We start from the raw sequence: 114525 nt of genomic DNA on the forward strand, positions 1-114525 counted from the left end.
CTACTCGGCGCTCGCCATCGGGGCCAGCGGCTTCCTGCTCAAGGACGTGACCGCCGACCACCTCGCCGCGGCGGTCCGGCTGGTCGGCACGGGCGACGCGCTGCTCGCGCCGTCGATCACCCGGCGGCTGGTGCAGCGGTTCGCCGGCGGCCAGCCGGCCGTGCACCGGGACCTGTCGCCGCTCACCCCGCGTGAGATGGAGGTGCTCACCCTGCTCGGGCGTGGTCTGTCGAACACCGAGCTGGCCGGCGAGCTGACGCTCAGCGAGGCGACGGTCAAGACGCACGTGGCCCGGATCTTCGCCAAGCTGGATCTGCGCGACCGCGCGCAGGCGGTGGTCCTCGCCTACGAGACCGGGCTGGTCACGCCCGGCTCCTGAAATCCCTGCCGGACCCCGGCGGCAGGTTTCCGGCCATGGTCCCCGGATGGGACGTCGTCGACGAGGCCGGACGGGGATCCCGGTCGGGGCGTCCGTGCCGTGGTCCCGGCGGCCGGTCGCCGGCGTGCCATCTCGGGCTGAAGCCGCCGGAGCGCCATCCGCGGTGAGGTCGCCGGCGTGCCATCTCGGGTGAAGAGGTGGGTGGGCTGTGCCGCCGGGTTGAACGAGCGTTAAGCTTGCCTGGTGACAGTGGATCGACTGCTTCCCACCCCTGAGGCACACGACCTGCTCGACCTGACGCGTGAGCTCGCCACCCGAGAGCTGGCCGGCAAGGTCGACGACTACGAGGCGCGCGGCGAGTTCCCCCGGGAGGTGCTGCGCACGCTCGGGCGCTCCGGGCTGCTCGGCCTGCCCTATCCGGAGGCGGACGGCGGTGCCGGGCAGCCGTATGAAATCTATCTCCAGGTCCTGGAGATCCTCGCCGGAACGTGGCTCGGCATCGCCGAGGCGGTCAGCGTGCACACGCTGTCCTGCTTCCCGGTGGCCGGTTTCGGCAGCGAGCGACAGCGCAAGGCGCTGCCCGACATGCTCGGCGGCGAGCTGCTCGGCGCCTACTGCCTGTCCGAGCCGCACGGGGGCTCGGATGCGGCGAACCTGGCCACCCGCGCCGTGCCGGACGGCGACGACTGGCTGGTCAACGGGACCAAGGCGTGGATCACCCACGGTGGGTACGCGGACTTCTACAACCTCTTCGTGCGCACCGGCGGCCCGGGTCCGAAGGGGATCTCCTGCCTGCTCGCCGACGCGACCACGCCGGGTCTGTTGCCGCAGGCCCGGGAGCGTCTGATGGGTCTGCACTCGTCGGCGCCGGCGCAGATCGTGCTGGAGGACGCCCGGGTCCCGCACGATCGCCTGGTCGGCCGGGAGGGCGAGGGGTTCGCCATCGCCATGCAGGCGCTGGACGCCGGTCGGCTCGGCATCGCGGCGTGCGCGGTCGGGCTGGCCCAGGCCGCCATCGACTACGCGACGGCGTACGCGCGGGAGCGCGAGCAGTTCGGTCAGCCGATCGGCCGGTTCCAGGGCGTCGGGTTCATGCTCGCCGACATGGCCACCCAGGTCTCGGCGGCGCGGGCGTTGCTGCTGTCGGCGGCCCGGTTGAAGGACGCCGGCCGGCCGTTCTCGATCGAGGCGGCGAAAGCGAAGCTGTTCGCCACCGACGCCGCCATGCGGGTCACCACCGACGCCGTGCAGGTCCTGGGCGGGTACGGATACAGCGCCGATCACCCGGTCGAACGCTGGTTCCGGGAGGCCAAGGTGCTGCAGATCGTGGAGGGCACCAACCAGATCCAGCGCATGGTGATCGCCCGGTCGCTGACCGGCTGAGGCTCGCCGCTCGCCCGGTCGTTACTCTTACCCGCGTGGAAGAGATCGACCGGGCGATCGTGTCCGCCCTGACCGCGGACGGCCGTCTGTCGTACACCGACCTGGCCGAGCGGGTGGGGCTCAGCGTCTCCGCCGTGCACCAGCGGGTGCGGCGGCTGGAGCAGCGTGGGGTGATCTCGGGGTACACGGCGAAGGTCTCCTACGAGGCGCTCGGCCTGCCGTTGACGGCGTTCGTGGCGATCCGCCCCTTCGATCCGTCGCAGCCGGATGACGCGCCGGAGCGCCTGGCGCACCTCACGGAGATCGACTCCTGCTACTCGGTGGCGGGGGAGGACTTCTACATGCTGCTGGTGCGGGTGAAGAGTCCGGCGGATCTGGAGCGGTTGCTGCAGGACATCCGTACGGCGGCGAACGTGACCACCCGCACGACGGTGGTGCTCTCCACGCCGTACGAAAATCGGCCTCCTCGCATCGCACCGCCCGCACCCGCCGAATGACTCGGGCCTAGCCTCCTAGGACGCGCTGGACGATGTGCGCCGCGACGCGGATGAGCTGGCAAGCTGAGAGGCATGAAAGCGAGCGACGTCGCATCGGCGCTGGACGAGCTCCGGCGCGCACTCGGCCCGCACACCGCCGGCGACTGGACGGTCCGGGCCGGTGACCTGGACTGGAGCTGCCGCGACACCGCCGTGCACATCGCCCACGATCTGCTGGCTTACGCGGCCCAGCTGGCCGGCGCGACTGACGACGGCTATCTCCCGCTCGACCTGACCGTCCGCGAGTCGGCCGGCCCGGCGGAGATCCTGCGGGTCGTCGCGGCCGCCGGAACCCTGCTCGCCACCCAGCTGCGGGCGGCCGAGCCGACCGACCGGGCGTGGCACTGGGGGCCGACCGACCCGTCCGGGTTCGCCGCGCTCGGCGTCAACGAGATCCTGCTGCACACCTATGACATCGCCCGGGGCCTGCGGATCGGGTGGCGGCCACCGGCGGCCGCCTGCGCCGCGGTCCTGGCCCGCCTCTTCCCGGACCATCCGGCCGGCGACCCGGTCCAGGCGCTGCTCTGGTGCACCGGCCGGATCGCCCTTCCCGATCTGCCGCGCCGCACCTCGTGGACCTTGCGGGCCGCCGTGGAGTGATGCCCGTGTCGGGTCCGCCTGGTGCGCGTTGTTGTTGTGGCGACGCGACCGAAGGGCGGAACGACTCATGCGACGACGAACCCTGCTGGCCGCCGGAGCGGTGGTGGCCTCGGCGTCCGCCGCCGGCGCATGGGCCTACCGGTCCGGTGAGGCGGCCGTCACGCCGCTCGGCGTCCCGTCCGTGCCGCCCGGACCGGAACGCTGCGAGCTGCGATATTCGAAGGCCCGCGGGGTGACGGTCGACTTCTACACGGCGGTTCCGGCCGGGCACGGGGACGGCGCCGGGCTACCGGTCTGCCTGGTGCTGCACGGCGGGTCGAAACGGCCGGCCGACTTCGCCGGGATCGGGCTGGGCCGGTTCCTGACCGACGCCGTCAACCGGGGAGCGGCGCCGTTCGTGCTGGCCGGGGCGACCGGGGACCGGCTGGCCTGGCAGCCGAGCGGGCGCGACGACCCGCAGCGGATGCTGCACGAGGAGCTGCCGGCGTGGTGCGCGGCGCGTGGCTTCGACACCGGCCGGCTGGCGGCGTGGGGCTGGTCGATGGGCGGTTACGGGTCGTTGCTGCTGGCCGAGACGTTTCCGCGGTTCGTGCGCGCGGTCGCCGCGTTCTCCCCGGCGGTGTCGCCCGGCGATCCGGTGTTCCGGGACGTGGCGCGGCTGACCGGGACGCCGGTCGGCCTGTGGTGCGGGAAGGCGGATCCGCTGCTGCCGAACGTCCGGGCGCTGCGCCGGTCGTTGCCGGCCGCCCCGGAGGCCGGCAGCTTCGGGCCGGGCAAACACAATTTCGAGTACTGGAGCACCGCCATTCCGGCGGCGTTCCGTTTCGTGGCGGCGCGGTTGTCCGCGGGATAGCCTGCCCGCCATGGTCACGGTGCCGGAGGCGTTCGCGCGGTGGCGGGCGCACGTCGACGGCGACGAGGGCCGGGCCTGGGTCGCGTCGCTGCCGGCCCGCGTCGAGCGCTTGGCCGGGCAGTGGGATCTCCGGCTCGACGACGCGGCGCCGCTGCACGGTGCTCAGGCGCTGGTGCTGCTGGTCACGCGCGATGACCGGCCGCTGGTGCTCAAGCTGAGCGCGCCGCGGGACCCGACCACCGCGACGGAGGCAGCCGGGTTGCGCGCCTGGGCCGGGCGCGGCGTGGTCGAGCTGGTGGCCGCCGAGCCGGGCGCGCTGCTGCTGGAACGGCTGGACCACACGCGCAGCCTGCATGACCTGCCGATCCTGCAGGCAGCCGAGGTGGCCGGCGGGTTGATCCGGACCCTGGCCGTCGCCGCGCCGGCCGGTCTGCCGCAGGCCGGTTCGGGCATCGCGGCGACGCTGGGGGATCGGCAGCGAAGGCTGGGCGATCCGGTTCCGGACCGCTTTCTCGCCAGAGCTTTCCGGTACGCGGCGGAGCTGCCCGGAGTCGGCGAGAACGTCCTGATCCACGCGGACCTGCATTACGGCAACGTGCTCGCCGGTACCCGGCGGCCGTGGCTGGCCATCGACCCGCGTCCGTTGCGCGGGACGCCGGAGTACGCGGTTCCGGAGCTGATGTGGAACCGGGCCGACGAGGTCGCCGATCTCCCCGGCCTGCTGTCGGCGCTGGTCGAGGCGGGTGGGCTGGACGCCGAGCTGGCGCGCGGGTGGGTGATCGTGCGGTGTGTCGACTACTGGCTCTGGGGAGTCGAGCGGGGGCTGACCATCGACCCGGTGCGGTGTGAGCGGGTGCTGGCCGCGCTGCTGCCGGGGTGATCCCGGGCGGATCGCCGACCACCTTGCGCAGGTGGCGGCGCGGTCGGCCGGGGTGCCGGCGATTCCGGACCACCGGCACGCGCCGGCGATCACCACGCCGGGCGGCCTCGCGCCGTTCCCGCGGGCGGTTCCGGCCGAGGCGACCAGCGGCCAGCTGATCGGGCTGGCGCAGATCTTTCTCGGCGGGCGGGACTGTCGTAGGCGTCTCGTAGGGTGCCGGCATGGGTTTCGTCCCGGCTGAGGGAGGCGCTGTGCGAGATCGCCTGGTTGACGCGTGGCTGCTCGAGGTGGCACAGCCGGCCGGTTTCCGGTCCGCCGGCCCGGCGGCACCGGCCCAGTTCATCGATCTGGTGGAGCGCGGCGTGCTGACGGTCCGGCCCGGCGGACCCGGGGTGGTGGGCACGCTCGCCGATCCGGGCGCGGCCACCGGCGCGGCAGCGGGCGGGCTGCTGGCCGTGCTGTTCGCGGGCGGGCGCACGGAGGTGTTGCTGACCCGGGGGCGGTTCGCGGCGGCGGCGGGTCCGCTGCGCCGGGCGGGGCGGCGCCGGGCCCGGGAGGCCGGCCTGTGGCGGACGGCGGTGTCGGTGCCGCGGGCCCTGGTCGCGGTGCTCGGGCTGGCCGCCGTCACGGGTGGGCTGCTGTCCCTGGCGGCGGCCGCCTTCATGCCGAGCTGGGTGTCACCGGCGGTGCTGGCCGGGCTGACGTTCGCGGTGCCGCTCGCGGTGTTGCAGCTGCGGGACTGGGCGGCGCCCCGGGTGCTGACGACGGCGGGGCAGGCGGCGCTCGACGAGCTGCTGGCACACATCGCGGCGTGCCGGGCCGATCCGGACGCCCGGTTCGGTGACCGGGTGGCCTATGGGTTGATGGTCGACTGGCGGGACGGCGCGCAGGAGCCCCCGGTGTGGGCGACCGGGATCGCGGTGGCGGGCCCCGAGGCCGCAGGCGAGGTTGTCGCCGCCGACCGGCAGGCGACGGTGGAGCTGGTCCGGCTGGTGGTGGCGGCCTTCGCCCCCGGGCTCCGCAGCCCGGCGTTCGACGGTGGCGGGGGAGGCGGCGGATCCTGACGACCCGGCGGCCGCCCCGACTTTCGTTCCGGGACGGCCGTGCTCGGCGTTACCGGGGTGGGCGCAGGCGCAGGACCGGGGTGGACCAGCCGGTGTCGGGGACCCCGGCGTCCAGGGCGGTGGCCAGGGCCCGTTCCTCGTAGCGGAAGTGCGACTCCATGATGGCGGTGAGGCCGTCGAGTTCCCGCTGGATCGTGGCGGGGTCGCCGGCTTCGGCCGGGTTCGCGCCGGCCAGCGACGCGATGCGGGTCAGGATGCCGGTGATCAGGCCGTGGTCCTCGATCAGGTTGTCGATCGTGGGGGCCAGGTCGGGGCGTTCCCGGAGCAGCGCGGCGAAAAGGCCGGTGTCCTCGCCCCGGTGGTGGGTGGTCAGGGCGGTGCAGAAGGCCAGGCAGTGGGTGCGCAGGTCGTCCGGGCCGAGCCGGCCGGCCCGGAGGGCGGCCAGGCGCCGCCGCAGTTCCTGGTGTGCTTCGGCGAGTTGGTTGCTGAGCGCCGTGATCCGGTCGCTGGTGGGGGAGGCCACGAGGGCAGTCCCTTCGGTTCCGCACCTCCATGCCCGGCGCGGTCCGCCGCCGACACGCGATGCTGCCGCCATCCGATCACGGCCGCCCGCGACGCGGCAAGTACGGTCACGCGCCTCGTTCAGGCCGGCGATGGCCGGTGCCCGGGGTGGCGGTCCGGGCCGCCCCGCGCCCCGCGCTCGCACCCTGGGCGCCACGCCCCCGCCACGCCCGCGCGCCACACCGGCCCGTACACCGGCCCCACGCTCCACGCCTCGCGCCTCGCGCCTCGCTTCGCGTGAGCCGGGCACCGGGCGCCGGGCACCCATGGTGAGTGGAGTCAGACCGTGGCCGGCGGAGTGGCGGCCGGCTGCGGATCACCGCTGGCCGCCCGGCGGGTCAGCCACTGCTCGTGTGCGGTGCTGAGGCGGGACCACAGGGCGTCGCGACCCGCCCGGCTCACGTCGGCGAAGGTGATGCCGAAGATGTCGGCCATCGCGGCGAAGTAGTCGGCGCGGGTGGTCAGCTCGGTGCGGCTCGGCTGGGCGCCGACTCGGGTCAGGATCAGGGTGCGCATGATGTCGACGCCTGTCGCGTCGCGGCGGGCGGCGGTGGCGACGCGCACGAACCCGGACTCCGGTGACGTCGACAGGTGCTCGTGCCGTTCGGCGAAGGCGGCCATCGTGGCCGGCTCGGCGCGGAAGTCCATGCCGAGGAACGAGCCGCGCGGATCGTGGTCGAAGCGCCACCCGCCGGGCTCGGCCTCGGACGGCCGCAGCCGGTAGTGGAAGCCGCCCTGCTCGTAGTCGCCGGCCACCAGTGGCAGCGGGCCGTGCAACCCGTCGCCCATGCCCAGGTCGACGAGCCAGGCGCCGTCCGGGGAGGCCGGCGCGGGCAGGCCGGTGACGGTCAGCACCAGGTGGTTGGCGTTCGCCCCGGCCGGGTCGCCGGCGGTGCCCTGTACGCCGCCGACGTGCCGGGTGACCTGGTAGCCGAGCGCCCGCAGCAGCGCCGAGAACGCCCCGTTGAGGTGGAAGCAGTAGCCGCCTCGCCCGGCCACGATCCGGCGCGCGGAGTCGAGCGGGTCGATGGTGGTGGGCCGGTCCAGCCAGATCTCCAGGACTTCGTAGGGCACCCGCTCGGCGTGTGCGGTGTGCAACGCGTGCAGAGCGGGCACGCTTGGCGGGTGCCCGGCGTGGTCACCGAGCCCGAGCCGGTTCAGGTAGGCGTGAACATCCACGATCGGACCCTATCCACCGGAGGCCAAGTGATCATCATCGCTGGGGAGCTGCGGGTCGCCGCCGAGGAGCGCGACCGCTATCTGCTCGGGGTCGCCGAGGTCGCGCGGCTCGCCCGTGGTGCCCCGGGCTGCCACGATTTCGCCCAGACACCCGACCCGATCGAACCGGACCGCATCCTGGTCTACGAGCGCTGGTCCTCCGACGAGGACCTGCTCACCTTCCGCAACGCCGGCGGCCCGGCCCTCGACCTGCCCCCACTCCTGTCGGCTGATGTCAGCAAATATCGGATTTCCGCAGTCGAAGCCCCTTGAGGCCGACCGGAGGACCCTACGACGGGCTCCGGTGGGGCGCGGCCCGAGAGGCCGAGGGGACGCGGGGCCTGAGGGGCGGGTGGAAGGCGGGGCGTGAGAGGCCGGTGGGCCGCGGAGCCTGAGGGGCCGGGTGGGGGTGCGGGGCCTGAAGGACAGGTGGGCGCGGTGCCGGATGGCCGGATCAGGCGCGGACCGCGGCAGGCGCGGTTGTTCCGGGGGACGCGCTCAGCCGGCCAGCTCCGCGTAGGCGCATTGGGTCAGGTACGGCAGGGCGTAGGAGTCGCTGCCGAGCAGGGCGGGATGGGTGGCGGTGAGCTGACGGACCTGAGCGAGGACGGCGGCGCGTTCGTCGGCCGGGAGCAGGATGACGCCGCTGCGGGAGGCGACCAGGTCGAGCAGTTCGCCGGGGCGCAGGGAGTGTGTCCAGCCGATCCGGGTGCTGGTGACCGGGCCGAACGGCGGACCCATCGCGGTGTCCCGGGCGCGGTCCTCGCGGCCGATGATGGTGCCGAGCCGGTGTACCCAGTCGGTGCGTTCGTCGCGCAGGTTCCAGATCAGGCCGAGCCGGCCACCGGGGGTCAGCACCCGGGCGATCTCCGGCAGGGCGCGGGCCGGGTCGACCCAGTGCCATGCCTGTGCGACCAGCACCACGTCCACGCTGGCGTCGGGCAGCGGCAGCCGCTCGGCGGTGCCCAGGTGGGCCGGCACTCCGGGGACGGCCCGGCGCAGCTCCGCGAGCATCCCCTCGGACGGGTCGACAGCCGTCACGTCCAGGCCGCGTGCCCTGATCTGCCTGGTCAGCTTGCCGGTCCCGGCGCCCAGGTCGAGGACCCGCGGCCGCCCGGCGGGCAGCAGGAAGTCGAGGGCGGCTTCGGGGTAGGGAGGCCGGCCCCGCTCGTAGGCACCGGCGGCCACCCCGAAGGAGGCGGCGGCAGCGGCCCGATCGCCCGAACCGGAGGCCGCGGAGGGCGAGGGCGAGGCGGAGGCCGCGGCGGCGGAGGGCGAGGTGGGAGCCGCGGCGGGCAGGGCGGAATGCGCGGCAGAGGCCGGGAAAGGGGCGGCCTGGGAAGCATGGGGCGGAATCGCGTCACGATACACGAAAGCGATCGTATTTCGCGTTCCCCCGCGGCCGGCGGACTGCTCGTGCGATCACCGGGAGTTTCGGGATCGGGCCGGATGGGCACCTCAAGGGTCGAGGCACCCCGTAAACGACCACGGAGGGTTGACTGATGAGCTTCACCGACAAGGCCAAGAACAAGGCCGAGGAGCTGGCCGGCAAGGCCAAGCAGGGCATCGGCGAGGCGACCGACAACGAGCGCCTCTACGCCGAGGGCGAGGCCCAGGAGGCCGCCGCGCACACCAAGCAGGCGGGCGAGCACGTCAAGGACGCCGGTCGCGACGTCCGCGACGCCTTCAGCTAGGCCGCATCCCGACGGTCCCGGAAGGCGACGCCTTCCGGGCGACCGTGAGACCACGCGAGAAGGGGCCCCGGATCCGGGGCCCCTTCTCTCACGCGGTCTCTTGCTTGCGCCACCAGTCCTGGCCGGACTCCGGAAGCGTGTCGATCGGGTCGTAGTAGGCGTAGAGCTTCGACAACGCCTCGCTGTCGTCCTTCTCGATCGACGTCCGGTAGTTCTTCGTCCAGTACGAGATGCCGTGCTCCCGGTCGTAGTCGGCGACCATGTGCACCCAGCGCTTGCCGACGAACGGCACGTCGCAGACGATCCGCGGCGTCGCGTAACCCGGCAGGTAGCCCATCAGGTCGTGCTGCAGCTGCTGGGCGTGCCAGACCGGCACCCGCCAGTGCTCCGCGTTCGGGATCATGTCGCACATGTAGAAGTAGTACGGCAGGATCCCCGCCTCGCCCTGCAGCCCGAAGCACAGGTCCAGCAGGTCGGCGGTGCTCGCGTTCACCCCGCGCATCAGCACGCCCTGGTTGCGCACGTCGCGCACGCCGATCTCGAGCAGCGTCTGCGCGGCCCGGGCCACCGTCGGGGTCAGCGAGTTCACGTGGTTGACGTGGGTGTGCACGGCCAGGTTGACCCCGCGCCGCTGGGCGGTCACCGCGACCCGGTGCATCCCCTCCACCACGTCGTCCTGCAGCCAGTGCTGCGGCAGGCCCATCAGCGCCTTGGTGGCCAGCCGGATGTCGCGCACGGTCGGCACCGAGAGCAGACCCATGAGGTACGCCTCGAGCTGCTTCCACGGCACGTTGGCCACGTCGCCGCCGGAGACCACCACGTCCCGTACGCCGGGGTGGGTCTTCAGGTAGTCGAGGTGGGCGGCGTAGCGGTCCACCGGTTTCTGGATCAGCTTGAGTTTCGGCACCGTGGGGGTGCTGTTGCCGACCAGGTCCATCCGGGTGCAGTGCCCGCAGTACTGCGGGCACGTGGACAGCAGCTCGGCCAGCACCTTCGTCGGATAGCGGTGGGTGAGGCCCTCGGCCACCCACATGTCGTGCTCGTGCAGCGAGTCGCGGCTGGCGTTCGGGTGCGACGGCCAGTCCAGGCGCCGGTCGCTGGCCACCGGCAGCATGTAGTTGCGCACCGGGTCGGCGTAGAACGACGCGGTGTCCGGCACCCGGTCCGGCACCATGGTGTTGAGCATCTGCGGCGGGATCAGCATCGACATGGTGGCCAGGCGCTGCTGGTCCTCCTCCAGGTCGGCGTAGAACGACTCGTCGACCAGGTCGCCGAGCACCGCCCGCAGCTGCTTCGCGTTCTTCACACAGTTGACCCGCTGCCACTGGGCGGACTGCCACTGCGCGGCGGTGACGTCACGCCACCCGGGGAAGCGGGTCCAATCCGGCTCCACCAGCTCGCGCCGCTGGTACTCGTAAGGCTGTCCGGCGGAAAGCTCGGCCACCGCGTCCTCCCTGGATGACGTAGCCGTCTCGCCGGCCCTGGATCACAGGGGCGGCGGCACGACCTGATTTACGTGCTCGGCTTGACGAGAACCCAACCTACTGGAGAATCTTCGGTCTAGAAACCCAAGGTCCAAAAGATTTACGGTAGAGCGGCACTTGCAGACGAGGGTTTAACGTGAGGGAGCTGTTGATGGCGGGATCAGTGGGTCTGAACCGGGTGCTCGAGCCGGCCGGGGTGCTGCCCCAGGCCGCCTGGCGTCTGGACGCCTCCCCGCGGATCGGCCCGGACGAGGTGCGCATCCGCGTGCAGCGGCTCAACCTCGACGCCGCCAGCTATCGGCAGCTGGCCGAGAAACATGCGGGAGACGGCGAGAACATCCGGGCCGAGGTTCTGGAGATCGTCGAGACGCGCGGCAAGATGCACAACCCGGTGACCGGCTCGGGCGGCATGCTGATCGGCGTGGTCGAGGAGGTCGGCCCCGAGTCGCCGCTGCCGGTCAAGGTGGGCGACCGGGTCGCCACGCTGGTGAGCCTGACCCTGACGCCGCTGCGGATCACCGACGACCTGCAGGGCTGGGACGGGCTGTCCGAGCAGGTGCCGGCGGACGGCACGGCGATCCTGTTCGGCCGCTCGATCGTCGGGGTGCTGCCCGACGACCTGTCCCCGGAGCTGGCCCTGGCCGTCTACGACGTGTGCGGCGCCCCGGCCCTGGTCGACCGGATCGTCCGGAAGTATCCGGATCCGACCGTCGTCGTCCTGGGCGGTGCCGGCAAGAGCGGCTCCCTGTCGCTGGCCGCGGCGAAACGCGCGGGAGCGCGTACCAAAGCAATCGTGGTCTCCGCGGCGGAGCGTGACGCGCTCAGCGGCACCGGGCTCGCCGACGACATCGCGATCGCCGACGCGCGGGACGCCGTCGCGCTGGCGGCGGCGGCCGGGTCGAACGACATCACCGTGGTCTGCGTGGACGTGCCGGGCTGCGAGCACGGGGCGATCCTGTCCACCGCACCCGGCGGCACCGTGATCTTCTTCTCGATGGCGACCAGCTTCGCCGCGGCGGCGCTCGGCGCCGAGGGCCTGGCCGCCGACGTGACGATGCTGATCGGCAACGGCTACGTGCCCGGGCACGCGGAGTTCGCCGTCGACCTGCTGCGCACCACCCCCGCGGTGCGGGAGTTGTTCGCCAAGCGGATCGCGGGAGACTGACCGCATGACTATTCCCCTGGTCCGCTACACCAACGGTCGCTTCTACTCCGCCGCCGAGCCGCGCGCCACAGCGATGCTCGTCCGCGGCGGCACCATCGCGTGGCTGGGTGACACGGCCGACGTCCCCGCCGCCGACCGCACCGTCGACCTGGACGGTGCGCTGGTCACCCCGGCGTTCGTCGACGCGCACCTGCACGCCACCGACACCGGTCTGGCCGTCGACGGCCTCGACCTGTCCGGGGTGCGCTCGGCCGGCGAGCTGCTGGACGCGGTCGCGGCGTTCGCGGCCACCCGGCCGGCCGGCGCCGTGGTGCACGGGCACGGCTGGGACGAGTCGACCTGGGCCGAGCAGACCCCGCCGACCGCCGCCGAGCTGGACCGGGCCGCCGGCGGCCGCCAGGTGTACCTGTCGCAGGCGTCGGTGCACTCGGCCCTGGCGTCCTCGGCGCTGCTGCCGGCGGCCGAGGGGGTCGACGGCTACCACCCGTCCGGCTGGGTGCGCGAGCACGCGCACCACGCGGTCCGGGCGGTCGCGCTCGGCGCGCTCACCCCGGAGCAGCGGACCCTGGCGCAGCGCACCGCGCTGCGCCGGGCCGCGTCGATGGGCATCGCCGCGGTGCACGAGTGCGGCGGCCCGGGCACCTCCAGCGAGGCCGATTTCCTGTCGGTCCTGGCGCTGTCCGGGCAGGGCCTGCCGCAGGTCTTCGGGTACTGGGGTGAGCTGGGCGGCGCCGAGCGGGCCCGGGAGCTGGGCGCGCACGGCGCGGCCGGCGACCTGTACGCGGACGGCGCGCTCGGCTCCCGCACCGCGTCGCTGCGCGCGGCGTACCACGACGGCGACCACGGCTGCGGCGAGGCGTTCCTGACCGCCGAGCAGGCCGCGCAGCACCTGCTCGACTGCGTCCGGATCGGGTTCCAGGGCGGCTTCCACGCGATCGGCGACGCCGCCATCGACACCGTCCTGGACGGGTTCGCGCTCGCCGCCAAGCAGGTCGGCGTGGACGCCCTGCGGGAGGGGCAGCACCGGATCGAGCACGTCGAGCTGATCGACAAGGCGATGATCGCCCGGATGGTCGAGTTCGGCGTGATCGCCTCGGTGCAGCCGGTCTTCGACGCGCTGTGGGGCGGCCCCGACCGGATGTACGCCCAGCGCCTCGGCGTGGAGCGGGCCATGCTCACCAACCCGATCGGTGCCCTGCACGCGACCGGGGTGGCCCTGGCCTTCGGCTCCGACTCGCCGGTGACCGCGCTCGACCCGTGGGCGACGGTGGTGGCCGCGGCCGCCCCGCGCAACCCGGCCTACCGGATGAAGGTGCGGGCGGCGTTCGCCGCCGCGAGCCGCGGTGGCTGGCGCGGCGCCGGGGTGAGCGGGGTGGGCGTGCTGGCGCCCGGCGCCTCGGCCACCTTCGCCGTCTGGGACACCCCGGGCGGCGTCAGCGAGGGTCTGCCGGCGCTGCTGCCGGACATCGACGGTGTGGTTCCGCGGCGGCCGATCTGCCGCCGCACGGTGCTGCACGGCGAAACCATCTACGAGAACTAGGAGCTCTTTCGTTGGCCGGGAAGCTGGATCTGGACCCGCGGATCGTCGCGCGGGCGCGGGCGCTCGCCGTCAAGGCCGGGCAGCCCGTCGTCGACCTCGCGCGGTCGCACACCACCGTGTCGGTGGAGCGGGCGGTGCTGCGCCTGGCCGGGGTGCACGGCGCCGACTCGGACGGCATCCCCTGGGTGAACCGTCTGGTGGACGCCGTGCGCGCGGACGTCGGGCTCGGGCACGGGGTGGCCGTCCCGGTCTTCCACGCGGCCGCGACGACGGGCGTCGAGGACCTGACCGTGCTCGCGCAGAAGGCGGCGGCCGGGGCGGTGCGGTTCGCCGTACCGGAGAAGAAGGCCGAGCTGACCGCGGCCCGGCGGCGGGCCAGGAAGGCCGCCGCCGGCGGCATCAAGATCGTGGATCGGCGGCGGGCCGAGCGGGACCGGCTGATCAAACGGTACGGCGACCCGAAGCAGCGCCCGTGGATCTACCTGATCGTGGCCACCGGGGACATCTACGAGGACATCCCGCAGGCGCAGGCGGCGGCCCGGGCCGGTGCGGACATCATCGCGGTGATCCGGTCGACGGGGCAGTCGCTGCTGGACTACGTGCCGGAGGGGGCCACCCGGGAGGGGTTCGCCGGCACCTACGCCACGCAGGAGAACTTCCGGCTGATGCGGGCCGCCCTCGACGAGACGTCGAAGGAGCTCGGCCGATACATCCGGCTGACCAACTACGCGTCCGGCCTGTGCATGCCGGAGATCGCCGCGCTGGCCGGGATGGAACGCCTGGACATGATGCTGAACGACTCGATGTACGGCATCCTGTTCCGCGACATCAACCCGATCCGGACCTTCGTCGACCAGCGGTTCAGCAGGCAGGTGCACGCCCGCGCCGGGATCATCATCAACACCGGCGAGGACAACTACCTGACCACCGCCGACGCCGTCGACGCCGCGCACACGGTGACGGTGTCGCAGCTGCTCAACGAGTACTTCGCGCACGAGGCGGGGCTGGCCGACTGGCAGCTCGGCCTGGGGCACGCGTTCGAGATCAATCCGGATCTGCCGGACTCGTTCCGGCTGGAGCTGGCGCACGCGCTGCTCGCCCGGGAGCTGTTCCCCGAGGCGCCGCTGAAGTGGATGCCGCCGACCAAGCACATGACCGGCGACGTGTTCCGCGGCAACCTGCTGGACGGCTTCTTCAACCTGGCCGGCGCGCTCACCGGCCAGGGCATCCTGCTGGTCGGCATGATGACCGAGGCGGTCGTCACGCCGTGGCTGTCCGACCGCGACATCGCCCTGCAGAACGTGAAGTACGTGCTCAACGGCGCGGGCAACCTGCACGAGGACTTCGTTCCCGGCCCGTTCATCAAGGGCCGGGCCAACCAGGTGCTCGGCGAGGCCATCGACCTGCTGGAGCGCATCGTCGACGACACGCTGATGGACGCCATCGCCGACGGCACGTTCGGCCTGATGAAACGCCCCGCCGACCGGGGCAAGGGCCTCGACGGCGTGGCCCGGCAGGAAGCCGACTACTACAACCCGGTCACCGAGGAGCTGGAATGAGCATCGTCCGTCCCTACGGGGACACCACCGGCGACGGGATGGTGCAGCTCTCGTTCACCCTGCCGGTCCCGCACGACAAGCGGGCCGAGGGTGCCGCGCTGCAGCTGGCCGGCAAGATGGGCATGGACCCGGCGATGCTGGTGCACGCCAAGCAGATGGGCGATGGGTTCACCTTCTTCGTCGTCTACGGCAAGGTCACCCACCTGGTCGACACCGACAAGGTGCAGGTCGTCGAGCGGGACTACCCGCTGCTGAGCGCCAAGGAGGTGAACGCGGCGATCAAGCGGGGGCTGCGGCGGCGGCTCAACGTGGTCGGGGCGTGCATCGGGACCGACGCGCACACCGTCGGCATCGACGCGATCCTCAACCTCAAGGGCATCGCCGGGGAGAAGGGCCTGGAGTACTACTCCGAGCTGTCGGTGACCAACATGGGCGCGCAGGTGTCGGTCCCCGACCTGGTGGAGACGGCCCGGGCGAAGAAGGCCGACGCGGTGCTGGTCTCCCAGGTGGTCACCCAGCGCGACGCGCACCTGCACAACACCCGGGCCATGTCGGCGGCGTTCCGCGAGGCGCTGCCAGCCGGGAAACGGCCGCTGCTGATCGTCGGCGGCCCGCGCTTCGACGAGCTGATGACCGGCGAACTCGGCGTCGACCGGATCTTCAGCCGCGGCACCACGCCCCGTGAGGTCGCCTCCTACCTGGTCCACGCACTGATTGCGAGCAAGAATTGATCACCGTCACGCACCGCCGCTACGTGCCGTACTCGCACGCCCACTACGCCGGGAACCTGGTCGACGGGGCCTACTCGCTCGGCCTGTTCGGCGACGTCGCCACCGAGGTCTGCATCCAGCTGGACGGCGACGAGGGACTGTTCGCCTCGTACGACGACGTGCAGTTCAAGGCACCGGTGCAGGCCGGCGACGTCCTGGAGATCACCGCTCGGGTGGTGCACATGGGCACCCGCAGCCGCCGGATCGAGTTCGCGTCGACGGTGGTGTGCCGGGGGACCGGGGGTTCGGCGGCGCGGGTGCTCGCCGAGCCGATCGTGGCGGTGACGGCGGTGGGCACTGTCGTCGTGCCACCCAAGGCGTGAGGGAGGCCGTCTGCGTCGACGTCGGGTCGACGTACACCAAAGCCGCCAGGATCGACCTCAGCGGCGCCGAACTGATCCGGCGGACCGAGGTGCCGACCACGTCCGGCACCGACGTCCTGGCGGGGCTGGACGCGGCAGTGGCCGCGGTCGGCGGCCGGGACGCGCCGCTGTACGTCTGCTCGTCCGCCGGCGGCGGGCTGCGGCTCGCGGTGGTCGGTTACGAGAGCCTGGTCACCGCGGAGGCCGGGCACCGGGTCGGCCTGTCGGCCGGCGCGCAGGTGGTGCACGTGGCGGCCGGGCCGCTGACCGGTGCGGCGGTGACCGCGCTGCGCGCCGCCCGCCCGGACGTGATCCTGCTGGTCGGCGGCACCGACGGCGGCGACGGCGAGGTGCTGCTGCACAACGCGCGGCGGCTGGCCGCGCAACGCCTGCGGTTGCCGGTGGTCCTGGCGGGCAACGCCGACGTACGCGCGGAGGGCGCCGCCGTGCTGACCGCCCGCGGCGTGCCGGTCACCGTGACCGGCAACGTGCTGCCCCGCATCGGCGTGCTCGATCCGCTGCCGGCCCGGGCGGCCATCCGTGACGTCTTCCTCCGGCACGTGATCGGCGGCAAGCGCCTGTCCCGGGGACCCCGGTTCGCGTCGCTGGTCCGGTCGGCCACCCCGGACGCGGTCCTGGCCGGCGTGGAACTGCTCGCCGACCGGGCCGCCGCCGGGGTCCTGGTGGTCGACGTGGGCGGGGCGACCACCGACGTGTACTCGGCGCTGGTGCCGGACGCGGAGGCGGAAACCGGTCCGCGCCGCGACGTGGCGGGCACCCTGTGGCGGTCCCGGACCGTGGAGGGCGACCTCGGGGTGGCGGTCGGTGCCGACGGCACCCGGGCGGCGGCGGTCACCGAGAAACTGCCCCCGCCCGGCGGCGACCGGGAGCTCGCCGCCACCGCCGCGACGATCGCGCTGCGCCGGCACGCCAGGGGTCACTCGGCCGGGCCCGGACTACCCCGCACGGGTGGCCGCGACCTGCGCGACGTACGGATCGTCATCGGTTCCGGCGGGGTGCTGCGGCACGGTGGCGGCGACCACGTGCTGGGCGCGGTACTGGCCGACACGGCCGGCGGATGGGCGCTGCCGGACCGGGCCAGGACCATCGTCGACAGTGAATACGTCCTCGCCGCGGCCGGGTTGCTCGCCGTCGATCATCCGGAGGCGGCGGCCGGGCTGTTGGACGCGCTGGTGCGCTGACGTCGTCATCGACGAAGTGCATTTTCGGACACGCCGAGAAACGCGACACGCCGGAACGAGCACCACCCGGTTGACAGACCGCCCCCGTCCGGACGTACCGTCTTCAGGTCCTGTTTCACGGCATGCGACTGTGATCCGCTTCGTTCCTTCACTCACTGGCCCGCAGTCCTCGCAGGGGTCGCGCGTTCAGCCAGGTCCAGGGGGTGCAGGTGCGCGGGCGGCGCGGACCGGGTCGCGACACCGGGAGTCGAGACGAGCCGAGCCTGGCCAGTAGACAACGGCGCGGCGTGGGCAGCCAGCCCGCGGCGAGTCGGTCCGAAGGTCAGCGGGAGGTTCGCCGGGCACACCGGCCGGAACGGACAGAAGCACCCCGAGGGGCGTGGCCACTGGACGCCGCGCCCCTCCGCAAGTCTCCGGCGCCCTCCCAGCCGATTCCCATCCGCTCGGTACCGTTTCGCGGCCGACTACCCGGCCGACCGGGCGCGGACCGGCAGGTAGCCTGCCTGGCGTGGAAATGACGATGCCGCCACCCGACCTCGCGCAGCCGGGTCCCGGCACCCCGGCGCCGGCCGGGCCGCGACCGCTGCGGCTGCCGGTCGCCGCCGCCCTCGCGGTGGCCGCCGGCCTCGCGCTGCTGCTGGCCCTGCCGCCGTACGACCTGTGGTGGCTCGCCCCGGCCGGCGTCGCGCTGCTGGCGGCGGCCGTGCACCGACGGCGCCTGCGGGCCGGCTTCGGGCTCGGCTCGCTGGCCGGCGCGGTGTTGTTCTACCCGCTGCTGGAGTGGACCCGGATCGCGGCCGGCTGGCTGCCCTGGGCGCTGCTGTCCACCGCCGAGGCGGTGGTGCTCGGCCTGCTCGGCCTGGCCGCCGCCTGGCTGTCCCCGCTGGTCGACCGCCGGCGGGCGCTGTGGCCGCTGCTGACCGGCCTGCTCTGGGTGGCCGACGAGGCGCTGCGCGACCGGGCGCCGTTCGGCGGTTTCCCGTGGGGGCGGCTCGCCTTCAGCCAGGGCGACGCCCCGGCGCTGCGGCTGGCCGCCTGGGGTGGCGCGCCGCTGGTCACCTTCGCGGTGGCGGCCGCCGGCGGAGCCCTGGTCGCGCTGGCCTGGCGCCGGTGGAACCGGTCCGCGGCGCTGGGCGCCGCCGGCTTCGCCGTGGCCGCCGGGGTGCTGATCGGCGCGCCGGCCGCGGTGCCGCTGTCCGCGCCGGACGGCCCGGCCCGCACCGTGGCCATCGTGCAGGGCAACGTGCCCCGGCTCGGCCTCGACTTCAACGCGCAGCGCCGGGCGGTGCTGGACAACCACGTGACCGCCACCCGGCGGCTGGCCGCCGACGTGGCCGCCGGCAGGCAGCCGAAACCCGACCTGGTGGTGTGGCCGGAGAACGCCAGCGACATCGACCCGCTGCGCAACGCCGACGCCGCCCAGGAGATCTCCGACGCGGCCCGCGCCATCGGGGTGCCGATCCTGGTCGGCACGGTGCTGCACACCGACACGCCGGGCGACATCAAGAACGCCGGCCTGCTCTGGATGCCGCTCACCGGTCCCGACCTGGACCAGACGTACGTCAAGCAGCACCCGGTCCCGTTCGCCGAGTACATGCCGCTGCGCTCGGTGGCCCGGCTGGTCAGCGACAAGGTCGACCTGGTCAGAAACATGCTGCCCGGTGACCACGCCGGCGTCGTCGACACCGGCGCGCTCACCCTCGGCGACGTGATCTGTTTCGAGGTGGCCTACGACGGGATCGTCCGCGACACCGTGGCGAAAGGCGCCCAGATCCTCGCGGTGCAGACCAACAACGCCACCTTCGACGAGGGCGAGGCCCGCCAGCAGCTGGCGATGGTACGACTGCGCGCCGTCGAGCACGGTCGCGACTCGCTGATGGTCTCCACCGTCGGCATATCGGCGTTCGTGGATACTCGGGGTGGTGTGCACGGAGAGACGGCGTTCAACACCGCGAAAGTGGTGGTGCATGCGATGTCCACCGGGGGTTCGCGTACGCTTGCCACTCGTTCGGGCATCTGGCCCGAGACGATCGCGGTCGGACTGACCGTCATCGCACTGGCCGTCGCCCTGCCCCTGCGCCGGCGGCGGACCATCATCAGCACCGACGAGAGCGTGGAGGAACGGTGAGCGAGGCCGAAGGGTACCCGGGAGTGGGACGGGTCCTCGTGATCATCCCGACGTACAACGAGGCCGACAACGTCCGCCTGATCACCGGGCGCGTCCGCGAGGCGGTCCCGGACGTCGACATCCTCGTCGCCGACGACAACTCACCGGACGGCACCGGAGACATCGCCGACGAGCTGGCGCTCGCCGACGACCACATCTTCGTGCTGCACCGGGCCGGCAAGGAGGGCCTCGGCGCCGCCTACAAGGCCGGCTTCGCCTGGGCCAAGGACAAGGGGTACGACGCGGTCGTCGAGATGGACGCGGACGGCTCGCACGCGCCCGAGGAACTGCACAAGCTGCTCGACGCGCTGGCCGGCGCGGACGCGGTGCTCGGCACCCGGTACATCCCCGGTGGCAGCGTGCACAACTGGCCGATGCACCGGCTGCTGCTCTCGCGCGGCGGCAACATCTACATCCGGATGGCGCTGGGCATGCCGTTCAAGGACGCCACCGGCGGTTACCGGGCGTACCGGATGACCGTGCTGGACGCCATCGACGTGCCGAGCGTCGCCTCCACCGGTTACTCGTTCCAGGTCGAGCTGGCCTGGCGCGCCTACCGCGGCGGGTTCCGGGTCGTCGAGGTGCCGATCACCTTCACCGAGCGCGAACACGGCGTCAGCAAGATGAGCGGCAACATCTTCAAGGAGCAGCTGCTCCGGGTCACCCTGTGGGGCGCTCAGGCCCGCAAGGACAGCCTGCTGAGCCTGCTCGGCCGCAAGCCGAAGCAGGAGCAGCAGACCTGGCCGTGACGGCCCGCACTCAGCCGAGTCGCAGGTTCCGGTGTCATGCTGGAGGGGCACCACTTGACACCGGAGGACTCTGATGCGTCGTAGCCGGATGGCCTACCTTCCCTTCGTCTTCCCGCTGCTCGCGGTCGCCGAGGTCGCGGCGTTCCTGGCGGTGGCCCACCTGATCGGGGCGGGCTGGGCGTTCCTGCTGCTCGCCGCGCTCACCCTGACCGGGTTCGCGCTGCTGCGCCGGGAGGGCATCCGCGGCTGGCGGGCCTTCCAGCAGGCCGCGGCGGCCGGCCGGCCACCCGGCGCCGGGGTGGCTCACTCGCTGGTCGGCCTCGGCGGCGCGCTGCTGCTGGCGCTGCCCGGCTTCGTGACCGCCGCGCTGGGCCTGATCCTGCTGGTGCCGCCGGGGCGGATCCTGGGGCGCCGGGCGGTGGAGCGGTTCGCCGAGCGCCGGCTCGGTGGCGCGGCCACCGGCGACCTGTTCGGCCCGCGCCGGGTCCGGGTCCGCGTCGAGGACCCGACGGTCGTCGACGCGTCGGTGGTCGGCGACGTGCCGCCGCCCCCGCGCCAACCGGCCGCCGCCATCGAGGGCGAGATCGTCCGCTAGCCGGCCGACGAGACATGCGGAAAAGGGCCGTCCCGGATCGGGACGGCCCTTTCGCGTTGGTGCTCGCTGCGGTCAGCGGCCCCGGCGGGTCCGCACTTCCTGCAGGCGCTCGTTGAGGATGTCTTCCAGCTCGGCGATCGATCGCCGCTCCAGCAGCATGTCCCAGTGGGTGCGCGGCGGCTTCGCCTTCTTCTGCTCCGGCTCGCTGCCGTCGACCAGCCGGGCCACGCTGCCGTCGAACTTGCACTCCCAGGTGGTCGGCACCTCGGCGTCGACGGCGAACGGAACCTCGAACTGGTGACCCTTGACGCACAGGTACTCACGGGTCTGTCGGGGCGCCAGCTCGGTGTTACGGTCGGACTCGTAGCTGACTGCGCCTAGACGGCTGCCGCGCAGCATGCGTTCGCCCATGATCGGCTTCCCCTCGCTCGTGGTGCTGCTCTCGTTGGTGTAACGAAAGGGGCGGCCGCCGGATTCCTGCGCCCGCCGAGTATCTATCGGTCTCTTACCCGCCCGGTAAAGGGCATGTAACGCTATGAGCGTAACCGGCCAGCGACCATACACCGTAATTTGAACGGTCGTGAAGTGGACCTTGGTCCATTTTACCCGGATTTGGCTCGTCTGCAGGTGGTGCGATGTCGGTCACTCGCGCGTTCACCACCCATTAACCCGGACGTCGGTAGCCTCCCCGGGTCTCGCTCGGTGATCGTGGGGTGGCGGACCGGCCCGGGTCAGCCCTCCGGCGAGCCCGCCTGTGCCGGTGCCGGCGCCGCTGCCGGGCGGCCGGTACCGAGTGTGGCCAGCGCCGACGCCAGATCGCTCACCTGCCCGGTCAGCTGCGCGACCCGCTGGTGCGCCGCGTCCGCGTCGGCCCGCGCCGCCGCCAGCCGCTGCTCCAACTCGGCCCGCTCGTCACCGGCCCGGGCCAGTTCCGTCCGCACCCGGTCGAACTCCTGCGCGGCCCGGCGCAACCCGTCCCGGTCGGCCGCCACCGAGGCCAGCTCCGCGCGCACCTCGAGCACCTCGGCAGCGGACCGTTCCGCGGTCGCGGCGGCCTCGGCGGCGGACGTCTCGGCGGCCTGCGCCCGGCGATCCGCCCGCCCGGCCGCCTCCCGCAGGTCCCCGGCCTCCCGGCGCGCCGCCGCGAGGGCCTCCTCCGCCCGCCCGGCCGCCTCCTCCGCCGTCCGCCGGAACTCGTTGTGCTCCCGCAGCGCCGCCGCGAGATCGCGTTCCGCGGCGTCCCGCTGCCCCTTGGTCTCCTGCAGCTCCCGCCGCGTCACCGACAGTTCCTCGGCCGCGGCGTCGCGCTCCGCCTCGGCCCGTTCGCGCAGCGCCGCCGCCGCCGTGGCGGCCCGCACCGCCTCGTCGCGCGCCTCGACAGCCGCCTGCTCCCGCTTGCCGGCCTCCTCGGCGGCCCGCTCCGACGCGACGGCCCGCTGCCGTGCCTCGTCCCGCTCGGCGGTGGCCGCCACCGCGATCTGCTGGGCCGCCGCCGTGGCGGTGGCCGCCTGCTCGGCGTCCCGGCGCGCGTCGTCACGTTCCCCGTGCGCGGCCGCCACCGCCCGCGACGTCTCCGCCCGCACCTCGGCGACCTGCCGCTCCACCCCGGCCGGCGACATCTCCGAATGCAGCGCCTCGGTCAGCGTGCCCACCATCTGGTCGAGGCGGTCCACCACCTCCCAGGTCCGCGCCACCGAACCGGCCAGCCCGGGCGACGACCGATGCCGCATCCGCACGTTGCGGGAGGCGCGCTGGCACTCCCCGTCGTTGTCCCGGCAATACCGGAACGGCCGCCCGGCAGAGGCCCGCTGCGGCACCGGCCGCCCGCAGTGTGCACAGGGTCGCGTCTCGAGCGCCTCAGCGGCGTCCTGGTCTTGCGTCGTCATAGCATCCACCACCCTAGGCCGAACAATGATCTTCCCGATGTCACCACACCGGCGCCGCCTGTTCCGGCACACCACCCTCGCTGCCGCGGCGCCGCCCGCACGCTTCCGGATCTTCCTCCGGTACGACTCGTAGCCCCGTGCCGACCGGCTCGCGAGGCCCGGCCCCCGCACGGCCGTGGCGCGGCTCGTGCGGATCCGCCGACCCGCACGGCGATCCCGAGCCGTCGCATGCGGCTCCCGCGGGGACGCCGAGTCGACGCGTCCCGATGGCGCGCCCGAAGCCGGCCGTGAACCCGGACGAGACGCGTGGCGCCCCCGGTGGCCGCCGATCCTGGCGCCGGCCGGTCCGCGAGGCGGTCAGGCCCGTGACGTGCCCGCGGTGACCCGGAGCGGATCCGCACGACACGCGTGGCCGTCCGGCGGGGGAGCGGTCTCGCGAGCCGATCGGCACGGGGCTCCGAGTCGTACCGGAAATCGCTTTCGAAGGGAAGTCGTGGCCGCGGTCAAGGAGTGCTCCGCCGCAGGTGAGCGACGTTCCAGCGGAGGTCGAGGGTGGCCGGGTCGGCGCCGGCCACGCCGAGGAACAGCCACGCGCGGTAGACCGGGGTGATCAGTCGGCGCTCCAGGTCGGACAGCGGGCGTACCTCGTGGTAACCGCTGATCACCGCGTCCTGGTAACCGCGCCAGGCGAGCGCGAAGTCGGCCACCAGGAAATTGCGGTGGCTGGCCTCGAAGTCCAGCACGCCGGTCAGCCGGCCGTCCTCGAAGAGCAGGTTCCACGGGGTGAAGTCGCCGTGCAGCACGCCGCGCGGGGCGGCGCCGGCCGGGTTGGCGGCGAACCACGCCAGGGTCGCCTCACGAGCCGCCAGTAACAGGCGGCCGTCGTCCGGGTGCAGTCTTTCGTACGCCGTCAGCGTGCGCTCCAGCTCCGGGTCCCCGAGCAGGCCGGCGGGTTCGCGGAACCCGTCCCGCTGCCGGGTGATCCCGGTCGCGGCCAGCGCCGCGTGCAGTTCGGCGAGCAGCCGTCCGCGGTGCCGCTGCTGGGCGAGGGTGTCCGGGCCGCCGGTCACCACGGGCCGGCCGGGCAGCCGGTGGGTGAGCAGCCAGACGCCGCCCGGCGTGGCCCAGGGTTCCTCGGCCGGCTCCGGAGTGGGCCAGCCCTGCTCGCGCAGGGCCGCCGCGACCCGCAGCGGGTAACGCCAGTCGGGCTGGTCCAGCCGCTGCAGGATGTGGGGACGGCCGTCGCGGGTCACCGCCCAGGTGTGCGTGGACCGGGCACCGAGCAACGCGCCGGGGACCAGGCGCCACCGTGCGCAGATCGCCGGATCGGGCGCGGTCACCGCGGCCCAGCCGGAATTCTTCCGCGCGCCGCCCCGGCGAGCTGGACATCCACCACCCGCTGATCCGCCATCCCCGCCCCGATCCGTCGGCGATCATCGATGGTTCAAGGTAGCGTCCCGGGCGCGGCGCGGGGACGCGCGGAGGGGGCCACCGATGATGCGGGTGCCGAGCCGCTGGGACGAGCACGTCTCTCCCGGCTGATCCGGCGCCGGCGGGGGACCGGCCGGGCCCGGCGGTGATCGGGGCCGCGCTGCCGGCGGCCTCGGTGTTCGAGCGGCCCGCGAGGGCAGCGGCGGCCACGGCGGCGACGATGAGCGAGGTGCGACCGTCCCGGGTCAGGAGAGGGGCGCCGCCCGCCAGGGTGGCGCCCCTCAGCTGGCCCCGGGCAGGGGCATGGTCAGTCTCTTGGTCAGATGAGCCGGTCAGCGGGCACGTAGCCGTGCTGGACGGCGAGGTCGCCGAGTCGCTGCCCGCGACCGTCGCCGGCCTGTAGTTCGAGCAGTTCCTCCAGTTCCTGGCGGCTGAGCAGGCCCTGGCGGATCAACTGCTCGCCGATGCGGCGGCGGCCGGTGATCGTGGCGGCGGCGCTGCGGACCCGGCGGCCGATGCCGTCAGCGGCGAGCAGGGCCAGCGGGGCGAGGCAGGTGAGCAGGCTGATCCCGGTCCACAGGTAGAGCGACCACCAGTCGTGGTGCAGAACCACGCCGGCCGTCATGCAGGCGGCGGCGACAGCAGCCCAGCCCAGGTGGGGTCGGAAGGTGCGCCAGGTGTCGCCGGTGGCGGCCTTGCCCTTGGCGGTCACCACGTAGGCGAGGGGCCGGCCGGCGAGCTGGGCGGCGGCCGCGGCCACGTAGATCGGCGCGGTCATCAGTTCCAGGGCCATGCCGGTCAGGCCCCAGGACCGGCGCTCGTGCTCGACGAGGTTGTAGCGCTGGGTGATGCGGAAGAACCCCAGGCCGACCGTCAGGTTCGCGGCGAACAGCACGCCCCAGACCAGGGCCGGGAGCCGGGTCACGGAGACGCCGCCGACCAGGTAGATCGCGCTGAGCGCCACACCGATCACCCACGACGCCGCGGTGGTCGGGTAGTGCGACTGCAACGCGAAGAACGCCAGGCGCTGGCCCCGGCGCGGCAGCCGGGGCAGCAGCCGCGGGGAGTGCCGGCGGGCGATTTCCCAGATTCCGTACGCCCAACGTTTCTGCTGGCTGAAGAAGTCCGTATAGGTCGCCGGGCCCTCGCCGACCGCGAGGATGTCCGGGGTGTAGACGCCGCGCCAGTGGTTGCCGGTGCCGGGGTTGACCGCCGCGTACACGACCATCGAGGTGAGGTGGTCCTCGATGATGCAGTCCTGGTAGCCGCCGATCTGCGCGAACGCGGCAGGCCGGTAGAGGTGGTTGGTGCCGATCAGCAGCGGCGCGGCGTGCCCGTTGCCGCCGCGCTGCATGATGCCGTGGAACACGTAGGCGAGTTCGGCGGCGCCGCGGGCCACGAACGAGTCGCCCAGGTTCGCATAGACCTGCGGGGCGACCACGAATGCGGTGTCCGGGTCACGGAAGTAGCCCAGGGTGCGTTCCAGGAAATTCGGGTATGGCACGTGGTCGGGGTCCATCTGGGCGACGACGTCGTAGTCGGCCTCGTGCATCGACCGCCACGCGTTGTGGTTGCCGTGTTTGGTCTTGCGCCGGAACGGGCCGCTGTCCTGGTTCCACTCCGGGTGGCCCTTGCGGCTGAAGTGGTGTACGCCGATCTCCGCGCACAGCCGCGCGACGTGCGGGTCGTCGCCCTCGTCGAGCAGCCAGACGTCGAGCGGTCCGTCATGCCGGATCCGCAGCATCGCCCGCAGGGTGGCCATGACCAGCTCGACCGGTTCCTTACCGGGCACGATCGTGGTCAGCACCGCCACCCGCAGGCCGGTGGCCGGCTTGATCGGGACCGGGTCGACCGCCCGCGCCGCGAAGTAGGCGAGCACCCAGGTGCGCAGCGCCACGATCAGCTGCAGCACGATCATCAGGCCCAGCCCGGCGGCCATCACGATGCCGCCGGCGGCGGGCACCGCGCCGAACCGGGGCAGGTTGGCCGGTACCACCAGGTAGATGGTCAGGGCGACGGCCAGCACGATGTGTACGGCCGCGACGCCCATCAAGGTCCGGTGTGCGGCTGGGCTGAGCACCCGCCGATAGGCCACGGTGTCACCGGCGGGTTCCATTCGCCCGGCGACCTCGGTGGCGTTGCGGCCGTAGAGAACTCCTGAGGCACGTCGTTCCGCATCGCCGGGGCCAGTGCCCGGGATGAGTTCCTTGGTCATAGCCGGAGCATCGGCTGCCAGCACACCGATTCAAGGGTTGCCGGAATCTGTTCCGGAGACCACGCGTGTCGATCAAGGGGACCCGGTGTGAGCGCCTGTTCCGGACTCCGGAACAGGCGCTCGGCGCTACCCGGCCAGGGCGCGGCGGGCCCAGGCGCGGACGTCGGCGTCGCCGTCGGTGCTCGCCTCGGTCAGGGCGGATCGGACGTCGTCGCGGTCCGGCCAGCCGGCCAGTGAGCGGATCGCGGCCTTGCGGACGTCGAGGTTGGCGTCCTTGGCCGCGGTCAGCAGCACTGGCACGGCCAGTTCGGGCGGCGCCGCGCCGAGCGCCTTGGCCGCGCCCTCGCGGACCTGCCACGCCGGGTCGTCGAGTCGCGCGATGGCCAGCCCGGCCAGCGGCGCCGGGCAGCCGATCGGTGCCGCGGCGGCCAGGGCGGCGGCCCGGACCAGGAGGTCACCGTCGCCGGCCAGCCGTTCCAGCGCGGCGCCGCCGCGCGGGTCGCCGACGGTGCCGAGGCCGTGCGCGGCGGCCACCCGGACCTCGCGGGCCGGGTCGAGAGCGGCCGCGGCCAGGCCGGCCACCTCGTCGCGGCGGACCAGGCCGCGGACGGCCTGCAGCCGGACCGCCACCTCCACGTCCTCGGCGGCCGCCCGGAAGTCGGCGGCGGTGCCGAGCCCGATCACCCGGAGCAGCTCGACGACCACCTCGCGGACCGCCGGGTCGGTGCCGGCGTAGGCGGTCCGCAGCCGCTGGGCCAGCCCCTCGGTGGCCGGCAGCACGTCGGCCAGCTCGCGCAGTCCGGTCACGGCGGCGGACCGGACCCCGGCGTCGGTGTCGGCGAGCGCGGTGACCAGCGCGTCCGCGACCCCGGTGGGGGCCACCTCGGTGAGCGTGGCGACAGCGGTCTGCCGCACGCCCGGGTCGGGGTCGGCCAGGTAGGGCGCGAAACCGTCCAGCGCGGCCTGGGCGTCCGCGAGAGCCAGGACGGCCACGATCCGGTCGGCCGCGGGTGCGGCGGTGACGTCGTGCTCCGGGCGTACCGAAAGCGGGGTCGAGGAAGTGACCGCGAAGTGACGGACCTCCTCGACCCGGGTCTGCTCGGGCCCCGGCGGGGGCTCGAAGCCGTCGACCGGGAACAGGTAGGAGGCCACCGGACGCTTGACGAACTCCATCTCGCCGGCCGGGCCGCGCCGCAGGTTCAGGTGGTAGAGCCACTCCGCGTCGTCGCGCCGCGGGTGATCCGCGCGCTCGTGGTAGAGACCCCAGCGGCTCTCGGTGCGCACCAGCGAGGCGCGGGCGGCCATCTCGGCGCAGTCCCGGATGAAGCTGACCTCGACGCAGCGCATCAGCTCGTGCGGGGTACGCGCGCCCATGCCGTCGATCTCCGCGGCCATCCGCTGGAACGTCTCGACGGCGATCTCCAGCTTGGCCGCCGACTTGGGCGGGGCGACGTAGTCGTTGACGAAGCGACGCAGCTTGTACTCGATCTGCTGCTGCGGCGGGCCGTCCGGGTGGTCCAGCGGCCGGTAGATCAACGCCTTCGCGGCCTCGATCTGATCGTGCGGCAGCGCGGCGTGCCCGGCGGTGCTGCCGGCCGCGTGCGTCCCGGCCAGGTCGCCGAAGACGAACGCGCCGATCATGTAGTTGTGCGGGACGCACGCCAGGTCGCCGGCCGCGTAGAGACCCGGCACCGTGGTCTGCCCGTTCTCGTCCACCCAGACGCCGGACGCCGAGTGCCCGCCGCACAGGCCGATCTCGGAGATGTGCATCTCGATGTCGTGGGTACGGTAGTCGTGGCCGCGCCCGGCGTGGAACGTGCCGCGGGACGGGCGCTCGGTGGTGTGCAGGATGCCCTCGATGGCGCTGATCGTCTCGTCCGGCAGGTGGCTCAGTTTCAGATAGATCGGACCGCGGTCGGAGTCCAGCTCGCGGGCCACCTCGGCCATCATCTGCCCGGACCAGTAATCGCAGTCGACGAACCGCTCACCCCGGTTGTTGACCTGGTAGCCGCCGAACGGGTTGGCGACGTACGCGCAGGCCGGACCGTTGTAGTCCTTGATCAGCGGGTTGATCTGGAAGCACTCGATGCCGGACAGCTCGGCGCCGGCGTGGTACGCCATCGCGTACCCGTCCCCGGCGTTCGTCGGGTTCTCGTAGGTGCCGTACAGGTAGCCGCTGGCCGGCAGGCCCAGCCGGCCGCAGGCGCCGGTGGCCAGGATGACCGCTTTCGCGCGGACCGTGACGAACTCGCCGCTGCGGGTGTCGAACCCGGCCACGCCGACCGCCCGCCCGTCGCCGGTCAGCACCCGGACCGGCATCACCCGGTTCTCGATCTGGATCTTCTCGCGCATCTCGCGGCGGCGCAGTTGCCGGTAGAGCACCTTCTTGACGTCGCGGCCCTCCGGCATGGGCAGCACGTACCGGCCGGAGCGGTGCACCTGGCGGACGGCGTACTCGCCGTACTCGTCCTTCTCGAACTTGACGCCGTAGCGCTCCAGGCGCTGCACCATGGCGTGCCCGCGGGTGGCGGTCTGATGGACGGTGCGCTGGTTGACGATGCCGTCGTTGGCCCGGGTGATCTCCCGGACGTAGTCCTCCGGGGTGGCCTTGCCCGGGATGACGGCGTTGTTCACGCCGTCCATGCCCATGGCCAGGGCGCCGGAGTGCCGCACGTGCGCCTTCTCCAGCAGCAGCACCCGGGCGCCGTGCTCGGCGGCGGAGAGCGCGGCCATGGTGCCGGCCGTCCCGCCGCCGACCACCAGGACGTCGGTTTCCCATTCCCGGGTCACGCCGGGCTCCTCTCGAAGAGTGCGGCCAGCAGTTCCTCGCGGGCCTCCCGGACCAGCGGAGTGCCGCGGGTGGCCGGGTCCCGGGGCTCCGGGACGTCGACCAGCGTCGGGATGCCGGCCGGGGTCAGCACCGCGACCCGGTCGGCGACGAACAGCGCCTCGTCGACGTCGTGGGTGACGAAGACGACGGTGGCGGCGGTGCTGCGCAGCACGTCGGCGAGCAGCCGCTGCATGGCGCCGCGGGTCTGCGCGTCCAGGGCACCGAACGGCTCGTCCATCAGCACCGCGCGCGGCTCGCCGGCCAGCGTGCGGGCCAGCTGGACACGCTGGCGCATGCCGCCGGAGAGCTGGGCGGGCAGCCGGTCGGCCTGATCGCCCAGGCCGACCCGGTCGAGCCACTGCTCGGCGCGCCGGCGGCGGGCGGTGCGGGACAGGCCGCGGATCGCCAGCGGGAGTTCGACGTTGCGGCGCACCGAGCGCCACGGGAGCAGGGCGTCGTCCTGGAACATCAGCGCCCGCTCCGGGGCCGGCGCGACGATCGGCCGGTCGTCGGCGTACAGGGCGCCGTCGCGTACCGGGAGCAGGCCGGCGAGGCCGCGCAGCAGGGTGGACTTGCCGCAGCCGGACGCGCCGAGGACGGCGAAGACCTCGCCCGGGCGTACCTCGAAGGAGAGGTCGCGCACCACCGACCGGGAGCCGTGGCCGAGACTCACCCGGTCGGCGCGCAGTGCCAGGCCGCTCATCGTTGCTCCCTCAGGTGTCGCGGCAGCCAGCGGGTGACCCGGCGGCCGAGCAGCTCGACCGCCCCGGCGGTGGCCCAGCCCAGCACGCCGATCGTGATCATGCCGACCAGGACGGCGGGGTAGTCGACGATCGTGTAGGCGTGCCAGGTGCGGTAGCCGACTCCGAAGTCGCCGGAGATCATCTCGGCGGAGATGACGCAGATCCACGAGACGCCCATGCCCACCGACAGGCCGCCGAGGACGCCGGGCAGGGCGCCCGGGAGCACCACGCTGAACAGCACCCGCCGGCGGCTGCCGCCCATCGTGCGGACCGCGTCCTCCCAGACCTCCGGCAGCGCGCGGACCGCGTGCCGGGTGCTGACCAGGATCGGGAAGAACGCGGCGGTGCAGGTGATGAAGACGATGCCCTGCTCGTTGCGCGGGAAGACCAGGATGGCGACCGGGACCAGGGCGATCGCCGGGATCGGGCGGAGCACCTCGAAGAGCGGCTGCAGCACGTCGGCGAGCAGCCAGGAGCGGGCCACCGCGATGCCGGCACCGACGCCGAGCACGGCGGCCAGGGCGAAACCGGTCAGGATGCGGACCAGGCTCTGGGCGATGTCCTGGTAGTAGACCGGGTCGTGGAGCAGCCGGGTCAGCTGGTCGGTGACCTCGATCGGGGTGGGCAGGCGGTCGAAGCGGAGCCACAGGACGACGTCGGCGCTGGTCAGCCACTGCCAGAGGAGCAGGGCGCCGATCAGGGAGGCGGCTCGGATCAGCCAGCGGAGACGGGGCTTCGCCCGGCTCCTCAGGATGAGTGGCTTGATGGCGGTCAGGGTGGTCATGCCGCGGCCACCGCCTGCTCGTAGTTGATGACGGTGCCTTTTCCGTACTTCTCCGCGGCCGCCCGGGTGGTGAAGGGCAGGAATCGGGTGCCGTCGTGGACCCAGATGCTCTTGTCGGCGAACCAGCGGGTGCCGGTGTTGGTGTCCGGGACGTAGGCGGCGCGGACCTGCCTGCCGGACTTCTCGGCGTTCTTGACGGCTTTCAGGAGACAGGCCGGGTCGGCGGCCGGCTGCGTCGTCTCCTCGCCGGTGAGCCAGAGCTCGCCCGCGCCGGCGCCGATCGGCGTCTTACAGATCGGATCGGTTCCGGACAGGACCGCGCCGTTCGTGCCCATGGTCCCGGGCAGGTACGAGTCGTCGACGAACGCGTCCAGGTCGATGCCCTGGAGCACGCCGATCGACTTCAGGAACGGGACGTCGTTCCGCAGGGCCTGCTTCAGCGACGACGTCAGCGGCAGCTCGAAGGTGGCGATGCCGTTCGCGCCGTTGTAGAGGTAGACCACCTCGGCCGGCAGCCCGGTCTGCCCGGCGACGATCTCCGCGGCCTTCAGCGGCTGCTTCCAGAGGAACTCGGTGGCGTCCTGCTGAGCCGCCAGGAACGCCTTCACCACGTCCGGGTGCTCGGTGGCGTACTGCTGGCGGACCACCGTGCCGTGCAGGGTCGGCACGTTCAGCTCGCCGCCGTCGTAGAGCACCTCCGCCTCGCCGCGCTCGACCAGCAGGCCGGGCCAGGCGACGAACTGCGACAGAGCCGCCACGTTGCCGGACTGCAGGGCCGACGCGCCGACCGGCGGCTGCTGGTTCTCCACCTTGACGTCCTTCTCCGGATCCAGGCCGGCCCGGCGCAGCGCCTGCACCAGCAGGCCGTGCGCGGCCGAGCCGACGCTGGTGGAGACGGTCTTGCCGCGCAGGCCGGCCAGGCTCCGCACCGGCGAGCCGGGTGCGACGACGACGGTGTTCAGGGCGCCGTGCAGGTTGTAGCCGGTGACGGCGATCATCCTGGTGCGGGTCTGCTCGGACTGCTGCCCCCGCGAGCCGTTGATCAGCAGCGGGTAGTCGCCCATCGAGCCGATGTCGATCTTCCCGGCCATCATCTGCGCGGTGATCGGCGCGCCGGTGTCGTAGTCCTGCCAGACCACCTGGTACTTGTCGCCCAGCCGCTTCTCGAGGTAGCCCTGGGCGCGCAGCAGGGTGCCGGCCGTGACGGTGTTGATGGTCTTCGACTGGTAGCCGATGACGATCTGCTCCTTGCCGTCCTCGGCCGCGTTCCCGGCGACCGTGCAGCCGGCGGCCAGCGAGAGTGTGAGCGCGGCGGCCAGGATCTTGATCCCGCTCCGGCCGCTTTCCACGACCGCGCTCCGGCCGCTTCCCGCGACCGTGCTCCGGCCGCTTCCCGCGGCGGCGCCCGCCTTCTTCCGCGCGCTCATCGGATCAGCACCGGCATGTTGACGGTGACCGCGCCGGTGGGGCAGCGCGCGGCGCACGGACCGCAGTACCAGCACTCGTCGACGTGCATGTAGGCCTTGCTGGTCTCCGGGTCGATGGCCAGGGAGTCCAGCGGGCACATGTCCACGCAGAGCGTGCACTCGTCGATGCAGAGACTTCTGTCGATCGTCACCGGGACGTCGACCCGCTGGTTGACCAGCATTGTTCCTCCATGTTTCGGTCTCGATTATCAAGATCAAGAGATTGCTGACTCGGGCCGCGCTGATCACTGATCGCCGCTCCCGCCAGGGACCCTTGCGGGCCGGGCAGGACGCTGGCGCGTCCCGAACGCCCGGCCCGCAAGGGCGACGTCCGCGGGTGGTTGCGACGTGCCAACCCCGCACCCGTCCGGCCGGCATCGGCTTCCCGCCCCGGGCGGTCCCGGGCCGCTCGTTGTCCTGGTCAGCCGCCCTGGTGCGGGGCGTCGGGCAGCTCGTTGTCCTGGCCTGGTGCGGGGCGTCGGGCGCTCGTTGTCCGGGTCAGCCGGCCCGGTGCCGGGCGTCGGGTGGCATCGCGGTGAGGTGGCCCGGCGAACCCCGGCGAAGCCGCGTCTGCAGGGTCAGCCGGTCCCCCCGGAAGCGGATCCACTCCAGGTCCACCGGGCGGCCGTCGGCCAGATGGGTGACCCGCTCGACCATCAGCAGCGCCGCCCGGTCGGTCACGTCGAGCAGGGCGGCGCAGTGCGGGTCCGCGTTGACCGCCTCCACGCTCACGTCCGCGTGCCCCAGGCTCTGCCCGGTCGACTCCTCGATCAGCGCGAACACGTCGCGATGGGCGAGATCCTCGCCGAGCAGCGGGACGCCGATGTCCTGCGGCAGGTAGGTCAGGTCGAGCGAGACCGGCACCCCGTTGAGCCGGCGAACCCGTTCCAGGTAGACCACCCGCTCGCCGTCCGGCACCCGCAGCCGCCGGGCCACCACGGCCGGCGGGCGGATCACGGTCAGCGTGCGTACCTCGTTGGTGATCTCGCCGTGCTCGCGCAGGGTTTCGGCGAGCCCGGCCAGGCGGTTCAGCCCGTGCCCGTACTTCGCCGAGACGACCAGCGTGCCCACCCCGGGCAGCCGCTCCACCAGGCCCTCGGCGGCGAGCAGCCCGAGCGCCTCGCGCACGGTGTTGCGGGAGGCGGCGTAGTCGCGGCACAGCGCCGCCTCGCCGGGCAGCGCGCCGTCGCCGAACGCCCCGCCCAGCACCTGGTGGCGCAGCACGTCGGCGACCTGCCGGGCCCGGTCGGCCCGGCGGCGGCGCGCCTCGGTCAGCGCCGTCGTCCGCGGTTGCGGTGTCATCCCCTGCACGGCGAGAAACCTATTAACCTCATAGGAAAAGTGGAAGTCCTGCGCGGCTGCGCCACCTCCGTGGCCCTTCCGCGCGTCCCTGAGCTGCGCGAACGTCCGCAGTGCGATAGTTGCGCCGGGAAAGACGTCCGCATGCTGGACGCGCCCGCCATACATGCAACTAAAGGTTGCGCATCGCGCGCGGGTCGCCTAGCGTGGGCCGCAACCCCCGGGCTGGTGCTCATGGTGGTGTCCGCGCCGCGGACACCACCATGAGCACCAGCCGCGGGGTTCAGCGACGTCGCGGGAGGTTGTCGTGGAGCTGGGCACGATCGAGCGGGAGATCTACGTCGACGCCACGCCGGAGGTGGTCTTCGAGGTGGTCAGCAGCCCCGAGCATGTCAAGGGCTGGTGGCCGGACGACGCCGACTACGAGCCGTCGCCCGGCGGGACCGGCACGATCACCTTCGGCGACAGCCACGTGGAGCAGTTCACCGTCGTCGACGCGATCCCGCCGAAGCTGTTCGCCTTCCGCTGGACCCACGCGCGGGGTGAGGTGGCTGCCGAGGGCAACTCGTTCCTGGTCACCTTCGAGCTGACGCCGTCCGGGGGCGGGACGCTGCTGCGGATGACCGAGACCGGATTCCGCGAGCGCGGCTGGTCGCTGGCCGTGCTGGAGCAGAGCTACCGGGAGCACGTCACCGGCTGGGATCACTTCCTGCCGCGGCTCCAGCCCTACCTCGCCACCCTGCGGGCGCGGTCGTGACCGCGGCCGTCGACGACGATCTGTGGTCGGCGATCGGCGATCCGACCCGGCGCCAGATGCTCGACCTGCTGCTCGCCGAGGGCGGCGGCACCGCCACCACGCTGAGCAGCCGGCTGACCGTCACCCGCCAGGCGGTCGCCAAGCACCTCGGCGTCCTCGACCGGGTCGGCCTGGTCCGTTCCACGCCCGCCGGCCGGGAGAGGCGGTACCACGTGGACGACCGGCAACTCGCCCGGGCGGTGGCCCAGCTCACCGCGGTGGGTTCCGCCTGGGACGCCCGCCTGCGCCGCATCAGGCGCCTGGCCGAGACCATCCAGAAGACCCGAAACCCGTGAACCGCTTTCCGGTACGCCCACCGCGCGCCGATCCGGGGCCGGCGGCGCTCCCGGCCCCGGATCGGCGGCCGGTGCTCAGTCCAGGCAGAACTCGTTGCCCTCCGGATCGGTCATCACGATGTGCCCGCCCTCCAGCGGCGGCGCCGGCTCCCGCCGGCTCACCCGGGTCGCCCCGAGCCCGGCGAGCCGCACCGCCTCCGCCTCCAGGGCCGCCATCCGCTCCTCCCCGGCCAGCCCGGGTGCCGCCCGCAGGTCGAGGTGCACCCGGTTCTTGGCGGTCTTGCCCTCCGGCACCCGCTGGAAGAACACCCGCGGCCCGGCGCCTTTCGGGTCGACCACCGCGCTGGCGTCGTTGCGCCGTTCCGGCGGGATGTTCATCGCCTCCAGCGCCTGCTCCCAGGACGCGAAACCGGGCGGCGGCGCCTGGAGCCGATAGCCGAGTGCCTCCGCCCAGAACGCGGCCAGCCCCGCCGGGTCGGCACAGTCGAAGGTGATCTGAACCTCGCGAGCAATCTCAAGACTCATACGGTAAGCGTGCCCCGAATTGCGGCCACCGTCCGTCCTAAATCGCGGTCTGCGGCCCGACGTTCTCGTCCAGCCAGTGCCGCAGCGGCAGGCTCCCGCGGAGGAAGCCGACGATCCGCTTCTGGGCCGCGGCGGTACCCAGCCACGCCGCCGGTGGCCACTCCTGCCAGGTGGTCAGGCCCTTGTGGCGCAGCAGCTCCACCCGCGGATGATCTTTTGGAAAGCCCCGGGGCGCGGTCTTCAGGCTGCCGTGCCCCCGCACGCCGATCCCGGCCCTCTCGATCCCCGCGATGACAGCGGTCAGCTCCGTGCCGGTCCGCTCGTCCGCGACCGCGCGCCGATAGCGCTCCAGCTGCCCGGCATCCATCTGGTAACACCCGGAGCCGGCCGCCAGCCCGTCCGCGGAGAGCTGGAGGTACCCGCCCGCGCTCAGCCACGCACCCAGGTGCGTCTTGTACGGCGACTTGTCCTTGCTGAACCGCACGTCCCGATAGGGCCGGAAGATCTTTCCCGGCCCGAACTCCGGCTTCAGCGCGGCCAGCAGCTCCACCATCGGCCCGCGCACCCGCTGCTCGTAGAACTCCAGGTGCTTGGTCCAGTACGTCTTCGAGTTGTCGGCGGCGAGCCCCTCGTAGAACTCGAGCGCCTCCACCGGCCAGCCGCGGAACGTCATGGAGTCACGTTATGGCACCGGTGACCCGCCGCGAAGCCGGGCCGAGGCGCTCCGGGCGCGAGTTGCGCCGGCGAGGTTCCATATATTATCTATAGAGACAATAGGAAATATGCCGGGAGGCCGCCGATGAGTTCCACCTTCCTCTGGTACATCCCCAACCAGGACCGTCCCGGACACCGCGGCGACGACGTGGTCGAGGGGCACAACAGTCTGGACACGCTGACCAGCCACGCGCTGGCCTGTGAGCGGCACGGCTGGGGCGGTGCCCTGCTCGGCACCGGCTGGGGGCGCCCGGACACCTTCACGGTGGCCACCGCGGTCGCCGCGCGCACCACCACGTTCCGGCCGCTGATCGCCATCCGCCCCGGGTACTGGCGGCCGGCGCACTTCGCCTCGGCCGCCGCGACCCTGCAGCACCTCAGCGGCGGCCGGGTGCTGATCAACGTGGTGTCCGGGAAGGACAACCTCGCCGCCTACGGCGACTCCGAGGGGGACCAGGCCCACCGGTACGCCCGGACCCACGAGTTCCTGCGCCTCGTGCGCCGGCTGTGGACCGAGGAGAACGTCACCTTCCAGGGCGAGCACTTCCAGGTCGCCGGCGCCACCGTGGTGCACCGGCCGGCCGAGCCGCCCCGGTTGTACTTCGGTGGCGCCTCCGAGGCGGCCGAGCGGGTGGCCGCGGCGGAGGCGGACGTGCAACTGTTCTGGGGTGAGCCGCTGGATGGCGTACGGGAAAGAATCGACCGCCTCCGGCAGCTCAGCCGTGAGCTGGGCCGCGAACATCGGCCACTGGAGTTCGGGTTGCGAGTGACCACGCTGGTCCGCGACACGACCGAGCAGGCCTGGGCGGACGCCGAGGCGAAGGTCGCCGAGATGGCCCGGGAGCCTCGGGTGGACCCGATCCGCGGCGGCGCGGTCGGGCAGCAGCGGCTGCTCGATCTCGCCGGGCGCGGCGAGGTCCTGGACGACAACCTGTACACCGCGCCGGGCCGGTTCGGTGGCGGCGGCGCCGGGACCACCTGGCTGGTCGGCTCGGCGCAGGACGTGGCCAAGTCCCTGCGCAAGTACCAGGACCTGGGGATCAGTCACTTCGTGCTGTCCGACACGCCCTACCTCCCGGAGATCGGGAGGCAGGGCGATCAGCTGTTGCCGCTGCTCAGAGCGTGAAGCCGGCGACCAGTTCGTGCAGCTCGCTGCTGGTCCGGGCGAGGTTCGCCGCGTTCTGCTGAGCCTGGTTGACGACCGCCGTGGTGGTGCCGACAGCGGTCGCCACCCCGGCGATGCTGGTGGCGATCGAGCTGCTGCTGTCCGCCACCTCGGCGACGTTGCGGCCCATCTCGCTGGTCGTGGCGGTCTGCTCCTCGACGGCCGCCGCGATCAGCGTCTGGAAGTCGCTGATCCGGGCCACCACCTCGCCGATCTGGCCGATCGCGCCGACCGCGTCGGCCGAGTCGGTCTGGATCGCCTGGACCAGCCGGCTGATCTCGTCGGTCGCCTTCGCGGTCTCCTGCGACAACTCCTTCACCTCGCCGGCCACCACCGCGAAGCCCTTGCCCAGCTCACCGGCCCGGGCCGCCTCGATCGTCGCGTTCAGCGCGAGCAGGTTGGTCTGCTCGGCGATCGCGGTGATCATCGCGACCACCTTGCTGATCTCCGCGGACGACTCGCCGAGCTTGCCGACGGTCTGGTTGGTGCGGTCGACGACGCCGACCGCCTCGCCGGCCACCTTGGCGGCCTCGCCGGCGTTGCGGGCGATCTCGTCGATCGCCTGGGTCATCTCCGAGCTGCCGGCCTGCAGGGTCTGCACGTTGCCGGAGACGTGGTCGGCCGAGTCCGCCACCGCGGTGGCCTGGCTGTCCATCTCGCTGCTGGCCGCGGCGATCCGCGCGGAGACCTCGGACAGCTCACCCGAGGCGGTGGAGACGGTGCCGGCGTGCCCGGCGATCGCCGTCATCGTCTCGCTGAGCGACTCGGCGGTCCGGTTCACCGCCTCACCGAGCCGGCCGAGCTCGTCGCGGCGGTCGAGCACGACGCGTACGGTCAGGTCCCGCTCGGCGAGCCGCTTCAGCGCGGCGACGACCCGGGCGAGCGGGCCGGTCACCGAGCGGGTCACCCAGATGCCCATCAGCACGGCCAGGACCACCGCCAGGCCCAGCGCGATGGCGAGCATCCGCAGCGCCGCGTCGCGGACCCGCTGCACCTCGGCACGCAACGCGGCGGCCCGGTCGTTGACCGACTTGTCCAGGTCCGCGGTGATCTTCAGGACCTTTCCGTACGCCGCCCCGGCGTCCCCGCCGTTGATGCTGTCCATCGCCTTGACCCGGCCGGCTCGGCTGTCCGACGACAGCCACTCCATCACCTTGCTGTCCCAGGTGAAGAAGCCGTCCCAGGCCGGCCCGAGCTCGGCGAACCGGGCCCGCTCGGCCGCTGTCATGTCACCGGTGTGCGCCGACTCGAGCCCGGCGTAGATGGCGTCCTTGGACTTCATCTCGCCCTGCCGGTTGTACCCGTCCGGCCCGGTGGCGTAGGCGTACCCGTAGGCGCCCGCGTCCGCGACGACCAGGGCCTGCCAGCCGGTCACGTCCGCGGCGTTGAACTTGACCTCCTGGATGTCGTCACGCAGCTGCTCCAGCGCCGCCAGCTTCTTCTCGGTGCTGGTCTGCTGCCGCATGCCCCACCAGCCGACGCTGGCCGAGGTGACGATGAGGGTGGTGAGGACGAGGTAGGACGCGCCGAGCCGCTTGCCGACGCTCATATCACCGATACGCATGGATTCTCCCGAGCCGAGTTACCTGTCAGTCGGCCGGAAACCGCTTGGTCTGAGGTATCCCACTGTGATACGAGCGACTCATCCCGGAAACCACCGGGATGACCGATCCGCCGGTGACTCACGGCGCGCTCCCGCTTCCGTTGCGCTGTTTTCCGGTACGCCCGTCGCCGGGTCCCGCCGGCTCCGGAGGGCAGGGTGCGGAATGGACGGGGCTTCCTACCGGCAGCGGGGGACGGGGCCGGGCCGGGGCGTCGCGGAAGGGTGACGCCCCGGCGTGCATCGTGGCTACTTGGTGAGCGGACCCAGTTTCGGGTCGTCGGCGTAGGCCTGGGCGGCGTTGGCCTTGGTGACGATGACCGGCGGCAGCAGGAACGCCGGCACCACCTTCACCCCGTTGTCGTACGACTTCGTGTCGTTGACCTGCGGCGTGTTCCCGGCCTGCAGGGTCTTCACCATGTTCACCGTCTCGGCGACCAGCTTGCGGGTGTCCTTGTTGATCGTCGAGTACTGCTCACCGGCCATGATGGACTTGACCGACTCGACCTCGGAGTCCTGCCCGGTGACGACCGGGATCGGCTTGCCGGCGCCCTTGACCGAGGTGATGATCGCCCGGGCCAGGGTGTCGTTCGGCGAGAGCACGCCGTCCAGCGTCTTGCCGCTGGTGTAGGTGGAGTTGAGCAGGGCGTCCATCCGGCTCTGCGCGTTCTCCGCCTTCCAGCCCTGGGTGGCGGTCTGCTTGATCTCCTTCTGGCCGGAGCCGACGATCACCTCGCCCTTGTCGATGGCCGGCTTGAGCACGTCCATCGCGCCGTTGAAGAACACGCCGGAGTTGTTGTCGTCGGGCGAGCCGGAGAACAGCTCGATGGTGTACGGGCCCTTCGGCTTCTTGGCCTTCATCCCGTCCAGCAGTGCCTGGCCCTGCAGCTGGCCGACCTTGAAGTTGTCGAACGCGATGTAGTAGTCCACGTCCGGCGTCTGGGTGATCAACCGGTCGTACGCGATGACCACCGCGCCGGCCTGCTTGGCGGCGGCCACCTGGGTGGAGAGCTGCGCCGCGTCGGTCGCGCCGATCACGATCACCTTGGCGCCGTTGGTGACCATCGCGGTGATCTGGTTCTGCTGGTCGGCGACGGTGGTGGAGGCGCCGGCGTACTGGACGTCGGACTTGAAGCCGGCGCCGTTGAGGCCGTTGGTGAACAGGTCACCGGCGAGCACCCAGTTCTCCGACGTCTTCGACGGCAGGGCGACCCCGATCAGCGAGTCGGCGGGGAAGCCCTTGGCCGCGGTGCCGCTGCCGCCGGTGTCACTCCCGGACTTGTCGCGTTCGTTGGAACAGGCGGTCAGCGCGAGCACCGCGGTGGCGCCGACAGCCAGACTTTTGATCAGGAATGTGCGCACGTGCATGCAACCCTTCTAGATGCGGGCCTTCTCGCGATCGGGTGCGGCGGCCTCCTCGGACGACGCCGAGGGGCCGGTGCGGAACTGGCGCATCAGGGCGCCGACGATCGAGAAGCGGCCCTGTTTCTTGTTGTAGACATCCAGGGCGACGGCGGCGAGCAGGAACAGTCCCTTGATGATCTGGATCATGTCGGTGCCGGTGCCGGTCAGCTGCAGGCCGTTGGTGAGCACTGCCATGACGAGACCGCCGACGATGGCGCCGCCGATCGTGCCCAGCCCTCCGGCGACCGCCGCGCCCCCGATGAACACGGCGGCGATCGCGTCCAGCTCCCAGTTCAGCCCGTCCTGCGGTCCGGAGGCCGTGGACCGGGCCACGAAGATCATGCCGGCCAGTGCGGCCAGCACACCCATGTTCATCATGACCAGGAAGTTGACGCGGCGGAGTTTCACACCGGACAGTTCGGCGGCCCGGGAGTTGCCGCCGACCGCGTAGATGTGCCGGCCGCCGGAGGTGTTGCGGGTGTAGAAGGAGTAGCCGAGCACCAGGACGGCCAGGATGATGCCGGAGATCGGGAAGCTGGTGCCGACCCGTCCACCGGCGAATCGCAGCGTGGCGAAGACGATCACACCGATCATCACCGCCATCCGGATCACCGAGATCCACAGTGGCGTCGGCCGGGCGCCCTCCATCTGCTTGCGGACCTGGCGGGCGCGCAGCTCCCGCCAGACCACCGCGACGCAGGCGACCAGCCCGAGCAGCAGGGTCAGGTTGTTGTACCCGGTGTCCGGCCCGACCTCGGGCAGGTAGCCGGCGCCGATGGTCCGGAAGCCGGCCGGCACCGGTACCGTGTCGGCGTTGCCGATGTACTGGTTGCCGCCGCGGAACAGCAGCATGCCGGCGAGCGTGACGATGAACGCCGGGATGCCGACGTACGCCACGAAGAAGCCCTGCCAGGCGCCGATCGCCGCGCCGACGAGCAGGCCGAGCAGGATCCCGGCCGGCCAGGGCACGTCGTGCTCGGCCATCGCCTTGGCCACCACGATGCCGGTGAACGCGGCCACCGAGCCGACCGACAGGTCGATGTGCCCGGCGACGATCACCATGAGCATGCCGATGGACAGCACCGAGATGTACGCGTACTGCTGGGTCAGCGCGATCAGATTGCCGGAGGTGAGGATGATCCCGTCGGTCCGGATCTGGAAGTACACGATGACGGCGATCAGCGTGAAGATCATGCCGAACTGGCGGGCGTTCGAGGTGGTGCCCCCGAACAGGTTCTTCTGCAGCTCTGTCATCCGACTCATGAGGTGGCCAGCTTCTTCGTGGAGGTCATCTGCTTCATCAGGAGTTCCGGGTCGGCGTCCCGGCCCGGCAGCTCCCCGGTGATGGCGCCTTCGAACACCGTGTAGATCCGGTCGCAGAGCCCGATCAGCTCGGGCAGCTCGGAGGAGATCAGCACGACGCCGCGGCCCTCGGCGGCCAGGCGCTGGATGATGCCGTAGATCTCGTACTTGGCGCCGACGTCGATGCCCCGGGTCGGCTCGTCGAGGATCAGCAGGTCCGGGTCGGTGAACATCCACTTGGCCAGGACGACCTTCTGCTGGTTGCCGCCGGAGAGCTTGGTGACCCCCTCGTCGACGGTCGGCGTCTTGATCCGCAGGCTGCGCCGGTACGCCTCGGCCTCGTGGTACTCGGCCGCCTCGTCGATCACCCCGTTGCGGGTGATCTTCGAGAGCTTGGCGGCGACGATCGAGGTCTTCACGTCGTCGAGCAGGTTGAGGCCGACGGCTTTGCGATCCTCGCTGACGTACGCCAGGCCGTGCGCGATCGCCTCGGGCACCGACCGCAGCTGGATCTCCTCGCCGTCCTTGATCACCCGCCCGCCCAGCCAGACCCCGTACGAGCGGCCGAACAGGCTCATCGCCAGCTCGGTGCGCCCGGCCCCCATCAGCCCGGCGAACCCGACGATCTCCCCGCGCCGCACCGTGAAACTGGAGTTCTTGCAGACCAGGCGCTCGGTCGAGATCGGGTGCCGGACGGTCCAGTCGCGTACCTCGAAGAACACCTCGCCGATCCGCGGCTCGTGCGCCGGGAACCGGCTGCCCAGGTCCCGCCCCACCATGCCGCGCACGATCCGGTCCTCGTCCGCGCCGTCGCGCGCCACCTCGATGGTCTCGATGGTCCTGCCGTCGCGCAGAATGGTGATCGCGTCGGCGATCGCCTCGATCTCGTTCAGCTTGTGCGAAATCATGATCGACGTGATGCCGCGTTTCTTGAAACCGCGCAGCAGTTCGAGGAGATGCCGGGAGTCGGTCTCGTTCAGCGCCGCGGTGGGCTCATCCAAGATCAGTAATTGCACATCCTTGGCGAACGCCTTGGCGATCTCGACGAGTTGCTGTTTGCCGACCCCGATGTCCTTCACCAGGGTGTCCGGATCCTCTTTCAACCCGACCTCGGCCATCAGCCGCAGCGCCTTGCTGTTCGCCGCCTTCCAGTCGATGCGGCCGAACCGGCGCGGCTCGTTGCCCAGGAAGATGTTCTCGGTGATCGACATGCCGGGAACCAGCGCCAGCTCCTGGTGGATGATCACGATCCCGGCGTGTTCGCTGGCCCGGATGTCGGGGAACCTCGCCTCCGCGCCGCGATAGACGATCGAGCCCGTGTACGACCCGTGCGGATGGACGCCGCTGAGCACCTTCATCAGTGTCGACTTGCCGGCGCCGTTCTCCCCGCAGATCGCGTGGATCTCGCCATCCCGGACGGTCAGGTTCACATCGGACAGTGCCGTGACGCCGGGGAAGGTCTTGGTTATCGACCGCATCTCCAGCAATGGCGGAGCAGCACCCATGCCGCCTCCCAACAGGGGTTACGCAAAGATCGAAGTCGATGACGTCGGCGTTTCCAGACTGTAAATCTTATTTATTTACTAAGTCAACGGGCCGGTGGCATCATGGTCGGCATCAATCTCGTAACGCGTCACGGAAGCAGACCGGGAGGCGTTTCTCCGGTGCGGCGAACAGGAACCAACCTGCCGAAAGTCGGCCAGTACAACAGGGCCGTCGTCCTCGATCAGATCCAGCTGGCCGACGGCATCAGCCGGGTGGAGATCGCCGAGCTGACCGGCCTGACCCCCCAGACGGTGTCCGGCATCGTCCGGCGCCTGATCGGCGAGGGCATCGTCCGCGAGGACGGCGCCACCGTCTCCAACGGCGGCAAGCCGCGCACCAAGCTGCGGGTCAACGCGGCCGCCGGGCTCGCCGTCGGCGTCCACTTCGACCCGTCCCAGCTGTCCTGTGTGGTCGCCGACCTGCTCGGCCGCCCGCTGGTCACCCGGCAGCAGCCGGTCCGGCCGGGCGCCACCCCCGGCGAGGTGGTCACGGCGGTCACCGGGCTGGTCGGCGAGGTGCTCGGCACGCCCGGCGTGGACCGCCGCCGGGTGCTCGGCCTGGGGCTGGCCACTCCCGGCCCGATCGACCAGGCCCTCGGCTCGCTGGTCGGGCCGCCACAGCTGCTCGGCTGGACCCGGGTGCCGATCAAGGACATGCTCGCCGAGGCCACCGGCCTGCCGGTCACTCTGGACAACGACGCCACGGCCGCCGCGATCGGTGAGTGCTGGGCCGGCGCCGGGCGCGGTGTGGCCGATTTCGCCTACTTCTTCTTCGGCGCCGGGGTGGGCGGCGGACTGATCCTCGGCCATCAGGTCTACCGCGGCGGCTCGATGAACGCCGCCGAGTTCGGGCACCAGTCGGTGCAGCCCGGCGGCGCGCTCTGCTACTGCGGCAACCGCGGCTGCCTGGAGAGCCTGATCAGCCCGAAGGCACTGGTCGCGGCGACCGGGCTGGCCGACTACGACACCGTCCGGCAGGCCGCGCTGGCCGGCGACCCGGTCGCGGTGGCCGCTGTCGAGACGGCCGCCGGCCACCTCGCCACCGCCGTGGTGAACGTCGCCAACATCCTCGACATCGATCTGGTGGTCCTCGGCGGTCACGGCCTGCGCCACCTCGAAGACCGATTCCGCACAGCCGTCGCGGACGCCCTCGGCACCCGCCCGCTGGCCCGCGACATCCGCACCGTCCGGGTCGAGGTCTCCCCGCTCGGCGCCGACGCCGCTGTCGTCGGCGCCGCCGCCCTGGTCCTGCACACCACCTATGCCCCGCAGGTCTCCGAGTTGCTGTCCCTCTAGACCCATTTCCGGTACGCCCGGAGCACCGTTCCCGCCGCACCACTCCGGCCCCCGACGGTCTGGAAAGAATGATTGAGCCGTGGACCGCCGGTTTCGAGTTACGACCTTGACCGGCTCGGCCATAGAATTCGCCGTCACGTCACGGTCGATCATCATCTCGGAGTGCGCCATGGCTGCCGATTGCGACATGCTCGCCACCTCCGCCGCCACCACGCTCGTCGCCCTGATGGGCACCGCGGCGTGGCGGCCGGCCCGGTCGCTGCTCGCCGGGGTGTGGCAGCGCAACGCCCCTGATCAGGCCGGCGGCGTGCGGGAGGCGCTGGACGGCGCGGAGCGGATCGTGGCGATGGCCCGCGGCGGCGGCGACGTGCCGGTGGCCCGTGGCTGCGGCGACGTGCCGGTGGCCCGCGGCGGTGGCGCCGGGGCGGTGGCGGACGCCGTCCGCACCGATTGGCGACAGCGGATCGCCGCATTCCTGGCCGCCAATCCGGACGCCGGGAATGATCTGCGGGAGGCGGTGCGGCAGATGTCCGCGCTGTCCCGATCGACCCTGACGTATTCCCGGCCGCAGGATTTCGGCCGCCATTACCTGTCCGCCGGCGAAATGCTGATCAACGAATAGCGGGCCGGCCCGCACGGCCGGTCGACCAGCCGGCCGGCTCCGGCGCGCGTGGCAGTTTCGGGCGCGCGTGGCGGCCTCGGGCGCGGCAGCCACGCGGAGGGGCCCGGCTCCGGGCGTTCCGGAAGTGACGGAGCGGGCGGCCACGAGCAGAGGCGCGGCTGCGGGCGTCTCGGAAGTGGCGGAGCGGGCGGTCTCGTGGAGGGGCTCGGCGGGGCGCGGCTGCGGGCGTACCGGAAATGGCGGAGCGCAAGCGGAGCGGGCCGTGCGCGGTGCCGGGGATCCTCGGCGTCAGGAGGCCGGCTCGACCATGGCGAAGGAGGCGTTGAGCAGGCCCTTCCGGGTCTGCACCTGGTAGCGGCTGCGGCCCTGTTTGACGATGGTGCCGACCAGGCCGCCGTATTTCCCGGCGCCCTTGAGGCGGACCCGGGCGCCGACGGTGAGACCCGGGGCCGGGGTGGCGGCGGTGCGCAGGCGGCCCAGCTCGGCGACGTAGCCGGGGTGCAGCGGGGCGGGGTGGCCGCGGTAGGTCCAGGCGAACAGGGCGGAACGGTCGAAGGCGCGGGAACACTGGCGGCAGGAGCGGACCCGGACCGGGCGGCGGTGGGCGGTGGTGCGGTGGCCGGAGCGGCAGACGCCCTCCCAGGCGCCGTCCACCCGGGGCGCGTCCTCCGGGACGCAGCGACGCCCGGAACAGCCGATCCGGACGGCGATCTCGCGCCAGGTGGCGTCGTGGCCGTGACCGGGGCCGGCGAGCGCGTGGGCGATCTCGTGCAGGACCGTCTCGGTGACCTGCTCGGCGGAGTACAGCCTGATCAGCGGGCGGGACAGGCCGATCTCGCGGCGTTCCATGCGGCAGACGCCGGCCCGCGTCTTGGCGTCGTCGAAGGTGAGTCGCCACCTGGTGAGCCCGTGCCTGGCCATCAGCCCGGCGGCGAGTCCACGCGCCTCGATCAGATCCAACCGTGCCGCTCCTCGTTCCGGCCAGCAGGCATCCTCGCCGGGGACGCCGTCTGCCGGATAATGCTAGCGCCGCGCGAGGGAGCCGGTCATGCGAGGAGTTTGTCGGGGCGGGCGGGCAGGTGGCGGATGCGGGTGCCGGTGGCGTGCCAGATCGCGTTGAGGATGGCGGCGGGGGAGCCGACGATGCCGATCTCGCCGATGCCGCGGGCGCCGAGCGGGTTGAGGTCGTCGTCCGGGGTGTCCAGCCAGGCGGCGTCGATCCACTCGACGTCGGCGTGCGTGGGGATGTGGTATTCGGCCAGGTCGTGATTGACCCAGGTGCCGACGGCGGGGTCGAGGACCGACTCCTCGTGCAGGGCCATGCCCATCCCCATGATCATGCCGCCGACGAACTGGGCGCGGGCGGTGCGCGGGTTGAGGATGCGCCCGGCGTCGTACATGCCGAACAGGCGGGAGACGCGGACCTCGCCGGTGACGGCGTCGACGCGTACCTCGGCGAAGTGCGCGCCGCAGGCCTGCCGGTCCTTGCGGTTCTGCCGCTCGACCAGGTCGGTGGTGTCGAAGACCGCCTCCTCGCGATCCTCGGCTCGCAGCAGGCGGCAGGCGCCGGTCACGGCCCAGCCCCAGGACGCGCTGCCGGACGAGCCGCCGGCCACCGACGCCGCCGGCAGGGTGCTGTCGCCGATCCGGATCCGGACCCGCTCGACCGGCACGTCCAGCTCGTCGGCGGCGATCTGGGCCAGCACGGTACGCGCGCCGGTGCCCAGGTCGGCCGCGCCGATCGCCACCTCATAGCCGCCGTCGGGCAGGGCCCGGACCCGCGCGGTGGACGGCATCGCCATGGCCGGATGGGTCGCGGCGGCCACCCCGGTGCCGATCCACCAGTCGCCCTCGCGGCGCCGGCGGGGCCGCGGGTCCCGGCCGGACCAGCCGAACCGCTCACCGCCGGCGCGCAGGCAGGCGGCGTGCCCGGGACGCGCCGCCCGGATCCGGAAGTCGAGCGGGTCGGCGCCCAGCTCGGCGGCGAGTTCGTCGACGGCGCACTCCAGGGCCAGCATCCCGGGTGCCTCACCGGGCGCGCGCATCCAGCGCGGGGTGGGCATGTCCAGCGGGACGACCCGGTGCGCGGTGCGCAGGTGCGGTACCGGGTACATCGAGCGGGTCACCACCGACGCCGACTCGACGAACTCGAAGAGGCGGCTGGTCTGCGTCCAGGTCTGGTGATCGATGGCGGTCAGCGTGCCGTCGGAGCCGGCACCGAGCCGGAGCCGCTGGACGGTCGGGGCGCGGTGCCCGACGACGCTGAACATCGCCTGGCGGGGGAGGGCGAGCTGGACCGGGCGTTCGGTGACCCAGGCGCCCATCGCGGCCAGCACGGCGTTCGGCCGGGCGGTGCCCTTCGAGCCGAAACCGCCGCCGACGTGCTCGGTGATCACGTGCACCCGCTCGGCGGTGAGACCGAAGACCGCGCCGACGGCTTCGGCGATGCCGGACGGGTGCTGGTTGGAGTCGTACAGGACCAGCTCGTCGCCGTCCCAGCGGCCGATCGTGGCGTGCGGCTCCATCGGGTTGTTGTGCAGCGCCGGGACCGTGTAGGTGACGTCCAGGCTGACCGGCGCGGCGGCCAGGGCGGCCTCGACGTCACCCTCGGCGGTGTCGGCCGGCACGTCCGGATTGACCTTCTCCGGCCGGTAGTGATCAGGGTGGTCGGTGCGCAGCGCGACGTCGTGGTCCTCGGCGGTGATGTCCAGCTGGACCAGCTGGGCGGCCTGCCGGGCGGCCTCCGGGCTGGTGGCCACGACCAGGGCGACCGGCTGACCGCGGTAGGCGATCCGGTCGGACTGCAGCACGGCCAGCTCCGGATCGTCGGATCGCCGCAGGCGCGGGGCGTTGCCGTGCCAGAGGACGGCGAGCACGTCCTCGGCGGCCGGGTCGGTGAGGACGGCGTCCAGGCGGCCGCGGGGGACCGGGGACGGGACGATCCAGCCGTACGCTAAATGGTCCTGTGGGTATTCCGCCGCGTAGCGGGCCGCGCCGGAGACCTTGGCCGGTCCCTCCAGGCGCGCGACGGGCGTGCCGACGGCGCGCGACAGCATGGACGTCATCGGACATCTCCGCTCAGCGAGGTCAGCACTGCCGCGGTCAGGTTCCGGATCAGCGGGATCTTGTACGCGTTGTCCCGCAGCGGCCGGGCGGCCGCCAGTTCGGCCTCCGCGGCGGCCAGGAACCGCTCCCGGGTGGCCGGCCCGCCGCGCAGTTCCGCCTCGGCGACACTCGCCCGCCACGGCTTCGCCGCGACCGCGCCGAACGCCAGCCGCACGTCGCTGACCAGGCCGTCCTCGATCGCCAGGGCGGCCGCCACCGAACCGATGGCGAACGCGAACGACGCCCGGTCGCGAGCCTTCCGGTACGCCGAGCGAGCCGCCACCGGCAGCGCCGGCAGGTCCACCGCCGTGATCAACTCGCCGTGCTCCAGTGTGGTGTCCCGCTCCGGCGCGTCCTCCGGCAGCCGATACAACTCGGTCACCGGGATCTCCCGCCTGCCGGTCGGACCGTCGACCTGGACCACCGCGTCGAGGGCGGTGAGCGCGACCGCCATGTCGGAGGGGTGGGTGGCCACGCAGGCCGGCGAACCGCCCAGGATGGCCAGGTTGCGGTGATCGCCGTCGCGGGCCGGGCAACCCGAGCCGGGCCGGTGCTTGTTGCACGGCATGCCGGCGTCCATGAAGTAGCGGCAGCGGGTGCGTTGCAGCAGGTTGCCCCCGGTGGTGGCCATGTTGCGCAGCTGGCCGGACGCGCCGGAGAGCAGGGCCTGGCTGAGCACCGGGTAGGCGGTCCGGACCCGGCGGTCCGCCGCGAGATCACTGTTGCGTACGCCGGCCCCGATCCGGAGTCCGCCGGTGGGCAGTTCGGCCACCTCGTGCAGGGGGAGCCGGTTGACGTCGACCAGGATGTCCGGGGTGGCGACGCCCAGCTTCATCAGGTCGACCAGGTTGGTGCCGCCGGCCAGGAAGACGGCGTTCGGCGCGAGGCCGTCGGCGGGGGTGGTGGCGGTGCGGTACTCGAAGGTCTTCATCCGGCGGCAGCCTCCCGGATCGCCGGGATCATGTTCGGGTAGGCGCCGCAGCGGCACAGGTTGCCGCTCATCCGTTCCCGGATCTCCGCGTCGGTGAGCAGGTCCTCGTCATCCTCGGTCACCGCGCTCGGCCATCCCTGGGCCACCTCGGCCAGCATCCCGACCGCCGAGCAGATCTGCCCCGGCGTGCAGTACCCGCACTGGAACCCGTCGTGCTCCAGGAAACCCCGCTGCACCGGGTGCGGTTCGCCCCGGTGGCCGAGCCCCTCGACCGTGGTGACCTCGGCGTCCTGCTGGCTGATCGCCAGGATCAGGCAGCTGTTGACCCGGCGCCCGTCGAGCAGCACCGTGCACGCGCCGCACTGGCCGTGGTCGCAGCCCTTCTTGGTGCCGGTGAGATGCAGCCGCTCGCGCAGCACGTCGAGCAGGGTGGTGCGCGGATCCAGCCCGACGAGGTGGTGCTGGGCCCCGTTCACGGTGAGACGCATGTCCCGGCGTTACCCCGGTGGCCGCCGATCAACCGTCTGGCCAGATCCCGTTGGGATGCGTCATTCCAGCCGCTGTCGCGGGGCGGCCGGGATTCCTAGGTTCGGGGGCATGTCGGTTGCCGGTCCGATCCTGGTGGGGATCGCCTATGTCCTTCTCATGTCGCTGCTCGCGGATCAGCCGCGGCAGAGGCTCAACGCAGTCCTGGTGGCGGGTGCCGGGGCGGTCTACTGGAGTGGTGGGGGCCTGGGTGCCTGGGAGTTCGTGTTCGGCGCGGTGATGACCTATGTCGCCTACCGGGGGCTGGAGTCGTGGCACTGGCTCGGCGTGGGCTGGCTGCTGCACACCGGCTGGGACGTGCTGCACCACCGCGCCGGGAACCCGATCATCCCGATGCTGCACGACTCGTCACTGGGGTGCGCGATCTGCGATCCGGTGATCGCGGTGTGGTGCTTCGCCGGCGGGCCGTCGGTGCTGAGCGGGCCGCGGTCGTCGTGGCGCGGCAGGCTGTCGGGCTGAAGATCGCCGCGCGAAATGAGTTGAACTTTTTCGGACAGAATCCGTATCTATGTGTGTCCGGGTGCGTGCGACCCCAGCGCCGCGCCCGGGCATCTTCCCCCGGCCTTCCCGGACTGGCGATCCACCGCTGATGCCCCGGATGCTCCTTCCGGGTCGCGCTGTGAACCCGCGCCCCCGGCTCGGGTGCCGCCGATCGCGGTCGTGTCGCCGTTGATCGTGGCCGATGCGGGGGCCGCTCGTGGTTCGCTGTCCGCCCCAGGCCGCAGTCCGCTTCCCGGTACGCCGTCGTCCGACCACCCGGCGCTACCCCTCAAGATCAGCCCCGGCTGGTTGTGGTGGTGGTGTCCGGGGTGTTGAGGCCACCGTGGTTGCCAGCTGCGGGGTTGGGGCTGGTTGTGGTGGTGGTGTCCGGGGCTTTGAGACCACCGTGGTTGCCAGCTGCGGGGTTGGGGCTGGTTGTGGTGGTGGTGTCCGGGGCTATGAGACCACCGTGGTTGCCAGCTGCGGTTCCTGGCTTGCGCACAGAGCGGGACTGCGAGCTGGACGACGGCGCTGAGCGCGAGCTGGGGCGGGGCTGCGGCGTACCGTAACCGGCACTGACCCCGGCGCTCGCGGACCGCCACCTGAATCGCGGACCTCGACCGGATTGCGTGTCACCGTGATCGGCTGCGGACCGTGGGTGGCGGCCGCGACGGTGATCGGCAGCTTTCCGGGCGTGGCGGTCTGGCCGTGATCGGCTGCGGACCGCGGGGTGGCGGCCGCGACCGTGACCAGCAGCCTCCCGGGCCTGGCATGCCCGACCGCGACCCGCAACGGACCGCGGGCGGCGCGTGAAGGCGGGCGGCCGCGAAGACAAGTGGGCCGGAAACGGGTCGGGCCGGAAACGGGTCGGGTCGGAAACGGGTCGGGTCGGAACGGGGGCGGGCCGGAAACGGGTCGAGTTGGAACGAGGCGGGCCGGAAACGGGTCGGGTGGGGGAACGGTTGGCGAGCGACGGCCCCGGAGGGAAGAAGACCGGGGTAGCGGGAATGCGAAGCAGGAGGACCGCGCGGATCTGTGACCTAGGCGACCCGGCGTCACACCCCGGAACCCCTGACCTGTCCTACTGTCGTGCGAACGATTCTGGTTGTCGGCGGTGGATACGCCGGGTTCTACGCGGCATGGCGGCTGGAGCGAAAACTCCGCCGCGACGAGGCACGGGTGGTGATGGTCGACCCGCGGCCGTACATGACCTATCAGCCCTTCCTGCCCGAGGTGCTGGCCGGCTCGGTCGAGGCCCGCCACGCCGCGGTCTCGCAGCGACGACACCTCAAGAAGACCAAGATCATTTCCGGTACGGTGGTCCGCATCGACCATGCCTCACGCACCGTGACGATCCGTCCGGCCGAGGGCCCCGCCTACCCCCTGCGGTACGACGTGATCGTGGTGACCGCCGGCGCCGTGACCCGCAAGCTGGCCATTCCCGGAGTGGCCGACCAGGCGATCGGCCTCAAGCACGTGGAGGAGGCGGTGGCCATCCGGGACCAGTTGCTCACCGCGTTCGACAGGGCGTCCACCCTGCCGCCCGGTCCCCGCCGTCGACGGCTGCTCACGGTGACCTTCGTGGGCGGCGGGTTCTCCGGCGTCGAGGGTTTCGGCGAGCTGCTGTCGCTGGCCCAGTCGCTGGTCCGGCGTTATCCCGAGCTGGATCCCGCGGAGTTGAGCTTCCACCTGGTGGAGGCCCGTGACCGGATCCTGCCCGAGGTCTCCGGCAAGTCGGGCCGGTGGGTGGTCCGGTCCCTGGAGCGGCGGGGCGCCCACGTGCACCTCGGCACGCTGGTGCGGTCGGCGGAGGACGGGCACGTGGTGCTCTCCACCGGCGAGGAGTTCGACTCGGACCTGATCGTGTGGACCGCCGGAAACGCGGCGAACCCGATGGTGCACAACCACACCGACCTGCCGATCGACGACCGCGGGATGCTGGTCGTCCGGGCCGACCTGCGGGTCGGCACCGCCGACGCGCCGGTACCGGACGCCTGGGGCGCCGGCGACGACGCGGCGGTGCCGGACCTCGCGGCCGGCGACGGCCGGACGACCGTGCCGAACGCGCAGCACGCGGTCCGCCAGGGCAAGCACCTGGCCCGCAACCTTCTCGCCGACCTGCGCGGGCGCCGCACCGAGGACTACGTGCACCACAGTCTCGGCACGGTCGCCACGCTCGGGCTGGGCCGGGGCATCTTCGAATGGAGGTTCGTCGTGATCAAGGGTTTCCCGGCCTGGCTGATGCACCGGGGCTACCACGTGCTCGCGGTGCCGAGCTGGGAGCGCAAGGTCCGGGTACTGGCCATCTGGCTGGCCGCGGCGCTGTTCGGCCGGGACATCGTGTCCCTCGCCTCGGTGCGGCACCCGAGGCGAGCCTTCGTGACCGGCGGCGACCCGGAACTCACCGGTGCCGTCCCGGAGCCGGCTCACGCCGTCCCGGAGCCGGCTCACGCCGTCCCGGAGCCGGCTCACGCCGTCCCGGAGCCGGCCCATGCCGGGCCGGAGGAGCCGGCCGACGCCGTCCCGGAGCCGGCCCATGCCGGTCCGGCGGGCAGCTGAGGGCCGGACACCGTCCGGATCCCGCCCTTACCCCGCCCTTACAAAGCCGGCCTACCTTCGCCGTCATGACCGATCGCACCCGGGTGTCGCACCTGCTCCGGAGGCTCACCTTCGGCCCGACCGCGGCCGAGGTCGACGCCGCGGTGCGGGCCGGCCACGACGCCACCCTGCGAACCCTGCTGACCCCCGCCGCCCCGGTGCCCGGACCGGACCTGGGCCCGACCGGCGACAAGCAGGCCGGCGACAAGCAGGCCGGCGACAAGCAGGCCGGCGACAAGCAGGCCGGCGACATGCAGGCCGGCGACATGCAGGCCGGCGACAAGCAGGAGGCCAAGAAGCAGCGGCGGGACCAGGTGACCATGGCGACCCGCTGGTGGCTGGAGCGACTGGCGACCGGCGGCGCGGCCGAGAAGCTCACCTTCTTCTGGCACGGGCACTGGGCGACCAGCGTCCGCAAGGTGCGCTCGGCGCCGCTCATGCTCGGACAGCTGGCGACCTTCCGCAGGTACGGCCACGGGGACACCGGGCCGCTGGTCCGGGCGATGCTGCGCGACCCGGCCCTGATCCTCTGGCTGGACGGCCAGAAGAACACCCGCAAGGCGCCGAACGAGAACCTGGCCCGTGAGCTCATGGAGCTGTTCACGCTGGGGATCGGGGCGTACCGCGAGGACGACGTCAAGGCCGGCGCCCGGGTGCTGACCGGCTGGCAGGTCGACCGGGCCGCCGGGGTCGCCCGGCTGGCGCCGAAACGGCACGACGGGCGGCCGGTCACGCTGCTCGGGCACACCGGGACGCTGGACGTGGACGGCTACGCCGACCTGCTCGTCCGCCATCCGGCCCACCTGCCCTTCCTGGTCCGTCGCCTGTGGATCCGCTACGGCGCCGGCACCGCGCCGTCCGCGGCCGCCACCGCCCGGATCGCCGCCGCCGGGCGGGACACGACAGCGCTGCTCACCGCGCTCTGCACCGATCCGGAGTTCCCGGCGACCAGCGGAACGCTGGTGAAGCAGCCGGTCGAATGGCTGCTCGGCGCGGTCCGGCAGCTCGGCGTCCCGGTGCCCGAACAGGCCGTCGGCGTGCTGCGCGGCCTCGGGCAGGTGCCGCTGCGGCCGCCGTCGGTGGGCGGCTGGCCCGTCGACCGGGCCTGGCTGACCACCTCGGCGACGGTGGTCCGGCTGCGGGCCGCGCAGCGGCTGGTCGCCGCCGCGCCGGCGGCTGTCGAGCGGGTCGCCCGCGGCGACCGGCTGGAAGCGCTGGCGAACCTGCTGGTCGTGGACCGCTGGAGCGACCGGACCGCGGCGGTGCTGCGCGACGTGACGGACCCGAAGCGGCTGCTGGCGCTCGGCCTGGCCAGCCCCGAATACACAGTGCACTGAGGGGACCAAGCAGATGGACACGCTCACCCGGTGCCGGTTCCTGATCGCGAGCGGTGTCACCGGCGCCGCCGCGGCCGTCGCCGGTGGCGCCTTCGGGCTCAGCGAACTGCTGGCCACCGCCGGCGACCGCGACCCGGCCGCGAAGACCCTGGTGCTGGTCACCCTCTACGGCGGCAATGACGGATTGAACACCCTGATTCCGTACGCCGATCCCGCCTACGCCGCGGCCCGCGCCGACCTGGCCTACGAGCCGGAGAAGCTGCTCCGCCTGGACGAGCATTTCGCGCTCAACCCGGGCCTGGCCGGGCTGCACCGGCTCTACCAGGACGGCGGGCTGGCGATCGTCCGCGGGGTCGGCTATCCGAAGCCGGACCGCAGCCACTTCCGCTCGATGGACATCTGGCAGACCGCCCAGCCGGAGCGGCCGGAGAGCACCGGCTGGCTGGGGCGCTGGCTGGACGCGGCCGGCGGCGACCCGCGGCTGGCCGTGTCGTTCGAGCCGGTGCTGCCGCCGCTGCTGGCCGGGGCGACCAGCGCCGGCGCGACGGTGCCGGGCGGTGAACTGAAGCTGCCCGGCGTGATCACCTCGGCGCAGGTCGCCGAGCTGGGCACGGCCGCGCCGGGGGAGTCGCCGGCGGCGGCCCGGGCGGCCGCCTGTTTCGCCGATCTGGTGCGGGTCGGTGATCTGATGGACCGGGTCGCCGAGGGTACGCCGGAGGACGAGCCCGAGGACGACGACGCCCCGGCCACCGCGACCGGTGGTGGCGCGCCGCCGCTGGACCAGCAGCTCGCCCTGGTCGCCCGCTGTGTCGAGGCGGGCGTGGCCACCCGGGTGTACTCGGTGTCGCTGGGCGGGTTCGACCTGCACGCCGACGGCAAGGTGGCCCAGCAGGCGATCCTGGCCCGGCTGGACAAGCCGCTCGCGGCGTTCCGGGAACGGATGGCCGGGAAGGGCGTGGTGATCGCTGTCTACTCGGAGTTCGGCAGGCGGGTGCGGGCCAACGCCTCGGACGGCACCGATCACGGCACCGCGTCGGACATGTTCCTGCTCGGCGACGGGATCACCGGCGGGATGTTCGGCGAGCCGCCCAGCCTGACCGACCTCGACGACGGCGACCTGAAGTACACCGTGGACTTCCGGGACGTCTACGCCACGCTGCTGGCCGACGTGCTGGGCAGCGACCCGGCGGCGGTGCTGCACGGCTGGACCGGGCGGCTCGCCGGCCCGTTCTGACGCCGTCGGCACCGGTGCCCGGGCCGTGCCCCGATGGGCGGTTTCGCGGATCGCCGGTTGTCCCGCCCGGGTGCTCGCCAACGGGACTAATCTACGGGGAAATACCCGGGCAAATCGAACAAGGGGTCGGGATGGGCGGTCAATTGCGATCGTCGTACGTCATGGTCTCGATGGCGACCGTGACCGTGCTGGCGATCATCTCCGCGGCGGCGCCCCCACAGAAGCTGATGTTCGGCATGGTCGCTCTGGGCCCGGCGCTGGCGGCGGCCTCGGCCAGTCCGCGGGGTGTCCTCGCCGTCGGCGGCTACGCGATGGCGCTGGCCGTCGCCATCTCGTCCTGGCAGGGTCTGTTCGGCTCCGTCGATCAACTCGCCCGCCTGGCCGTGGTGCTCGCCGCCACCGCGCTCGGCTGGGGCATCGCCCACCACTACGACAAGATGCTGGTGGCCTCCGCCGAGGCGGCCCGGGAGCGGGAGATGCTCGGCGCGATCGCCGCGCAGTCCACCGACGCCATCATCGCGAGCACCCTCGACGGCGTCGTCACCGCCTGGAACGGTGGCGCGGAACGGATGTACGGCTGGCCGGCGAGCGAGGTGCTCGGCCGTCCGCTGATCGAGTTCCTGCCTCCGGACCGCGGCCCGGCGCTGGAGGCCGCCCTGGCCGACCTGGCCGCCGGCCGGCGGGTCCACCTGGACGAGACCCGCCGGCTCCGCAAGGACGGCACCTCGCTGGTGGTCCAGGTCGACGTCTGGCCGGTCCGCGACGAGAGCGGCGTCGTGGTCGCCGCGGCCGCCACCGAGCGCGACATCACCGAGGAGAAGCAGGCCCGGGAACGCTCCGCGCGTGCCGACCGGCTGGAGAGCCTGGGCCAGCTCGCCGGCGGCGTCGCGCACGACTTCAACAACCTGCTCGCGATCATCCTGAACTACGCCGACTTCCTGGCCGACGAGGTCACCGGTGAGGCCGCCGAGGACCTGTCCCGGATCCGCAACGCCGCCGAGCGGGCCAAGTCGCTGACCGGGCAGCTGCTGCTGTTCGCCAAGCGGGAACCCACCCAGGTGGAGATCATCGACCTGAACCAGGTGGTCACCGAGGCCGACGAGCTGCTGAGCCGGACCATCGGGGACAACATCCGGCTGGTCAGCCGCCCGGCGGCCGGCGAGCTGCCGGTGCGGGCCAACCGCGGCCGGCTCGACCAGATCCTGCTCAACCTGGTGATCAACGCGCGGGACGCGATGCCGGACGGTGGCGTGGTGGTGGTGGAGACCGACGCGGTGGAGGAGGACGGGGCCCCCTTCGCGCGGCTGGTGGTCAGCGACACCGGCACCGGGATGACCCCCGAGGTGCGGGACCGGCTCTTCGAGCCGTTCTTCACCACCAAGCCGGCGGACCGGGGGACCGGGCTCGGGTTGTCGACCGTCTACGGCATCGTCGGTGAGGCGAACGGGCACATCGGCGTCGACTCGGCGCTCGGCGTCGGCACCACGTTCCGGATCCTGCTGCCGTCGGCCGCCGCGCCGGCCGGCCAGGCCGACGGCCCGGAGCACGAGCCGGCCCCCGGCCACGGCGAGCTGATCATGGTGGTCGAGGACGACGATTTCGTACGCGACCTGGTGGTCCGGATCCTGCGGGACAACGGGTACCGGGCCACCGCGCTGGGTGATGGCTCGCTGGCCGACCTGGACCTGCAGGGTGTGGCCCTGCTGATCACCGACGTGGTGCTGCGCGGCCGGTCCGGCCCGGCGCTGGCCGCTCGCCTGCGGTCCCGCCGCGCCGACCTGCGGGTGCTGTTCATGTCCGGGTACAGCGACGCCGAGGTACGCCGCGAGCACGGCATCGACCCGGCGGTCCGGATCCTGCAGAAACCGTTCACCGCCGTCGAACTGCTCGCCATGGTGGGGGAGGCGCTGTCCGCCGTTCCGGCCGCCGGTCACGCAACGGGGGTCTGACCGCCACGCGATGTTGACATTGGTGGTGGGTGCGGGTGTACTTCGTGGCGACGTGGGCCTGGTCGAGCTGGATCACCGTCGCCTCGTCAGCCATGTGGGAACGTGCACTGACGGGAAGGCAGGTATCACTGTGCCGCTTACCCCGGCCGAGATCGGCACTGTCGCGTTCCGGCGCCCACCCGCCGGGACGCAGGGTTACCACCAGGACGAGGTCGACGCGTTCCTCGCCGATGTGGCCGGCGAGATGCGGCGGCTGGAACGCGAGAACCGCGCGCTCAGCGAGCAGCTCACCCCGCACGACCTGGCCGAGCGGGTCCGGCGCCTGCAGCTGGAGTATCTCGACGTCCAGGAGCACATCGCGATGCTGGAGGGCGAGCTCGAGCGGTGGCGGCGGCCGGTCGACACCCGGATGCTGGAGCTGGCCCAGCGCACCGCCGACGAGCACCTGGCCGAGGCCCGCCAGCAGGCCGGCACGGTGCTGGACCAGGCCACCACCAAGGCCGCCCAGCTGATCAGCGAGGCGCAGCTGCGAGCCTCCACCATCGTCGCCGACGCCCGGCACGCGCACGCCGAGGCGGTCGCCGGGCTCGAGGCGAAACGGGCCGCCGCCCTCGACGAGATCAACGAGCTGCGTGCCGAGGTGGAGCGACTCCGGGCCGCGCTCGCCGCGGACATGCGGGAGCGTCTCGCGGAGTTCACCGGCTGACATCGCCGCCTATCGTCGGAAAGATGACGGAACCCGCCCGCAATCCGCGTGACGCCCGCGTCATCCTCGTCGGCATCGATGAATACCGGGGCGGCCCGGCCTGGTCGCTGCACGGGCCGGTGGACGACGCGATCCGGTTCGCCGAGTTCTTCGTCGCCCGGGGCGTGCCGCCGGAACGGGTGACGGTGCTGGCCACGCCGCTGGTGACGGCCGACCGGCTGCCGTCCGGGGTGGACTCGCGACCCGCCGACCGGGGGACGATCCGGGAGGTCTTCGTACGCGAGATCGGTGTTGAGAAGGACGCCGGTGACCTCTACGTGGTGTGGGGCGGGCACGGTTTCGTCGACCTCGACAGGCGTCGCCGGCTGCTCTATCCGGAGGCCACCGAGGCCGACCCGATCGACCTGGACCTCGACTCGCTGCTGCGCCGTTACCGCTCCGGCGAGGTGCCCGGCCTGGAGCGGCAGACCTGGCTGATCGACGTCTGCCAGGTGCACGAGCCGGACGGCCTGCCCGGTGCGGGGCACGAGACCTTCCAGGCCGGCGACGACGTGCCGTTCCGGCAGCAGGCGGTCTACCTGGCCGCCGCGCTCGGGCAGCCCGCGGTGAACCTGAGCCGGCGGCGCACCGGCCTGTTCAGCCGCGAGGTGCTGCGGCTGCTGGACACCGGCGGACTGGACCTGCTGGGCGACTTCTCCCGGCTGTCCGCCGCGATCGAGGACCGGTTCACCCGGCTGCGGACCGGCGGCGCGATCGACCAGACCCCCACCTACCTGTGGTACCGCGACGCGCTCGGCCGGGAGGAGGGCCAGTTGCTGCGCCGGCACCGGGCGTCCACTTCGGGGGCGCGTCCGGAGCCCTCGGCGACTAAGCTGAAACCGGTGGTGGACGCTCTCGTCGACCTCCCCGAGTTCCGCCGGCCGCAGGATCGCGAGCACATCCTGTCGCTGCTGAGCGCCTCGGTGTACGGATCGATCCGGCGCAACGATCAGACCCGGTTCGACGCGGTCGGGATCATTCGCGGCTGTTCGCGTCATTCGGGTGGTCTGGCGGAGTTGGTGGAGGCGGTGCGATTCTTCGTACCGGAGGGCACGGCCGTCGATCGGTTCGAGGAGGCGGCTCACCGCCTCGAGACCTGAACCGGGCGCAGCGCGGCGAACCGGGTGGCTCCGCGTAACGCTATCGTCGCAGTCAGAAGATAGGCGATGATGGCTATCGACATCACTGTCCTGGAGGGCTACCGCGGATGGAAGAAACCTCGGCCGCAATGGAGTCCGAGCTGCTCGATCTCTCGGCGGAGAGCGTGGCGACCCTGCGCTCCGTCGAGTTGTCCGGCATCACCGCAGCTATCGCGCGGGTGCGAGAGAGGATCGCCGACGCAGAGAGCAGCATCAGCGGCTACAACCCTTCGTTCACGAGCCGCCCGGGGGACGCCGGCTCGGAAGCGGAAGACCATGTCGCTTGACCGGGGTGGGAGCCCGGTCGAGGCATAGATTCGACCCCCGGCACTTCGCGATCCTGGCCGCGGGCGGGGGTGACGGCCAGGTGGTGTCCCGTTTCTGGGCGTCCGAGCGCAGCTGGCGGCTGACCGTGCTGCTCACCCTCGTCGAGGCGTGCTCCGGCAGGCCCGGGGTGACCGGGCCGCTGCCGCCGCTGGACACCGCGCTGGATCTGCTGTCCCAGGCGTACCGGGCGGATCCCTCGGCCGGTGAGGACGTGCTCTCCCAGCCGCAGGTGGGCGTCTGGGCGGCGTACACGCTGCGCCGGGCCGGCGAGCCCGGGACCGCGCCACTCTGGACGGACCTGGGGTACCTGCACGCGCTGGCGGTGGCCTGCGCGGTACGGGCCGGGGTGCCGTTCGAACTGGCCGTCCCGATCCGGCACGGCGTGGCGATGGTGCCGACCGTCGGCGCGGCGAGCTTTCCGGCGGGTTCGGGGCACGCCCGGGCGTACAGCGACGGCAAGGTGCTGACGCTCGACGACGGCACCGTCACCGTCCACGCGGCAGCCGGCGATCCGGGCTGGCACGACCCGGTGCGGATCGACCTGTCGGCCGGCGGGCTGGACCTGAGCGTCGCGCTGGTCGACCGCGACGCGTACCGGGACCTGCGCCGGCCCTCGGCGCCTCGCCCGCTGACCCCGGCCGAGATCCGCCGCTGGCGGGCCCTGCTCGGCGACGCCTGGCGGCTGCTCACCCGCGAGCAGCCGGAACGCGCAGCCGGGATCGCTGCCAGCCTCCGTTCGCTGGCACCGGTGCCGCGGCAGGCGCCCTACCGCCAGCTGTCCGCCTCGGGGGCCGAGGCGTTCGGCGGGGTGCTGCTCTCCGAGCCGGACGACGCCACCCAGCTCGCGGTGACCCTGGTGCACGAGGCACAGCACCACAAGCTCGGCGCGCTGTTGCACCTGTTCACCCTGGCCGAGCCGGATCCAGCGCTCCGCTACTACGCGCCCTGGCGGGACGACCCACGGCCGCTCGACGGGCTGCTGCAGGGGCTCTACGCGTTCGTCGGGATCACCGATTTCTGGCGGGTGCACCGGCACCACGCGCCGCCGGCCGAGGCGGCACTCGCCCACTTCGAGTTCGCCCTGTGGCGGCGGCAGGCGCTCGGCGCGGCCCGGGTGCTGACCGGCTCCGGGCATCTCACCGAGCACGGCAGGCGGTTCGTCGGCGGCCTGCACGACCGGCTCGCCGCCTGGCAGGACGAGCCGGTGCCACCCGAGCTCGAGGAGACGGCCGGCGCGATGGCCCTCGACCACCACGCCGGCTGGCGGGCGGCCGGCATCCGGGTCGACCCGTCCGCCGGTGCCGCGCTGGCCGCGGCGTTCCGGCGCGGGGATCCGCCACCGGCCCCGGTGCTGGCCGAGGCGGACCGGCGCGTGGTCCGGCTGCCCGAGGTCCGGTGGCTCGACGGCCGCGCCGTGCTGGTCCGCCACCGGCTGACCGGCCGGGTGCCGGGACAGGTCGCCGGGACCACCCCGGCCGATGCCGACCTGGTGGCCGGGCGGCTGCCCGAGGCCCGCGCGGGATACCTGGGTGACCTGGCGCGGGATCCGGCGGACCCGCACGCCTGGATCGGTCTGGGGCTCACCCTGGACCGGCGGGCCGATCCGGCCGCCCGGGCCCTGCTCGGCCGGCCGGAACTGCTGGTGGCGATGGCCGGGGCGGGGCCGGTGCCGGATCCGCTGGCGGTCGCCCGCTGGCTGGGTGACGCGCTGCCGGCCGGCCTCGGTGATCCGAGACCGGCCGGTTGGACGCTCTAGAGGGGCAGCGGGTCGATGTCGCAGTTGGCCCGCACCCCGGCGGCCGCCGCCGCGGTGGCCGGGTGGGTCTCCCCGAGGCCGGTCCGGAACTTGTCCATGATCTCCTCGAACAGCGCGCTCGCCTCCGGTACCCGGTTCCGGCCCAGGTTGCGCAGGTCCATCGCCAGGTTCACCCCGCAGGCCAGCGTGGTCGGGTGCGCCTCGCCGAGCAGCTCGATGCACCGGGCGTAGGTGTCCTTGTCCAGCTCGTACGCCCGTTCGAAGTCGTCCAGCTCGAAGTGATCACTGGCCAGGTTGATCCGGGCCGCCAGCACCAGGGCGTGCGAGGTGGTGAGCCGCTCGGTCAGCGACCGGGTCGCCTCCTCGTTCAGCGCGCGCGCCTCCTCGAACCGGTCGAGCAGGCGCAGCGTCACCGCGAGGTCGGACTGCGCGCCGGCCGTGTGCGGGTGCGAGTCGCCGTAAAGCGTCCGCAGGCCCTCGACCGCCTTCTCCCCGTTCTCCCTGGCCGCGGCGAGGTCGCCGGTGACCCGTTGGTCGATCGAGACGGCGAGGAGCGCGAGGACGGTGTCCGGGTGCCCCTCGCCGTAGCGGCTGCGGAACCGGCGCAGCACGTCGCTGGACAGGTCCAGGGCTTCCTGGTGGCGGCCCGCCTTGCGACGGAAGCTGGCGAGCTGGTGGTTCTGCCGGAGCAGGTCGGGGTGGTCGTCGTACTTGAGCACCCGCCGGGCCGTCGCGATGACGGTCTCCTGGTCGGCGTGCGCCTTGACGTAGTCACCGAGCTCGCGGCGATCGAGGTTGATGCCACCGAACGTGGTGAGGCTGTCCGAGTGGTCGGTGCCGTAGATCTGCACAAGCCGGTAGTAGGTCTGGTTGTCCAGTTGCAGGGCGCGGCCGTAGAGGCCGGACAGCCGCATGCTCACCGCGAGGTTGTGGGCCGCCTGCAGGCTGAACGGGACGTCGTCGCCGAAGTTCGCGACCGCTTTCTCGTAGACCGTCAGCGAGAGTTCGAGGGCGCCGGCGAAGTCACCGGAGACGCGGTGGTCGGCGGCGACGGCGCCGGTCACCATCAGGGTCTGCTCGTCGTCCTCGCCCATCGCCTCGCGGTAGAGGTCGAGGGTACGCGCGTTCAGCCGCCTGGCCTCGTTGTAGTCCCCGACCACCAGGTGCATCGACCCGAGCCACCAGGCCATCCGCAGGCTGTCCGGGTCGGACTCGCGGCCCAGCGCCTGCCACGCCTGGAAGGCGCGTCTGGCCAGGTTACGGGCCTCGACGTGCTCACCCCAGCGCCACAGGTACCGGGCCTCGTTGTAGATCAGGTCGCGAACCCGGTCGTCCAGGCAGCGCTCGGCCTCGGAGGCGACGATGTGCGGATACAGCTCCGCGTACCGCGGCCAGTGCTCGGCGTTGTCGGGCTGACCGAAGTCGTTGCCGGCGAGCAGCAGGTGGGCACTGTGCCGCATCCGCTCCCGGGTCTCGTGGTCCATCTGGTGGATCAGGACCCGCTGTACCAGACGGTGCATCTGGAACGAGCTGTTGCGGTGGTTGATCCGGGCCAGCGCGAGCTTGCCGATGCTCAGCACCACCCGGTCGAGCCGGCTGGTGTTGCGGATCAGCGGTTCCAGCTCCGGGTCGATGGACACCCCGCGCGGCTTGGAGAGCAGCACCTTGCTGATCGGCTCGGGCGCGAAGAACGCGCAGAGCTGCAGCAGCCGCAGGGCCAGCGGCTCGCGCTCGCGCAGCCCGTTGAGCGTCACGGTCCACACCGCTGCCACGTGCGCCGGGTAGTCGCGCTCCTCCGGCGGGATGTCCTCGCCGAGCTCCGGCCCGCTGCGCTCCAGGTGCTCCAGGTAGTCGGGCACGGTCACGCCCATCTCCGAGCGCCAGGCGGCCGCCGCCTCGATGGCCAGCGGCAGGTCGCCCAGCACCTCGGCCAGCCGGTCGGCGTCGGAGAACGCCAGGTCCGGGTCACGCCGGCGCATCAGTTCGATGCTCTCCTGGCGGTCGAAGACGTCGACCTCCAGTTTGCTGGCCCGGCCGCGCCAGTCCGGGTTGCGGGAGGTCACCACGATGCTGCCGGGCCCGCCCTTGGGGAAGAAGCGTTCGACGTCTTCCGGATCCTCGGCGTTGTCGAAGATCAACAGCCAGTTGGAGTACGGGTTGCCCAGCCGCAACGCCTCCAGCACGGCGGGCACCGCGGTGTTCGCCGTCGCGGGCACCGGCAGGTTCAGCCGGCCGGCCAGCTCGACCAGGGCGGACTGGATCTGGGCGGGCCGCTCCGCGGAGATCCACCAGATCAGGTCGAAATCTTGTTGATGGAGATAGACGAATTCCACCACCAGCTGCGACTTGCCGACACCGCCCGCACCGTGCACGGCCTCCGGCAGCACGGCGGTCGTGCCGATCCGCAGCCGCTGGTGGAGCTGATCGAGCAGCTCACGGCGCCCGGTGAAGTTCGTGTTGCGCAAGGGCAGATTGCCGACGATGGCCGGGAGCCGGGAATCGCGTCGCTGCGTCGTCTGCAAGCCGTCGGTGGTGACCGGCACCGTGTTCCCTTCCAGATCATGACCAGTCCCCGGCAGTGGCGGCCCGGCGACGAGCGGGTTCGTGGACCCCTGCGAAGACACTACTTCAGACACAACGGACTCCTGGCGTAAATCAGGCAAAGCGATTTGAGGGGAGGGCTGGCCGGGCCGTAGCGGGACGGCCGAGCCGAGCAGCTGCCGCAGGCTCTGCGCGGCGCTCAGGTTGGGCCCGCCGAGAGCGAGATGGACCGCCAGCTCGACCTCGAGGTACTGCCGGGTGGCCGGATTGGGCCGGCGGTAGTCGGCGCGTCGCGGATCCTTGACCCGCAGCGCCAGCCCGCGGACGACCTCGACGTCGTGCCCGAGGGTGTTCTCCACGACGTGTTGCACCTGGAGGATACGGTCCCGGACGGCGAAGGTGAGCAGCTGCTGGCGCACCCCGTAGACGAAGTCGTAGACGATCTGGGTGTCGCCGCCGCCGGCGGCAGGCGGCCGGATGGTGCGGAGCAGGGCGCTGGTCAGCACCTCGGTGAGGTGTTCCAGCCCGGTGTCCCGGCTCATGCGTTGCACCGCCCGGATCGCCCGGGCGTTCAGCGGCGCGGCGGCCAGCCGGGTGGCCAGCCGGAACGCGGTCGGCGAGACGGTGGCCCGGAACCGGATGACCTGCCGTCGCGCGTGCAGGTCGGGGGCCGGCTCGGTGGTGTCGCCGGGGGAGACCAGCAGTGCCGGCATCCGCACCGGGCCGCCGACCGTCGCGTCGGCCAGCTGGGTCCACCGATCGAGCCAGTCGGCGCCGCGCTCCAGGATCGGCACGGCGGTCCGGTGGGCGTCGGCGCGCTGGTCCTCGGCCGACCGCAGATCCATCCCGGAGACCCGCCACGGCGTGGTGGCCGTCGGCGCGGCCCGGGTGCCGGGCGTCCAGACCACGTCGGTGACCCGGAGCCCGTGACTCTGCCAGCGCTCCTGCGGCAGCAGGTTGACCACGGCGACCAGGCCGTCCCGGGCCCAGTCGGTCAGCAGGCCGGTGATCTGACCCTGGCGCCAGGCCAGCGAGCGGCCGTGGGTGACCAGGAAGACCGCCCGGGGGCCGAGCGGGCCGGCACCGAGGGAGCCGGGGTTGTCGGCGCCGTCGGCCAGGGCGACCGGGCGGCCCCGCCGGACGACCAGCGTGCGGATGGTGATCGACGAGAAGGCGCCGGTGGCGTCGAGGCGGGTGCGGTACTCCTCGATCTCGAGCGACCAGAACTGCATGATCGGGTCGTCGTCGAGCACGATGACCGCCTCGCGCCGCAAGCCGGCCGGCGGCAGCTGCCGCTCCACGACCGGCGGGGTGACCTGGGCGAGTGCTCCGTTGCTCATCGGCCGACCGCCATCCGGCCGGTTCCGGCCAGGGGGCAGCCGAACAGCCATGACCGGACCACGTCGCCGCACTTCCCCCGGTGACTGTTCCCGGTCATGCGCGAACCTCTCCCGTGTCCCTGCCGGGCTGCCGTTCAGGATCGTCCCACAAGATCACTAATCCGTGACCGATCCGTCCTTCCCGTTCGTCTGGATCCTCGTCCCACGCCGTTCGTCTCAACTCTGCGACACCGTGCGGCAAAAGCGCCAGTCCGGGAGGTTGATCATCCAGGCCGACCTCAATCATCGATTCGACAACCTCGCACAACGCCTCCTGTGGACCGGAATTACGGTTCCAGACGATAACCGGCAAACCGGACCTAAACCCCGCTAGGAGCTGTCTCCCGCCTGTCGTGTCCGGCAGCGGTGGCTCGCTCAAGACCAGAACGACCGCCTTGCCGTCCCGATTCAACGCGGCTTCGAGTTGCACGTCCGTCTGCCCTTGCGCCCGGTGGACAAGCCCCGGCTGGACGACACCCTCGGTGACCGCCCGCCACCGGCCCCGCCAGACCCGGTGCCACTGGACCGCGCGGATCCGCTCCAGGCTCCGGATCACCAGCGGGAACTGCAGTGCCAGCCGCCGTGGGCTGGCCGAGTCCAGCTCCCAGCACCACCGGTCCACAGGTTCGTTCAGCAGTTGACTGGGCAGCACGAACTCGATCGTGACCGGTCCCTCCAGATGCGCCCAGCGACGCTCGGTCTCCAGCACCACCTTGTCGACCTCCGCCTCCAGCTCGTCCCGTCGCACGCGGCGGTCCTCGCCGCGCTGCGGCTCCCAGGTCGGCGACGCCCACTGCCACCAGTGCGACATGATGAACACGTCGTCGTCGGCGCCGTACTGCTCGAACTGGAACACCAGATAGGCACTACGGACCGGACCGGTGATCGGGATGGGTGCCGGTGCCGCCGGTGTGGTGTCCCAGTCCGTGGACAGGTCCTCGATGAGCTTCCGCAGCTTCTGCTGCGAGCCGGCCGGCATCCGCCCGGTCACCTGTTCGAGGAAACGCAGCCAGGCCGGCCGGCCGCCGCCCGGGACCGGCGGGTCACCCGTCAGATGGGCGAGGACCTGCCAGGCCGACTCGCAGTAGTCCGGGACCGGCGTGACGCGGTACCGGCCGGCGAGATCGCGCAGCCAGGAGTCGACAGCGATCAGGTCCAGCTCGACCCGCATCCAGTGGAAGTCGTGCCCGGCGAGCAACTGGATCGCCTGCCACTCGTCGGCCAGCCGCAGCAGCGCCGTCACCAGGGTGGCGTCCGCCTCGATCATGTCCAGGCAGTCGGCCAGATGACGGAGCCCGCCGCTGTGATCGACACACACCGTAGCCAGCGCCACGACCTGGGCCCGGAATTTGGGCAGCGCGGCGAACTGTGGGCGGATGCCCAGCGCCCGCTCCAGCTCGTCCTGCAACAGCAGCTGGCTGCGTGAATCGCGCAGCGTATCGGACTTGTGCAGCCGGTCGACCGCCGCCTTGATGATGCGCCGCCGCTCCTCGGCGTCCGGGCCCGACGGAGGTCGCTCGCCATCACGCAGGGTCATCACCGGCCCGGGCGCCGGTGACTCCGGCCTGGCTCAGGTGGTCCCCGGTACCCGACGCCACGACCGGAACCGCTGCTGACATGCCGCCATCGTATGGGCTGCGCTCGCCGGTTGTCTGCTGTCGGTAAGGAGACAGTGGACAATCGTGATCGACCGGGGGATGCCCGCTCATCCCATCGAGCGATTTAAGTGCCTAGTGGTCGGCTCACGGCGGCCTCCGGTACGGGCCAGCCCGTTTTTCGGTACGGCGGGCTGCTCCAGCCGTACCGTCAAGCGGCGGACCGGAACCCGGAGCGGACCGGAAGCCGGCCGGCCGGAGCCTGGTGAGCGCCTTCCCCCAAGTTTGCCCAACCCACCTGTGACCTCGGGAAATGCGGGAGGATCGAGGCGCTGTCGAAGAACGTCGGCAGGGTCGCCGAGCGTTACCTCGTCCGGTGGACGGTGGCGCGCTCCCCGTGCTGATCGGTCCCTTGTGAGCCCGGCTCAGGATGGAGTCCATGAGAATCCGCCGCGCCGCCGTCGCCGTGCTCTCCGCGCTGGTCTAGGAACCGCACGGTCTCGCGGTGACCGGCGCGGCCGTGTGGGTCGCCATGGAGAGCGGCTCGCTGGTCGCCGTCCCGGGCTAACGCCGGCGGTTCCGCAGCGCCCGCGGGGGCAGCCGCACGCCGCCCAGGGTGTGCAGCGCAGCCGGGCCGCGCGGGCGGCGGGGGCGGGCGGTGGTCCACCGCGCGGCCGCGGCCGGCCGGCGGACCTCGATCTCGACCGTCTCCCGGGTCCGGACCTCGGCCTCGGCCAGCGGCGCGGCAAGCAGGAACACCTCCGGCAGCACCGCCGGTGCCACCGGCTCGGCGAGCTCGGCGATCGGCTCGGCCGTGTGCAGCAGGGTGGCCGCCGCCACGTTGCCCACCGTGAGCAGCGCGCTGACCATGGCCAGCAGCGGCGCGGAGGCGGCCGAGGTCGCGGTCAGCACCCCGGTGGCGGCCGCGACGGCCAGCGCCGCCACCACGCCGGCCCGCCGATCCCGCTGGGTGCCGCGGGAGCCGATCAGGAAGGCCGCCACCGCCGCCGCGGCGCCGAGCACCGCGGAGGTGGCGCACACCGCCGCGAACGGCCACAGCCAGCTGACCGAGGCGTCGTCGTCGGCCACGAAGAACACCAGGAACGGCGTCCCGATCACCGCGATCAGCAGGAACGCGACCGCCTCCACGGCCAGCACCATGGCCCCGCCGGTGACCGGGTCCATCCGCCGGACCCAGCCGTTGCCCCGTACCCAGTCGATCTCGGCCATGCGTGTCCTCCCGTGGCAGCTTGATCGAGGACCGTACCTTATCGATCCGGTAACGGATCAGACGACGTTGCGGTCCGGCCGGCGGGCGCGGGCGTGGGCGTCCCGGATCCCCATCAGCACGGCGGCGTAGAGGGTGAAGCCGGACCCGACCCCGGCAATCAGTCCCACCGTGCCCGCCGACGCGCCGGCCGCGTACGCCAGGAAGCCGGCCACGCCGAGGACCGTCATCACCCCGCCGACCCAGTAGAAGAGCGGCAACCGCCAGGCCCAGGCGAGCGGCAAGAAGTGCACGCCCACCACGATCACCACCCAGGCGACAGCGACCTCCGGTTTCTTCAGCACCCCGTTGATCACGTAGAGACCGCCGAACAGGGCGATGATCTCGCCGAGGACCGCGTACCAGTACCTGCGGTCGGCGAAGCCGCGGATGTCGCTCTCCCTGGTCGGCGCGACCGCGCGCTCGGTCCGGAACAACCGCACGAGCAGCACGGCCGCGATCAGCAGCGCCACCACCCGGATCACCAGCCGCCACGGTGCCGGCAGATCCGCGCTGTTGACCATCACGAAGACCGTGCCGAAGCTGAGTGCGACCAGCGAGCCGATCATCAGTCCACTGAGTCGTCGATTGTCGTTCTGCCCCGTCATGCCGCCATCCTGCCGGTGTCACGGCGTTCCCGCTGCCCCGCCTCCCAGCGCGCGAACTGGGCCAGCGCCTGCCGCTCGCCTCGCGCCAGCAGCCTCCGCCGGCCGCCCGGCAAGCGCCCGAGACCGTGGCTGATCAGCAGATTCGCCGCGACGCGCGTCAATCCGTACCACGGTGGCCGGTAGGGCAGACCGAGATCCCGCATCGCCGCCCGGCCGAGCAGCCAGGTGCTCACCGAGAGGGCGCGTTCCCGTTCGTAGACCCGCCGCCAGCCGTACGCGAACTCGTCGGTCATCGCGATCAGGGCGCAGGCCAGGGCGACGCTGTTCCGGTCCGGCGGCGGGTCGAAGGAGAGGAAATGGTAGAGCTGCCGCCGCCCGCGTCGCTCGGTGAACGGCAGCCACTCCTCGTCCACCCCGAGCAGCCAGCCGACGTAGCACCAGAGATGCATCACCGCCCGGGCGTCCGCGCGCGACACGCGTACCCCGAGCAGTCGCAGATGCAGCAGGAAACTGGTGGAGAAGATGCCGAGGGTGCTGGCCTGGTCGTACTGGTTGATCGGCAGGCCGCGGAACTCGTGGTCCCAGGTCGGGTCGGCCTCCAGCCGGGCGTTGACCAGGGCGTGCAGGACGCGTACCCGCAGGGTGGCGGTGAAGCCGGGGCCGCCCGGCGCCAGTCCGCCCGGCGCGGTCACCGCGCGCCACCAGTGCGAGGTCTCGATGATCCGGCGCAGCGTCTCGCCGCCACTGAGCCGGCCGGTGCGCACCAGCGGCTCCAGCGCCGCGCCGGTCCGATAACCGCCGAGCAGCGAGCCGTAGGCCAGCACCAGCCCGGCATCCATGCCGAACGTCCGGCAGGCCTCCGCTCCGCGGGCCAGCAAGGCGTCGTCCACCCACGCCGGCCGCTCGCGGACCGTCCGGAAAAAGGCCGTCAAGGCGTCCGGTACGCCCTCCGCCGGCCCCGCCGCGACCAGCCGGTCCAGGTCCCGCATCGTCATCCCGGGCGTCTCGCGAACCGCCCGCACCAGCGCGGCCGCCACCTCGTCCCGCCGGTTCAGGCCCCGCTGCAGCGCCGCGATCTCCGGCCCGCTCGGCCGCGCCCCACTGCCGGCCAGCAGCCGCAGCGGTCGTGCCGCCCGTTCGCCCCACTCCCGATCCGCCCCGAATCTCCCCGGCACCATCCCCCGACGATAAGGTGACCAGCCGGCATCCGGTCGTCGCGTCCGGCCCCTCGCCGGACGCCCGGCTGCTCGCGGTGTGCGACAGCGGTGGTGGCACCGGGCCGGTGCGGATCCTGGGCACCTCGACGAGGAGCCCGCTCACCGGGATGCGGGTCGACGGCCCGATCGCCGCCGGCCGCTGGACGGCAGCGGCCTCTGCCTCTCCGGCGGCCGGGGTCGCTACGCCTTCGATCTGGTGCCGGCGGCCACGCCGGTACATTGACCGTCGCAAATCGAGGGCCATAGGCTGCTGATCGTTTCGAGTCATTCCCGCCAAGCGAACGGTGACGCGATGCGACTCCTGAAACCCTCGGCCCTGGCAGTCCTCCTGGTGGCTGCCCTGACCCCGCAACTCGCCGGCACCCCGGCGAGCGCCGGCACCCCCTGTGGCAGCGACCCCGCCGCCCACCTCGGCTCGGTGCCCACCCCGGAACAGTTCCTCGGCTTCCCGCTCGGGCTCGGCCAGCAGCGGGTGGTCACCAACACCGAGATCCGCGGTTACCTGAGCGCCGTCGACAAGGCCTCGGACCGGGTGACCACCGGCACCATGGGCACCAGCGTCCTCGGCCAGCCGCTGGACTACGCCGTCGTCTCCGGCAGGCGGGTCACCCCGCGCACCCTCGCCGACATCCGCGACCTGCGCGATCCGCGGCGGACCGGGGCCACCCGGGCCCGCCGGACCGCGGCCGGCGAACCGGCCATCGTCTGGATCGCCGGGAACGTGCACGGCGGCGAGACCAGCGGCGCCGACGCCTCACTCAAGACGCTCTACGAGCTGGCCGCCGGGCTGTCCTGCGCGGTCCGGGACCGCACCGACAACCTGATCACGGTGATCCTGCCGACCCAGAACCCGGACGGCCGGGACGCGGCGCGGCGGCAGAACGAGTACGGCTTCGACCTGAACCGGGACTGGTTCGCCCGCACCCAGCCGGAGACCGACAGCAAGGTCGATCTGCTCCGGCGGTACCCGCCGCAGGTCTTCATCGACGCCCACGAGATGGGCGGCCGGCAGTACTTCTTCCCGCCGAACGCGGACCCGATCCACCACGAGATCGCCGACGCGCCCGTCGACTGGATCAACCGGATCGGCGCGGCGAACAAGGCCGGGTTCGGCTACAACGGCGCCTGCACCGAGACGGTCACCACCGAGTGCTACTTCAACTACGACACCTACGACCTGTTCTACATGGGTTACGGCGACACCGTTCCGGCGGCCGGATTCGGGGCGGCCGGTATGACGTACGAGAAAGGCAGTGCCTCGGCGGTCCAGGACCGGGTGCAGCAGCAGTTCAACACCCAGTGGGCGACGCTCGGCTGGGCCGCCGCCAACAAGCGCGAGGTGCTGAACGGCTACTACCGGATCTGGGCGGACGCGCTGGCCGAGGGCCGGGCCGGCGCGCTCGAGCCCAACGAGGTGGTGCAGCCGGGGAACACCGTCCAGTTCCCGGTGCCGAACATCAAGATCAAGTCGTACGTCCTGCTGCCGGACCGCCAGCTCGGCGACGTCCGCCGTCTGGTCGAGCGGTTGCGCGCCATGGACGTCGAGGTCTACGAGATCAAGAAACCGATCACGGTACGCGACGCGCACCTGTTCGGCGGCCGCTCCGCGAAGAACGTCACCGTGCCGGCCGGCGCCTACTGGATCCCGATGGCACAGCCGCAGAAGCACTGGATCCAGGCCACCCTCGGCGAGGACCCGTACGTCCCGTTCCCGTACTTCTACGACGTCTCCTCGTGGAGCAACCCGCTGCTGATGGGCATCGACACCCTCTACACCGGCGACGACCTGCGGCCCCACGCCGTACGGGTGAAGCGGATCGAGGGCGGTGCCACCGGCCGCGCGCCGGCCAAGGGCTCCTACTCCTACCCGCTCGACTCGGCCTCGGCCGCACAGCTCACCTTCCGCCTGCTCGGCCGGGGCGCCGCCGCGGTCCGCGACGGTGACCTGATCCGGGTGCCGGCGAAGGCCGTCTCCCGCGACGCCGACCGGCTCGCCCGCTCCCTCGGTGTCACCCTCATCCCGAGCCGCCGGCCGGCCGCCGGGACCGCGCTCGTCCGGCCCGACGTCGGCCTGTTCCGGGGCGCCGGCATCACCACCACCGCCGGCTCCTACGGCGAGGCCCGCTACCTGCTCGGCAGCCGGTGGGGCCTCGACCTCAAGCCGGTGACCACCGCCGACATCAACGACAACACCCCCGCCTTCACCGGCCGGGGCGTGCTGCTCGTCCCGGACGGCAGCAACGCGACCGGCGGGCTCACCGCCGCCGGCCAGGCCAACCTGCGCGCCTGGATCGCCCGGGGCAACACCTACCTGGGGCTGCGCAACGAGGGCACCCGGCTGGCCCGGGCCGCCGGCCTGACCTCCACCACCGAGGTGGCGAAGCCGGACGACTACCTGGTGATCGGCTCGCACCTGCGGGTCGACGTGGACCACCGCAGCCCGATCGGGGCGGGCCGCCCGGCCGAGGACTTCGAGTTCAACAACGACGACCCGATCCTGACCCCGAGCACCACCGGCGTGAACGCGCTGACCTACCCGAGCGGTGACACGTTCTGGCACAACGGCTACACCGTCGGATCGGACCTGCTCAAGGGCACCGCCGTGGTGGTGGACGAGCCGACCGGCGCCGGCCGGGCGGTGCTGTTCGCCTTCAACCCGCTCTTCCGCGGCTACAACGAGAGCGGCCAGCAACTGGTGGCCAACGCGCTGCTCGCCCCGGCCGGCGCCGGGTCCGCGCTGCGCGCCACGAGCCCCGGCCCGGCCCGGGCCGCCGCCGCGAACCTGCCGGCCCCAGCCAACCTGGGCGGCGAGTGGCGCCCGGCCCGGATCCAGGTGGCCGCCGCCGACCTGGCCCGCGCCCGGGCCGTCGTCAACCGCTACACCAGCACCGCGACGGCCTCGGTGATCGGCGGCTCGGCCTACTTCACCATCCCCAATCCGGACGGCCTCCAGCCCGACGAACACCCGTTCCTCCGTGACCTGGTGACCGAGCTCAAGGCGGCGGGCATCCCGCTGCGCGCGGTCGCCGGCTGACGACCGGCTTGCCGGTGACAGAGCCCCGGCCCGGCACTGCCGGGCCGGGGCTCTCGTCCGATCGGCGTCCACCACGAACTGGTGGCGCTCAGCGCGCCGGTCCGGGTCCGCCGCCTGCTGCCCGAACCCGGGGAAGAACCGCTCCAGCTGCCGCTGCCCGGACGGCAGCAGCGCGTGCACCTGGCTGCCCCGCGGCACCTCGGGACGCGGGCCGACCGCGCCGATCGGGTCGGCGGCGATCCGCTCGTCGGACACGTTCAGCGCGGCCAGGTCGTCGCGCTCGACGGCGAGCACCTCATCGGCGTGGTCGCTGAAGAAGGTGGCTGTGTCGGCCTCAGCGCGCCGGGTTGCGCCGCACGATCGCGGCGTTGAGGACGGTCGCGAACAGGCACCATGCGACGTAGGGCGCGAGGGCGGCGCCGGCCAGCCGATCGGTCCGCGCCGCGCGGCGCAGCAACAGCACGTTCGAGACGTTCAGCGTGACGATCTCGGCGAGCGCGGCCTTCGGCCGCTTCGCCCCGAAGAACAGTGCGCTCCAGCCCGCGTTCAGCAGCAGATTGACCCCGTACGCCCGGGCGAACGCGCGCCGATCCGCCTCGCCGGCCCGGTCCAGCGTGCGAGCGCCGGCCAGCGCGATCAGCGCGTAGAGCGGCGTCCACACCGCCGGGAAGGCGACCGGCGGCGGCTGCCAGGACGGCTTGCGCAGCGTGCGGTACCACGCCGACTTCGGGTCGGTGGCGAGCGATCCGGCACCGGCCGCGGCGGTCACCGCGGCGGCGGTCTTGACCCAGGTGGGAATCGTCATGCCCGATGGCTTACCCGCCGGGACGGGGTTCACCCGGCCGGTTGTTTATCCCGCCACGTGCCGGGCAGGAAATCGGTATCCGACAACGCCGACAAGGGAGGCAGCATGCCTACGTCCATCACCGGTAAGCGGGTCGCTTTTCTCGCCACCGACGGCGTGGAGGAAGTGGAGTACACCGAACCGCGCAAGGCGGTGGAGAACGCCGGCGGCACCGCCGAGCTGATCTCGATCAAGGACGGCGCCATCCAGGCCGTCAACCACCTGGACAAGGCCGGGACGTACCCGGTGGACCGCCTGGTCAAGGACGCCCGGGTGGCGCAGTACGACGCCCTGGTCCTGCCGGGCGGCGTGGCCAACCCGGACTTCCTGCGCGCCGACCCGGAGGCGGTCCGCTTCGTCCGCGACTTCGTCGGCACCGGCAAGCCGGTCGCCGCGATCTGCCACGGCCCGTGGACGCTGGTCGAGGCCGGCGTGGTCGACGGCCGCACGCTGACCAGCTGGCCGAGCCTGCGCACCGACGTCACCAACGCCGGCGCGACCTGGGTGGACGAGCAGGTCCACGTGGACGGGTCGCTGGTCACCAGCCGCAAGCCGGACGACCTGCCGGCCTTCTGCGACCAGCTCCTGACGCAGCTCGCCGCGTGACCCGTTCGATCGTCGGTCGCCGGCCGCCTCGGCGGCCGGCGACCGGCTAGGCGAGCTGGTCGAGCCGCCGGATCGCGGCGGCCACCTGCTCGGTCAGGTCGGTCAGCGTGGACGCCTGCTCGGCGGTCATGTCCTGGGCCCGGGCGGTGGTGACGTCGATGTCGCCGATCGCCGCGCTCATCGCCGCCATGATGGCCACCACCGCTTCGACGTGCTCGTTCAGCTCGTCGAGGGTCGTGGTGATCGTCTCGGTGGACTCCGCCGTGGTCAGCGCCAGCGACTTGACCTCGTTGGCCACCACGGCGAAACCGGTGCCCGCCGCGCCGGCCCGCGCGGCCTCGATCGTCGCGTTGAGGGCGAGCAGGTTGGTCTGCTTGGCGACGCCACCGATGAACCGGGCCACCTCGTCCACCCGGCGCAGGCTCTCGTGCAGGACGCCGACCGCCTCGGTGGCCGACCCGTTGCTGGCCAGCAGGCGGCTGGCGGCCGAGCGGACGTCGCCCACCTGACCCTCGATCCGGGCCGCGGCGGCGCTGACCGTCCCGGCCCGCTCGGACACGTCGGCGAGTTGCCCACTGACCACCGTCGAGGTGCTGGTGACCAGCTCCCGGGCGGCCTCCTGGGCCTGCCGGTGGGCGGCGGTCTGCTCCTCGTGCGCCCGCTCGGTCTCGCGCTGGCGCTGTTCCTGCTCGCCGCGGAGCGTCTCCTCGTTGGCGCTGATCCTGTCGAGCATGCCGTCGATCGCCCGGCCGAGTGCCGCGATGTCGTCACCGCCTCGCGCGCCGATGCGCAGCTGGTGGTCGCCGGACGCGATGATCCGCTCGGTGGTCTCGCGCAGCGGGCGGACCCGGGTGCGCAGCGCCCGCCGGGTGGACCAGCGCATCAGCCCGACCAGCAGCACGGTGGCCACCGCCATCAGGGCGAACAGGCGCTTGGCGGTGCTGCCCGCGGCCTGGTAGATCGGCCGTGGCTGGACCGCCTCCAGGGTGAGCGTGCCGCCGCCGACGGTGGGCATAGTCGCGTCCAGCGCCATCCGGTCGTCGCCGAGCACGGCGGTGCGCACCTCGATCTTCCCGACCACGCTGTCCAGCGATGCCTGGGCCGTCGCGCCCGGGCGGGCCGCGCCGACGGTGGCGACGGTCAGGCCGATGTCCTTGCCGAGCCTGCCGAGCCGCTCCGCGGAGAGCTGCTTGAGCAGGATGAACCCGCCGGACGGGCGGCCCTCACCGGAACTCGGGAAGGCGCCGAGCCCGCAGTAGAGGTAGGGCTGGCCGGCGTCGAGGATGCCGCAGGTGGCGGTGCCGGCCGCGGCGGCCGGGTCGTACAGCGTCTTGAGCAGCGCGGGATCGTCGAGTGTCGCGGGCAGCGCGCCGAACTCGGCGCCGGCGGTGGTGAGCCCGCCGACCCGCGGCCTGCCGTCCGGGCCGATGCCCAGCACACCGTCCAGATCGTTGGCGCCGTGCTGGGTGTCCGGTGGGAAGTCCTCGGCGAACGCGTCCCGGTCACCCCTGGCGATGTCCTGGTAGGCGTTGTCCCAGATGCTGTTCGTCACGCCGAACGCGGTCAGCAGCCGGGCCTGCCCGTCCAGCCCGATCCGGATCCGGTCCGCGTCCTGGGCCACCTGCCGGGCCTCGAGGTCACCGAACGCGCCGGTGGCCACCTGCCGCAGCAGCAGGAAGCCCAGAACACACGCGGTCAGCGCGCCGAGGATCGGCCACAGCCGTCGCAGTTCCAGTCTCATGTCGGTGTGATCGGCGGTGCGGACAAATGTCTGAGCGATCCCGATGTGGCGTAGGAGACGTTTCCGGATCAGAGGCAGATCCAGCAGTAGATCGACTCGTGCCGCTCCCGGGCCCGCGCGGCCAGCCCGGCGAGATCGGTGATGACCTCGCCCAGGAAATCGGCGTCGAGGAAGCCGCCGAACTCCTCGATGCCGCTCCAGCGCCCGGCGAGCTCGGGCACCCGCTCGGCCGGGATGCCGGCCAGGACGTCGCGGGCCTCGTCGCCGAGGACCGTCACCCACGGCCCCGGGTAGTCCCCGTCGGCCTCCGTGCCGGCCGGCCAGACCAGCAGCTCCCCGGACCCGCCCGGACCCCCGGTCACGAACCCGATCAGCTGGGCCAGGCAGACGGCCGGGTCGATCATCTTCAGCCCGACGCCCTCATACACCTCCGGCACCGGGGAGGACGCCTCGTGCGCGTCCATGTGCGCGCGGACCTCGGCCGGGCCGGGCGCTCGGAAATAGTCGTACAACACACCCATCGCCGTCTCCTCTCGTGACTCGCGGCGACGATAGTGGAGACCTATGACAGTTCTGGACGCGTCGGCCGCGCTGGCGGCAGCCGGGCAGCTCGGCCCCTATTTCACCTGGGAGCCGTGGGCTGCCGGGGCGCCGTGGCGGCCGTTCGGCGAGTTGCTCGACGAGCGGGTCCTGGCGGAACGCGTCGACCTGGGCCGGGACACCCTGACGCGGATGTCCGGGCTGGACCGGGCCGCGATCGGCGAGCGCGAGGTCGCCTCGATCACGTTTCTCGGCCTGGCGTCGCGGCTGCTGTCACCGCTGCTGGCGGCGGCCGCGGTCGGCGGCGCGCTGCCGCTGCCCGATCCGGATCGCCTGTGGTGGCAGCCGGCGCCGGCCGGCCCGCTGCCGATCGCCTTCCGTGACCTGACCGCCGAGCCGTGCGCCGGCTGGACGCCCGGGCGGATCGCCGAGACCGGCCTGCTCGACCTGGCCGGCCCGCTGCTGACCGTGTTCCGCGACCGGTTCGCCCTGTCGCCGCAGGTCCTCTGGGGCAACGTGGCCTCCGCGCTGGGCGGCGCGTCCGGCATGATCGCCGACGGCCGCCCGGAGTGCGCGGCCCGGAGCGCCGCCATCGTCGAGGCCGCCCTGCGGCTGCCGCCGCTGCGCGGTGCGGCGGCGTCGGTCCAGCCGGACCCGCGGCACGAGCGCTGGTTCCTGGTCCGGCGCAACTGCTGCCTCTACTACCGCATCCCGGGCGGCGGCACCTGCGGCGACTGCGTGCTGACCCCGGAGGCCGACCGGCACCGGCACTGGCAGGCGGTCCTCTCCCGCGCCGCTTCCCGATCGGGATGACGCTTTCCGGTACGCGGTCAGGGCGGAGTGATCAGGGACAGTTCCAGCGCCGCGGACATCTCGGCACGTCCCGGACCACCGGCCGCCACCCACTCCGCGATGTCGTCGAGCACCAGGTCGTCGAGCACCAGGCCGAACCACACCGGCCGTGCTCCCGCCCGCCGCGCCGCCGCGGCCGGCTGCACGACCAGCACGTTGGACTGGGCGCAGGCGTCCAGGCAGAGGCTGGTCCGCACCCGGTGGCCGGGCGCCAGCGCCGCCCGCAGCCGTTCCACCTGCCGATCATGGTCAACAGCCGGGTGCTTGCTCACGCTGCCGCAGCAGCAGTCCCGGCACACCGTGACGGTGCACCCGTCCACCTCGTCGTCCCGCACAGTTGATCACCTTACGGAAGTGGCCGTGCCGCTCCGGAAACGGCGGCCTCAGCGGGGCGGGAGGCGGTGCAGGGTGACGCCGGTCAGCTCGCCGCCGGCCGCGACAGCTGTCATGTAGGTGCAGTGCGGCTGGCGGCGCCGGTCGGTCGGTGAGCCCGGGTTGAGCAGCCGCGGGCCGCCCGGCGCGGTGCTGTCCCACGGGATGTGCGAGTGGCCGAAGACCAGCACGTCGGTGTCCGGGAACCGGTCGGCGCAACGGCGCTCGCGGCCGGCGGCCGGTCCGGTCTCGTGGACCACCGCCAGCCGTACGCCGCCGAGCGAGGCACGGGCCACCTCGGGCAGGCGGGCACGCAGCGCCGCCCCGTCGTTGTTGCCGTAGCAGCCGATCAGCCGCGCGGCCCGCTGCTCCAGCGCGTCCAGCAGCGCCACGTCGACCCAGTCGCCGGCGTGCAGCACCACGTCTGCCGCGTCGACCGCCGCCCACAGCGGCGGCGGCAGGTCCCGGGCCCGTTTCGGGACGTGCGTGTCGGAGATCAGCAGCAGTCGCACCGGTCCAGCGTAGGGCCAGTCCCGCCGCTCGAGCGGGGTTGCGGACCGGCACGGCCTCGCCGGTGGCTCACCCCCCGGGTCACCGCTCCTCCGGCAGCTGCTCGAGCCGGCCGGCCACGTCCTGGTCGCCGGTGGCCGGCTGAGTGTCCTGGACGGCCGGCAGCACGGTGTCGTCCGGGCCGCCGCCGGTGAGGCCGTCGTCGCCGGTCACGTCCGGGCTCTCGGGCAGCCGGCCGGCCGGCGCGGGCTGGCCCAGGGTGACGTCGTCGAACCAGGTGGTGCCGGCGTTGTCGCCGGACTTGAGGTGCAGCTGCAGTCCGGCGGCGGCCGGCGGAGCCACCGCGTCCACCGACAGCTCGGTCCAGTCGGTGGTACCGCGCGGGAGACGGCCGGACACGTCCTGGCCGATCCACCGGCCGGCGGCGTCGAACCAGCTCAGGGCGATCTCGGTGACGCCTGTGGCGTTCTCGCCGCGGGCCCAGGCGGCCGCGTGCCAGGGCTGGCCGGGCCGGATCGGGGTGATCGGCGAGATGCGCAGCGACGGCAGGCCGCGCCGGTCCCGGCCGGTGCCGGAGAACCGGACCGACCGCCGGCCGTCGTGCGCCGTCTCGCCGGTGGGCTCGGCCGTGCCGAACTCGGGCAGGTTGTCGCGCCACGGCGAGTCGGCCGGGTCCCCCTCGAAGCCGAGGTCGAGCACGTCCACCGCCGGGTCGGTGCCGGACCAGGCGGCCCGGACCACCGAGGCGGCCGGCTTCGGGGTGCCGTCGGTGCGGTACAGGCCGTACCGGTACTGCGCCGGCATCAGCGAGACCGCCGCGTTGCTCGGGATCGCGCCGGCGGCGAAGTCGGTGAGCGTCCACGGCGCCACCGACCGTACGCCGGCGGCCGCCGCCGCGCGGAAGACCCGGGCCAGGTAGGCGGCCTGCTCGCCGGGGGTGCTGGCCGCGGTGCTCAGCCCGGTCTCGCCGATCACCACCGGGTCCGGGGCGGCCACCTCGCTGACCTCCTCGAGCTCCGGGAACGCCTGCTCGGACGGGCCGTAGAAGTGGTAGTCGTAGTAGTCCAGCGGGGTGTCCGCCAGCTGTCGCCTGAGCCGGGCCAGGCCGGACGGACCACTGTTGACCGACACGGTGAGCGGCATCGCCGGGGCGGTCACGCGGACCTGCGGAATCAGCCGGCGCACCCACTGGATCGCCGGCTGGTCGTCCGGCGACAGTTCGTTCTTCAGCTCGACGGTGAGCACCCGCGGATCGTCGGCGTACCTGCCGATCACCGCGTTCGCCCAGGTGGCGCTGCCGCGGGTGTCCTTGTACCGGGACCACCAGTCGAACAGGGTGAGCTTCACCGTCATGCCGTGCGAGTCCGCGATGCTGACGAACTTGTCCAGCTTGCCGAGGTACTCCGGCTCCGGCTCGGGGAACCCGAAGACCCGCGGGAACACCACCACGCGGACGTTGTCCGCGCCCAGCTCGGCGGCCCTGGCCAGGTCCTCGTCCACGCGTACCGGATCGAACCGGGTCCACATCGCCGACCAGCCGGCGTCCGACGGGTAGTAGTTGATGGTCCGCGCGGTGCGGACCGCGGCGAGGCGGCCGGCCAGGTCCGGGCTGCCGGGATCGGCGGCGGCCGGCGCCTGCGGCACCAGCACGCCGGCCGCCAGCAGGCAGCTCAGGGCGAGGGCACGGTTCTTCGGGATACGACGTCCGGTCACGACCTCCGCTTCGGTCTCCTGCCGATCATGTGGAGTTCAGGCTGGTTGCAGGCCAGGGTCGATCGGGTGCCCATAGAATTCGCGGGGTGCTGGACCGTATCGCGCTGATCTCCGACGTCCACGGCAACCTGACCGCGCTCGAGGCGGTGCTCGCCGACATCGACGCCCGTGGCATCGAGCGGATCTACAACCTGGGCGACTACGTCGGCAAGGGCCCGCGCGGCCGCGAGGTGGTCGAGCTGTGCCGGCGGCGCTGCGCGGTGAACATCCGCGGCAACTGGGACGACTTCCTGCCCGACCCGGCCCGCGTCGACGACAGCGAGGGCCTGGCGTGGTGGCTGGCCCAGCTCGGCGACGGCCAGGGCGAGTGGCTGCGCTCGCTGCCGTTCTGCCACGACTTCCGGCTCAGCGGACGGTGGGTGCGGCTCTTCCACGCCTCGGCGACCAGCGTCCACCACCGGGTCCGGTTCGACCACGACGAGGCGCAGTTCGCCGGGATGTTCGCCAACACCGAGGCGACCGGTCTCGCCGGCCCGGAGCCCACTGTCGTCGGTTACGGCGACACCCACGACCCGTTCTACGAGGTCGGTCCGGGTGGCCGCACGCTGTTCAACACCGGCAGCGTCGGCAACTCCATGGACGACCCGACCCCGGTCTACACCATCCTCGAAGGCGTGCTCGACGGTGCCGAACCGGCGCCGTTCGGCGTCCAGTTCGTCCGGGTGCCCTACGACGGCGAGGCCGAGATCGCCGCCGCCACCCGGATGGGCATGCCCGAACTGGACGGCTTCATCTCGGAGGTCCGGCACGGCCTCTACCGGCTCAAGAAGGCGCCGGTCTATCACCGCCGGCCGCACGGGTGAGCCGCGCGGCCGGCCCGGCAACGTGTTCTTCCTGCGGGAGGTCACCACCCGCCGCCCCGGCCGGGACCGCGGGGGTAACGTCGGGTGGGTGGACGATGTGGACCGATGGTTCGACGAGTACCTCGCGGTGTTCGCGGCCTGCGCCCGCGGTGAGCGGGACACCGCCGCCCTGCTCGACTACTACGCCGTCCCACTCCTGGTCACCACCGGCGACGGCGCGTTCCCGCTGACCACCGCCGGCGAGGTGGCCGGGGTCCTGGGCAAGCAGGTCGACGCCCTGCGCGCGGCCGCCTTCGCCCGCACCGAGCTGGTCGCCGCGAAGGTCACCGTGCTGAACGCGACGTCCGCGCTCTTCGCCGCCACGTTCTCCCGCGGGCGCGCCGACCGCACCGAGATCGACCGCCCGGCGGTCACGTACCTGATCGCGGACGGCCCGGTGGGCCGCCGCATCCACGTGCTGGCGGCCCACTGACGGCTCCGGTACCACGCGCTGCGGTCGCCGCGGGCGGCCGTGACCCCGCTGCCTAGCACGCGTCGCACCCGCAGGCGAGGACCCGCGGTTGTGGTCGCGTTCCCGGACGGCCCGGCGCCGATGATCCCCGGGCGGGACGACGTGATCCGCGGGGAGCGGTCAGGTGTTGGCGCCCCGGGCCGCCACCGGCCAGCGGTCCACCTGGTCGCCGCCGGACACGACGACCAGGTCGTCGGCCAGGTTGACGGTGGCGCAGACGTGGTTGGGGACCACTCGCAGCACCTCGCCGAGCGCGGGGGTCGGCACGCCGTCCGGGAGGATCGCCGTGGCGTGGTGTTCGGACAGGGCGGTGACGCGGGCGTCGGGGTGGTCCAGCAGGCGGCCGAAACCGGTGGCCCAGGACTGGCGGTCGGCGCCCAGCACCTTGCTCCCGGCGTCCAGGACGATCTTCGGGCCGGACCGGCTGACCACGGTGGACGCCACGGTCAAGGCGACCTCGTCCCAGGCGCAGCCGCCGAGTTCGAGCTGCTGGGCGTCGCCGAAGACGTAGACGCCGGGGCGCATCTCGGTGAGCGGATCGCCGCCGCTGAACGGGACGGTCGGGGTGGAGCCGCCACTGCGTACGCCGGCGTCCAGGCCCTTGCCGGTGACCGCGGCGGCGGCCTCGGCCAGGGCGGTCGCCTCGTCCGCGGCGGCCGGCTGCTGCCGCCCCGGTCCGTAGGCGTGGCCGGGGAACGTGAACACGCCGCGTACCCGCAAGCCCGCCTGATCGGCGGCGACCGCGACCCGACCGGCGGACCGTGGGTCGACGCCGCTGCGGTGATGCCCGCTGTCCACCTCGATCAGCACCTCCAGGCCGGGCACCGCCCGGCCGAGCGCCTCCGCGGCCTCCGCGGAGTCGACGCCGACCCGCAGCGCCACCCGGGCGGCCAGGGCCCGCAGGCGTGCGGCACGCTGCGGCGACGGCCAGATCGGGTACGCGATGAACAGGTCGTCCAGCCCGCCGTCGGCGAACACCTCCGCCTCGCTGACGGTGGCCACCGTGAGCCCGCCGGCGCCGAGGCCGACCTGCCGGTGCGCGATCTCCACACACTTGTGCGTCTTGGCATGCGGCCGCAGCGCCAGCCCGTGGTCCGCCGCCCGAGCCGCCATGGCGGTCAGGTTGCGCTCCAGCACGTCGGCGTCGACGGTCACGTGGGGGGTGGGCAGATCAGCGGGCAAGGTGGCCTCCGGGTCCGGTGGGGCGTGCCCGTCCAGTAAAGATCACGCCCCGGAAATTTCTCCGGAAGTGCTTGGCACTCCTGGCGGAGGAGTGCTAAAAAATTACTTGTCGCTGCTGGTCGATCGCGGTGATGCACCGCGAGACCACCGGCCGCGACCTCGGCAGATCTGATCTTTAGCCGAGCGCCACGGTCCGCCGGAGAGTCCGGCGGACGTCCTGAGGAGGTGTTCGTGGTGCTGACTTTCGATCCCTTCCGCGAGTTCGACCGCCTCGCCGGGCAGATGATGGGCACCGGCGCTGCCGCCGGCCTGGCGATGCCGATGGATCTGTACCGCTCGGGCGACCACTTCGTCCTGCACTGCGACCTGGCGGGTGTCGACCCCGGCTCGGTGGCGATCGACGTGGACAAGCGCGTACTGACGATCCGGGCCGAGCGGTCCGCACGTACCGACGACGACGTGCAGTGGCTGCGCCGCGAGCGTCCCACCGGCGCCTTCGAGCGCCGAATCACGCTCGGCGACGGCCTGGACCTCGACAAGATCGCCGCGACCTGGCAGGACGGCGTGCTGACGCTGACCATCCCGGTCGCCGAGGCCGCCAAGCCGCGCCGCATCGCGATCAACACCGGCACCCCGCACGAGACCGTCGAGGGCACGTCCACCAAGACCGTGGAGGGCACCGCCACGCCCGCTCTCACCGAGTCCTGACCGCCCGCGACAGGCGACGAACCCCCTAGCCGACGGCCGGGGCGGGAGGTGCTCCCGCCCCGGCCGGTCGCATGGTGGCGGCGGTGACCGGGTCCGGCCGGTCGCAGTCAGCGCACCCTCCAGCTGTCCCACGCTGTCCAGGTCCAGGTTGTTCGTCGGCTCGTCGAGCAGCAGCAACTGCGGCGCCGGCTCGCCGAACAGCACGCACGGCAGGGTGGCCCGCAACCGCTCGCCCCGCTGAGCACCCGCACCGCCCCTGATTCCCCTTCGTCAGTGCCCGAATGTGCCAACCGGAAATATCTGCCCAGCAATGTTCCACAATGGTCAGCGACCAGGTCCGGGCCGTTTGGGCAGCGGGAAAGGGCCGGCCGGGCTGGTGCACGCTCGAGTGCCCGAGGCCGGTGGAACAGCGCGCGCGCCGAGGGACCCGGACCGGCCGAGCGGACCCGCCGTTCAGGCGGGCCCCAGGAGATCCCACTGATTACCCGCGATGTCCAGGAAGACGGCGACCCGGCCGTACGGCTCGGTGCGAGGCGGGCGGGTGAAGGTCACGCCCGCGTCGAGCAGGCGGCGGTGGACCGCGTCGAAGTCGTCCACCCGGAGGAAGAACCCGACCCGGCCCGCGGTCTGGTCGCCGGCCACCGCGCGCTGCCGGTCCCCGTCGGCCCGCGCCAGCAGGAGGCCGGTTTCCGCGCCGGGCGGGCGGACCACGACCCAGCGCTTGGGCCGGCCGTCGGTGGTCGTCGACGGCGAGTCCTCGACGAGCGCGAAGCCGAGCAGGCCGGTGAAGAACTCGATCGCCGGGTCGTAGTCGTCGACGATCAACGTGACCAGCTCCATCCGCATCGGGACAGGCTAGCGGGATGCTCGGGGTCCGCTGTGGACCGACCGGCGGCTAGGCTGCGCGGGATGCGGCTCGGTGTGAACCTTCCTCAGACCAACAAGTTCGACCTGGCGCGTGACGTCACCGAGTTCGCCCGGGCGGCCGAGGAGATCGGCTACGACAGCCTGTGGGCCTATGAGCGGATCCTGGCGCCGGAGGACACCAGCGGGGCGCACGGGCTCTACGGCGTTCCGGGCCTGCCCTGGCCGGAGAGCTACGCGCACACCACCGACGCGCTGGTCACCCTGACCCTGGCGGCGGCGGTGACCAGCCGGGTCGAGCTCGGGACCGGGGTGCTGATCCCGGGGCTGCACCTGCCGTTCCGGCTGGCCCGCAGCCTGGCCGCGCTGGACGCGGCGTCCGGTGGGCGGGTGATCGCCGGGCTGGGCACCGGCTGGTCGATCGACGAGTTCGCGGCCACCGCGCCGCGGCCGATCGCCGAGCGGGGTGCCGCGCTCGACGAGTTCCTGGACGTCGCCGGCGCGGTCTGGGGGCCGGACCCGGTGACGTTCGGGAACGAGCGGTACCGGCTGGCGCCCAGCCGGGTGAACCCGAAGCCGGCCCGGCCGATCCCGGTCTTCCTGGCCGGCGGCAACCGGACGGCGCTGGCCCGGATCGTCCGGCGGGCCGACGGATGGCTGCCGACGGGGATCCCGCCACGGCAGGTGGGCGAGGTTCTCGCCGGGCTGCGGGCACAGGCGGTCGAGGCCGGCCGCGATCCGGCCGCGATCGGCTGCGTCTTCCAATTGGGGGTGCGCGACCTGACGGAGGTCCCGGCCACGGGACGCCGGCCGTACACCGGCGGCCCGGCGCAGATCGCCGAGGATCTCGCCGCGCTGGCCGAGGCCGGTGTCGACCACGCCTACGTGACCCTGACCTCGGCGGCCGGCGACCTCAAGGAGCTGATCGCCGTGGCCCAGCGGCTGCACACGGAGGCCCGCGCCGCCGGCCTCTGACCGCCGGCGCCGGGGCCGCTGCGAACTGTTGCGGGAGCTTGGCAGGCACGCGGTTCACGCCTCGGCGGGGCGGTGCCGGATCCGGCCGCGGGCCGCGAGCCGGTCGAGCCGGCGTTCCTGGCGGTCGGCCCACCGGGCGACCCGGTCCGGGTCGAGCCGGCCCCCGTGCCCGACGTGCAGCGCCACCGGCTTCAGGGCGAGCATGGCCCGGAGACTGGCCAGGTTGGTGACCGGATCGTCGTGGAACGGCGGATTGGCCGGCCGGCCGGTGATCGAGCCGAGGAACGGGCTCGCCACCAGGTCCCCGGCGACCAGGTCGCCGGCGTCGGTGAGCACCGAGACCGAGCCGGCCGTGTGCCCCGGCGTTGGCATGATCGAACCGGCCACCCCGAAGTCGTCGAGCCGCTGCGGACCGTCCAGGACCACCTCCGGCTCGACCGGCTGGACCGTGTGGTGCAACGCCGGCAGCCGGCTCATCACCGCCCCGAACGGGCCGGTCGGCAGGTACGGCTCCCGCGCCCGCCCGGCCCGGTAGGGAACCAGGTCGGCGCGGTGCGCCGCGATCGGCGCCCCGGTCAGCCGGCTCACGTGCGCCGCGGCGCCGAAGTGGTCGATGTGGGCGTGGGTGAGCACGATCAGGGCCAGGTCGGCCGGGTCGACGCCGTGCCCGGCGATCCCGTCCACGATCCGCCGCCCGGTGCCGGGGAGGCCGGCGTCGACGAGCACGGGCCGGCGGCCGAGCAGCAGGTAGGCGTTGATGGAGTGCCGGCCGGCGACGGCGATGGGCCGCACGCTGACCCGGGATGACGCTGACATGATCTTCCTCCGTGGGGTACTTGACCGATCGGTCAACTCGATGGGCATGGCGAAGGGCGCCCGGATGGGGCGCCGGTCAGTGGGTTGCTTGCAGCAGCAGCCGGATGTCGGCCTTGGCGAGCAGCATCAGGGCGGGGTCGTCGCGCGCCTCGGCGAGCAGGGCCAGACCCTGCATCAGGGCCAGCACCCGGAGGGCGGCGCCGGCCGGGTCGACGCCGGCCGGCACCTCACCGCGCCCCTTCGCCTCGCTGACGGCGGCGGCGAAGTAGGACGTCCAGGAGCTCAGGACCCGCCCGGCCCGCGCCCGCCCGTCCTCGCCCTGCCGGGCGACCTCGGTGGCGAGGCCGCCGAGCGGGCAGCCCGGCGTGGCCCCGAACCGCTCCCGCATCGCCGCCAGCATCCGCGCGAAGCCGTCGACGAACCGGTCGATCCGGTCGAGGGGCGGGACGTCGCCGGTGAACGCCTCCTCCAGCATCGCGTGCATCATGTCCCAGTTGTGCTCCAGGACCGCGCCGGCCAGCACCTCCTTGGACGGGAAGAAGTGGTAGAGGCTGCCCTTGTGGACGCCGGCGGCCCGGCACACGTCCTCGGTGCTGACCTCGGCCAGCGACGCGCCGTGGATCAGGTCGCGGGCCACCGCCACGATGCGTTCGCGGGTGTCTCGCGCCATCGCCCACCTCCGCTGTCGACGGGGAAAGTGACCGATGATGCCCGGCCACTTGACTGTTCGGTCAAAACTAGGCGCAGTTGACCAGTCGGTCAACTCGGTGGTGGGTGACCGGGGGCGGGGAGGGCCGGGGGACCGGCCCTCCCCGCACGGTCAGACGGTCGACGTGAAGGTGTAGGTGCCGGCGCCGAGGGCGTACGACGTACCGCCGACCGGTACCGCCTCGGCCGGCGCGGAGGTCACGGCGGCGCCGGGTACGCGTACCGTAGCCGTGGTGCCGGTGGCGACGACCACCCGCAACGTGATAGCGGACCCGGACCGGCTCCAGGCGGTCGCGACCCGGCCGTAAGCCGTGGTCAGGTCGGACGACGCGGACGTCAGCGTGCCGCCCGGCTTGGGCGCCAGCAGCACCCGGGCATAACCGGGCGCGGCCGGGGCGACGCCTCCGACCTGGCGGTAAAGCCAGTCACCGACCGAGCCGAGCCCGTAGTGGTTGAACGAGTTCATCCCCGGGTCCTGCGGGCTGCCGTCCGGGCGGATGCCGTCCCAGCGCTCCCAGATCGTGGTGGCGCCCCGCGAGATCATGTAGCCCCAGCCGGGATAGCCGGGCTGTTGCAGGATCTGGTACGCGGTGTCGGCGTGCCCGTGGTCGGCCAGCACCGGCAGCAGATTCTCCACGCCCATGAAGCCGACCGAGAGGTGGCCGCCCCGGGACGCCACCTTGGCGGCCAGCTTGTCGGCGACCCCCTGCGCCCGGTTCTCCGGTACCAGCCCGAAGGCGAGGGCCAGGACGTACCCGGTCTGGCTGTTGGTGCCGACGGTCCCGTCGGCGGCGACGAACCGGTTGGTGAAGGCGGTCGCGATCCGGTCGGCCAGCGTGCCGTAGGAGGCGGCCTGCGCGTCGCGCCCGGTGGCCGCCGCCATCCGCGCCACCAGCCGGGCCGACCAGCCGAAGTACGCCGTGCTGGTCAGGTCGTTGCCGGTGCCGTCGTCGACGTTCAGCCAGTCGCCGTAGGTGTCCTGGTCGCGGATCAGGTCCGCGCCGGCGGTGCTCCGCAGGTAGTCCACCCAGCGGGTCATCGCGGGGAACGCCCGGTCGGCCGGTCCCAGGTCGCCGAAGCGCTGCCAGATCGTGTACGGCACGATCACGCCGGCGTCGCCCCAGCCCGCCTTGCCGGCGCCACCGAGCACGTCCGGCGCCACGTCGGTGAACGCGCCGTCGGCGTGCTGGGCGTCCACCAGGTCGGTGGTGAACTTGTCGAGCAGCCCGTAGGTGTCGAAGTTGAACGTCGACGTGGCCCCGAACGCGGCGATGTCCCCGGTCCAGCCGAGTCGCTCGTCGCGCTGCGGGCAGTCGGTCGGGATGGAGAGCAGGTTCGACCGGGCACCCCAGAGGATGGCCTGCCCGACCTTGTTGAGCGTGGCGTCCGAGCTGGTGAACGTGCCGGTGGCCGGGCCGTTGGTCCACGCCGCGAGGCCGGTGAGGCTGTCCGCGGTGGGGGTGCCGGGGAAGCCGGTGATCTCGACGTACCGGTAGCCGTGCACGGTGAATCGGGGTTCGAACGTTTCAGTCCCGGTGCCGGCCAGGGTGAACCGGTCGGTGGCCTGGGCGGCCCGCAGGTTCGCGGTGTAGAGGGTGCCGTCGGCGTTGAGGATCTCGCCGTGCCGCAGGGTGACGGTGGTGCCCGCCGGGCCGCCGACCCGCAGCCGGTCCCAGCCGGCGAAGTTCTGCCCGAGGTCGGCGATGAAGACGCCGGGCCGAGGCTGGGTGATCGCGACCGGGCGCAGCTCCCGCTGCACGGTCACGCCCGGGTCGAGCTGCGGGACCAGGGTGGGCCGGGTGCCGCTCCGGACCGTCACCGGTGTCCAGGAGCTGTCGTCGAAGCCCGCGGCGTTCCAGTCGCCGACGATCCGCCGGGCGTCCTGTGTCTCGCCCGCGTAGAGGTCGTCGGCGCGGACATTGCTCGGCGTGGTGCGCCAGCTGCCGTCGGTCCGCACGGTGGCCGAGGTGCCGTCGGTGAACTCGACGATCAACTGGGCGGCGTACCAGGGCTGAGTGCCGTACCGCTGGCTCCCGGCGAATCCGATGTTCCCGGCGTACCAGCCGCGGCCGAGCTGCGCGGCCAGCGCGTTGTCGCCCTGCCTGATCGCGGCGGTGACGTCGAACCCCCGGTACTGCAGCCGCTTGTCGTAATCGGTCCAGCCGGGTGCGAGCCGGTCGACGCCGACCTTGACCCCGTTGAGGTAGGTGTCGTGCAGGCCGAGCGCGGTGGTGAACAGCCGCGCCCGGGCCACCGGCTTGCCGACGGTGAACCCCTTGCGCAGGTAGGGCGCGGGGGAGGAGACCAGCACCTGGCTGCCCCACGGCCCGCTGCCGTAACCGGCCAGGACCTTGGCGGCGGCCCATCCGGAGTCGTCGAACCCGGGCTGCTGCCAGCCGCCCGGCCCGGCGGTCGAGGACTTCCACGAGCCGTCGGTGACCGTCGCGCCGAGCTTGGCGATCAGGCCGGCCGGGCTCACCGTGGTGTTGGCGGCGGCGATCGCGATGGTGTGCGTGCCGGCCGGCACCGTCACCGTCGCGGCGGTCTTCCACGAGTCGGTCACCCGGGGACTCGCCGAGACCTGCGTCCCGTCGATCCACACGTCGGCGGTGTCGTCCCCGGTCACCACCATCGTGGTGCCCGCCGCGAGACTCACCGTCCGGCGGAAGTACCGGGTCGCCACCGGCGCGCTCGACGCCGGGTCGCCCTCCGGGTACCAGATCCAGTTCGCGCCGCTCAGGTCGCCGGCCGGCGGGGCGCCGACGAAGGCCGCTGTCATCGTGATGCCGGTGTCGAACCGGGCGCTCGGGCTCCACGCTCCCGGCCGCCCCTGAGCGTCCCAGACCCGGACGCGCCAGTGGTAGGTGCGGTTGCCGGCGAGTGCCGGCCCGCCGTACCCGATGTCGGTCTGCCGCGTCGAGGCGACAGTGCCGCTGTCCCAGACGTCGGCCGCGCCCGGCGTGGTCCCCACGGTGATCTGGTAGCGGCCCTGCATCTGGCCGCCGGCCTCGGAGGCGAGCCGCCAGCCGAACCGCACGCCGTCCACGCCGACCGGGTCGACCTGCCGGTTCACTGTCAGGCCGGTGACGCTCACCGGCGACGCCGCGCCCGGATCCGGCAGCGCCACCCCGCCACCCCACGGCCCGGCGCCATAGGCGCCGAGATCCCGCGCGGTGGTCCAGGCGGCATCGGAGAAGTCCGGGTCGGCCCAGTTCTCCGGTACGGCGGAAGCGGCGCGCCAGGAGCCGTCGGTGACGAGGTCCACCGTGCCGGCGCGCAGCCGCCCGAGGACGCCGGCCGGCCCGCCACTGTTGCGCGCGGCGACGGCGACCGTGTTGGCGCCGGGGTGCAGCGACCCGGCCAGGTCGACGTGGATCGCCCGTCTCCAGGAGTCGGTGGTGCGCGGGGAGCCGGCCAGCCGGGTGCCGTTGACCCAGACGTCGACAGTGTCGTCGCCGGTGACGACCAGCTGCGCGTCCGGGATGTCGGCGGCCGCGACGGAGAAGGTGCGGCGCAGGTAACGGGTGGCGACCGGCGCGCTGGTCGCCGGCTCGCCCTCGGGATACCAGATCCAGTGCGCCCCGCCGAGCCCGACCGGCGGATCCGCCGCCGCGGCCGTCCCCGGCGCCGGTACCAGCAGAAGTGCGGCCGTCACGGCCGCGAGCAAACCCTTCATCCGGACCTCCTGAGCATCTGAAACGTTTCATAACGACACTCATCGATCGTAGATGTGTTAACGCTCCCGAAACAAGACGGTCGTCGATGTCCGTGCTTCCGGGACCCGCTGTACCGGGCGCCGTCCCGAGCCGTTGTGGGGCACGCCGCCCGGATGTGGGCGCGGGCGCCCGGGCCGCCTGGTTCGACGCGGGACTCGCGGCGGGGCGGTTCCGGCGTACCGGAAAGCGGCGAACCGGACGGGGAGGCGGTCGGCTACGGTCGGCGGGCCGGCGGTCCGGGTTCTGTCGGGGGTGGGCGGTAGTTTCTAAGCCGGCCCGAGGACAGGAGGAGCCGCTGGTGAGCACGTCGACGAAGGTGCGGCCCGAGCAGGACACCGGGATCGGGTCGCTCGAGGTGCTGGCCGGGTTGCTGGTCGCCCTGGTGCTGGTGCGCGGGCACCTGGCCGGGCTGCTGTCCGGGCCGGGGCTGCAGACCTGGGCGACGGTGTTCGTCTCGGTGCTGGTGCAGGCGGTGCCGTTCCTGGTCTTCGGGGTGGTGCTGTCCGCGGTCATCGCGGTCTTCGTGCCGCGCGGCTTCTGGGCCAGGGCGCTGCCCAGCCATCCGGCGCTCGCGGTGCCGGCCGCCGGGGTGGCCGGGGTCATCCTGCCGGGGTGCGAGTGCGGCAGCGTGCCGATCGCCGGGTCGCTGATCCGGCGCGGGGTGACGCCGGCGGCGGCGCTCGCCTTCCTGCTGGCCGCGCCGGCGATCAACCCGATCGTGCTGACCGCCACGGTGATTGCCTTTCCCGGTGAGCCGCGGATGGCCGTCGCCCGGGGGCTGGCCAGCCTGGTCGTCGCGGTCGCGATGGGCTGGCTGTGGCTGCGGCTGGGCAAGCCGGAGTGGATCCGGCTGCCGCACCGGCCCGATCTGGACGACACGTCGAAGGCGCGGGCGTTCTGGGCGGCGTGCCGGCACGACGTCATGCACGCGGGCGGCTTCCTGGTGCTCGGCGCGGCCGCCGCGGCCACCATCAACGTGGTGATCCCGGCGGCCTGGCTCCAGTCCCTCGCCGACGATCCGGTCGTCTCGGTGCTCGCGCTCGCGACGCTGGCCGTGCTGCTCTCCATCTGCAGCGAGGCGGACGCGTTCGTGGCCGCCTCGCTGTCCCAGTTCTCGCTCACCTCACGGCTGGTGTTCCTGGTGGTCGGCCCGATGGTCGACCTGAAGCTGATCTCGATGCAGACCGGCGTCTTCGGCCGCCGGTTCGCGATGCGGTTCGCGCCGGCCACGTTCGTCGCGGCGATCGTGCTGGGCAGCGCCTTCGGGCTGGTGCTGCTGTGAGCCGGATGACGCAGGCGGTGATCATGCTGCTGTTCGGCGGCGCGATCATCAAGGCGACGGTCACCGACGTGTTCCTCCGCTATGTGAAGGAGGGGCTGCGGCCCTTCCTGCTGCTCGCGGGCATCCTGCTGGTCGCGGCCGCGATCATGACCATGTGGTACGACCTCCGCGCCGGCCCGGGCGGCCCGGGGGCGGATCCCGGTCCCGGCCACGGTGATGGCGACGGGCACGGCGACGACGGCGGGCACGGTGATGGCGACGGCGCTGGGCACGGCGGCGGAGGCGGCGACGACGGCCGGCACGGCGACGACGGCGCTGGGCACGGCGGCGGGGGCGGCCACGGGCACGGCGACGGGCATGGGCATCACGAGCCGCGGGTCGGATGGCTGCTGCTGCTTCCGGTGCTCGGGCTGTTGCTGGTGTCGCCGCCGGCGTTGGGGTCGTTCGCGGCGGGGCAGGCGGGCAGTGTCGGGCCGGCCGCCGCCTCGGACTATCCGCCGCTGCCGGCCGGCGATCCGGTCGAGGTCAGCCTGCTCGACTACGCGTCCCGGGCGGTCTTCGACAGCGGCCGGAGCCTGGCCGGGCGGAACGTGAAGCTGACCGGCTTCATCACCCCGGGACCGGACGGCAAGCCGATGCTGGCCCGGATGGTGCTGACCTGCTGCGCCGCGGACGGACGGCCGATCAAGGTCGGGCTGGCCGGGGTGCCGATCGACGCGCCGCCGGACGCCTGGGTGGAGGTGACCGGCGTCTACAGCAGCCAGGTCGGCACCGACCCGGTGAACCAGGCGCGGGTGGCCTTCCTCGACGTGCGGTCGTGGCGGGAGATTGACGAGCCGAAGCAGCCGTACGCCTGATCGCGCCGGTCGGTCAGCTGGTGCGGCGGCCGAGGCTGTGGTGCACGAAGCCGGTGGTCAGATGGTGCCGGTCGGGGCTGTGGCGCGCGAAGCCGGTGGTCAGATGGTGCGGAGGTCGAGGCTGTTGCGGACGAAGGAGGACTGGTCGCCGGTGGACCACCAGAGGACACCGGCTCGGTAGGCGATGTTTCCGGCGTCCGGGCTGACCAGGACGGTCTGGCGGGTCCTCAGGTCGTGGATCAGCAGTTCCTGGTTGCCGCTGAGGTCGGACTGGGGGCCGACGCGGGCCAGCACCTCGAAGCGGTCCAGCACGGCTACGTCGGTGATCGCGGTGGCCACCGTGCCCTCGGCGACCTTGCGGCGGGCCGAGCCGTCCGGGTGGGACAGTTCCATCCGGGCGTAACCGTCGGCGTTCAGCGAGACCAGCTGGCACCAGGCCGGGCTGCACGCGGTCACCGTCCGGTCGGCGGACGGGACGGCGATCCGCCGGCCGGTCGTCAGGTTGCGCAACGTGGTGGCGCCACGCGCGGAGGTCTGACCGTCGACCGCCCACGGCCACGCCGACAGCGCCCAGGTGCCCGCCGAGCGGGTGACCGTGACCCTGCCGCCGGTCAGTGCCACCGAGCGGAACTCGGTCTGGTCCGCCGCGCCGCCGGCCACCCAGTGGACGGCGCCGTTCGCGATCACCAGGTCGTATTGCGAGTCGTAGAACTGCATCGCGCCGACGTCGGCGGTCAGCATCCGGGCCGGTTGCCGGAGCCCGCCGGTCCACAACTGCTGCTTGCCGCGGACGCTTTCCACCCAGACCAGGCCGTCGCCGGAGCCGGCCGCGGCCGGGGCGGGGGCCGTGACCGCCGAGGCGGAGGCGGCGGAGTCAGGGACGGCGGGGGCCGGGCCGGAGGTGGCGGGGGTAGGGGCGGCGGAGGCGGAGGTCCCGGGGAGCGGGGCGGAGGTCGCGGGGAGCGGGGCGGCGGGGGAGGCGGCCGTGGAGGCGGAGGTCGCGGAGAGCGGTGCGGGGGAGGAGGCCGCGGAGGCGGAGGTTGCGGAGAGCGGGGCGGCGGGGGCGGTCGCCGAGGCGGCCGGACCGGCGGCGGTGGGGGCGGTGCTGTAGCTGGTCAGGGCGGCGAACGGGGCACGGTCGGTGGACGGGACGCGACGCAGCTCACGCAGGGTGCCGTCGGCCTGCCTCAGGATCAGGCGCAGGGTGTGGCCGTCCGGGCTCTGCGCGGTGCCCGCCGACGTCTTCGCGTCCAGGAACAGGGCGGGGGAGTACTCGTTGCCGTCCGGAAGCTTCGACGGGACGCTGCCGCGCTGGGCCCGCGGCCAGGCGGCGCTCAGGGCGAGCGGCTGCGGTTCGCCGGACCGCGCGGGCGCGCCGAACAGCAGGGCGCCGCCGGCGGCGAGCGCCACCCCGAGACCAGCCAGCGTACGAATGAGGTGTCCACGCTCCGGCACCCCGCGATGCTAGCGTGCTCGGTGAGCGGGAGGCGTCGTACCGAAAGCCGGTTTTGATCGGGTTGTGCGGCCGGGGTGTGGGCCTACGGTGGAGGTGAGCTTCGTTGAGCGGTCCGCCGCTGAGGGGGATGCCGGTGCCGAGTCCGGCATCCGCGGCGGCGTGCACCGACGCGGGACCGGGGGTGCTGTGATGGATGCCTGGCGCAGCCGCCCGTCGTCGCCGCGAACGGGCGATGGCCATGACTAGTGGCGATCATCGGGACCGGGTGGCGCAACTCGTGGCGGAGTTCGGCCCGGATCTGGGCCGGTTGTGCGATGCCTGCGTGGCCGGCCTGCCCGGGGTGGGCGGGGCCGGTATGGCGGTGATGACCACGCTGCCGGCCCAGCAGATCCGCTACACCAGCGACGCGGTCAGCGCGCGGGTCGAGGACCTTCAGGTGGTGCTCGGCGAGGGGCCCTGCAAGGAGGCGTTCGCCGCGCGCCGGCCGGTCCTGGTCGAGGACCTGGACGACCAGCTCTGGACGTCGCGCTGGCCGGTGTTCGCGCCGGCCGCGATCAGTGCCGGCGCGCGTGCCCTGTTCGCGCTGCCCTTGCGGGTCGGCGCGATCTGCCTCGGCGTGATCGACCTGTACCGGCCGGGGCCGGGGCGGCTGACCGGCGACGACCTGGCCGAGGCGCTGGCCTTCGCCGACGCCGCCACCGAGCTGCTGCTGGCCGAGCAGATGCCCGGCGGGCAGGTGCCGGGCAGCGCCGGCCTGTACGCGCACCGAGCCGTCGTGCACCAGGCCACCGGCATGATCAGCGCGCAGTTGCAGGTGCCGATCCCGGCGGCGTTCCTCCGGCTGCGCGCGCAGGCCTACGTCACCGAACGTGGCCTGGACGAGGTGGCCGCCGACGTGGTCGCCCGCCGGCTGCGGTTCACCGAGGCGGACAATGATGACCAGCTCTACTGATCACGACGACCGGAACCGGGAGGTGGCCGTGAGCGCGTCACCGGGACAGGGCTGGGCAGAGGCCTTCGTCGACCTGTCCGACACGCTGGTCGCGGAATTCGACATCGTCGAGTTCCTGCACGTCCTGGCCGGCCGCTGCGTGGAACTGCTCAACGTGCGGGTCGCCGGCATCATGGTCGGGAACCAGCGCGGAGCGTTACGGGTGATGGCCTCCTCCTCGGAGCAGGCCCACCTGCTCGAGCTCGTCGAGGCGGCGACCGCCGAGGGCCCCTGCGTCGACTGTTACCGGACCGGGCGGGCGGTGGACGACCCGGACCTGGCGACTCCCGACCGGCGGTGGACCCGGTTCGCCGCCCAGGCCAAAGCGGCCGGGTTCGGTGCCGTGCACGCGGTTCCGGTGCGGTTGCGAGCCGAGACCATCGGGGTACTCATCCTGTTCTCCGTCCATCCCGGCCTGTTGGGTCCGGCCGACGCGCAGGCCGCACGCGCGCTGGCGAACGTCACCACGCTCGGCCTGTTGCAGCACCGCGACGTCGAGTACCGGCAAGTCCTGGCTGAACAGGTGCAGAACGCGATGAACAGCAGGGTGGTCCTCGAACAGGCGAAGGGTGTCCTCGCCGAGTATCTCGGCCTGGACATGGCCGGCGCGTTCGACGAGCTGCGCCGGCTGGCCACCCGGCTCGGTCAGCGGCTCGGTGACGTCGCCGCCGCGGTGACCGCCGGCGACTACGACGACCCGGCGACGGCCGGCGGCCGGCTGCGGATGCTGCTGATCCGCCGGTTCGAGCTGGCCACCCTGACGGCGCTGCGGGGCGGGGTGCATGCCGCCCTGATCCGGCACGGCCTGCCGGCGCCGGCGGCGGCGAAGTTCGTCCTGGCCGTGCACGAGGCGGCCGCCAACGCGGTGGTCCACGGCGGCGGAGCCGGGCAATTCCTGCTGTGGCGGCGGAACGGGGACGTCTACGCCGAGGTCAGCGATCACGGGGCGGGCCTCCCGGGCGACTTCCGCGAGGCCGCCGAGCGGCCCGCCCGCGCCGCCGAGGACCCCCGTGGACTGTGGCTGATCAACAGCATCTGCACGGCCCTGGACATCGAGACGGGCCCCGGCGGGACCCGCCTGCTGCTGCGTTACCCGCTGGGCTCGCCGGACCTGTCCGGGCCGCCGGCCGGCCGGTAATCGAGCATCTCGACCAGGTCGACCAGGTCGAGCAGGTCGAGCAGGTCGAGCAGGCGGGTGAGCGGGGACGACGCCGCCGAGATCACCACCTGGCAGTCCAGGCCGGGCGCCCGGGCCCGGTCCCGCAGCTCGAGCAGCGATCGCAGCGAGGCGCAGTCGAAGAAGCCCACGGCGGCGGCGTCCACCACGAGCACCCGCGGGTGTCGCTCGGTCAGGACGGCGTCCAGGGCCTGCCGCAGCCGGGCCACGTTGGACAGGTCGAAGTCGCCGGTGAGTGCCACGGTCACCGTCTCCGGGGTGCACTCGGCCACCCGGACCTGCCCGTCACCACTCTGTTGTACGGACACGCCCGCCTCCCTCCCGACCGGCGCGCGGCACCGAGCAGTCCGGCCGCCCCGCCGGTGTCCACGCTAGTCCCGTCGGGGCGCGTCGGGGGCCGCCGCTCGGCTCGGATCGGCCGCCATGGTGGCGACAGATCGGACCGTTGGTCGGGTGGTGTTCATGGCCCCTTTCGTCCGATCAGTCGCCCTTGACGTTCACCAGCTGGCGCAGGGTGTGCCGGATCTCGACCAGGTCGGTGGCGTCCCGCATGACCACGTCGATCGGCTTGTAGGCCTGCGGGATCTCGTCGAGGAAGGCGTCGGTGTCGCGGAACTCGATGCCCTTCATCGCGGTGCGGAGCTGGTCGCGGGTGAAGGTCTTGCGAGCCTTCGACCGGGAGTACGCCCGACCGGCCCCGTGCGGCGAGGAGTTCAGCGAGGTGGCGTCGCCCTTGCCGGTCACCACGTAGGAGGCGTCGCCCATCGAGCCGGGGATCAGGCCGGCCCGGCCCTTCTCCGCGTTGATCGCGCCCTTGCGGGACAGCCAGACCCGCTTGCCGAAATGGGTCTCCTGCTCGGTGTAGTTGTGGTGGCACTGCACCCGCTCGCGCTGCTCGACCGGGCCGCCGACGAACTCGGCGAAGCACGCGATCAGCCGGTCCATCATCTCGTCCCGGTTGGCCAGGGCGAAGTTCTGCGCCCAGCGCAGCTCGGTGAGGTAGGCGTCGAACTCCTCGGTGCCCTCCTCGAGATAGGCCAGGTCCCGGTCGGGCAGGCTGATGCCGCGCCGGGTCATCAGGTCCTGGGCCACCCGGATGTGGTGGCTGGCGATCTTGTTGCCGACCCCGCGCGAGCCGGAGTGCAGGAACAACCACACCCAGCCGTGCTCGTCCCGGCACACCTCGATGAAGTGGTTGCCGCTGCCCAGCGAGCCGAGCTGGAGCTGCCAGTTCCGCGCGTAGGCGGCCGGGTCGAAACTCGCCTGGGCGCTGAGCCGCCCGACCCGTTCGCGGGCCGAGTCGGTCAGCCGGCTGTTGTAGCCGCCGGCCGAGAGCGGGATGGCGCGCTCGATGGCCAGCCGCAGCCGGCTCCGGTCCGGGTGCAGGTCCTCGACCCGGTACTGGGTGCGCACCGCCGCCATGCCACAGCCGATGTCGACGCCGACCGCGGCCGGGATCAGCGCGCCGAGCGTCGGGATGACCGAGCCGACGGTGGCGCCCTTGCCCAGGTGGGCGTCCGGCATCAGGGCGATGTGCGGGTGGATGAAGGGCAGCCGGGACGCCTTCTCGGCCTGCTGGAGGGTCTCGGGCTCGATGAGGCTGGCCCAGTTGACGAGACGTTCGTTGATCCGCTGCACGGTGGGATCCTGCCACGGTGCCGCGCTCGGCGGTGCGGGATTTACGGCGGGCCGCTCCGGTGCGGAGCGGCCCGTGGCGGTGCGCTCGGGGCGTACCCGAATGGGGGGTTGATCTATGGGTTGGTGGCGGGCTCGCCGGTGAGGGTCTCCTCCAGATGGGTGACCTGGAGCAGCATGCGGACCATCGGGCCGAAGTCGCGCAGCCGGAAGGAGAGGCCGTGTGCCTCGGCGGCCTTGCGGGCCGCGACGAAGACGCCGAGGCCGATGGAGTCGAGGAAGGCGACCTTGTGCAGGTCCACCTCCAGGTGGGCGAAGCCGGTCGTCTCCACGGCCTGCCGCAGGACCTGGCGGAGCACGGCGGCGCTGTCGGCGTCGATGTCTCCCTCGGGCACGACGACGACCCGATCGTCGCGCCGTTCGATCGTGCAGTCGAACTCCATCTGCCTGTCTCCCTGTCGCGGTGCAGTGTGGCTGGCGCCGATTCCCTAAAGTCGCACCGTTCAAACTAATGGGTGCTATCTGCATGACCTCATACTTTCGGCTGGCGCTCCATAGCCTGCCCGGCTAGGGTTCGGGCAATCGGTCAAACAGGGTGCCGAGAACCATCCAGGTGCGCTCCAGGGCATCGGGTTGCGTCTCTGGCCGCGGAGAACCGGCACACGCGCGAGCCCCGCCCGCGTGAGGGGGAAGTCATGCGCTCGTCCGCAGTTCCGTTCGCCGACCTCGACGATCCCTCGTTGGAAGAGCTGGCCGCGACGTCCCGGTCGGACCCGGCCTGGCCGGTGCTGCGCGAACGGGTGATCAACGCCTGGTTGCCGATGGCCCGGCGGCTGGCCCGGCGGTACGCCAACCGTGGCGAGGACAGCGACGACCTCGTCCAGGTCGCCACGGTGGGCCTGATCAAGGCGGTGGACGGCTTCGAGCCCGAGCGTGGCGGCGACTTCGCCAGCTATGCCATCCCGACCGTGCTGGGCGAGCTGAAGCGGCACTTCCGGGATCGGATGTGGAACATCCGGGTGCCGCGCCGGCTCCAGGAACTCAACATGGCGATCAACCGGGCGCGCGGTGAGCTGGTCCAGCGGCTGGGCCGGGTGCCGACGGTCGCGGACATCGCCACCCACCTGGGGATCGGCGAGGAGGAAGTGATCGAGGGGCTGGAGGGCGCCTACGCGTACCGGCCGGCCTCACTGTCCACGCCGATCGGCCCGGACGGCGACGCCGAGCTGGGCGACTCCATCGGCGGCGTCGACCCCGGCTTCGAGCTGACCGAGCTGCACATCACCCTGGGGCCCGCGCTGGCCCGGCTGACCGAGCGGGAGCAGCAGATCATCGCGCTGCGCTTCCACGGGAACCTCACCCAGAGCCAGATCGGCGAAAAGATCGGGGTGTCCCAGATGCATGTGTCACGGCTGCTGACCGGCGCGCTCGGCAAGTTGCGGGAGTTCATGAATTAACCCGGCCGGCCGGGGCATGCAGCAGGGCATGCGAGCACTGACATGGCAGGGCACCGGCAAGGTGTCCGTGGAAACGGTCCCCGACCCGACGATTCACGAGCCGACCGACGCCATCGTACGGATCACCTCCACCGCCATCTGCGGCTCGGACCTGCACCTGTACGACGTCCTCGGCATGTTCATCGACAAGGGTGACGTGCTCGGCCACGAGCCGATGGGCATCGTCGAGGAGGTCGGCGCCGAGGTCACCCACATCCGGCCGGGTGACCGGGTGGTGATCCCGTTCAACATCTCCTGCGGGCACTGCTGGATGTGCCGGCGCGGCTTCTTCGCCCAGTGCGAGACCACCCAGGTCAGGGAGCAGGGCAAGGGCGCGGCGCTGTTCGGTTACACCAAGCTCTACGGACAGGTGCCCGGCGGCCAGGCGGAGTACCTGCGGGTGCCGCAGGCGCAGTTCGGGCCGATCAAGGTGCCGGACGGCGCGCCGGACGAGCGCTACCTGTTCCTCTCCGACGTGCTGACCACGTCGTGGCAGGCGGTCAAGTGGGCGGACGTCGAGCCGGGCAACACCGTGCTGGTGACCGGGCTCGGGCCGATCGGGCAGATGTCCGCGCGGATCGCCAGGCACCTCGGGGCGTCCCGGGTGTTCGCCATCGACGACGTGCCGGAGCGGATCGCGATGGCGGAGCGGCACGGCATCGAGGTGGTCGGCACCGCGGACGAGGTGCTGCAGCTGACCCACGGCCGCGGCGCGGACAGCGTGATCGAGGCGGTCGGCATGGAGGCGCACGGCTCGCCGGTGCAGTCGGCGATGGTGAAGGCGGCCACCGTGCTGCCCGACCCGCTGGCCCGCACGGCGATCGAGAAGGCGGGTGTGGACCGGATGGCCGCGCTGCGCACCGCGTTCGAGGGGGTACGCCGGGGCGGGACGGTCTCGATCATCGGCGTCTACGGCGGTAACGCCGACCCGATCCCGATGTTCGACCTGTTCGACAAGGGCGTGACGCTGCGGATGGGCCAGGCGCACGTGAAGCGGTGGGTGGACGACATCATGCCGCTGCTCGACGGGGACGCGGATCCGCTCGGGGTGGACGACCTGGTCACCCACCGGCTGCCCCTGGAGGAGGCGCCGCACGCCTACGAGATCTTCAAGAAGAAGAAGGACGGCTGCATCAAGGTCGTTCTCAAGCCCTGATCCGGCCGGCGCTTTGTTTGGGGCGATTCCAGTTTGCCGTCGACCGGCTCGGGTATGCGAGGACGGCCGCATCGCCTTTATCGAGGAGTTTGTCCGGATGGAATCCCGAACGCCCGCCGAAGTGATCAAGGATGCCGCGGAGGCTGCCGTGGACGCGGTGACCGGCGGCACCAAGCCCGACGTGCCCGGCAAGCCGGGCAGTGGCACCCCGACGATCGACGAACCGACCACCCCGGCCGAGCCGCTGCCGCCGAAACACGAGCAGGGGCAGCCGGACACCCGGACGCCGACCGGCGCCGAGACCGGGGTGCCGCCGGTCTCGCACGCCCAGCAGGGTGCCTTCCTGACCACCGCGCAGGGGGCCCGGCTGCGGGACACCGACCACTCGCTGAAGGCCGGGCCGCGCGGTCCGATCCTGCTGCAGGACCACCACTTCCGCGAGAAGATCACGCACTTCGACCACGAACGCATCCCGGAGCGGGTGGTGCACGCCCGCGGCGCCGGCGCGCACGGCGTGTTCACCAGTTACGGGACCGCGGCGGACCTGACCCGGGCCGGGTTCCTCAAGCACAAGGGCAAGGAGACCCAGGTCTTCGTCCGGTTCTCCACGGTGCTCGGCTCGCGTGGCTCGGCCGACACGGTCCGCGACACCCGCGGCTTCGCCACCAAGTTCTACACCGACGAGGGCACGTTCGACCTGGTCGGCAACAACATGCCGGTGTTCTTCATCCAGGACGCGATCAAGTTCCCGGACATCATCCACGCCGCCAAGTGGCACCCGGACCGGGAGATCCCGCAGGCGCAGAGCGCGCACGACACGTTCTGGGACTTCGTCTCGCTGCACACCGAGGCGCAGCACCACACCATGTGGAACATGTCGGACCGGGGCATCCCGCGCTCGTACCGGATGATGGAGGGCTTCGGCGTCCACACGTTCCGGCTGGTCAACGACGCCGGCGAGACCGTGCTGGTGAAATTCCACTGGAAGCCGAAGCTCGGCGTGCACTCCCAGGTCTGGGAGGAGACCCAGCTGACCGGTGGCGTCGACCCGGACTACCACCGCCGCGACCTGTACGACTCCATCGAGGCCGGTGCGTACCCGGAGTGGGAGCTGGGCCTGCAGGTCTTCCCGGACACTCCGGAGGAGACGTTCGCCGGGATCGACCTGCTCGACCCCACCAAGATCGTGCCGGAGGAGCTCGCCCCGGTGCAGCCGGTCGGCAAGCTGGTGCTCAACCGGACGCCCACCAACTTCCACGCCGAGGTCGAGCAGGTCGCGTTCCACCTGGGCAACCTGGTGCCCGGCATCGACGTCACCAACGACCCGCTGCTGCAGGGCCGGCTCTTCTCCTACCTGGACACGCAGCTCACCCGGCTGGCCGGGCCGAACTTCCACCAGATCCCGATCAACCGGCCGCACGCGCCGGTCAACGACATGCTCCGGGACGGCTTCCACCAGCAGGCGGTGCACGGCGGGGTGGCGCCGTACCGGCCGAACTCGCTGGACGGCGGCAACCCGTTCGAAGCGGGGGACAAGGAGAACGCCTTCCTCGACGTGCCGGTCGTGGTGACCGAGGCGCCGAAGGTGCGTGACCTGCCGGTCTCCTTCAAGGACCACTACACCCAGGTGCGGTTGTTCTGGCAGAGCATGTCGCCGATCGAGAAGGAACACATCATCCGGGCGTACACCTTCGAGCTCGGCAAGTGCTACCACCAGGAGATCCGGGAACGCCAGCTGCAGTGCCTGGCCAACATCGACCCGGTGCTCTGCGAGCAGGTGGCCACCGGTCTCGGCCTGCCCGTGCCGGCGCCGACCATCGAACTGCCCCAGGTCACGCCGAGCCCGGCGCTGTCCCAGGTCGGCCACCAGTGGCCGGCCGACGGCCGGATCGTCGGCATCGTCGTCGACGACACCGACCTGGACGGGGTGGCCGAGGTCCGCGAGGCGATCGCCGGGGCCGGCATGGTTCCGCTGATCATCGCCCCGCACGGCGGCAAGGTGGGTGGGCTGACCGTGCAGCGCACCTTCGCCACCGCCCGGTCCATCGAGTTCGACGCGCTGCTGCTGGCCGCCGCGCCGGTACCGGCCCCGGACGCGATCCCGGCCCGGGACGAGAAGGCCGGTGCGCCGCGTACCGCTGCCGTCGACCCGCGGGTCAACCTGATGATCGACGAGTGCTGGCGGCACGCCAAGGCGATCGGCGGCTGGGGTCCCGGCGCGGAGCTGCTGAACCGGATCGGCCTGGCCGAGACCCCGGGCGTGGTCACCCACGACACCGCCACCGGGGTGCTGGCCGCCGTGCAGCAGCTGATGGCGGCGCACCGGGTCTGGGAGCGGTTCCCGGCCAGCGTCGCCTGACCAGTTCTGCCAGGCCGGACAGCGGGAGAGGCGGGACGCGTGGGTCAGCGGTTGCGGCGAAGCGTACTGAAGAAGCCCGGCCTGAGCCGGCGGCGGTCCGGTAGCGGTTTCCGCTACCTGGACCCCGCCGGCACCCCGGTCCGCGATCGGGAGACGCTGGACCGGATCAAGAGCCTGGCCATCCCACCGGCCTGGACGGACGTCTGGATCTGCCCGGACCCGCGCGGGCACATCCAGGCGACCGGGATCGACGCGGCCGGGCGCAAGCAGTACCGCTACCACGACGCCTGGCGCACGGCCCGCGACGAGCAGAAATTCGATCGGGTACGGGAGGTGGCCGGCCGCCTCCCGAAGATCCGTGACCGACTGTGCTCCGACCTGACCGGTCGCGGCCTGACCCGGGAGCGGGTCCTCGCCGCCATCGTCCGGCTGCTCGACCTGGGCATGTTCCGGGTCGGCGGGGACGCCTCGGCGAGCCGCGACGAGGACCCGTCCTACGGGCTCTCGACGCTGCGCCCGGAGCATGTCCTGCGCCGTGGCGGCGAGATGATGCTGAAGTTCCGCGGCAAGTCGGGCGTGGAGCACGAGCGGGTCGTCGACGACGGCGAGGTGGCCGAGGTCCTCGGCGCGCTCAAGCGCCGCCGGCGCGGCGAGGACCGGCTGTTCGCCTACTGGAACTCCTCGGTGCGGGCCTGGCAGGAGATCCGCGCCGACGCCGTCAACGAGTACCTGCGGGAGATCAGCGGCGCCCCGATGACCGCGAAGGACTTCCGCACCTGGCACGGCACGGTGACGGCCGCCGCGGAACTCGCCGAGGCCGGCCCGCAACCCACCAGGACCAAGCGGCGCAAGGTCGTCGCGCAGGCCATGCGGGAGGTCGCCGACAAGCTCGGCAACACCCCGGCGGTGGCCCGGGCCTCGTACGTCGACCCGCGGCTGCTGGACAAGTACGAGAAGGGCGAGGCGCCGAAACGCGGCGACGAGCGCGAGGTGCGCCGCCTGCTCGACGACTCGGCCGCCTCCTGAGATCCCCCGGCCGGCGGCCCGGCCCGGCAGTTGCGGCATGCTTCGGTACGGCGGGAGCGCTCCGTGCGTACCGGAAGCGGGTGGACCGCTCCGCCAAGCGGACCGCGCGCCGGTGGGCGGGTCTGATCCGGACCGGACCTGTCAGAGGCGCGTCGCGGTCCGGACCAGCGCGGCCAGCGCGCGGGAACGGCTGTGCGGCGGCCAGGCGATCACCGTGGTCACCAGCGGCGCGTCCAGCACCGGGACGGCGGCCAGCCCGTCGCGCAGCTGCACCCGGGCCGACTCCGGGATGACCACGCAGGCCCGGCCCAGCGAGACCAGTTGCATCAGCTGGGTCTGGTCGCGGACCCGCGGTCCCGGCCCGTCCGGATAGCTGCCGTCCGGGCACGGCCAGCGGGGGAGCGGCAGGCCGGGCAGATCCTCCAAGTCGGCCATCCGCACGTGATCGCGAGCGGTCAGCGGATGCCCGGCCGGCAGCACCACCACCTGGCCCTCGGTGCCCAGCCGCTCCACGTCGAACCCGGCGGTCGCGTCGAACGGCTGATGCAGCAGCGCCACGTCGCCCCGCCCGTCGCGCAGCAGCCGCTCCTGCTCGCCGACCCCGCACAGCACCACGTCGACCGGGACCGCCTCGGGCTCGCCGGCATAGGCGTCGAGCAGCTTCGCGAGCAGCTCGCTGGACGCGCCCGCCTTGGCGACCAGCACCAGGGCCGGGGAACCGGACGCCGCCCGCCGGGTACGCCGCTCGGCCGCCTCGACGGCGTCGAGCACCGCCCGCGCCTCCCGCAGCAGCACCCGGCCGGCCTCGGTCGGCCTCGCCCCGCGGCTGGTCCGCTCCAGCAGCCCGACGCCGAGCCGCCGCTCCAGCTGGCTGATCGCCCGGGACAGCGGCGGCTGCGCCATCCCGAGCCGCTGCGCCGCCCGCCCGAAGTGCTCCTCCTCGGCCACCGCGACGAAATACCGCAACTCCCGCGTCTCCATGGGGACAAAGGCTACGTCTGATACCCGGCGGGTATCGGGCGCTACCCGATCGGTGTTGGCGCCGCGAGCCGGGCGCGGACAGGATCACCAGCATGAGTGAACGAACGATCGCACTGGTCACCGGCGCGAACAAGGGGATCGGCTACGAGATCGCGGCCGGGCTCGGCGGTCTCGGGATGACCGTCGGGGTCGGCGCCCGGGACGCGGAACGGCGGGACGCCGCGGTGGCGAAGCTGCGGGCCGCCGGGGTGGACGCGTTCGGTGTGCCGCTGGACGTGACCGACGACGCCGGCGTGACGGCGGCCGCCGCGCTGATCGAGGAGCGTTTCGGCCGCCTGGACGTGCTGGTCAACAACGCCGGCATCACCGGTGGCATGCCGCAGGAGCCGACCCGGGTCGACCCGGAGATCATCCGGACGGTCGTCGAGACCAACGTCATCGGCGTCATCCGGGTCACCAACGCGATGCTGCCGCTGCTGCGCCGGTCGGCCTCGCCCCGGATCGTCAACATGTCGAGCACTGTCGGCTCGCTGACCCGGCAGAGCGCGGCCGGCGACGACACCGGCCCGATCGCCGCCGCCTACTCGCCGTCGAAGACCTTCCTGAACGCCGTCACCCTGCAGTACGCCAAGGAGCTGAGCGACACGAACATCCTGATCAACATGGCCTGCCCGGGCTACTGCGCGACGGACCTGAACGGCTTCCGCGGCCACCGGACCCCGGAGCAGGGCGCGGTGGCCGCGATCCGCCTGGCGACGCTGCCCGACGGCGGCCCGACCGGCGCCTTCTTCGACGACGAGGGCACCATCCCCTGGTGACCCCGGGCGGCCAGGTGCCGGATCAGACGTGCGTGGGCAGCGGCCCGCCGTGGTACGCCACCGCGTCCGAGAACGCGGCGATCAGGTCCAGCTCCGTGCCGTCCCGGTCGGCGTAGTACCGGTGCAGGTTGAGCACGATCCGCTCGGCGTCCGCCCAGCCGGCGAACTCGCCCAGATCCACGGCGCGCGCGGCGTCCAGCGGGGACAGGCCCTGCTCGGTCCCGTGCGCGCCGGCGCGCAGCACCAGCCGGTAGTAGCGCCGGTGCTCGTCCAGCACCCGCGCGATCTCGTCGCCGGTGAGGATCGGGCCGTGCCCGGGGACCAGCACCTCCGGGCCGAACCCGGCCAGCCAGTCCACAGCGGCCAGCGCACCCGGCACCGACCCCATGAAGACCAGCGGCGTCAGCCCGGCGAAGACCAGGTCACCGGTGAACAGCACCCGCTCGTCCGGGACCCAGGCGATCAGGTCGCCGGTGGTGTGCGCCGGGCCGCCCGGGTGCCGCAGCTCGACCCGCCGGTCGCCGAGGTGCACGGTCAGCGCGTCGGTGATCGTGACGTCCGGCAGGCGGCGCTGGACGTCACCCCAGTCCGGCACCGGGCTCCAGAACGGCGGGCAGCCGTCGATGATCGGGTCGACCCGCAGGCCCTCCCGCATCTTCTCCTGGCCGATCAGGGTGGTGGTGGCCGGAAGCAGGCTGTTGCCATAGGTGTGGTCGCCGTGCTGATGCGTGTTGACCGCCAGTTTCGGCGCCTGGCCGGTGGCCGTGGCGAGCGCGTCCAGGAACCGCCGGGCCCGGGTGGCGGTGGCGCACGTGTCGACGACGAGCTGCCCCGCCGGCGTGGTGATCGCGCCGGCGTTGTTCAGCCACCAGGACCCGTCCGGCTGCACCCAGGCGTGAATCCCGGGCCGGACCTCGACCAGCTCCGCCTGCTTCACCACGTCATCGCTCATGCCGCGAGGCTAGCCGGTCAGAACAGCAGCGCCCGCAGCGCGGCGGGGTGCTTCCCGGCGTAGCCCAGCAGGCCGGCAGTGCCGCTGACGATCAGCTCCTTCACCCGGGCCGCCGGGCGGCCGGTCAGCACCAGGTCGCGCGGCCGGTCGTCGCGGTGCAGCACCTGGACGAGGCCGTCGGACCGGCCGAGACTCATGCAGACCAGGACGTATTTCAGGTGGAACGGCCGGGCCGGCACACCGCGCGCCTCCCGCAGGATGGTGCCGGCCGCGTGGGCACCGGTCGGCATGGCGGTCGCGCAGGCCATCCGCCAGCCGGCCCCGGCGTCACCGGCCACCACGATCTCCGGGTGGGAGACCGACCGCAGCGCCGCGTCGACCCGGATCCGGTGCTGCTCGTCGAGGGCCAGCCCCGCCTCGGCGGCCAGCTCGGTGGCCGGTGCCATGGCCGCCGACCAGAGCACGGCGTCCGCGTCGACCCGGTCCGGATCGTCCACTGCCGAGCCCTCCTCGACCTCGACGCCGAGCCGGTCGAGCGTGGCGCGCAGGTGGTCGCGGGCCGGCTCGGAGAGGGTCGCGGCCAGGGTGCCGGCGGTGAGCAGGCGAATCTCCAGGTCCGGGTGCGCCTCGGCGAGTTCGGTGGCCATCTCGATCCCGGTCAGCCCGCCGCCGACGACCGCGAGCCGTCCCACCGGAGCGTCCCGGCCGGCCAGCCGGGCGGCCAGGGCGGCAGCGGTCTCCGCGCTGTACACCCGGGTGGCGCCGGCCGTGGCCGGCGCCGGGACCAGGGCCGGAACCCTGGTGCGGCTGCCCAGGGCATAGACCAGGCGCTGGTATCCGAGGTCGAGCCGGTGCCCGTCGCCCGTCTCGACCGCGACCGTGCGGCCGGCCGGATCGAGCGCGACCGCGCGACCCGCGACATGCCGGATCCCGGTGCCGGCCAGCAGCTTCCGGTACGGATGAACCGCACCGTCCTGCCCCGCCGCCACCTGGTGCGACCGGATGCGCTCGACGAACCGGTCCCGGGGGTCGACCAGCGTCACCCGGTGCCGCGGGGCGAGGCGAAGAGCGGCGGTGAGACCGGCATAGCCACCGCCGAGAACCACGATGTCGGTACGCGTATCTGCTGTCATGCTCACCAGACACCGCCCCCGCCCGCCGTGTGACGGTGACCCGGCTCACTTCCGCCCGAGCGTGCCCGCGAGCAGCCTTCTGCCCGAGCGCGCCGCGGACAGGCCGCCGAGCAGCCTTCCGCCCGGGCGTGCCGCGGACAGGCCGCCGAGCAGCCTTCGGCCCGAGCGCGCCGCGGACAGGCCGGCGAGCAGCCCGAGCAGCAGGCAGAGGCCGACCACCCCGGCGATGACCGGCCACGACACCACCAGCGGAACGGGCGCGCCGACCTGCTCGCTGAGCCCGGCGCGGATGGCCAGCAGTGCCCCGGATGCGACGAGCCCGCCCAGCATCGTCCCGATCGACACGACCAGCACCGACTCGGCCGCCAGGTAGCCGGCGACCTGCCGCCGGGTCGCCCCGGCCAGCCGGATCACCCGCAGGTCGGCGGCGCGTCCCGCGGCGGCCATCAGCAGCGTGGTGGCGACGGCTATCGCGCCGTACCCGGCGGACACCCCGATCAGCATCAGCGTGAACAGCCAGACCAGCCGGTCCTCGGCGTGGTCCGCCTCGGCGGCCCAGGTGGCCACGTCGATGACGCGTGCCCCGGCGCCGGCCACCGGGTCACCGGTCAGGTGGACGGCCGAGGTCAACGCGGACGGATCGTGGTGGCGCACTGTCGCCCGGGACAGCAGCAGGTCCGCGCGGATCGATCCGTCGGCCACCACCGCGACCACGCGCAGCGCGACCCGCTGCCCGTCCGCGAACGTCACCGGCTGGACGGCGCCCACGCCGAGATGGGCGGACTCGGTGACCACCGTGGTATCCGCGGCCCGCAGACCGCCGAGGGCGCCGGTGACCACCCGGGCACCCCGATCGGTCGCCAGGAAGGCGGCGGGGTCGACGCCGATCGCGCTCAGCGCCCGCCGGTCCGGGTCGAACACCGTGGCCGGCAGGGTCGCGGCTCCGGGGGCACCGGCCACCGCGGCATCGGACAGTCCCGGCGTGTGGTCCGGCACCAGGACCCGGCCGGTCGCGACATCCGTCGCCCGCCCGACCGCGTATGCCGTCGTCGACGTGCGCACCATGCCGGAGACCAATACCGCGAACGCGACGGTGAGCAGCACCGGCGCCGCCGTGGACGCGGTGCGGCGGGTAGCGGTCAGGGCGCTCTCCCGGACCAGCAGGCCGATCGGTCCGCCGCCGCGCCACAGCCGCGCCACCGGTGGGATCGTCGCCGGTGCCAGCGTGGCCATCCCGGTGACCAGCGCCATCGCGGCGTACAGGGCGAAGCTCGCCCCGTCCTGAGCGTCGTCCGAGGTGGCCGTGCCGACGGCCAGCGCGACGCCGGCGGCCAGCAGCAGGCCGCCGGTGATCCATCGCGGCCGGCTCATCCGGCGCTGCTCGACAGCCGCCTCGCGCAGCGCCTCGAGCGGCCGCACCCGGGCCGCCCGGCGCGCCGCCGAGCCGGCCCCGGCCAGCGCGACCAGCGGGCCCAGCAGCAGCGCGCCGGCGATCGGCAGCGCGGTGTACCGCACCCGGTAGGTCGACGGCTCGAAGCCGGACGTGACCAGCAGGTGACCGGCGGCCGGGGCCAGCGCGGCGCCGATCAGCACCCCGAGGACCGCCCCGGCCGCGCCGACCAGCAGGGCCTCGCGGTACACCATGCGCCGCACCTGCCGGGGCGTCGCGCCGACCGTCCGCAGCAGCCCCAGCTCTCGCCGGCGCTGCGCGACCGAGAAGGCGAACGTCGACGCGACCACGAAGACGGTGACGAATCCGGCGAGCGCCGCGACGCCGGTGAGCACCTGCATGCCGATCCAGCGGGTGCGGGCGTCGCCACGTGGCTCCAGCTCGCCCCGGTCCGCGCCGGTGCGCACCCGCCCGTCGCCGCCGACGATCCGGCCGGCCGCCGCGGCGACCGCCCCGGCGTCCGCACCGGGTTCCAGGACCAGGCCGATCGCCGTCACTCCGGGCGCGTGCCGCGCGGCCACCTCGTCCGGCACCAGGAAGCCCGGCGCGTCGGCGAGCCCGGTCACCCGGTGCGGCTCCGGGCCGGTAGCGGTGAGCAGGGTCAGCCGGTCGCCCGGGCGCGGTCCCAGAGCCTGGTCCACCACCACGTCACCGGCCTGCCGGGGTGGGGTGCCCGAGGTCAGGCGCACCCCACCGAGACGGGCCGACGACCATCCGGAGCCCACCACGGCGGCCTCCGAGGGCTGCCCGCCGACGATCGCCTGCGCGTAGAAGGACCGGTCGGCGACCGCTGCCGCCACACCGGGCACCTCGGCGAGCCGCTCGGTCAACCACTCGGCGTGCGACCCGGGCCAGGGCACGGCGGGCGGGAACGGATCGGCGGGGCTCCGGCCGGCCGGAGCCTGAACGATCACGGCGGCCCCGGCCAGCCGGTCCGGCACCGCCGGCCGGCCGGCGACGAGTAGCAGCAGGGCCATGGTGACCAGGACGATCCCGACGGTCACGGCGACCAGCGCACCGGCCACCCGGCGCAGGCTCAGCACGACTGCTCCACCAGCCGCGCGGTGCGGGCGGCGATCCGCTCCGGGGACAGCGCCGGCCGGACGTCGTCGACGATCCGGCCGTCGGCGAGGAACAGGATCCGGTCGGCGCGGGCGGCGGCGACCGGATCGTGGGTCACCATCACCACCGTCTGCCCGTGCTCGTCGACCAGCCGCCGGAGCAGATCCAGGATCTGCCGGGAGGTCACGCTGTCCAGCGCGCCGGTCGGCTCGTCGGCGAAGACCACGGCGGGCCGGCTGAGCAGTGCCCGCGCCACCGCCACCCGCTGCTGCTCGCCACCGGACAGCTCGCTCGGACGGTGCTGCCGGCGATCGGCCAGCCCGACCTCGGCCAGTGCCGCGGCGACGTCGGCGGCTTTCGGGCGGCGGCCGGCGAGCCGGGCGGGAAGAGACACGTTCTGCTCGGCGGTGAGGGCGGAGACCAGGTTGAAGGCCTGGAACACGAAGCCGATGCGGTCGCGGCGCAGCCGGGTGAGCCGGTCCTCGGTCAGGTCGTCGAGCACCACGCCGTCGACGGTGACCGAACCGGCGGCCGGCCGCTCGAGCCCGGCCGCGCAGTGCAGCAGTGTCGACTTGCCCGAGCCGGACGGGCCCATCACCGCCGAGAAGGTGCCGCGCTCGAAGGCCACCGAGACGTCATCGAGGGCGACCAGCCGCCGGTCACCCGAGCCGTAGGTGACCCGCACGTCGTGCAGAACAGCCGTCTGTGTCGTCATGGGGCAAACGATGCCGTCCGGCGGGTGGGTCGCACATCGGACCAGGAACGACACCTGGCGTTCCGACCACGGTGGTAGGTCGTACCGGAAACCGGGGTGGTCGTCATCCCTGGGGATGACGGCCCGTGGGCCGACGCGCGGCCCGGCCGCGACCGATACGGTCGTGCCCATGGATGTCGCTCAACTCGTCAGGCGCCTGCGCCCCGCCGAGCTGTACGCGTTCGACGCACTGGTCGCGGCGATCGCCGTGCTGATCTGCCTCACCGCCACGTTCGAGGCGCCGGGCGACGGCCGGCCGACCGAGCCGGTCTGGGTCTCGGTGCTCACCGGCCTCGCGATCGGACTCCCGATCGCCGTGCGCCGCCGCTGGCCCACCTCGGTGGCCGTCATCGTCACGGCCGCCAGCTCGTTCGCGTTCGTCACCGAGTTCATCCCGCCGTTCGCCTCGCCAGGTGTCATCCTCCCGCTGGTTCTGGCCTTCTATACGTTCGGGACGGTCTCGCGGGACACGCCGGGATTCACCATCCAGACGATCTGCGCCGTTCTGATCAGCGTCGGTCTGTCCCTGCCGGACCTGTGGACGCACCATGCCGGGCCGCCGGAGGACGTCCCGTCGGACGCCCTGACCGCGTTCTTCGGCATGCTGGTCGTCATGCCCGCCTTCATCCTCGGGTTCGCGATCGGCGAGCGCCGGTCGCAGAATGCCCAGCGCAGCGACCAGGCGCGCCGGGAGGCGGTGATGGCGGAGCGGCTTCGGCTGGCCCGCGAGCTGCACGACGTCATCGCCCACACGGTGACGCTCATGGTGGTGAAGGCGTCGATCGGCAACGTCGTCGCCGAGACGGATCCGGCGGAGGCCCGGGACGCGCTGCGGGTGATCGAGAAGACCGGCCGGTCAGCCATGGTCGAGGTGCGCAGGGTGCTGGACATGCTCCGGGACGAGACGCCCGACGGGCCGATGCCCGGCCTCGACGATCTGCCGGGGCTCGTCGAGCAGGCCTCGGCGGGCGACGCCCGGGTCACCCTGACCGTGGATCGCCCGGCGACCGCGGCGATCTCCGAGTCGGTGCAGCTGGCGGTCTACCGGATCGTCCAGGAGGCGGTGACCAACGTGGTCAAGCACGCGGCGCCGGCGCACTGCCGGGTCAGCGTGGTGGTCGGCGGCGAGGACATCCGGGTCGATGTCGACGACGACGGCAGGCGGACGCCCCGCGCGGGCGGTGCCGGGCACGGGCTGATCGGGATGCGGGAGCGGGTGGCGCTGCACGGCGGCAGTTTCAGCGCCGGGCCGCGTGACGGCGGCGGGTTCTCCGTGACGGCGTTGCTGCCGGTGACGGGCCACGAGCGGGAGGACGGTTCATGATCCGGGTGCTGATCGCCGACGATCAGGCGCTGCTGCGCGGCAGCTTCAAGGTGCTCGTCGACCACAGCGACGACTGCGAGACGGTCGGCGAGGCGGGCACCGGCGCCGAGGCGGTCCGGCTCGCCGCGCGGATCCGGCCGGACGTGGTGCTGATGGACGTCCGGATGCCCGACGTGGACGGCATCGACGCCACCCGCCAGATCTGCGCGGACCCGGACCTGCAGGGAGTGCGGGTGCTGATCCTGACGACGTTCGACCTGGACGAGTATGTGTACGGAGCGCTCCGCGCCGGGGCCAGCGGCTTCCTCCTCAAGGACACGCCGCCGGCCGAGCTGATGCGCGGCATCCGGGTCGTCGCCGACGGCGCGTCGCTGCTGTCGCCGTCGGTGACCCGGCGGCTGATCTCCGAGTTCGCCAGGCGGCCCCGGCCGGACCGGCCGATTCCGCGCCTGCTCGACGGGGTCACCGACCGCGAGCGGGAGGTGCTGACCCTGATCGGTCGCGGGCTGTCGAATGCGGAGATCGCCGGGCACCTGTCGCTGAGCCTGGCCACTGTCAAGACGCACGTGGGCCGGATCCTGGCGAAACTGGACGTCCGGGATCGGGCCCAGCTCGTCATCGTCGCCTACGAGACCGGGCTGGTCACCGTGGGCACCTGAGCGGCTGGGCCAGGGGTGCGGCGATTGGCCGCGGGGCGTCGACGCCGCTGGCGCGCGGGCCCGGTACTACCGGGTGACGCCGCCGTAGTCCTGGCGCGTCATCGCGTACAGGTACATGTCCCGCCAGCGTCCCTCCCGGAACTGGACGGACCGCAGCAGCCCCTCCCGGACGAAACCGATCCGGGCCAGCGCCCGCTGCTCCGGGACGTTCTCCACATCGGTGTGCGCCTCGATCCGCTGCACCGGCGACGTGTCGAACAGGTAGCGGACCAGCGTCATCTGCGCCCGCGTGCCGATGCCCCTCGCCCGGTGCTCCGGCAGGATCGAGACGCCGATGTTCCAGCAGGACCAGTTCGGGGTGCCGTAGTGCACCCGGCGCCAGACCACCGTCCCGGTGGCCTCGTCACCGGCCCAGACGACCAGGCAGCCGTTCTCCTCGCCGAGCAGCCCGTTCTCGGTCAGGCGCCGTCGGGTCGCCGCCACGTCGCGGAAACCCGACCAGTTGAAGATCCCGCCCGCGTCCGGCTCGACGGACTGTCTCTCCAGGATCCAGAAGTCGGCCGCCCGGACCGGCCGCAGCGCGACATCAACCCCCGCCATGCGGATCAACCTACCGACCGGGCCGGGTGTGCGGCGCCGTCCCGGCTCGGGGGACCGGCCGGTTCGGGTGCGGGGCGCGTGGCCGGGTGCGCGGCGCCGTCCCGGCTCGGGGGACCGGCCGGTTCGGGTGCGGGGCGCGTGGCCGGGTGCGCGGCGCCGTCCCGGCTCGGGGGACCGGCCGGTTCGGGAGCGGGGCGCGTGGCCGGGTGTGCGGCGCCGCCCCGGCCCCGGGGCCCGGCCGGGCCGGGAGCGGGGCGCCCGACCGACCCCGGCGCCGCCCTGCCCCAAGGGACGGAAAATCGTCGGCACAATGCGTTTCGGGCCGCAAATTATATTGGTTGTCGCAATGTGCTCGGTGCTGACAGGATCGCCGTTATGGGTCGCATTTCCGCACGTGTTTCGAGTATTGCTGAATCAGCCACCATGGCCGTCGACGCGAAGGCGAAGGCATTACGCGCCGCCGGCCGCCCGGTCATCGGATTCGGGGCCGGCGAACCCGATTTCCCCACCCCCGGCTACATCGTCGAGGCCGCCGCGAAGGCCTGCCGCGAGCCGTGGACGCACAAGTACACCCCGGTCGGCGGCCTGCCCGCGCTCCGCGAGGCGATCGCCGCCCGGCACCAGGTCACGCCCGCCCAGGTGGCCGTCACGAACGGCGCCAAGCAGGGCGTCTACCAGGCCTTCGCCACCATCCTGGACCCGGGCGACGAGGTGCTGATCCCGGCGCCCTACTGGACCACCTATCCGGAGGCGGTCCTGCTGGCCGGCGGTGTCCCGGTGCCGGTCGGCACCGACGAGTCCACCGGCTACCTGGTGACCGCCGAGCAGCTGGAGGCGGCCCGCACCCCGCGCACCAAGGTCCTGCTGATGAGTTCGCCGGCCAACCCGACCGGCGCCGTCCACCCCCGCGACGGCCTCGAGGAGATCGGCAAGTGGGCGGTCGCCAACGACCTGCTGGTGCTCACCGACGAGATCTACCAGCACCTGGTCTACGGCGACGCCGAGTTCCACTCGCTGCCGGCCCTCGTCCCGGAGCTGGCCGACCGCACGCTGATCCTGAACGGCGTCTCCAAGACCTTCGCCATGACCGGCTGGCGGGTCGGCTGGATGACCGGCCCCGCCGACCTGATCGGGGCCGTTCTCAACCTGCAGTCCCATCTCACCTCGAACGTCTGCAACGTGGCACAGGCCGCCGCCCTCGCCGCCGTGACCGGTGACCTGTCCGCGGTCGCCGAGATGCGCGCCGCCTTCGACCGCCGCCGGCGGACCATCGTCCGGATGCTCAACGACATCCCCGGCGTGGTCTGCCCCGAACCGCAGGGCGCCTTCTACGCCTATCCGTCGGTGACCGGTCTGCTGAACCGCCCGC

At 72.8% G+C, this 114525-nt stretch carries 101 protein-coding genes and 2 pseudogenes (2 of these 103 cut by a window edge); 52 read left to right on the forward strand and 51 right to left on the reverse strand.

The window, feature by feature from the left end; genetic code table 11:
• From Actob_RS14575 to Actob_RS14605, 7 genes are all read left to right on the forward strand, one after another.
• Positions 1-379, forward strand: the 3' portion of a protein-coding gene (locus tag Actob_RS14575) for a response regulator (RefSeq protein ID WP_284920706.1). The gene continues 329 nt to the left of window position 1, outside the view; only the last 379 of its 708 coding nucleotides appear in the window; the start codon falls outside the window, past its left edge; the stop codon is at positions 377-379.
• 243 nt (positions 380-622) lie between these two features.
• On the forward strand, positions 623-1762 hold the full coding sequence (locus Actob_RS14580; RefSeq protein ID WP_284920707.1) for an acyl-CoA dehydrogenase family protein: 1140 nt from the start codon (positions 623-625) through the stop codon (positions 1760-1762).
• A gap of 35 nt (positions 1763-1797) precedes the next feature.
• Positions 1798-2259, forward strand: coding sequence for an Lrp/AsnC family transcriptional regulator (locus tag Actob_RS14585; protein WP_284920708.1), 462 nt, complete (start codon positions 1798-1800; stop codon positions 2257-2259).
• Positions 2260-2331: 72 nt separating this feature from the next.
• Positions 2332-2898: a maleylpyruvate isomerase N-terminal domain-containing protein gene (locus Actob_RS14590; protein WP_284920709.1), complete on the forward strand. Its 567-nt coding sequence runs from the start codon at positions 2332-2334 to the stop codon at positions 2896-2898.
• A 67-nt stretch (positions 2899-2965) separates the two neighbouring features.
• Positions 2966-3751 (forward strand): alpha/beta hydrolase, encoded by a 786-nt coding sequence (locus Actob_RS14595; protein WP_284920710.1) that lies wholly within the window; start codon positions 2966-2968, stop codon positions 3749-3751.
• Between the two features lie 10 nt (positions 3752-3761).
• Complete coding sequence (locus tag Actob_RS14600; RefSeq protein WP_284920711.1) at positions 3762-4631, forward strand: aminoglycoside phosphotransferase family protein; 870 nt, start codon at positions 3762-3764, stop codon at positions 4629-4631.
• 251 nt (positions 4632-4882) lie between these two features.
• The gene (locus Actob_RS14605) at positions 4883-5695 is read left to right on the forward strand and encodes a hypothetical protein (RefSeq protein ID WP_284920712.1); all 813 of its coding nucleotides are present in this window, start codon (positions 4883-4885) and stop codon (positions 5693-5695) included.
• Positions 5696-5744: 49 nt separating this feature from the next.
• Here Actob_RS14605 and Actob_RS14610 read toward each other — a convergent pair whose 3' ends face one another.
• Positions 5745-6218 (reverse strand): hemerythrin domain-containing protein, encoded by a 474-nt coding sequence (locus Actob_RS14610; protein WP_284920713.1) that lies wholly within the window; start codon positions 6216-6218, stop codon positions 5745-5747.
• 317 nt (positions 6219-6535) lie between these two features.
• Entirely contained in the window at positions 6536-7435 is a 900-nt protein-coding gene (locus Actob_RS14615; RefSeq protein WP_284920714.1) for an arylamine N-acetyltransferase family protein, read from the reverse strand.
• A gap of 27 nt (positions 7436-7462) precedes the next feature.
• Between Actob_RS14615 and Actob_RS14620 the strand changes: the two genes are divergently transcribed.
• On the forward strand, positions 7463-7747 hold the full coding sequence (locus Actob_RS14620) for a putative quinol monooxygenase (RefSeq protein WP_284920715.1): 285 nt from the start codon (positions 7463-7465) through the stop codon (positions 7745-7747).
• Positions 7748-7972: 225 nt separating this feature from the next.
• On the opposite strand, the gene Actob_RS14625 is transcribed toward Actob_RS14620, so the two are convergent.
• Positions 7973-8845: a class I SAM-dependent methyltransferase gene (locus Actob_RS14625; RefSeq protein WP_284920716.1), complete on the reverse strand. Its 873-nt coding sequence runs from the start codon at positions 8843-8845 to the stop codon at positions 7973-7975.
• A 131-nt stretch (positions 8846-8976) separates the two neighbouring features.
• Here Actob_RS14625 and Actob_RS14630 point away from each other — a divergent pair, with 131 nt between their 5' ends.
• Positions 8977-9168 (forward strand): CsbD family protein, encoded by a 192-nt coding sequence (locus tag Actob_RS14630; RefSeq protein WP_284920717.1) that lies wholly within the window; start codon positions 8977-8979, stop codon positions 9166-9168.
• A gap of 88 nt (positions 9169-9256) precedes the next feature.
• On the opposite strand, the gene Actob_RS14635 is transcribed toward Actob_RS14630, so the two are convergent.
• Positions 9257-10612 carry a KamA family radical SAM protein gene (locus Actob_RS14635; RefSeq protein WP_284920718.1) on the reverse strand — a complete coding sequence of 452 codons (1356 nt, stop codon included), beginning with the start codon at positions 10610-10612 and terminating at the stop codon, positions 9257-9259.
• A 191-nt stretch (positions 10613-10803) separates the two neighbouring features.
• Between Actob_RS14635 and kdd the strand changes: the two genes are divergently transcribed.
• The 9 genes from kdd to Actob_RS14680 all read left to right on the forward strand — a co-directional run bounded on the left by kdd (position 10804) and on the right by Actob_RS14680 (position 20761).
• Positions 10804-11817: an L-erythro-3,5-diaminohexanoate dehydrogenase gene (gene kdd / locus Actob_RS14640; RefSeq protein WP_284920719.1), complete on the forward strand. Its 1014-nt coding sequence runs from the start codon at positions 10804-10806 to the stop codon at positions 11815-11817.
• A gap of 4 nt (positions 11818-11821) precedes the next feature.
• Entirely contained in the window at positions 11822-13357 is a 1536-nt protein-coding gene (locus tag Actob_RS14645) for an amidohydrolase (protein WP_284920720.1), read from the forward strand.
• A gap of 11 nt (positions 13358-13368) precedes the next feature.
• Positions 13369-14916, forward strand: a complete 1548-nt coding sequence (gene kamD, locus Actob_RS14650; protein ID WP_284920721.1) for a lysine 5,6-aminomutase subunit alpha — start codon at positions 13369-13371, stop codon at positions 14914-14916.
• Positions 14913-15647, forward strand: a complete 735-nt coding sequence (gene kamE / locus Actob_RS14655; RefSeq protein ID WP_284920722.1) for a lysine 5,6-aminomutase subunit beta — start codon at positions 14913-14915, stop codon at positions 15645-15647. The genes kamD and kamE overlap by 4 nt, the downstream gene beginning before the upstream one ends.
• Positions 15644-16009, forward strand: coding sequence for a 3-aminobutyryl-CoA ammonia lyase (gene kal, locus Actob_RS14660; protein ID WP_284920723.1), 366 nt, complete (start codon positions 15644-15646; stop codon positions 16007-16009). The genes kamE and kal overlap by 4 nt, the downstream gene beginning before the upstream one ends.
• The gene (locus tag Actob_RS14665) at positions 16006-17250 is read left to right on the forward strand and encodes a glutamate mutase L (RefSeq protein ID WP_284920724.1); all 1245 of its coding nucleotides are present in this window, start codon (positions 16006-16008) and stop codon (positions 17248-17250) included. Before kal ends, Actob_RS14665 begins: the two co-directional genes overlap by 4 nt.
• A gap of 514 nt (positions 17251-17764) precedes the next feature.
• Positions 17765-19378 carry an apolipoprotein N-acyltransferase gene (gene lnt, locus Actob_RS14670; RefSeq protein WP_284922324.1) on the forward strand — a complete coding sequence of 538 codons (1614 nt, stop codon included), beginning with the start codon at positions 17765-17767 and terminating at the stop codon, positions 19376-19378.
• Positions 19375-20166: a polyprenol monophosphomannose synthase gene (locus Actob_RS14675; protein WP_284920725.1), complete on the forward strand. Its 792-nt coding sequence runs from the start codon at positions 19375-19377 to the stop codon at positions 20164-20166. The genes lnt and Actob_RS14675 overlap by 4 nt, the downstream gene beginning before the upstream one ends.
• A 73-nt stretch (positions 20167-20239) precedes the next feature.
• On the forward strand, positions 20240-20761 hold the full coding sequence (locus Actob_RS14680; RefSeq protein ID WP_284920726.1) for an FxsA family protein: 522 nt from the start codon (positions 20240-20242) through the stop codon (positions 20759-20761).
• Between the two features lie 72 nt (positions 20762-20833).
• Here the strand turns inward: Actob_RS14680 and Actob_RS14685 are convergent, their stop codons facing one another.
• From Actob_RS14685 to Actob_RS14730, 10 genes are all read right to left on the reverse strand, one after another.
• Entirely contained in the window at positions 20834-21172 is a 339-nt protein-coding gene (locus tag Actob_RS14685) for an RNA polymerase-binding protein RbpA (RefSeq protein ID WP_014689763.1), read from the reverse strand.
• 320 nt (positions 21173-21492) lie between these two features.
• A complete protein-coding gene (locus Actob_RS14690; RefSeq protein ID WP_284920727.1) occupies positions 21493-22647 on the reverse strand; it encodes a coiled-coil domain-containing protein in 1155 nt (384 codons plus the stop codon).
• Positions 22648-23150: 503 nt separating this feature from the next.
• Complete coding sequence (locus Actob_RS14695; RefSeq protein WP_284920728.1) at positions 23151-23987, reverse strand: phosphotransferase; 837 nt, start codon at positions 23985-23987, stop codon at positions 23151-23153.
• A gap of 410 nt (positions 23988-24397) precedes the next feature.
• Positions 24398-26293 (reverse strand): glycosyltransferase family 2 protein, encoded by a 1896-nt coding sequence (locus Actob_RS14700; RefSeq protein WP_284920729.1) that lies wholly within the window; start codon positions 26291-26293, stop codon positions 24398-24400.
• Between the two features lie 126 nt (positions 26294-26419).
• Positions 26420-29083 carry a fumarate reductase/succinate dehydrogenase flavoprotein subunit gene (locus Actob_RS14705; RefSeq protein ID WP_284920730.1) on the reverse strand — a complete coding sequence of 888 codons (2664 nt, stop codon included), beginning with the start codon at positions 29081-29083 and terminating at the stop codon, positions 26420-26422.
• Positions 29080-29826 carry an ABC transporter ATP-binding protein gene (locus Actob_RS14710; RefSeq protein WP_284920731.1) on the reverse strand — a complete coding sequence of 249 codons (747 nt, stop codon included), beginning with the start codon at positions 29824-29826 and terminating at the stop codon, positions 29080-29082. The genes Actob_RS14705 and Actob_RS14710 overlap by 4 nt, the downstream gene beginning before the upstream one ends.
• Complete coding sequence (locus Actob_RS14715; protein ID WP_284920732.1) at positions 29823-30650, reverse strand: ABC transporter permease; 828 nt, start codon at positions 30648-30650, stop codon at positions 29823-29825. The genes Actob_RS14710 and Actob_RS14715 overlap by 4 nt, the downstream gene beginning before the upstream one ends.
• Positions 30647-31999, reverse strand: coding sequence for an ABC transporter substrate-binding protein (locus Actob_RS14720; protein WP_284920733.1), 1353 nt, complete (start codon positions 31997-31999; stop codon positions 30647-30649). Before Actob_RS14720 ends, Actob_RS14715 begins: the two co-directional genes overlap by 4 nt.
• A gap of 74 nt (positions 32000-32073) precedes the next feature.
• Positions 32074-32298, reverse strand: coding sequence for a 4Fe-4S dicluster domain-containing protein (locus Actob_RS14725; RefSeq protein ID WP_284920734.1), 225 nt, complete (start codon positions 32296-32298; stop codon positions 32074-32076).
• A 316-nt stretch (positions 32299-32614) separates the two neighbouring features.
• Positions 32615-33418, reverse strand: a complete 804-nt coding sequence (locus tag Actob_RS14730; protein ID WP_284920735.1) for a GntR family transcriptional regulator — start codon at positions 33416-33418, stop codon at positions 32615-32617.
• 304 nt (positions 33419-33722) lie between these two features.
• Here Actob_RS14730 and Actob_RS14735 point away from each other — a divergent pair, with 304 nt between their 5' ends.
• Both Actob_RS14735 and Actob_RS14740 read left to right on the forward strand, forming a co-directional pair.
• Complete coding sequence (locus Actob_RS14735) at positions 33723-34172, forward strand: SRPBCC domain-containing protein (RefSeq protein ID WP_284920736.1); 450 nt, start codon at positions 33723-33725, stop codon at positions 34170-34172.
• A 56-nt stretch (positions 34173-34228) separates the two neighbouring features.
• Positions 34229-34507 (forward strand): ArsR/SmtB family transcription factor, encoded by a 279-nt coding sequence (locus Actob_RS14740; protein ID WP_284922325.1) that lies wholly within the window; start codon positions 34229-34231, stop codon positions 34505-34507.
• 75 nt (positions 34508-34582) lie between these two features.
• Here the strand turns inward: Actob_RS14740 and Actob_RS14745 are convergent, their stop codons facing one another.
• Together Actob_RS14745 and Actob_RS14750 are read right to left on the reverse strand one after the other, a co-directional pair.
• Positions 34583-35032 (reverse strand): VOC family protein, encoded by a 450-nt coding sequence (locus Actob_RS14745; protein WP_284920737.1) that lies wholly within the window; start codon positions 35030-35032, stop codon positions 34583-34585.
• Between the two features lie 37 nt (positions 35033-35069).
• Positions 35070-35705: a DUF2461 domain-containing protein gene (locus Actob_RS14750; RefSeq protein WP_284920738.1), complete on the reverse strand. Its 636-nt coding sequence runs from the start codon at positions 35703-35705 to the stop codon at positions 35070-35072.
• Between the two features lie 126 nt (positions 35706-35831).
• Here Actob_RS14750 and Actob_RS14755 point away from each other — a divergent pair, with 126 nt between their 5' ends.
• A complete protein-coding gene (locus tag Actob_RS14755) occupies positions 35832-36872 on the forward strand; it encodes an LLM class flavin-dependent oxidoreductase (protein WP_284920739.1) in 1041 nt (346 codons plus the stop codon).
• Here the strand turns inward: Actob_RS14755 and Actob_RS14760 are convergent.
• The 4 genes from Actob_RS14760 to mmsA form a co-directional block, all read right to left on the reverse strand.
• Positions 36862-38475, reverse strand: coding sequence for a methyl-accepting chemotaxis protein (locus tag Actob_RS14760; RefSeq protein WP_284920740.1), 1614 nt, complete (start codon positions 38473-38475; stop codon positions 36862-36864). The two genes, Actob_RS14755 and Actob_RS14760, sit on opposite strands and share 11 nt — an antisense overlap.
• A gap of 285 nt (positions 38476-38760) precedes the next feature.
• Positions 38761-39879 (reverse strand): substrate-binding domain-containing protein, encoded by a 1119-nt coding sequence (locus Actob_RS14765; RefSeq protein ID WP_284920741.1) that lies wholly within the window; start codon positions 39877-39879, stop codon positions 38761-38763.
• A 9-nt stretch (positions 39880-39888) separates the two neighbouring features.
• On the reverse strand, positions 39889-41169 hold the full coding sequence (mmsB, locus tag Actob_RS14770) for a multiple monosaccharide ABC transporter permease (RefSeq protein ID WP_284920742.1): 1281 nt from the start codon (positions 41167-41169) through the stop codon (positions 39889-39891).
• 5 nt (positions 41170-41174) lie between these two features.
• Positions 41175-42722 carry a multiple monosaccharide ABC transporter ATP-binding protein gene (gene mmsA, locus Actob_RS14775; RefSeq protein WP_284920743.1) on the reverse strand — a complete coding sequence of 516 codons (1548 nt, stop codon included), beginning with the start codon at positions 42720-42722 and terminating at the stop codon, positions 41175-41177.
• A gap of 159 nt (positions 42723-42881) precedes the next feature.
• Between mmsA and Actob_RS14780 the strand changes: the two genes are divergently transcribed.
• On the forward strand, positions 42882-44057 hold the full coding sequence (locus tag Actob_RS14780; protein WP_284920744.1) for an ROK family transcriptional regulator: 1176 nt from the start codon (positions 42882-42884) through the stop codon (positions 44055-44057).
• A 169-nt stretch (positions 44058-44226) separates the two neighbouring features.
• Positions 44227-44679 (forward strand): hypothetical protein, encoded by a 453-nt coding sequence (locus Actob_RS14785; protein ID WP_284920745.1) that lies wholly within the window; start codon positions 44227-44229, stop codon positions 44677-44679.
• 288 nt (positions 44680-44967) lie between these two features.
• On the opposite strand, the gene Actob_RS14790 is transcribed toward Actob_RS14785, so the two are convergent.
• The 4 genes from Actob_RS14790 to Actob_RS14805 all read right to left on the reverse strand — a co-directional run bounded on the left by Actob_RS14790 (position 44968) and on the right by Actob_RS14805 (position 49203).
• Entirely contained in the window at positions 44968-45639 is a 672-nt protein-coding gene (locus tag Actob_RS14790) for a SprT family zinc-dependent metalloprotease (protein WP_284920746.1), read from the reverse strand.
• Between the two features lie 86 nt (positions 45640-45725).
• A complete protein-coding gene (locus tag Actob_RS14795; RefSeq protein ID WP_284920747.1) occupies positions 45726-47744 on the reverse strand; it encodes a xanthine dehydrogenase family protein molybdopterin-binding subunit in 2019 nt (672 codons plus the stop codon).
• Positions 47741-48715 carry an FAD binding domain-containing protein gene (locus tag Actob_RS14800; protein WP_284920748.1) on the reverse strand — a complete coding sequence of 325 codons (975 nt, stop codon included), beginning with the start codon at positions 48713-48715 and terminating at the stop codon, positions 47741-47743. The genes Actob_RS14795 and Actob_RS14800 overlap by 4 nt, the downstream gene beginning before the upstream one ends.
• Positions 48712-49203 carry a (2Fe-2S)-binding protein gene (locus Actob_RS14805; RefSeq protein WP_284920749.1) on the reverse strand — a complete coding sequence of 164 codons (492 nt, stop codon included), beginning with the start codon at positions 49201-49203 and terminating at the stop codon, positions 48712-48714. The genes Actob_RS14800 and Actob_RS14805 overlap by 4 nt, the downstream gene beginning before the upstream one ends.
• 109 nt (positions 49204-49312) lie before the next feature.
• On the opposite strand from Actob_RS14805, the gene Actob_RS14810 reads away from it, so the two are divergent.
• Both Actob_RS14810 and Actob_RS44010 read left to right on the forward strand, forming a co-directional pair.
• Entirely contained in the window at positions 49313-49720 is a 408-nt protein-coding gene (locus Actob_RS14810) for a DUF6010 family protein (protein ID WP_284920750.1), read from the forward strand.
• 1110 nt (positions 49721-50830) lie between these two features.
• Positions 50831-51769 (forward strand): annotated as a pseudogene (locus Actob_RS44010) (NAD(P)/FAD-dependent oxidoreductase); the annotation flags it as partial.
• A 417-nt stretch (positions 51770-52186) separates the two neighbouring features.
• Here Actob_RS44010 and Actob_RS44015 read toward each other — a convergent pair.
• Positions 52187-52279, reverse strand: a pseudogene (locus Actob_RS44015) (hypothetical protein); the annotation flags it as partial.
• An 86-nt stretch (positions 52280-52365) separates the two neighbouring features.
• On the opposite strand from Actob_RS44015, the gene Actob_RS14820 reads away from it, so the two are divergent.
• From Actob_RS14820 to Actob_RS14850, 7 genes are all read left to right on the forward strand, one after another.
• Entirely contained in the window at positions 52366-53676 is a 1311-nt protein-coding gene (locus tag Actob_RS14820) for a DUF1800 domain-containing protein (RefSeq protein ID WP_284920752.1), read from the forward strand.
• A gap of 13 nt (positions 53677-53689) precedes the next feature.
• A complete protein-coding gene (locus Actob_RS14825) occupies positions 53690-54910 on the forward strand; it encodes a DUF1501 domain-containing protein (RefSeq protein ID WP_284920753.1) in 1221 nt (406 codons plus the stop codon).
• 131 nt (positions 54911-55041) lie between these two features.
• The gene (locus Actob_RS14830) at positions 55042-56859 is read left to right on the forward strand and encodes a hybrid sensor histidine kinase/response regulator (RefSeq protein ID WP_284920754.1); all 1818 of its coding nucleotides are present in this window, start codon (positions 55042-55044) and stop codon (positions 56857-56859) included.
• Between the two features lie 130 nt (positions 56860-56989).
• A complete protein-coding gene (locus tag Actob_RS14835) occupies positions 56990-57565 on the forward strand; it encodes a DivIVA domain-containing protein (RefSeq protein ID WP_284920755.1) in 576 nt (191 codons plus the stop codon).
• A gap of 23 nt (positions 57566-57588) precedes the next feature.
• Positions 57589-58704: an effector-associated domain 2-containing protein gene (locus Actob_RS14840; RefSeq protein WP_284920756.1), complete on the forward strand. Its 1116-nt coding sequence runs from the start codon at positions 57589-57591 to the stop codon at positions 58702-58704.
• A gap of 107 nt (positions 58705-58811) precedes the next feature.
• Entirely contained in the window at positions 58812-59030 is a 219-nt protein-coding gene (locus Actob_RS14845; protein ID WP_284920757.1) for a hypothetical protein, read from the forward strand.
• Between the two features lie 5 nt (positions 59031-59035).
• On the forward strand, positions 59036-60826 hold the full coding sequence (locus Actob_RS14850) for an HEXXH motif domain-containing protein (protein WP_284920758.1): 1791 nt from the start codon (positions 59036-59038) through the stop codon (positions 60824-60826).
• On the opposite strand, the gene fxsT is transcribed toward Actob_RS14850, so the two are convergent.
• From fxsT to Actob_RS14875, 5 genes are all read right to left on the reverse strand, one after another.
• The gene (gene fxsT / locus Actob_RS14855; RefSeq protein ID WP_284920759.1) at positions 60823-64707 is read right to left on the reverse strand and encodes an FxSxx-COOH system tetratricopeptide repeat protein; all 3885 of its coding nucleotides are present in this window, start codon (positions 64705-64707) and stop codon (positions 60823-60825) included. The two genes, Actob_RS14850 and fxsT, sit on opposite strands and share 4 nt — an antisense overlap.
• A gap of 94 nt (positions 64708-64801) precedes the next feature.
• The gene (locus tag Actob_RS14860) at positions 64802-66283 is read right to left on the reverse strand and encodes a VMAP-C domain-containing protein (protein ID WP_284920760.1); all 1482 of its coding nucleotides are present in this window, start codon (positions 66281-66283) and stop codon (positions 64802-64804) included.
• 622 nt (positions 66284-66905) lie between these two features.
• Positions 66906-67571 (reverse strand): hypothetical protein, encoded by a 666-nt coding sequence (locus Actob_RS14865; RefSeq protein WP_284920761.1) that lies wholly within the window; start codon positions 67569-67571, stop codon positions 66906-66908.
• 57 nt (positions 67572-67628) lie between these two features.
• Positions 67629-68216, reverse strand: a complete 588-nt coding sequence (locus Actob_RS14870) for a hypothetical protein (protein WP_284920762.1) — start codon at positions 68214-68216, stop codon at positions 67629-67631.
• Entirely contained in the window at positions 68213-69394 is a 1182-nt protein-coding gene (locus Actob_RS14875; RefSeq protein WP_284920763.1) for an oxygenase MpaB family protein, read from the reverse strand. The genes Actob_RS14870 and Actob_RS14875 overlap by 4 nt, the downstream gene beginning before the upstream one ends.
• A 331-nt stretch (positions 69395-69725) precedes the next feature.
• Here Actob_RS14875 and Actob_RS14880 point away from each other — a divergent pair, with 331 nt between their 5' ends.
• Positions 69726-72467: a M14 family zinc carboxypeptidase gene (locus tag Actob_RS14880; protein ID WP_284920764.1), complete on the forward strand. Its 2742-nt coding sequence runs from the start codon at positions 69726-69728 to the stop codon at positions 72465-72467.
• 81 nt (positions 72468-72548) lie between these two features.
• Positions 72549-72839, forward strand: coding sequence for a hypothetical protein (locus Actob_RS14885; RefSeq protein ID WP_284920765.1), 291 nt, complete (start codon positions 72549-72551; stop codon positions 72837-72839).
• Here the strand turns inward: Actob_RS14885 and Actob_RS14890 are convergent.
• Positions 72802-73272 (reverse strand): TspO/MBR family protein, encoded by a 471-nt coding sequence (locus tag Actob_RS14890; RefSeq protein WP_284920766.1) that lies wholly within the window; start codon positions 73270-73272, stop codon positions 72802-72804. The two genes, Actob_RS14885 and Actob_RS14890, sit on opposite strands and share 38 nt — an antisense overlap.
• A gap of 105 nt (positions 73273-73377) precedes the next feature.
• Here Actob_RS14890 and Actob_RS14895 point away from each other — a divergent pair, with 105 nt between their 5' ends.
• Positions 73378-73917, forward strand: coding sequence for a type 1 glutamine amidotransferase domain-containing protein (locus Actob_RS14895; protein ID WP_284920767.1), 540 nt, complete (start codon positions 73378-73380; stop codon positions 73915-73917).
• Positions 73918-73963: 46 nt separating this feature from the next.
• Here the strand turns inward: Actob_RS14895 and Actob_RS14900 are convergent, their stop codons facing one another.
• Positions 73964-75658: a methyl-accepting chemotaxis protein gene (locus Actob_RS14900; RefSeq protein WP_284920768.1), complete on the reverse strand. Its 1695-nt coding sequence runs from the start codon at positions 75656-75658 to the stop codon at positions 73964-73966.
• Between the two features lie 68 nt (positions 75659-75726).
• Positions 75727-76179, reverse strand: coding sequence for a hypothetical protein (locus Actob_RS14905; RefSeq protein ID WP_284920769.1), 453 nt, complete (start codon positions 76177-76179; stop codon positions 75727-75729).
• Positions 76180-76222: 43 nt separating this feature from the next.
• Between Actob_RS14905 and Actob_RS14910 the strand changes: the two genes are divergently transcribed.
• A complete protein-coding gene (locus tag Actob_RS14910; protein WP_284920770.1) occupies positions 76223-77011 on the forward strand; it encodes a (2Fe-2S)-binding protein in 789 nt (262 codons plus the stop codon).
• A gap of 17 nt (positions 77012-77028) precedes the next feature.
• On the opposite strand, the gene Actob_RS14915 is transcribed toward Actob_RS14910, so the two are convergent.
• From Actob_RS14915 to Actob_RS14925, 3 genes are all read right to left on the reverse strand, one after another.
• Positions 77029-77385, reverse strand: a complete 357-nt coding sequence (locus tag Actob_RS14915) for a hypothetical protein (RefSeq protein ID WP_284920771.1) — start codon at positions 77383-77385, stop codon at positions 77029-77031.
• A 48-nt stretch (positions 77386-77433) separates the two neighbouring features.
• A complete protein-coding gene (locus tag Actob_RS14920; protein ID WP_284920772.1) occupies positions 77434-77934 on the reverse strand; it encodes a metallophosphoesterase family protein in 501 nt (166 codons plus the stop codon).
• Between the two features lie 79 nt (positions 77935-78013).
• Complete coding sequence (locus tag Actob_RS14925; protein ID WP_284920773.1) at positions 78014-79645, reverse strand: cellulase family glycosylhydrolase; 1632 nt, start codon at positions 79643-79645, stop codon at positions 78014-78016.
• A gap of 86 nt (positions 79646-79731) precedes the next feature.
• Between Actob_RS14925 and Actob_RS14930 the strand changes: the two genes are divergently transcribed.
• Positions 79732-80508, forward strand: a complete 777-nt coding sequence (locus Actob_RS14930) for a metallophosphoesterase family protein (RefSeq protein WP_284920774.1) — start codon at positions 79732-79734, stop codon at positions 80506-80508.
• A gap of 88 nt (positions 80509-80596) precedes the next feature.
• Entirely contained in the window at positions 80597-80980 is a 384-nt protein-coding gene (locus tag Actob_RS14935) for a DUF6841 family protein (RefSeq protein WP_284920775.1), read from the forward strand.
• A 159-nt stretch (positions 80981-81139) separates the two neighbouring features.
• Here Actob_RS14935 and Actob_RS14940 read toward each other — a convergent pair whose 3' ends face one another.
• Positions 81140-82201, reverse strand: a complete 1062-nt coding sequence (locus Actob_RS14940; protein WP_284920776.1) for an alanine racemase — start codon at positions 82199-82201, stop codon at positions 81140-81142.
• A 234-nt stretch (positions 82202-82435) separates the two neighbouring features.
• Between Actob_RS14940 and Actob_RS14945 the strand changes: the two genes are divergently transcribed.
• Complete coding sequence (locus Actob_RS14945; protein WP_407653647.1) at positions 82436-82909, forward strand: Hsp20/alpha crystallin family protein; 474 nt, start codon at positions 82436-82438, stop codon at positions 82907-82909.
• A 453-nt stretch (positions 82910-83362) separates the two neighbouring features.
• Here Actob_RS14945 and Actob_RS14950 read toward each other — a convergent pair whose 3' ends face one another.
• Complete coding sequence (locus Actob_RS14950; protein WP_284920778.1) at positions 83363-83755, reverse strand: VOC family protein; 393 nt, start codon at positions 83753-83755, stop codon at positions 83363-83365.
• 63 nt (positions 83756-83818) lie between these two features.
• Here Actob_RS14950 and Actob_RS14955 point away from each other — a divergent pair, with 63 nt between their 5' ends.
• A complete protein-coding gene (locus Actob_RS14955) occupies positions 83819-84748 on the forward strand; it encodes a TIGR03619 family F420-dependent LLM class oxidoreductase (protein ID WP_284920779.1) in 930 nt (309 codons plus the stop codon).
• Between the two features lie 54 nt (positions 84749-84802).
• On the opposite strand, the gene Actob_RS14960 is transcribed toward Actob_RS14955, so the two are convergent.
• From Actob_RS14960 to Actob_RS14970, 3 genes are all read right to left on the reverse strand, one after another.
• The gene (locus Actob_RS14960) at positions 84803-85564 is read right to left on the reverse strand and encodes an MBL fold metallo-hydrolase (RefSeq protein WP_284920780.1); all 762 of its coding nucleotides are present in this window, start codon (positions 85562-85564) and stop codon (positions 84803-84805) included.
• A 76-nt stretch (positions 85565-85640) separates the two neighbouring features.
• Positions 85641-86234 (reverse strand): TetR/AcrR family transcriptional regulator, encoded by a 594-nt coding sequence (locus Actob_RS14965; RefSeq protein WP_284920781.1) that lies wholly within the window; start codon positions 86232-86234, stop codon positions 85641-85643.
• A gap of 150 nt (positions 86235-86384) precedes the next feature.
• The gene (locus tag Actob_RS14970) at positions 86385-89948 is read right to left on the reverse strand and encodes a family 78 glycoside hydrolase catalytic domain (protein WP_284920782.1); all 3564 of its coding nucleotides are present in this window, start codon (positions 89946-89948) and stop codon (positions 86385-86387) included.
• Between the two features lie 338 nt (positions 89949-90286).
• On the opposite strand from Actob_RS14970, the gene Actob_RS14975 reads away from it, so the two are divergent.
• Both Actob_RS14975 and Actob_RS14980 read left to right on the forward strand, forming a co-directional pair.
• Positions 90287-91270 carry a permease gene (locus Actob_RS14975; RefSeq protein WP_284920783.1) on the forward strand — a complete coding sequence of 328 codons (984 nt, stop codon included), beginning with the start codon at positions 90287-90289 and terminating at the stop codon, positions 91268-91270.
• A 5-nt stretch (positions 91271-91275) separates the two neighbouring features.
• The gene (locus Actob_RS14980; protein ID WP_407653648.1) at positions 91276-92127 is read left to right on the forward strand and encodes a TIGR03943 family putative permease subunit; all 852 of its coding nucleotides are present in this window, start codon (positions 91276-91278) and stop codon (positions 92125-92127) included.
• A 99-nt stretch (positions 92128-92226) separates the two neighbouring features.
• Here Actob_RS14980 and Actob_RS14985 read toward each other — a convergent pair whose 3' ends face one another.
• Complete coding sequence (locus tag Actob_RS14985) at positions 92227-93582, reverse strand: hypothetical protein (RefSeq protein WP_284920785.1); 1356 nt, start codon at positions 93580-93582, stop codon at positions 92227-92229.
• Positions 93583-93821: 239 nt separating this feature from the next.
• Here Actob_RS14985 and Actob_RS14990 point away from each other — a divergent pair, with 239 nt between their 5' ends.
• On the forward strand, positions 93822-94535 hold the full coding sequence (locus tag Actob_RS14990; protein ID WP_284920786.1) for a GAF and ANTAR domain-containing protein: 714 nt from the start codon (positions 93822-93824) through the stop codon (positions 94533-94535).
• Positions 94519-95712 carry an ANTAR domain-containing protein gene (locus Actob_RS14995; RefSeq protein ID WP_284920787.1) on the forward strand — a complete coding sequence of 398 codons (1194 nt, stop codon included), beginning with the start codon at positions 94519-94521 and terminating at the stop codon, positions 95710-95712. The genes Actob_RS14990 and Actob_RS14995 overlap by 17 nt, the downstream gene beginning before the upstream one ends.
• Here the strand turns inward: Actob_RS14995 and Actob_RS15000 are convergent.
• The 3 genes from Actob_RS15000 to Actob_RS15010 all read right to left on the reverse strand — a co-directional run bounded on the left by Actob_RS15000 (position 95664) and on the right by Actob_RS15010 (position 97829).
• Positions 95664-96059 carry an STAS domain-containing protein gene (locus tag Actob_RS15000; RefSeq protein ID WP_284920788.1) on the reverse strand — a complete coding sequence of 132 codons (396 nt, stop codon included), beginning with the start codon at positions 96057-96059 and terminating at the stop codon, positions 95664-95666. The genes Actob_RS14995 and Actob_RS15000 overlap by 49 nt on opposite strands.
• Before the next feature lie 172 nt (positions 96060-96231).
• Positions 96232-97389 (reverse strand): RtcB family protein, encoded by a 1158-nt coding sequence (locus tag Actob_RS15005; RefSeq protein WP_284920789.1) that lies wholly within the window; start codon positions 97387-97389, stop codon positions 96232-96234.
• Positions 97390-97502: 113 nt separating this feature from the next.
• Positions 97503-97829, reverse strand: a complete 327-nt coding sequence (locus Actob_RS15010; protein ID WP_284920790.1) for an STAS domain-containing protein — start codon at positions 97827-97829, stop codon at positions 97503-97505.
• 252 nt (positions 97830-98081) lie between these two features.
• Between Actob_RS15010 and Actob_RS15015 the strand changes: the two genes are divergently transcribed.
• The 4 genes from Actob_RS15015 to Actob_RS15030 all read left to right on the forward strand — a co-directional run bounded on the left by Actob_RS15015 (position 98082) and on the right by Actob_RS15030 (position 103423).
• Positions 98082-98843: a SigB/SigF/SigG family RNA polymerase sigma factor gene (locus Actob_RS15015; protein WP_284920791.1), complete on the forward strand. Its 762-nt coding sequence runs from the start codon at positions 98082-98084 to the stop codon at positions 98841-98843.
• Positions 98844-98871: 28 nt separating this feature from the next.
• Complete coding sequence (locus Actob_RS15020; protein ID WP_284920792.1) at positions 98872-100038, forward strand: zinc-dependent alcohol dehydrogenase; 1167 nt, start codon at positions 98872-98874, stop codon at positions 100036-100038.
• A 97-nt stretch (positions 100039-100135) separates the two neighbouring features.
• A complete protein-coding gene (locus Actob_RS15025; RefSeq protein WP_284920793.1) occupies positions 100136-102397 on the forward strand; it encodes a catalase in 2262 nt (753 codons plus the stop codon).
• A gap of 51 nt (positions 102398-102448) precedes the next feature.
• Positions 102449-103423: a DNA topoisomerase IB gene (locus tag Actob_RS15030; protein ID WP_284920794.1), complete on the forward strand. Its 975-nt coding sequence runs from the start codon at positions 102449-102451 to the stop codon at positions 103421-103423.
• Between the two features lie 141 nt (positions 103424-103564).
• Here Actob_RS15030 and Actob_RS15035 read toward each other — a convergent pair whose 3' ends face one another.
• Positions 103565-104404: a LysR family transcriptional regulator gene (locus tag Actob_RS15035; protein ID WP_284920795.1), complete on the reverse strand. Its 840-nt coding sequence runs from the start codon at positions 104402-104404 to the stop codon at positions 103565-103567.
• A gap of 92 nt (positions 104405-104496) precedes the next feature.
• On the opposite strand from Actob_RS15035, the gene Actob_RS15040 reads away from it, so the two are divergent.
• Complete coding sequence (locus Actob_RS15040; protein WP_284920796.1) at positions 104497-105222, forward strand: SDR family oxidoreductase; 726 nt, start codon at positions 104497-104499, stop codon at positions 105220-105222.
• Between the two features lie 22 nt (positions 105223-105244).
• Here Actob_RS15040 and Actob_RS15045 read toward each other — a convergent pair whose 3' ends face one another.
• From Actob_RS15045 to Actob_RS15060, 4 genes are read right to left on the reverse strand one after another with little or no spacing between them, the layout of a single operon-like run.
• A complete protein-coding gene (locus Actob_RS15045; protein ID WP_284920797.1) occupies positions 105245-106174 on the reverse strand; it encodes an MBL fold metallo-hydrolase in 930 nt (309 codons plus the stop codon).
• Positions 106175-106191: 17 nt separating this feature from the next.
• Complete coding sequence (locus Actob_RS15050) at positions 106192-107307, reverse strand: NAD(P)/FAD-dependent oxidoreductase (RefSeq protein ID WP_284920798.1); 1116 nt, start codon at positions 107305-107307, stop codon at positions 106192-106194.
• A 45-nt stretch (positions 107308-107352) separates the two neighbouring features.
• Positions 107353-109800, reverse strand: a complete 2448-nt coding sequence (locus Actob_RS15055) for an ABC transporter permease (protein WP_284920799.1) — start codon at positions 109798-109800, stop codon at positions 107353-107355.
• Complete coding sequence (locus Actob_RS15060) at positions 109794-110534, reverse strand: ABC transporter ATP-binding protein (RefSeq protein WP_284920800.1); 741 nt, start codon at positions 110532-110534, stop codon at positions 109794-109796. Before Actob_RS15060 ends, Actob_RS15055 begins: the two co-directional genes overlap by 7 nt.
• A gap of 169 nt (positions 110535-110703) precedes the next feature.
• Here Actob_RS15060 and Actob_RS15065 point away from each other — a divergent pair, with 169 nt between their 5' ends.
• Positions 110704-111897, forward strand: coding sequence for a sensor histidine kinase (locus tag Actob_RS15065; protein WP_284920801.1), 1194 nt, complete (start codon positions 110704-110706; stop codon positions 111895-111897).
• Positions 111894-112556, forward strand: a complete 663-nt coding sequence (locus tag Actob_RS15070) for a response regulator (RefSeq protein WP_284920802.1) — start codon at positions 111894-111896, stop codon at positions 112554-112556. Before Actob_RS15065 ends, Actob_RS15070 begins: the two co-directional genes overlap by 4 nt.
• A 66-nt stretch (positions 112557-112622) precedes the next feature.
• Here the strand turns inward: Actob_RS15070 and Actob_RS15075 are convergent, their stop codons facing one another.
• Entirely contained in the window at positions 112623-113156 is a 534-nt protein-coding gene (locus Actob_RS15075) for a GNAT family N-acetyltransferase (RefSeq protein ID WP_284920803.1), read from the reverse strand.
• Positions 113157-113579: 423 nt separating this feature from the next.
• Here Actob_RS15075 and Actob_RS15080 point away from each other — a divergent pair, with 423 nt between their 5' ends.
• Positions 113580-114525, forward strand: partial view of a pyridoxal phosphate-dependent aminotransferase gene (locus Actob_RS15080; RefSeq protein ID WP_284920804.1) — the 5' portion only. 188 nt of this gene lie beyond the right edge of the window; 946 of the gene's 1134 nt are visible here — the first part of the coding sequence; it begins with the start codon at positions 113580-113582; its stop codon lies beyond the right edge, outside the window.

Source organism: Actinoplanes oblitus, assembly GCF_030252345.1.
Lineage (GTDB): Bacteria > Actinomycetota > Actinomycetes > Mycobacteriales > Micromonosporaceae > Actinoplanes > Actinoplanes oblitus.

Bases quoted from the DNA above. Each gene is read 5' to 3' on its own strand.
- Actob_RS14955 (WP_284920779.1), top strand. From the start codon at position 83,819: ATGCGGCTCGGTGTGAACCTTCCTCAGACCAACAAGTTCGACCTGGCG.
- fxsT (WP_284920759.1), bottom strand. From the start codon at position 64,707: ATGAGCAACGGAGCACTCGCCCAGGTCACCCCGCCGGTCGTGGAGCGG.
- Actob_RS14890 (WP_284920766.1), bottom strand. From the start codon at position 73,272: ATGACGATTCCCACCTGGGTCAAGACCGCCGCCGCGGTGACCGCCGCG.
- Actob_RS14810 (WP_284920750.1), top strand. From the start codon at position 49,313: ATGTCGGTTGCCGGTCCGATCCTGGTGGGGATCGCCTATGTCCTTCTC.
- Actob_RS14740 (WP_284922325.1), top strand. From the start codon at position 34,229: ATGCTCGACCTGCTGCTCGCCGAGGGCGGCGGCACCGCCACCACGCTG.
- Actob_RS14795 (WP_284920747.1), bottom strand. From the start codon at position 47,744: ATGACGTCCATGCTGTCGCGCGCCGTCGGCACGCCCGTCGCGCGCCTG.
- Actob_RS15060 (WP_284920800.1), bottom strand. From the start codon at position 110,534: ATGACGACACAGACGGCTGTTCTGCACGACGTGCGGGTCACCTACGGC.
- Actob_RS14765 (WP_284920741.1), bottom strand. From the start codon at position 39,879: ATGCACGTGCGCACATTCCTGATCAAAAGTCTGGCTGTCGGCGCCACC.
- Actob_RS14595 (WP_284920710.1), top strand. From the start codon at position 2,966: ATGCGACGACGAACCCTGCTGGCCGCCGGAGCGGTGGTGGCCTCGGCG.
- lnt (WP_284922324.1), top strand. From the start codon at position 17,765: ATGACGATGCCGCCACCCGACCTCGCGCAGCCGGGTCCCGGCACCCCG.
- Actob_RS15040 (WP_284920796.1), top strand. From the start codon at position 104,497: ATGAGTGAACGAACGATCGCACTGGTCACCGGCGCGAACAAGGGGATC.
- Actob_RS14970 (WP_284920782.1), bottom strand. From the start codon at position 89,948: ATGAAGGGTTTGCTCGCGGCCGTGACGGCCGCACTTCTGCTGGTACCG.
- Actob_RS14645 (WP_284920720.1), top strand. From the start codon at position 11,822: ATGACTATTCCCCTGGTCCGCTACACCAACGGTCGCTTCTACTCCGCC.
- Actob_RS14690 (WP_284920727.1), bottom strand. From the start codon at position 22,647: ATGACGACGCAAGACCAGGACGCCGCTGAGGCGCTCGAGACGCGACCC.
- Actob_RS15045 (WP_284920797.1), bottom strand. From the start codon at position 106,174: ATGAGCGATGACGTGGTGAAGCAGGCGGAGCTGGTCGAGGTCCGGCCC.
- Actob_RS14805 (WP_284920749.1), bottom strand. From the start codon at position 49,203: ATGCGTCTCACCGTGAACGGGGCCCAGCACCACCTCGTCGGGCTGGAT.
- Actob_RS14755 (WP_284920739.1), top strand. From the start codon at position 35,832: ATGAGTTCCACCTTCCTCTGGTACATCCCCAACCAGGACCGTCCCGGA.
- Actob_RS14700 (WP_284920729.1), bottom strand. From the start codon at position 26,293: ATGACCAAGGAACTCATCCCGGGCACTGGCCCCGGCGATGCGGAACGA.
- kamE (WP_284920722.1), top strand. From the start codon at position 14,913: ATGAGCATCGTCCGTCCCTACGGGGACACCACCGGCGACGGGATGGTG.
- kdd (WP_284920719.1), top strand. From the start codon at position 10,804: ATGGCGGGATCAGTGGGTCTGAACCGGGTGCTCGAGCCGGCCGGGGTG.
- Actob_RS14750 (WP_284920738.1), bottom strand. From the start codon at position 35,705: ATGACGTTCCGCGGCTGGCCGGTGGAGGCGCTCGAGTTCTACGAGGGG.
- Actob_RS14630 (WP_284920717.1), top strand. From the start codon at position 8,977: ATGAGCTTCACCGACAAGGCCAAGAACAAGGCCGAGGAGCTGGCCGGC.
- Actob_RS15050 (WP_284920798.1), bottom strand. From the start codon at position 107,307: ATGACAGCAGATACGCGTACCGACATCGTGGTTCTCGGCGGTGGCTAT.
- Actob_RS14895 (WP_284920767.1), top strand. From the start codon at position 73,378: ATGCCTACGTCCATCACCGGTAAGCGGGTCGCTTTTCTCGCCACCGAC.
- Actob_RS14995 (WP_284920787.1), top strand. From the start codon at position 94,519: ATGACCAGCTCTACTGATCACGACGACCGGAACCGGGAGGTGGCCGTG.
- Actob_RS14950 (WP_284920778.1), bottom strand. From the start codon at position 83,755: ATGCGGATGGAGCTGGTCACGTTGATCGTCGACGACTACGACCCGGCG.
- Actob_RS15065 (WP_284920801.1), top strand. From the start codon at position 110,704: ATGGATGTCGCTCAACTCGTCAGGCGCCTGCGCCCCGCCGAGCTGTAC.
- Actob_RS14840 (WP_284920756.1), top strand. From the start codon at position 57,589: ATGACGGAACCCGCCCGCAATCCGCGTGACGCCCGCGTCATCCTCGTC.
- Actob_RS14910 (WP_284920770.1), top strand. From the start codon at position 76,223: ATGACAGTTCTGGACGCGTCGGCCGCGCTGGCGGCAGCCGGGCAGCTC.
- Actob_RS15020 (WP_284920792.1), top strand. From the start codon at position 98,872: ATGCGAGCACTGACATGGCAGGGCACCGGCAAGGTGTCCGTGGAAACG.
- Actob_RS14715 (WP_284920732.1), bottom strand. From the start codon at position 30,650: ATGACCACCCTGACCGCCATCAAGCCACTCATCCTGAGGAGCCGGGCG.
- Actob_RS14680 (WP_284920726.1), top strand. From the start codon at position 20,240: ATGCGTCGTAGCCGGATGGCCTACCTTCCCTTCGTCTTCCCGCTGCTC.
- Actob_RS14980 (WP_407653648.1), top strand. From the start codon at position 91,276: ATGACGCAGGCGGTGATCATGCTGCTGTTCGGCGGCGCGATCATCAAG.
- Actob_RS15010 (WP_284920790.1), bottom strand. From the start codon at position 97,829: ATGGAGTTCGACTGCACGATCGAACGGCGCGACGATCGGGTCGTCGTC.
- Actob_RS14845 (WP_284920757.1), top strand. From the start codon at position 58,812: ATGGAAGAAACCTCGGCCGCAATGGAGTCCGAGCTGCTCGATCTCTCG.
- Actob_RS14590 (WP_284920709.1), top strand. From the start codon at position 2,332: ATGAAAGCGAGCGACGTCGCATCGGCGCTGGACGAGCTCCGGCGCGCA.
- Actob_RS14730 (WP_284920735.1), bottom strand. From the start codon at position 33,418: ATGACACCGCAACCGCGGACGACGGCGCTGACCGAGGCGCGCCGCCGC.
- Actob_RS14870 (WP_284920762.1), bottom strand. From the start codon at position 68,216: ATGACGGGGCAGAACGACAATCGACGACTCAGTGGACTGATGATCGGC.
- Actob_RS14710 (WP_284920731.1), bottom strand. From the start codon at position 29,826: ATGAGCGGCCTGGCACTGCGCGCCGACCGGGTGAGTCTCGGCCACGGC.
- Actob_RS14830 (WP_284920754.1), top strand. From the start codon at position 55,042: ATGGGCGGTCAATTGCGATCGTCGTACGTCATGGTCTCGATGGCGACC.
- Actob_RS14600 (WP_284920711.1), top strand. From the start codon at position 3,762: ATGGTCACGGTGCCGGAGGCGTTCGCGCGGTGGCGGGCGCACGTCGAC.
- Actob_RS14725 (WP_284920734.1), bottom strand. From the start codon at position 32,298: ATGCTGGTCAACCAGCGGGTCGACGTCCCGGTGACGATCGACAGAAGT.
- mmsA (WP_284920743.1), bottom strand. From the start codon at position 42,722: ATGGGTGCTGCTCCGCCATTGCTGGAGATGCGGTCGATAACCAAGACC.
- Actob_RS14785 (WP_284920745.1), top strand. From the start codon at position 44,227: ATGGCTGCCGATTGCGACATGCTCGCCACCTCCGCCGCCACCACGCTC.
- Actob_RS14905 (WP_284920769.1), bottom strand. From the start codon at position 76,179: ATGGGTGTGTTGTACGACTATTTCCGAGCGCCCGGCCCGGCCGAGGTC.
- Actob_RS14900 (WP_284920768.1), bottom strand. From the start codon at position 75,658: ATGAGACTGGAACTGCGACGGCTGTGGCCGATCCTCGGCGCGCTGACC.
- Actob_RS14800 (WP_284920748.1), bottom strand. From the start codon at position 48,715: ATGAAGACCTTCGAGTACCGCACCGCCACCACCCCCGCCGACGGCCTC.
- Actob_RS14965 (WP_284920781.1), bottom strand. From the start codon at position 86,234: ATGGCGCGAGACACCCGCGAACGCATCGTGGCGGTGGCCCGCGACCTG.
- Actob_RS15015 (WP_284920791.1), top strand. From the start codon at position 98,082: ATGCGCTCGTCCGCAGTTCCGTTCGCCGACCTCGACGATCCCTCGTTG.
- Actob_RS14745 (WP_284920737.1), bottom strand. From the start codon at position 35,032: ATGAGTCTTGAGATTGCTCGCGAGGTTCAGATCACCTTCGACTGTGCC.
- Actob_RS15070 (WP_284920802.1), top strand. From the start codon at position 111,894: ATGATCCGGGTGCTGATCGCCGACGATCAGGCGCTGCTGCGCGGCAGC.
- Actob_RS14685 (WP_014689763.1), bottom strand. From the start codon at position 21,172: ATGGGCGAACGCATGCTGCGCGGCAGCCGTCTAGGCGCAGTCAGCTAC.
- Actob_RS14825 (WP_284920753.1), top strand. From the start codon at position 53,690: ATGGACACGCTCACCCGGTGCCGGTTCCTGATCGCGAGCGGTGTCACC.
- Actob_RS14880 (WP_284920764.1), top strand. From the start codon at position 69,726: ATGCGACTCCTGAAACCCTCGGCCCTGGCAGTCCTCCTGGTGGCTGCC.
- Actob_RS14860 (WP_284920760.1), bottom strand. From the start codon at position 66,283: ATGACCCTGCGTGATGGCGAGCGACCTCCGTCGGGCCCGGACGCCGAG.
- Actob_RS14760 (WP_284920740.1), bottom strand. From the start codon at position 38,475: ATGCGTATCGGTGATATGAGCGTCGGCAAGCGGCTCGGCGCGTCCTAC.
- Actob_RS15025 (WP_284920793.1), top strand. From the start codon at position 100,136: ATGGAATCCCGAACGCCCGCCGAAGTGATCAAGGATGCCGCGGAGGCT.
- Actob_RS14990 (WP_284920786.1), top strand. From the start codon at position 93,822: ATGACTAGTGGCGATCATCGGGACCGGGTGGCGCAACTCGTGGCGGAG.
- Actob_RS15035 (WP_284920795.1), bottom strand. From the start codon at position 104,404: ATGGAGACGCGGGAGTTGCGGTATTTCGTCGCGGTGGCCGAGGAGGAG.
- Actob_RS15075 (WP_284920803.1), bottom strand. From the start codon at position 113,156: ATGGCGGGGGTTGATGTCGCGCTGCGGCCGGTCCGGGCGGCCGACTTC.
- Actob_RS14865 (WP_284920761.1), bottom strand. From the start codon at position 67,571: ATGGCCGAGATCGACTGGGTACGGGGCAACGGCTGGGTCCGGCGGATG.
- Actob_RS14960 (WP_284920780.1), bottom strand. From the start codon at position 85,564: ATGTCAGCGTCATCCCGGGTCAGCGTGCGGCCCATCGCCGTCGCCGGC.
- Actob_RS14820 (WP_284920752.1), top strand. From the start codon at position 52,366: ATGACCGATCGCACCCGGGTGTCGCACCTGCTCCGGAGGCTCACCTTC.
- mmsB (WP_284920742.1), bottom strand. From the start codon at position 41,169: ATGACAGAGCTGCAGAAGAACCTGTTCGGGGGCACCACCTCGAACGCC.
- Actob_RS14875 (WP_284920763.1), bottom strand. From the start codon at position 69,394: ATGGTGCCGGGGAGATTCGGGGCGGATCGGGAGTGGGGCGAACGGGCG.